At 43.2% G+C, this 115,343-nt stretch carries 101 protein-coding genes, 3 pseudogenes and 1 riboswitch (2 of these 105 only partly in view); of the genes and pseudogenes, 64 read left to right on the top strand and 40 right to left on the bottom strand.

Going from position 1 to position 115,343, the window contains the following annotated elements:
• Positions 1 to 603, top strand: partial view of an ABC transporter ATP-binding protein gene (locus tag NST34_RS17000; RefSeq protein WP_042188632.1) — the 3' portion only. It extends 198 nt beyond the left edge of the window; the window shows 603 of its 801 coding nt (coding positions 199-801); its start codon lies off the left edge, out of view; the stop codon is at positions 601 to 603.
• A 151-nt stretch (positions 604 to 754) separates the two neighbouring features.
• The gene (murB, locus tag NST34_RS16995; protein WP_076283599.1) at positions 755 to 1,666 is read left to right on the top strand and encodes a UDP-N-acetylmuramate dehydrogenase; all 912 of its coding nucleotides are present in this window, start codon (positions 755 to 757) and stop codon (positions 1,664 to 1,666) included.
• 60 nt (positions 1,667 to 1,726) lie between these two features.
• Here murB and NST34_RS16990 read toward each other — a convergent pair whose 3' ends face one another.
• Complete coding sequence (locus tag NST34_RS16990) at positions 1,727 to 2,062, bottom strand: hypothetical protein (RefSeq protein ID WP_076283600.1); 336 nt, start codon at positions 2,060 to 2,062, stop codon at positions 1,727 to 1,729.
• Between the two features lie 213 nt (positions 2,063 to 2,275).
• On the opposite strand from NST34_RS16990, the gene NST34_RS16985 reads away from it, so the two are divergent.
• From NST34_RS16985 to NST34_RS16905, 17 genes are all read left to right on the top strand, one after another.
• A complete protein-coding gene (locus NST34_RS16985; protein ID WP_076283601.1) occupies positions 2,276 to 3,124 on the top strand; it encodes an ABC transporter ATP-binding protein in 849 nt (282 codons plus the stop codon).
• The gene (locus NST34_RS16980) at positions 3,121 to 3,807 is read left to right on the top strand and encodes an ABC transporter permease (RefSeq protein WP_149647438.1); all 687 of its coding nucleotides are present in this window, start codon (positions 3,121 to 3,123) and stop codon (positions 3,805 to 3,807) included. The genes NST34_RS16985 and NST34_RS16980 overlap by 4 nt, the downstream gene beginning before the upstream one ends.
• Positions 3,808 to 3,881: 74 nt before the next feature.
• A riboswitch (PreQ1 riboswitch) is annotated at positions 3,882 to 3,925 on the top strand.
• A gap of 163 nt (positions 3,926 to 4,088) precedes the next feature.
• Entirely contained in the window at positions 4,089 to 4,562 is a 474-nt protein-coding gene (gene queF, locus NST34_RS16975) for a preQ(1) synthase (RefSeq protein ID WP_042193989.1), read from the top strand.
• Positions 4,563 to 4,591: 29 nt separating this feature from the next.
• Positions 4,592 to 5,254, top strand: a complete 663-nt coding sequence (queC, locus tag NST34_RS16970) for a 7-cyano-7-deazaguanine synthase QueC (protein ID WP_076283604.1) — start codon at positions 4,592 to 4,594, stop codon at positions 5,252 to 5,254.
• On the top strand, positions 5,254 to 5,736 hold the full coding sequence (locus tag NST34_RS16965) for a 6-pyruvoyl trahydropterin synthase family protein (RefSeq protein WP_076283605.1): 483 nt from the start codon (positions 5,254 to 5,256) through the stop codon (positions 5,734 to 5,736). Before queC ends, NST34_RS16965 begins: the two co-directional genes overlap by 1 nt.
• The gene (gene queE, locus NST34_RS16960) at positions 5,729 to 6,451 is read left to right on the top strand and encodes a 7-carboxy-7-deazaguanine synthase QueE (RefSeq protein WP_188114709.1); all 723 of its coding nucleotides are present in this window, start codon (positions 5,729 to 5,731) and stop codon (positions 6,449 to 6,451) included. Before NST34_RS16965 ends, queE begins: the two co-directional genes overlap by 8 nt.
• A gap of 127 nt (positions 6,452 to 6,578) precedes the next feature.
• Entirely contained in the window at positions 6,579 to 7,103 is a 525-nt protein-coding gene (locus NST34_RS16955; protein ID WP_042188616.1) for a cysteine hydrolase family protein, read from the top strand.
• Positions 7,104 to 7,922, top strand: a complete 819-nt coding sequence (locus tag NST34_RS16950) for a VanW family protein (protein ID WP_262495755.1) — start codon at positions 7,104 to 7,106, stop codon at positions 7,920 to 7,922. It abuts the gene before it with no gap.
• 81 nt (positions 7,923 to 8,003) lie between these two features.
• Complete coding sequence (locus tag NST34_RS16945) at positions 8,004 to 9,140, top strand: zinc-dependent alcohol dehydrogenase (RefSeq protein ID WP_341128348.1); 1,137 nt, start codon at positions 8,004 to 8,006, stop codon at positions 9,138 to 9,140.
• 141 nt (positions 9,141 to 9,281) lie between these two features.
• Positions 9,282 to 10,196, top strand: coding sequence for a DMT family transporter (locus NST34_RS16940; protein WP_341128347.1), 915 nt, complete (start codon positions 9,282 to 9,284; stop codon positions 10,194 to 10,196).
• A 32-nt stretch (positions 10,197 to 10,228) separates the two neighbouring features.
• The gene (locus tag NST34_RS16935) at positions 10,229 to 11,074 is read left to right on the top strand and encodes a class I SAM-dependent methyltransferase (RefSeq protein WP_042188610.1); all 846 of its coding nucleotides are present in this window, start codon (positions 10,229 to 10,231) and stop codon (positions 11,072 to 11,074) included.
• A 232-nt stretch (positions 11,075 to 11,306) separates the two neighbouring features.
• Positions 11,307 to 12,806: a sugar ABC transporter ATP-binding protein gene (locus NST34_RS16930; protein WP_341128346.1), complete on the top strand. Its 1,500-nt coding sequence runs from the start codon at positions 11,307 to 11,309 to the stop codon at positions 12,804 to 12,806.
• Between the two features lie 31 nt (positions 12,807 to 12,837).
• Positions 12,838 to 13,830, top strand: a complete 993-nt coding sequence (locus NST34_RS16925; RefSeq protein WP_341128345.1) for an ABC transporter permease — start codon at positions 12,838 to 12,840, stop codon at positions 13,828 to 13,830.
• A gap of 60 nt (positions 13,831 to 13,890) precedes the next feature.
• Entirely contained in the window at positions 13,891 to 14,871 is a 981-nt protein-coding gene (locus tag NST34_RS16920; RefSeq protein ID WP_060623448.1) for an ABC transporter substrate-binding protein, read from the top strand.
• Positions 14,872 to 14,984: 113 nt separating this feature from the next.
• Positions 14,985 to 16,595, top strand: a complete 1,611-nt coding sequence (locus NST34_RS16915) for a response regulator (protein ID WP_341060947.1) — start codon at positions 14,985 to 14,987, stop codon at positions 16,593 to 16,595.
• Positions 16,592 to 18,376, top strand: a complete 1,785-nt coding sequence (locus NST34_RS16910) for a cache domain-containing sensor histidine kinase (RefSeq protein WP_076283612.1) — start codon at positions 16,592 to 16,594, stop codon at positions 18,374 to 18,376. The genes NST34_RS16915 and NST34_RS16910 overlap by 4 nt, the downstream gene beginning before the upstream one ends.
• Positions 18,373 to 19,362: a substrate-binding domain-containing protein gene (locus NST34_RS16905; protein WP_341060945.1), complete on the top strand. Its 990-nt coding sequence runs from the start codon at positions 18,373 to 18,375 to the stop codon at positions 19,360 to 19,362. Before NST34_RS16910 ends, NST34_RS16905 begins: the two co-directional genes overlap by 4 nt.
• A 65-nt stretch (positions 19,363 to 19,427) precedes the next feature.
• Here NST34_RS16905 and NST34_RS16900 read toward each other — a convergent pair whose 3' ends face one another.
• Entirely contained in the window at positions 19,428 to 20,312 is an 885-nt protein-coding gene (locus NST34_RS16900) for a LysR family transcriptional regulator (protein ID WP_341128344.1), read from the bottom strand.
• Between the two features lie 332 nt (positions 20,313 to 20,644).
• Here NST34_RS16900 and NST34_RS16895 point away from each other — a divergent pair, with 332 nt between their 5' ends.
• The 10 genes from NST34_RS16895 (at position 20,645) to NST34_RS16850 (ending at position 27,986) form a co-directional block, all read left to right on the top strand.
• Complete coding sequence (locus NST34_RS16895) at positions 20,645 to 21,577, top strand: phosphate ABC transporter substrate-binding protein PstS family protein (RefSeq protein ID WP_341128343.1); 933 nt, start codon at positions 20,645 to 20,647, stop codon at positions 21,575 to 21,577.
• A gap of 97 nt (positions 21,578 to 21,674) precedes the next feature.
• The gene (gene pstC / locus NST34_RS16890; protein ID WP_076298709.1) at positions 21,675 to 22,571 is read left to right on the top strand and encodes a phosphate ABC transporter permease subunit PstC; all 897 of its coding nucleotides are present in this window, start codon (positions 21,675 to 21,677) and stop codon (positions 22,569 to 22,571) included.
• Positions 22,568 to 23,464: a phosphate ABC transporter permease PstA gene (gene pstA, locus NST34_RS16885; RefSeq protein ID WP_341128342.1), complete on the top strand. Its 897-nt coding sequence runs from the start codon at positions 22,568 to 22,570 to the stop codon at positions 23,462 to 23,464. The genes pstC and pstA overlap by 4 nt, the downstream gene beginning before the upstream one ends.
• Positions 23,465 to 23,503: 39 nt before the next feature.
• On the top strand, positions 23,504 to 24,280 hold the full coding sequence (gene pstB / locus NST34_RS16880) for a phosphate ABC transporter ATP-binding protein PstB (protein ID WP_042188599.1): 777 nt from the start codon (positions 23,504 to 23,506) through the stop codon (positions 24,278 to 24,280).
• 120 nt (positions 24,281 to 24,400) lie between these two features.
• The gene (locus NST34_RS16875) at positions 24,401 to 25,003 is read left to right on the top strand and encodes a nitroreductase family protein (protein WP_076283615.1); all 603 of its coding nucleotides are present in this window, start codon (positions 24,401 to 24,403) and stop codon (positions 25,001 to 25,003) included.
• Between the two features lie 240 nt (positions 25,004 to 25,243).
• On the top strand, positions 25,244 to 25,423 hold the full coding sequence (locus tag NST34_RS16870; protein WP_042132222.1) for a helix-turn-helix transcriptional regulator: 180 nt from the start codon (positions 25,244 to 25,246) through the stop codon (positions 25,421 to 25,423).
• 2 nt (positions 25,424 to 25,425) lie between these two features.
• Positions 25,426 to 25,893 (top strand): DUF6773 family protein, encoded by a 468-nt coding sequence (locus NST34_RS16865; RefSeq protein ID WP_341128341.1) that lies wholly within the window; start codon positions 25,426 to 25,428, stop codon positions 25,891 to 25,893.
• Between the two features lie 83 nt (positions 25,894 to 25,976).
• Complete coding sequence (locus NST34_RS16860; protein ID WP_341129560.1) at positions 25,977 to 26,693, top strand: MBL fold metallo-hydrolase; 717 nt, start codon at positions 25,977 to 25,979, stop codon at positions 26,691 to 26,693.
• A gap of 1 nt (position 26,694) precedes the next feature.
• Positions 26,695 to 27,267, top strand: a complete 573-nt coding sequence (locus NST34_RS16855) for a TetR/AcrR family transcriptional regulator (RefSeq protein ID WP_042188592.1) — start codon at positions 26,695 to 26,697, stop codon at positions 27,265 to 27,267.
• A 23-nt stretch (positions 27,268 to 27,290) separates the two neighbouring features.
• Positions 27,291 to 27,986, top strand: coding sequence for an AlkZ-related protein (locus NST34_RS16850; protein WP_256721584.1), 696 nt, complete (start codon positions 27,291 to 27,293; stop codon positions 27,984 to 27,986).
• Between the two features lie 71 nt (positions 27,987 to 28,057).
• Here the strand turns inward: NST34_RS16850 and NST34_RS16845 are convergent, their stop codons facing one another.
• The 3 genes from NST34_RS16845 to NST34_RS16835 form a co-directional block, all read right to left on the bottom strand.
• Positions 28,058 to 28,240, bottom strand: coding sequence for a hypothetical protein (locus NST34_RS16845; RefSeq protein WP_042128123.1), 183 nt, complete (start codon positions 28,238 to 28,240; stop codon positions 28,058 to 28,060).
• Positions 28,241 to 28,461: 221 nt separating this feature from the next.
• Positions 28,462 to 29,691 (bottom strand): aminopeptidase, encoded by a 1,230-nt coding sequence (locus NST34_RS16840; protein ID WP_341060940.1) that lies wholly within the window; start codon positions 29,689 to 29,691, stop codon positions 28,462 to 28,464.
• Positions 29,692 to 29,741: 50 nt separating this feature from the next.
• Positions 29,742 to 30,974: an aminopeptidase gene (locus NST34_RS16835; protein WP_076298703.1), complete on the bottom strand. Its 1,233-nt coding sequence runs from the start codon at positions 30,972 to 30,974 to the stop codon at positions 29,742 to 29,744.
• A 177-nt stretch (positions 30,975 to 31,151) separates the two neighbouring features.
• On the opposite strand from NST34_RS16835, the gene NST34_RS16830 reads away from it, so the two are divergent.
• Positions 31,152 to 31,427, top strand: a complete 276-nt coding sequence (locus NST34_RS16830) for a hypothetical protein (RefSeq protein WP_042188584.1) — start codon at positions 31,152 to 31,154, stop codon at positions 31,425 to 31,427.
• 61 nt (positions 31,428 to 31,488) lie between these two features.
• Here NST34_RS16830 and NST34_RS16825 read toward each other — a convergent pair whose 3' ends face one another.
• Positions 31,489 to 32,835 (bottom strand): TrkH family potassium uptake protein, encoded by a 1,347-nt coding sequence (locus NST34_RS16825; RefSeq protein ID WP_081393020.1) that lies wholly within the window; start codon positions 32,833 to 32,835, stop codon positions 31,489 to 31,491.
• A 161-nt stretch (positions 32,836 to 32,996) separates the two neighbouring features.
• Here NST34_RS16825 and NST34_RS16820 point away from each other — a divergent pair, with 161 nt between their 5' ends.
• From NST34_RS16820 to NST34_RS16810, 3 genes are read left to right on the top strand one after another with little or no spacing between them, the layout of a single operon-like run.
• Positions 32,997 to 33,350 carry a VOC family protein gene (locus tag NST34_RS16820; protein WP_042193979.1) on the top strand — a complete coding sequence of 118 codons (354 nt, stop codon included), beginning with the start codon at positions 32,997 to 32,999 and terminating at the stop codon, positions 33,348 to 33,350.
• A 25-nt stretch (positions 33,351 to 33,375) separates the two neighbouring features.
• Positions 33,376 to 33,804, top strand: a complete 429-nt coding sequence (locus NST34_RS16815; protein ID WP_341128340.1) for a GNAT family N-acetyltransferase — start codon at positions 33,376 to 33,378, stop codon at positions 33,802 to 33,804.
• A 6-nt stretch (positions 33,805 to 33,810) separates the two neighbouring features.
• A complete protein-coding gene (locus NST34_RS16810; RefSeq protein ID WP_179086658.1) occupies positions 33,811 to 34,182 on the top strand; it encodes a hypothetical protein in 372 nt (123 codons plus the stop codon).
• Between the two features lie 35 nt (positions 34,183 to 34,217).
• Here the strand turns inward: NST34_RS16810 and NST34_RS16805 are convergent, their stop codons facing one another.
• Positions 34,218 to 35,543 carry a hemolysin family protein gene (locus tag NST34_RS16805; RefSeq protein ID WP_042188579.1) on the bottom strand — a complete coding sequence of 442 codons (1,326 nt, stop codon included), beginning with the start codon at positions 35,541 to 35,543 and terminating at the stop codon, positions 34,218 to 34,220.
• Between the two features lie 113 nt (positions 35,544 to 35,656).
• On the opposite strand from NST34_RS16805, the gene NST34_RS16800 reads away from it, so the two are divergent.
• From NST34_RS16800 to NST34_RS16740, 13 genes are all read left to right on the top strand, one after another.
• On the top strand, positions 35,657 to 36,424 hold the full coding sequence (locus NST34_RS16800; protein WP_042188578.1) for a DUF1836 domain-containing protein: 768 nt from the start codon (positions 35,657 to 35,659) through the stop codon (positions 36,422 to 36,424).
• Positions 36,425 to 36,515: 91 nt separating this feature from the next.
• Positions 36,516 to 37,718, top strand: a complete 1,203-nt coding sequence (locus NST34_RS16795; protein ID WP_042193977.1) for an MFS transporter — start codon at positions 36,516 to 36,518, stop codon at positions 37,716 to 37,718.
• Positions 37,719 to 37,910: 192 nt separating this feature from the next.
• A complete protein-coding gene (locus tag NST34_RS16790) occupies positions 37,911 to 39,515 on the top strand; it encodes a TerB N-terminal domain-containing protein (RefSeq protein WP_341128339.1) in 1,605 nt (534 codons plus the stop codon).
• Between the two features lie 15 nt (positions 39,516 to 39,530).
• A complete protein-coding gene (locus tag NST34_RS16785; RefSeq protein ID WP_341128338.1) occupies positions 39,531 to 40,850 on the top strand; it encodes an ATP-binding protein in 1,320 nt (439 codons plus the stop codon).
• Positions 40,847 to 43,045: a DEAD/DEAH box helicase gene (locus tag NST34_RS16780; protein ID WP_341128337.1), complete on the top strand. Its 2,199-nt coding sequence runs from the start codon at positions 40,847 to 40,849 to the stop codon at positions 43,043 to 43,045. Before NST34_RS16785 ends, NST34_RS16780 begins: the two co-directional genes overlap by 4 nt.
• 178 nt (positions 43,046 to 43,223) lie before the next feature.
• Positions 43,224 to 44,891 carry a spore germination protein gene (locus NST34_RS16775; RefSeq protein WP_076283627.1) on the top strand — a complete coding sequence of 556 codons (1,668 nt, stop codon included), beginning with the start codon at positions 43,224 to 43,226 and terminating at the stop codon, positions 44,889 to 44,891.
• 36 nt (positions 44,892 to 44,927) lie between these two features.
• On the top strand, positions 44,928 to 46,031 hold the full coding sequence (locus NST34_RS16770; protein ID WP_076283628.1) for a GerAB/ArcD/ProY family transporter: 1,104 nt from the start codon (positions 44,928 to 44,930) through the stop codon (positions 46,029 to 46,031).
• Positions 46,024 to 47,214, top strand: coding sequence for a Ger(x)C family spore germination protein (locus NST34_RS16765; protein ID WP_076283629.1), 1,191 nt, complete (start codon positions 46,024 to 46,026; stop codon positions 47,212 to 47,214). Before NST34_RS16770 ends, NST34_RS16765 begins: the two co-directional genes overlap by 8 nt.
• A gap of 190 nt (positions 47,215 to 47,404) precedes the next feature.
• Positions 47,405 to 48,778, top strand: a complete 1,374-nt coding sequence (locus NST34_RS16760) for an extracellular solute-binding protein (protein ID WP_341128336.1) — start codon at positions 47,405 to 47,407, stop codon at positions 48,776 to 48,778.
• A 76-nt stretch (positions 48,779 to 48,854) separates the two neighbouring features.
• Positions 48,855 to 49,748 (top strand): carbohydrate ABC transporter permease, encoded by an 894-nt coding sequence (locus NST34_RS16755; protein WP_042188566.1) that lies wholly within the window; start codon positions 48,855 to 48,857, stop codon positions 49,746 to 49,748.
• Positions 49,749 to 49,765: 17 nt separating this feature from the next.
• Positions 49,766 to 50,689, top strand: coding sequence for a carbohydrate ABC transporter permease (locus NST34_RS16750; protein ID WP_256716236.1), 924 nt, complete (start codon positions 49,766 to 49,768; stop codon positions 50,687 to 50,689).
• Between the two features lie 77 nt (positions 50,690 to 50,766).
• Entirely contained in the window at positions 50,767 to 52,548 is a 1,782-nt protein-coding gene (locus tag NST34_RS16745) for a cache domain-containing sensor histidine kinase (protein WP_076283631.1), read from the top strand.
• Entirely contained in the window at positions 52,529 to 53,713 is a 1,185-nt protein-coding gene (locus NST34_RS16740) for a response regulator (protein WP_341128335.1), read from the top strand. The genes NST34_RS16745 and NST34_RS16740 overlap by 20 nt, the downstream gene beginning before the upstream one ends.
• Positions 53,714 to 53,790: 77 nt before the next feature.
• Here NST34_RS16740 and NST34_RS16735 read toward each other — a convergent pair whose 3' ends face one another.
• A complete protein-coding gene (locus NST34_RS16735; protein WP_341128334.1) occupies positions 53,791 to 54,105 on the bottom strand; it encodes a DUF4190 domain-containing protein in 315 nt (104 codons plus the stop codon).
• A gap of 24 nt (positions 54,106 to 54,129) precedes the next feature.
• A complete protein-coding gene (locus NST34_RS16730) occupies positions 54,130 to 54,909 on the bottom strand; it encodes a GNAT family N-acetyltransferase (RefSeq protein WP_341128333.1) in 780 nt (259 codons plus the stop codon).
• Positions 54,910 to 55,084: 175 nt separating this feature from the next.
• Here NST34_RS16730 and NST34_RS16725 point away from each other — a divergent pair, with 175 nt between their 5' ends.
• Both NST34_RS16725 and NST34_RS16720 read left to right on the top strand, forming a co-directional pair.
• On the top strand, positions 55,085 to 56,308 hold the full coding sequence (locus tag NST34_RS16725) for an MFS transporter (protein ID WP_341128332.1): 1,224 nt from the start codon (positions 55,085 to 55,087) through the stop codon (positions 56,306 to 56,308).
• Positions 56,305 to 56,829 carry a GrpB family protein gene (locus NST34_RS16720; RefSeq protein WP_445667668.1) on the top strand — a complete coding sequence of 175 codons (525 nt, stop codon included), beginning with the start codon at positions 56,305 to 56,307 and terminating at the stop codon, positions 56,827 to 56,829. Before NST34_RS16725 ends, NST34_RS16720 begins: the two co-directional genes overlap by 4 nt.
• Before the next feature lie 11 nt (positions 56,830 to 56,840).
• Here the strand turns inward: NST34_RS16720 and NST34_RS16715 are convergent, their stop codons facing one another.
• On the bottom strand, positions 56,841 to 57,704 hold the full coding sequence (locus NST34_RS16715) for an AraC family transcriptional regulator (protein WP_076283637.1): 864 nt from the start codon (positions 57,702 to 57,704) through the stop codon (positions 56,841 to 56,843).
• A gap of 254 nt (positions 57,705 to 57,958) precedes the next feature.
• On the opposite strand from NST34_RS16715, the gene NST34_RS16710 reads away from it, so the two are divergent.
• The 13 genes from NST34_RS16710 to NST34_RS16650 all read left to right on the top strand — a co-directional run bounded on the left by NST34_RS16710 (position 57,959) and on the right by NST34_RS16650 (position 69,873).
• Positions 57,959 to 59,257 (top strand): alpha-glucosidase/alpha-galactosidase, encoded by a 1,299-nt coding sequence (locus tag NST34_RS16710; RefSeq protein WP_341128331.1) that lies wholly within the window; start codon positions 57,959 to 57,961, stop codon positions 59,255 to 59,257.
• A gap of 131 nt (positions 59,258 to 59,388) precedes the next feature.
• Complete coding sequence (locus NST34_RS16705; RefSeq protein ID WP_341129558.1) at positions 59,389 to 60,066, top strand: succinylglutamate desuccinylase/aspartoacylase domain-containing protein; 678 nt, start codon at positions 59,389 to 59,391, stop codon at positions 60,064 to 60,066.
• A gap of 161 nt (positions 60,067 to 60,227) precedes the next feature.
• Positions 60,228 to 60,608, top strand: coding sequence for a GntR family transcriptional regulator (locus NST34_RS16700; protein ID WP_094869071.1), 381 nt, complete (start codon positions 60,228 to 60,230; stop codon positions 60,606 to 60,608).
• Positions 60,605 to 61,474, top strand: coding sequence for an ABC transporter ATP-binding protein (locus NST34_RS16695; protein WP_341128330.1), 870 nt, complete (start codon positions 60,605 to 60,607; stop codon positions 61,472 to 61,474). The genes NST34_RS16700 and NST34_RS16695 overlap by 4 nt, the downstream gene beginning before the upstream one ends.
• Complete coding sequence (locus NST34_RS16690; RefSeq protein WP_341128329.1) at positions 61,467 to 62,102, top strand: ABC-2 transporter permease; 636 nt, start codon at positions 61,467 to 61,469, stop codon at positions 62,100 to 62,102. The genes NST34_RS16695 and NST34_RS16690 overlap by 8 nt, the downstream gene beginning before the upstream one ends.
• 17 nt (positions 62,103 to 62,119) lie before the next feature.
• Positions 62,120 to 62,758, top strand: coding sequence for an ABC-2 transporter permease (locus tag NST34_RS16685; protein ID WP_341128328.1), 639 nt, complete (start codon positions 62,120 to 62,122; stop codon positions 62,756 to 62,758).
• 83 nt (positions 62,759 to 62,841) lie between these two features.
• Entirely contained in the window at positions 62,842 to 63,939 is a 1,098-nt protein-coding gene (locus tag NST34_RS16680) for a HAMP domain-containing sensor histidine kinase (RefSeq protein ID WP_339264904.1), read from the top strand.
• Positions 63,940 to 64,085: 146 nt separating this feature from the next.
• Positions 64,086 to 64,502 (top strand): MarR family winged helix-turn-helix transcriptional regulator, encoded by a 417-nt coding sequence (locus NST34_RS16675; RefSeq protein ID WP_339264902.1) that lies wholly within the window; start codon positions 64,086 to 64,088, stop codon positions 64,500 to 64,502.
• A gap of 62 nt (positions 64,503 to 64,564) precedes the next feature.
• Complete coding sequence (locus NST34_RS16670) at positions 64,565 to 64,789, top strand: DUF896 domain-containing protein (protein WP_042188496.1); 225 nt, start codon at positions 64,565 to 64,567, stop codon at positions 64,787 to 64,789.
• Positions 64,790 to 65,066: 277 nt separating this feature from the next.
• Entirely contained in the window at positions 65,067 to 66,005 is a 939-nt protein-coding gene (locus tag NST34_RS16665) for an alpha/beta fold hydrolase (RefSeq protein ID WP_076283644.1), read from the top strand.
• 106 nt (positions 66,006 to 66,111) lie between these two features.
• Positions 66,112 to 67,290: a hypothetical protein gene (locus NST34_RS16660; RefSeq protein WP_341128327.1), complete on the top strand. Its 1,179-nt coding sequence runs from the start codon at positions 66,112 to 66,114 to the stop codon at positions 67,288 to 67,290.
• A gap of 165 nt (positions 67,291 to 67,455) precedes the next feature.
• Positions 67,456 to 69,333, top strand: a complete 1,878-nt coding sequence (asnB, locus tag NST34_RS16655) for an asparagine synthase (glutamine-hydrolyzing) (protein ID WP_341128326.1) — start codon at positions 67,456 to 67,458, stop codon at positions 69,331 to 69,333.
• A 15-nt stretch (positions 69,334 to 69,348) separates the two neighbouring features.
• Entirely contained in the window at positions 69,349 to 69,873 is a 525-nt protein-coding gene (locus tag NST34_RS16650) for a putative immunity protein (protein WP_076283647.1), read from the top strand.
• Between the two features lie 936 nt (positions 69,874 to 70,809).
• On the opposite strand, the gene NST34_RS16645 is transcribed toward NST34_RS16650, so the two are convergent.
• The 11 genes from NST34_RS16645 to NST34_RS16595 form a co-directional block, all read right to left on the bottom strand.
• Positions 70,810 to 71,808 (bottom strand): NADP-dependent oxidoreductase, encoded by a 999-nt coding sequence (locus NST34_RS16645; RefSeq protein WP_341128325.1) that lies wholly within the window; start codon positions 71,806 to 71,808, stop codon positions 70,810 to 70,812.
• A gap of 80 nt (positions 71,809 to 71,888) precedes the next feature.
• On the bottom strand, positions 71,889 to 72,971 hold the full coding sequence (locus NST34_RS16640) for an alkene reductase (protein WP_341128324.1): 1,083 nt from the start codon (positions 72,969 to 72,971) through the stop codon (positions 71,889 to 71,891).
• A gap of 43 nt (positions 72,972 to 73,014) precedes the next feature.
• Positions 73,015 to 73,713 (bottom strand): SDR family oxidoreductase, encoded by a 699-nt coding sequence (locus NST34_RS16635; RefSeq protein ID WP_341128323.1) that lies wholly within the window; start codon positions 73,711 to 73,713, stop codon positions 73,015 to 73,017.
• A gap of 239 nt (positions 73,714 to 73,952) precedes the next feature.
• Complete coding sequence (locus NST34_RS16630; protein WP_076298628.1) at positions 73,953 to 74,531, bottom strand: TetR/AcrR family transcriptional regulator; 579 nt, start codon at positions 74,529 to 74,531, stop codon at positions 73,953 to 73,955.
• Positions 74,532 to 74,996: 465 nt separating this feature from the next.
• Positions 74,997 to 76,868 (bottom strand): M56 family metallopeptidase, encoded by a 1,872-nt coding sequence (locus NST34_RS16625; RefSeq protein ID WP_341128322.1) that lies wholly within the window; start codon positions 76,866 to 76,868, stop codon positions 74,997 to 74,999.
• Positions 76,865 to 77,278, bottom strand: coding sequence for a BlaI/MecI/CopY family transcriptional regulator (locus NST34_RS16620; RefSeq protein ID WP_341128321.1), 414 nt, complete (start codon positions 77,276 to 77,278; stop codon positions 76,865 to 76,867). Before NST34_RS16620 ends, NST34_RS16625 begins: the two co-directional genes overlap by 4 nt.
• A 75-nt stretch (positions 77,279 to 77,353) precedes the next feature.
• Positions 77,354 to 78,085 carry a hypothetical protein gene (locus NST34_RS16615; RefSeq protein ID WP_341044391.1) on the bottom strand — a complete coding sequence of 244 codons (732 nt, stop codon included), beginning with the start codon at positions 78,083 to 78,085 and terminating at the stop codon, positions 77,354 to 77,356.
• 410 nt (positions 78,086 to 78,495) lie between these two features.
• Positions 78,496 to 78,891 (bottom strand): BlaI/MecI/CopY family transcriptional regulator, encoded by a 396-nt coding sequence (locus tag NST34_RS16610; protein ID WP_076283655.1) that lies wholly within the window; start codon positions 78,889 to 78,891, stop codon positions 78,496 to 78,498.
• A gap of 579 nt (positions 78,892 to 79,470) precedes the next feature.
• On the bottom strand, positions 79,471 to 81,672 hold the full coding sequence (locus NST34_RS16605; RefSeq protein WP_341128320.1) for a M1 family metallopeptidase: 2,202 nt from the start codon (positions 81,670 to 81,672) through the stop codon (positions 79,471 to 79,473).
• A gap of 500 nt (positions 81,673 to 82,172) precedes the next feature.
• Complete coding sequence (locus NST34_RS16600) at positions 82,173 to 82,631, bottom strand: hypothetical protein (protein ID WP_341128319.1); 459 nt, start codon at positions 82,629 to 82,631, stop codon at positions 82,173 to 82,175.
• Between the two features lie 184 nt (positions 82,632 to 82,815).
• Positions 82,816 to 83,895 (bottom strand): DUF418 domain-containing protein, encoded by a 1,080-nt coding sequence (locus NST34_RS16595; RefSeq protein WP_341128318.1) that lies wholly within the window; start codon positions 83,893 to 83,895, stop codon positions 82,816 to 82,818.
• A gap of 534 nt (positions 83,896 to 84,429) precedes the next feature.
• Here NST34_RS16595 and NST34_RS16590 point away from each other — a divergent pair.
• Positions 84,430 to 84,753 (top strand): annotated as a pseudogene (locus tag NST34_RS16590) (IS3 family transposase); the annotation flags it as partial.
• Positions 84,754 to 84,817: 64 nt separating this feature from the next.
• Here NST34_RS16590 and NST34_RS16585 read toward each other — a convergent pair.
• The 18 genes and pseudogenes from NST34_RS16585 to NST34_RS16500 form a co-directional block, all read right to left on the bottom strand.
• Positions 84,818 to 85,020 (bottom strand): annotated as a pseudogene (locus tag NST34_RS16585) (hypothetical protein); the annotation flags it as partial.
• A 10-nt stretch (positions 85,021 to 85,030) separates the two neighbouring features.
• Positions 85,031 to 86,032 (bottom strand): glycoside hydrolase family protein, encoded by a 1,002-nt coding sequence (locus tag NST34_RS16580; protein ID WP_341128317.1) that lies wholly within the window; start codon positions 86,030 to 86,032, stop codon positions 85,031 to 85,033.
• Between the two features lie 175 nt (positions 86,033 to 86,207).
• Complete coding sequence (locus NST34_RS16575) at positions 86,208 to 88,487, bottom strand: chondroitinase-B domain-containing protein (RefSeq protein ID WP_341128316.1); 2,280 nt, start codon at positions 88,485 to 88,487, stop codon at positions 86,208 to 86,210.
• A 157-nt stretch (positions 88,488 to 88,644) separates the two neighbouring features.
• Entirely contained in the window at positions 88,645 to 89,775 is a 1,131-nt protein-coding gene (locus tag NST34_RS16570; RefSeq protein ID WP_445667667.1) for a glycoside hydrolase family 88 protein, read from the bottom strand.
• A 21-nt stretch (positions 89,776 to 89,796) separates the two neighbouring features.
• A complete protein-coding gene (locus NST34_RS16565) occupies positions 89,797 to 90,672 on the bottom strand; it encodes a carbohydrate ABC transporter permease (protein WP_341128315.1) in 876 nt (291 codons plus the stop codon).
• Between the two features lie 12 nt (positions 90,673 to 90,684).
• On the bottom strand, positions 90,685 to 91,638 hold the full coding sequence (locus NST34_RS16560) for an ABC transporter permease (protein WP_042188470.1): 954 nt from the start codon (positions 91,636 to 91,638) through the stop codon (positions 90,685 to 90,687).
• Positions 91,639 to 91,741: 103 nt separating this feature from the next.
• Positions 91,742 to 93,412 carry an extracellular solute-binding protein gene (locus NST34_RS16555; RefSeq protein WP_341128314.1) on the bottom strand — a complete coding sequence of 557 codons (1,671 nt, stop codon included), beginning with the start codon at positions 93,410 to 93,412 and terminating at the stop codon, positions 91,742 to 91,744.
• Positions 93,413 to 93,585: 173 nt separating this feature from the next.
• A complete protein-coding gene (locus tag NST34_RS16550) occupies positions 93,586 to 95,940 on the bottom strand; it encodes an AraC family transcriptional regulator (RefSeq protein ID WP_341128313.1) in 2,355 nt (784 codons plus the stop codon).
• A 21-nt stretch (positions 95,941 to 95,961) separates the two neighbouring features.
• Positions 95,962 to 97,143 (bottom strand): polysaccharide lyase 6 family protein, encoded by a 1,182-nt coding sequence (locus tag NST34_RS16545; protein WP_341128312.1) that lies wholly within the window; start codon positions 97,141 to 97,143, stop codon positions 95,962 to 95,964.
• Positions 97,144 to 97,425: 282 nt separating this feature from the next.
• A complete protein-coding gene (locus NST34_RS16540) occupies positions 97,426 to 98,136 on the bottom strand; it encodes a metallophosphoesterase family protein (protein ID WP_341128311.1) in 711 nt (236 codons plus the stop codon).
• A gap of 960 nt (positions 98,137 to 99,096) precedes the next feature.
• Positions 99,097 to 100,023 (bottom strand): VanZ family protein, encoded by a 927-nt coding sequence (locus NST34_RS16535; protein WP_341128310.1) that lies wholly within the window; start codon positions 100,021 to 100,023, stop codon positions 99,097 to 99,099.
• Between the two features lie 179 nt (positions 100,024 to 100,202).
• Positions 100,203 to 100,778, bottom strand: a complete 576-nt coding sequence (locus NST34_RS16530; RefSeq protein ID WP_341128309.1) for a CPBP family intramembrane glutamic endopeptidase — start codon at positions 100,776 to 100,778, stop codon at positions 100,203 to 100,205.
• A gap of 145 nt (positions 100,779 to 100,923) precedes the next feature.
• On the bottom strand, positions 100,924 to 101,691 hold the full coding sequence (locus NST34_RS16525) for an ABC transporter permease (RefSeq protein ID WP_339241213.1): 768 nt from the start codon (positions 101,689 to 101,691) through the stop codon (positions 100,924 to 100,926).
• On the bottom strand, positions 101,688 to 102,461 hold the full coding sequence (locus tag NST34_RS16520) for an ABC transporter permease (RefSeq protein WP_341128308.1): 774 nt from the start codon (positions 102,459 to 102,461) through the stop codon (positions 101,688 to 101,690). The genes NST34_RS16525 and NST34_RS16520 overlap by 4 nt, the downstream gene beginning before the upstream one ends.
• Positions 102,458 to 103,180 (bottom strand): ABC transporter ATP-binding protein, encoded by a 723-nt coding sequence (locus NST34_RS16515; protein WP_443189891.1) that lies wholly within the window; start codon positions 103,178 to 103,180, stop codon positions 102,458 to 102,460. Before NST34_RS16515 ends, NST34_RS16520 begins: the two co-directional genes overlap by 4 nt.
• Positions 103,181 to 103,263: 83 nt before the next feature.
• Entirely contained in the window at positions 103,264 to 104,271 is a 1,008-nt protein-coding gene (locus NST34_RS16510) for a sensor histidine kinase (protein ID WP_341128307.1), read from the bottom strand.
• Positions 104,268 to 104,945, bottom strand: a complete 678-nt coding sequence (locus tag NST34_RS16505) for a response regulator transcription factor (protein WP_042188454.1) — start codon at positions 104,943 to 104,945, stop codon at positions 104,268 to 104,270. The genes NST34_RS16510 and NST34_RS16505 overlap by 4 nt, the downstream gene beginning before the upstream one ends.
• Before the next feature lie 250 nt (positions 104,946 to 105,195).
• Positions 105,196 to 107,076 (bottom strand): peptidoglycan D,D-transpeptidase FtsI family protein, encoded by a 1,881-nt coding sequence (locus NST34_RS16500; RefSeq protein ID WP_341128306.1) that lies wholly within the window; start codon positions 107,074 to 107,076, stop codon positions 105,196 to 105,198.
• Between the two features lie 1,151 nt (positions 107,077 to 108,227).
• Here NST34_RS16500 and NST34_RS16495 point away from each other — a divergent pair.
• Together NST34_RS16495 and NST34_RS16490 are read left to right on the top strand one after the other, a co-directional pair.
• Positions 108,228 to 109,379: pseudogene (locus NST34_RS16495) on the top strand (glycosyl hydrolase family 8); the annotation flags it as partial.
• Positions 109,356 to 110,072 carry a galactose-binding domain-containing protein gene (locus NST34_RS16490; protein WP_256721593.1) on the top strand — a complete coding sequence of 239 codons (717 nt, stop codon included), beginning with the start codon at positions 109,356 to 109,358 and terminating at the stop codon, positions 110,070 to 110,072. The pseudogene NST34_RS16495 and the gene NST34_RS16490, both read left to right, overlap by 24 nt.
• Positions 110,073 to 110,446: 374 nt before the next feature.
• Here NST34_RS16490 and NST34_RS16485 read toward each other — a convergent pair whose 3' ends face one another.
• Positions 110,447 to 115,343, bottom strand: the 3' portion of a protein-coding gene (locus tag NST34_RS16485) for a stalk domain-containing protein (protein WP_341128305.1). It continues 1,877 nt past the right edge of the window; only the last 4,897 of its 6,774 coding nucleotides appear in the window; the start codon falls outside the window, past its right edge; the stop codon is at positions 110,447 to 110,449.

Genomic DNA, 115,343 nt, shown 5'->3' with positions numbered 1-115,343 from the left:
TCGATCCATAACTTTTCAACGAAAGAGGTAGCTCGTCAGCTTGCGATCTTACCGCAAAACCCAACGGCTCCAGACGGACTAACGGTCTCTGAACTTGTCAGCTATGGTCGCTTCCCGCATCAAAAAGGATTTGGCACAATGACAGCAGAGGATCGCAGCATTATCTCCAACGCAATCACTGTTACAGGTATGGAGCCTTTCCATGACCGTCCGATTGACCGCTTATCTGGAGGACAACGTCAGCGTGCTTGGATCGCTATGGCATTGGCGCAAGAAACTGACATTCTATTCCTGGACGAACCAACAACATTTCTAGATATGGCTCACCAGCTTGAAGTTCTACAGCTTCTGCAAAAGCTGAATGAGGAAGAAGGCCGTACCATTATCATGGTCGTGCATGACTTGAATCATGCTACTCGTTATGCGCAGCATATGGTAGCTATTAAATCCGGTACTGTGGTTAGTGAAGGCTCACCTACTGAAGTTATGACACCAGATGTACTGCGGGAAGTGTTTGGAATTGAGGCAGATATTGTTCCAGATCCACGTACCGGTGTGCCGCTGTGCCTTCCTTACGAGCTTGCGGCCTACAAAGCTGTGTAATCATAATTGAAAATCATACAACGAACAGGCTCCCGTCATTGACAAGGGAGCCTGTTCGTTGTTACAGTTGTGGTTGCCTACAAATCCATGATACCACTACTAAAAATAGATCAAGGACCATCATTTATACATGGTTAAAGGAGCATGAAACATGAATATTGACAAAATTCAAAATGACCTAGAGCAGCTAATGACTGCAGGGATTGTGAAGAGTCATGAGAACTTAAAAGATCACGTGTATACCAAAATGGGCGGTAAAGCTGATATTTTGGCAGCACCAGCTACTTATGAGGAAATTCAAAAGATCGTTACATATGCGGAACAGAATGGGATAAACCTTACGGTACTTGGGAACGGCTCCAATGTGATTATCCGTGATGGCGGTGTGCGTGGAATAGTTCTGCAAACGGCAGGACTAACGGATGTGGGGATTCGAGACAATCTCTTATATGCGGAGTGTGGCGCTAAGATTATTGATGTTTCCAGATATGCGCTGGATATGGAGCTTACGGGTCTTGAGTTCGCCTGTGGTATTCCAGGAACGGTTGGTGGAGCGTTATACATGAACGCAGGCGCTTACGGCGGAGAAATTAAAGATGTACTGCATAGTGCACTGGCTATAACTAAGAGCGGACAATTAGTGACTCTGCAAGGGGATGAGCTGCAATGGGGTTATAGAAAAAGCGTGTTCGCAAGCGGTGAATACATCGTACTTGAGGCCAATTTTGCTATGACTTCTGGTGATGCATTAGCTATCAAGTCGAAAATGGATGAACTTACTTATCTGCGTGAATCCAAGCAACCGCTTGAGTATCCTTCCTGTGGTAGTGTCTTTAAACGTCCTCCAGGTCGGTTTGCAGGTCAGTTAATTCAAGAGAGTGGCTTGCAGGGAACAAGAATTGGTGGTGCTGAGGTATCCAAGAAACATGCAGGGTTTATTGTAAATGCAGATAATGCAACCGCCAGCGATTACATTGGGCTAATTCACCATGTAAGAGCAACTGTGAAGGATAAATTCGGCGTGGAGCTTGAAACTGAAGTGGAGATCATTGGGGAAGAGTAACTATTAATTAGAAAGAGCCCACAGATTACTGTGGGCTCTTTTGCTGTCATTACATATGGCTTAATCCACTGAAAGGGTATATTTAGCTCTCTCAGTAGTTATTCCAGCCTTGCGATCACTTATGTCCTCAATCCGAAGCCCGTCAATAGCTAAGTCATAGGTGGAGTGTGGTAGCGATACTAGCTCACCATCGGCGTTTAAAGTGCTGCCAAATCCTTTTAATATTAATGCACTCCCAAGATAATCATCGATAACATCCTCCGCACTCCGAAACTCAACAGCCTCTAGATTAAAATGAATTTTATCCAGATCACGAAGCTCTTTCTTTTCAATTACAATAGTTTCATTCACATGACTGTTAATCCAGTCCATAAGTTTCTGTATACTTTGTTCCATTAGATGATCCCACCCTTACCTCGAAGATTATTATGTTTAAGTTACCCTTTTCTTAGGATTTGAATCCTTACTTTTGCCACATCTGAGCGGATTTGAACAAAGGAAGGTACTGAGGAATAGCGAATGTTACAGAATAGCAACAACAGAGATAATCCTCTACAACCAGAATAAGGATAGAAGAAAGTTAACTATTCTAAAAAGGGGGGAGTGTTATTGATTCAGCTAACTGAGGTCTCAAAATATTATCAGGAGAGGTGTGCAGTTGATCGAATTACTTTCACGGTGGAGAAAGGTGAGGTCTTTGGATTTCTAGGTCCCAATGGTGCAGGGAAGACTACAACGATGCGCATGATGACAGGGCTTCTTCAGTCTACAAGCGGAGAAATTTTAATTAATGGCATGAATATTTCACGTCATAAAAAAGAAATCCATGCTCAAATTGGTGTTGTTTTCGAGCTTCCGAACCTATACATGCGTAGTTCTATTCGAAATAATCTGGAGCTGTTCGCTGATCTGTATAGGGTAGCAGGAAATCGAGTGAATGAAGTCATGGAAACCCTCCAGCTGTTAGATAAGGAAAAAGCTAAAGTAAGCAGCTTATCCAAAGGCTGGAAGCAGCGTGTTCTAATCGCCAGAGCATTATTACATAAGCCTCAAGTGTTGTTTTTAGATGAGCCTACAAGTGGGTTAGATCCAAATTCAGCTTCACTCATACGTAATCACGTCAAGAGAATTCAAGAAGAAGGCACAACCATTGTCTTAACGACGCATGATATGTACGAAGCCGAGGAATTAAGCAATAGAGTGGGCATCATGCACGCTGGTGCATTAGTGGCACTCGATGAACCGCATAGACTTAAGACCATTTATGGTAAACCAGAAATTGAAGTTAAATATCAGCAGGATGGTAAAGTGGTTATGAAATCCTGGCCGATTGCAGAAGAAGCTACTAAAGATCATATCTATCAGTTAATGTCTACGAATCAAATTCTAAGTATGCACAGCAAAGAAGCTTCGCTGGCAGATGTATTCGCTGCCCTGACGGGAAGTGAGCTAAGTTGAGTTATCAGATATGGAAGCTGTTTAAACATGAAAGTAAGGATATACTGGGTAATCCTGCGACTGTAATTCTAATAATTTTGCCTATATTTATGGCTAAAATCATCATCACTGTAGTGGACAAGAGCGGTTTGGACTTCATGCTTCTTTCTACATGGATATTATTTGCGCAAGTGATGGTTGGGATCATGATTACCGGCCCAGGATTAATTGAGGAGCGGGAGAGTAAGACTTATGATGCGCTGTTGATTACTCCGCTAAGCAGAGGCCAGATTATTACAGCGAAAGCTGGATCTGTTCTTGTTTTTTCTTTGTTATCACAGCTGATTGTTTATGTACTAAATCAAGGTTTGACAATGGATTTACTCCCTTCCTTATTGTATATGTTATTGGGTGGAATTATCTTTGTACAAGTTGGAATTATCATTGGTTTAAAGGTAAGTTCCTCCAAAAATGGTTCAGCCATCAGCTCCGCATTTATGGTTGTTTTTTTCTTAGTTGCTTCTGTGTACGTCGCTCTTCCAGAATGGACTTATCCGATCTTTGTTATTCTGCCAAGTATTGAAATCGTCCAGAATTTGAACAGTATTCTAAATGGAGAAGGAGTATTGCTCCTAGAAAGCCTGCTTTTGCTCTTGTGGATTGTGGTACTTTCGCTCTGGATTTGGAAGACGGGCAAAGCGTAGAACTTGTCAGAAGCAAATTACCATGGTATAGTTCAAGACGCAATATGCATGAAGAAGAAGTCTGCACGGATTGTGCAGGAGAGGTTCGCGAACTCCCTCTATAAAAAACTAAGAGTATATTAAATCTTATAAGCGGATGCAGTCCTTAACCCGGACGTTGCTTCCGTTTCTTCTTAGTGGAGCAAAGTTTTCGAAATCTCGTTCTTCTTTCCATTACCGGCCAAGGCCGAAGGAAAAGAGAGGGGTTTTTTGTCGTGTCAGAAGGAAGATTGAAAGAGGAAATGCAAGAAGTCACTTTACTTGGTAATCAGGGAACGCAGTACAAGTTTGGTTATGATCCAGCTATTCTTGAGGTGTTTGATAACAAGCATCCAGGGCGTGATTATTTTGTTAAATTCAACTGCCCTGAGTTTACTAGCTTATGTCCTGTTACAGGCCAGCCGGATTTTGCCACACTGTATATTTCGTATATTCCTGAACAGAAAATGGTGGAATCTAAATCATTAAAGCTGTATCTGTTTAGCTTCCGTAACCACGGTGACTTTCATGAGGACTGCGTCAACATTATTATGAATGATCTGATCTCACTGATGGACCCACGATACATTGAGGTATGGGGCAAGTTCACTCCGCGTGGTGGAATATCTATTGATCCTTATTGCAACTATGGAAGACCGGGTACGAAGTATGAGGCGATGGCGGAGCACCGCTTAATGAATCACGACCTCTATCCGGAAAAAGTGGATAACCGCTAATCCCAACAAGTTGATAAGGAGAGATTAAGATGAACAAAAAAGCACTCGTCGTATTTAGCGGCGGACAAGATAGCACCACTTGCCTGGTTTGGGCAATGAAGCAGTTTGAGGAAGTGCAGGTAGTTACCTTTAATTATAATCAGCGTCATGCGGCTGAAATCGAAGTTGCTACAGAAATAGCAGCTAAGTTTAATGTAAAACAGCATATCCTTGATCTTGGGCTGCTTAATCAGCTGGCACCAAATGCACTAACCCGCCAGGATATTGATATCGTTGCTGGCGAAGGTGATGAGCTTCCTAGTACATTTGTTGACGGACGGAATCTGTTATTTTTGTCTTTTTCCGCAATATTAGCTAAACAATTGGGTTACTCCCATATCGTCACTGGTGTCTGCCAAACGGATTTTAGCGGGTATCCGGACTGCCGTGATGTATTTGTGAAATCATTGAATGTTACGCTGAATTTATCTATGGACTATGAGTTTGCGATACACACTCCATTGATGTGGCTGGATAAAAAAGAAACGTGGAAGATGGCAGATGAACTTGGTTATTTTGATTATGTTCGCGAACACACATTGACCTGTTACAACGGTATTATTGGCAGTGGCTGCGGTACTTGTCCAGCCTGTCTGTTGCGTCAGCGTGGTCTTGAGCAATATGAGGCGGAGAGAATGGAGGCCGGTTCTTAATGCTTAACGAGGTTTCAGTCTGCAAAATATTTACGTTTGATGCGGCGCATCAACTAATTGGTCACAAAGGGAAATGCAGCAATCTGCACGGACATACTTATAAGCTCGAAGTAGTGCTTAAGGGCAAACCAGAGGCTACGGAAGGCCATTCAGACGAAGGGTTTGTTATTGACTTCAGCGATATCAAGGCGACTGTACAACAAAGCCTTGTAGATCGTTTAGATCACGCTTTTCTTGCTATGGGAAATGAACCTGTGTTAGAGACGTTAACGAATACGGGCTCCAAAGTAGCCTTGTTGTCATTCCGCACCACAGTGGAGAATATGTCTTCATATATTGCCTACAAGCTTAAGCAAGCAGGGTTGCCTTTGTACTCGGTAAAGCTATGGGAGACTCCAACCTCCTGGGCAGAGGTGCTGGCTGAAGATGTTCCGGATGAAGGGCCATCCTACCGTTTATATGGAGGCTGTGACTGTGAGTAAGATTCCTGTAATTGAAATGTTCGGTCCGACTATTCAAGGCGAAGGTGCGGTAATTGGAGTGAAGACGATGTTTGTCCGCACCTATGGCTGCGATTATCGCTGTGGCTGGTGTGACTCTGCTTTTACTTGGGATGGTACTGCTAAGGATAAGGTTCGAATGATGACCTCGGATGAAATTATGAATGAACTTTTAGCTATAGCTGGAGATAATTTCGACTGTGTTACGATTTCAGGCGGAAATCCTGCTTTGATTGGTGACGGGATGGGCACTTTTATTAACCTGCTACATGAGCGCGGGATTCAAGCTGCAATAGAAACTCAGGGGAGTAAATGGCAGGAGTGGTTCAATGACGTGGATGTGCTGACAATTAGCCCTAAACCCCCAAGCTCAGGAATGACGACGAATTGGAAAATGCTAGATAACATCATGAGTAAAATGGAGAAACTGGGTCGTTCTACGCATAGCTTGAAGGTCGTAGTGTTTGACGATAAGGATTTTGATTATGCAAAAGACATTCACCAGCGATATCCCAATGTGCAGCTCTTTCTGCAGCCTGGGAATGATGATGTCACTGAAGAAGGCGACATTTCTGCTCGACTTTTGGGAAGGCTGGAATGGTTGTTTAATAAAGTAATCATAGACTCTGAGATGAATAGAGTACGTGTCCTTCCACAGCTGCATGCATTGATCTGGCATAATAAGCGTGGCAAGTAAAAAGTATTTAAATGTAATGGGTGTCTGCTCAGCAGATGCCCTTTTTTTATTGATTTAAGCCTTTAAATAGTAGATAGAATGTCCCATAATCTGGTATGATTTTCATAAAAGTAGTAGGAGGTACTAAATGGGAAATTCAACTGCACTATTAATTATCGATGTTCAAGAAGCTATGTTCTCCTATCCTGATCAAAAGCTGTATGATGAAGAGGGTGTAATGGAGAGAATTATTTCCCTTCAGAACAAAGCTAGGGTAGCAGGTACTCCAATAGTTTATATTCAACACACCGAGGATGAGGAATATACAAAAGGTACGCCCACATGGCAGATCAGTCACCGCATCACACCGCAGGAAGGTGAAGTTATTGTGGAGAAGCCTACTTGGGATGCTTTTCACCGAACCGAACTGCAAGAGGAGCTACAGAAGCTGGGGATCACGAATCTGGTGATTTGTGGGATGCAAAGTGAGTTCTGCCTAGATACGACAATAAGACGCGCATACAGTATGGGTTATAAGAGTGTTCTCGTACAAGATGCTCATAGCACCTTTGATAATGGGGTACTGAATAGTAGTGAGATCGTTAAGCATCATAATGCAGTAATCGGAGGGAGATTCGCCCAGTTACGAGCTGAAAGCGAGGTTCAGTTCTAGATGAGTACACCTCAGGCTGCCATGAAACCTATTCAGCGTTCTCGACTTAGACTATTTGCCGGAAAGCGATATTTTATTTGGAAAAGATATTTGAAATGGTGCACTAGCCGCAGCAAGGTGGCGAAGCAGCGCACTAGTGAAATTTTATCTAATGAAGTAATGACTCATGCTACACCGTTATTAAGAAGTCTACGGAATGTAGATATGGTGCTTCAATACAATAAAATAACCAATTTACGTCTGGCGATAACGAAGCTGGATGGGCTCATGGTGCGCCCGGGTGAGACTTTTTCCTATTGGAGAAGCATCGGTAAGCCCAGTAAGCGAAAAGGGTATCTAGAGGGGATGGTGCTGCATTATGGTGGCTTCCATTCTGGAGTCGGCGGGGGACTGTGCCAGTTGTCCAATCTGATCTACTGGTTGACACTGCATACACCTCTTACGGTTACAGAACGGCATCGGCACAGCTATGATGTATTTCCAGATGAACAGCGTACACAGCCATTTGGAAGCGGGGCCACCTGTTCTTATAATTATTTGGATCTTCAAGTGAAGAATAACACGAATCAAACGTATCAATTAAAGCTCTGGCTGGATGACAGCCATTTGCATGGGGAATGGAGATGCGATGAGCAGTCCCTTTATAAATATGAAGTGTACGAAAGTGATCATCGGATAAGCCTAGAACCATGGGGCGGATATATCCGTAGCAATAAGATCAGTCGAAAAATATTCACACGTACCGGCGACCTAGTTGGAGATGAAGCTGTAACGGATAACTATGCGCTTATGATGTATTCTCCGCTTCTTCATGGATAAGAGGATAAGGTAATGGGTTATAACATAGAAGACACGTTATCGTTCTATCCTATGCTATACTCAAAGGAGCGGCTTAACAGCATGAAAGCATTAACCTACCAAGGGAAGAAGAAAGTGAAAGTTAAAGAGGTTGCTGATCCGAAGATTGAGAAAAAGGATGACATTATCGTTCGAATTACTTCTACAGCGATTTGTGGCTCAGATCTGCACATTTTTAACGGTGAAATTCCAGGTATGCATGATGACTATGTTATTGGTCATGAGCCCATGGGCATTGTTGAGGAGACCGGTCCAGACGTAACTAAGGTCAAGAAAGGCGACCGGATCATTATTCCCTTTAATGTAGCCTGTGGTCAGTGCTACTTCTGCCAGCATGAGATGGAGAGTCAATGCAACAATGCTAATGACGCCAAGGATACAGGCGGATATCTGGGTTATTCCGATACTTATGGGGGCTTTGCAGGAGGGCAAGCCGAATTACTGCGGGTTCCTTATGGTAATTTCGGCCCTTTTGTCGTTCCTGAGGATGCAGAAATGGAAGATGAGAAAATTCTTTTCTTATCTGATATTGTTCCTACTGCTTGGTGGGGAGTAGAAAGCGGCGGAGTGAAGCCAGGGGATACAGTCATTGTTCTCGGCTGCGGGCCTGTTGGTCTGCTTACTCAGAAGTTTGCCTGGATCAAAGGCGCCTCAAGAGTAATTGCAGTTGATCATATTGGCTACCGTCTGCAGCATGCGAAGCTGACCAATAATGTCGAAATTTACAACTTTGAAGAGATTAAGGATATTGAAGCTCATTTGAAGGAGATAACACATGGGGGAGCAGATGTAGTTATTGACTGTGTAGGTTTGGATGCCAAAATATCTGCTTTGGAGAAAGTGGAAACCACTCTGAAGCTACAGGGAGGCTCACTCAGTGCATTTAGAATGGCCTCGGATATCGTACGTAAATTCGGAACTATTCAGCTTGTAGGAGTTTATGGGCTTAATTACAATATGTTCCCTTTGGGTCATCTATTTGAACGCAACATTACTTTAAAAATGGGACAGGCTCCAGTGATTCACTATATGCCTTTGCTTTATAAGATGATTAAAGAGAATAAATTTGATCCAACAGATATCATTACACATCGCTTGCCTATCAGCAAAGCGGAGCATGGCTATGACATTTTTAGTGAGAAAAAAGAGGATTGCATCAAGGTGGTTCTGAAACCTTAGCCTTTAAGAAGCATGAGCTCTCGTCAGAAATGACATTGCTTATGCTTTTTTTAGTGAAATCTAATGAAAATAGATGCATTTTTTCGCGGTCTGCGTTAAATTAACATAAGTGACTTAAGATAGTGAAAGGACGCGTACCATGTGAAGCTTAAAAAACCGCCACTTCCTATTCCGATTTTAATGTTGATTGGGATTGTGGCCATCTCTTTTTCCGCCATTTTTATTAAGTGGTCTGCAGCGCCAGCATCTATACAAGGAATGTATCGGCTGTTGTTCACCTCGCTGCTGATGTTGCCTTTTGCAAGACCATACAGCGGAGCAGCGTTCGCTCTTCGTAAAAAGGACTGGATCATGCTAGTGCTCTCAGGCACTATGCTAGCTCTACATTTTTTGCTTTGGATGGGCTCTTTGAAGTATACTTCGGTAGCTAGTTCAACGATGATCATGGCGCTGGAGCCAGTGTTTATTATGCTGGGCGTTTATTTTTTGTATAAGGAAAAAACGGCTGTGTCTGCTATTCTGGGGCTGAGTATTGCTATAGGCGGAGTAGTGTTTATCGGTTGGGGCGATATTGGTATCTCTGCAGATAATCTTAAAGGTGATTTGTTATCGGTTGGAGGAACAGTAGCGGTAGCTGTGCATATGCTTATCGGTCAAAAGCTTGTAGTGCGCATGCCCTCATACCTGTACAGCTTGATAGTGTTCTTGTCAGCGGCTGGCGTGTTTGCCATATACAATCTGATTATGGGGATTTCCTTCTTCAACTATCCCGCGAATGAGTGGGGAATTTTCCTATTGCTAGCAGTGGTTCCTACGGTGGTCGGTCATATTTTATTTAATTGGCTGCTTCAGTATGTATCCGCAACTACGGTATCTATGAACATCTTAGGAGAACCAGTGGGTGCTAGTATCCTTGCTTATCTGCTATTAGGTGAACAATTAACTGCGCTACAATGGGCAGGTGGACTTTTGGTTATGTTTGGACTGGGCGTATATTTGTACGCTGGAAGAAAGAAAACGATTCAGGTGGCAGATGCCATTCAGAATGCTTCATAACAGATATTTTAATCATAAAGGGGTCGCAAGGTATGGAAGAACAAGATCAAAATTTAGAACTACATCCTGGAAAAGGCACTGCGCCAACGAGTGAGGAACTATGGAACGAAGACACGTACACAGCTTGGGTTGCTCGATTTGGTACACCGTCTGAGGCTGCAGCCAAGTTAATTAAGGAACCAAGTGCAAAGCTGTACCCGCTCTCTTCTTATTTTGGAGATGTACAGGGTAAAAAGATGATGAATCTCATGGGATCAAACGGAATGAAAGCAGTCGCGCTGTCATTACTTGGAGCGGACCTTACTGTTGCTGACTTCTCAGAAGCTAATGCGCGTTATGCAGCTGATCTCGCACAAGAAGCAGGTGTTCAGCTTAACTATATCGTATCAGATGTTCTTAAGCTGCCAGATCACGTGCTTGATGGTTCATATGATATCGTATTTGCTGAATTAGGAATTGTACACTACTTTACCGACCTAGCACCGTTTATGGAAACCGTCCGCCATTTACTTTCTCCTGGTGGGATTTTTGTTCTACGTGATTTCCATCCTGTGACAACTAAGCTTATATCCTCTAAGGGTTCTACAGCGAAGGTTCGTAAGCACAAAGTTAGCGGGGACTATTTCGATACGACATTGGAAGAAAAAAAGGTCTCGTACTCTAAGTATTTGCCTTCCACAGGCAAACCAATAGACGAACAGGAACATAGCGTTGTATATTGGCGCCGCTGGACGCTTGGAGAAATTGTAACTGCTGCTGCCAGTTCCGGGCTTGTGATCCGCCAATTGATCGAAGAACCCAATCTATCCTCGGATGTTTATGATAAAGGAATACCAAAGACATTCACCTTGGTGGCAGGAAAGGGTCAGAACCTGTAGGCTATTCGAATGTAACTGTTATACACATATGAGCTTATCTAAAGGCTACTTCGTCCGTAAAAGGACGGTGTAGTCTTTTTTGCTTGCTTCAAAACATAAAATTTTAAACTTTTTTACGGAGATTATTCCATTACATTGGAAACTTATAGGTAATATAATAATTTTACATTCAATATTTGAAAGCGATTACTTTACAAAAAGGCATTTATAAAGGATTTGAGGTGGATATGAAATGGACGAAGTATTGCTACGAATGGCGGGGATTGATAAATTTTTTCCTGGTGTTCATGCATTGAATCAATGTCAATTTGAGCTGAAGCGTGGGGAAGTGCATGCCTTAGTCGGTGAAAATGGCGCAGGAAAGTCTACCTTAATGAAGATTGCAACAGGAGTCTATTCCAAGGATGCGGGTCAGATGTGGTACAAGGGATCTGAGGTGGAAATTGCCAATACTCGTGCTGCGCAGGAACTCGGGATTAGTATTATCCATCAGGAACTGAACCTAATGCCGCATCTTACAGTGGCCCAAAATATATTTATTGGTCGTGAGCCACGTAAGGCATTGAAATGGTTCGTTGATGATCTGGAGCTAAATCGTAAGGTGCAGAAACTGTTTGATCAGATGAATCTAAAGCTTGATCCGAAGACCTTGGTCTCAGACCTGACTGTTGCCAATCAGCAAATGGTTGAAATCGCCAAAGCCTTGTCCTTTAATGCGGAGGTACTCATCATGGATGAACCAACTGCAGCGTTGACTGATACGGAAATTAACGAGTTATTCCGTATGATCGAGCAATTACGAGAAGAAGGTGTGGGCATTATTTACATCTCTCACCGCATGGATGAGTTGAAACGGATCACAGACCGCATTACAGTCATGCGGGATGGTTGTTACGTGGATACTGTTCGGACGGATTCAATAACCATTGATCAGATTATTAGCATGATGGTTGGTCGTGAACTGTATCAAACGTCGAAACCAACACATTCGTTACAGACAGAGCAAGTCGTACTAGAGGTTCGAAACTTATCCAGTGGGCAAATGTTGAAGGATATCAGCTTTCATCTGAATAAAGGTGAGATTCTGGGCTTCGCTGGATTAATGGGCGCTGGACGTACTGAGGTTGTTCGTGCCGTATTTGGGGCTGATCCTATCGATAAGGGTGAGATTAAGCTGCATGGAAATACGGTTCGTATAAAACAGCCTCACCAAGCCGTGCAGCATGGAATTGGCTATTTGTCCGAAGATCGCAAACGCTACGGGCTGCTTGTAGATATGGACATTAGCATGAATAATGCGATTGCTTCCTTCTATAAATTCCGTAATGCATTCGGATGGATGAGGGATCGGGAGATGCGAAAGTCCGCGGAGCAGCATGCGGAAGCACTAGCAACCAAGACTCCAAGTGTAAGTCAAAAAGTCAAATTCTTATCCGGTGGGAATCAGCAAAAAGTAGTTATTGGGAAATGGTTAACGAGAGATTGCGATGTGTTGATCTTTGACGAGCCAACACGTGGTATTGATGTAGGAGCGAAAAGTGAGATCTATAAGTTGCTTGATCAGCTAGCAGGTGAGGGAAAAGCGATCATTATAGTCTCTTCAGATCTCCCAGAGATTCTAAGAATGAGCCATCGCATTATTGTCATGTGTGAAGGACGTATAACTGGTGAACTACTCGCAGAAGAAGCATCGCAAGAAGCGATAATGAAATATGCGACGATGCGTTCATAATCGTTCAATGTTTATCGGAGGTGTCAAGGTCATGAAGATCGCAGATAAAGGGATTAGCCAGCCTATCAGCTCGAAGCAAACCGGGGCGCAATCAGGGTTTAAACAAAAATTACTAGCATTCGCAAGTTTGATCATTCTGCTCATCGTATTTTCAGTAGCATCAAGTAACTTTTTTCAGTTTTCTAACCTAGTTGGAATCCTCGTCTCGACAGCTGTAATTGGGGTATTAGCGCTGGGCGCAACCTTTGTAATTATTACGGGCGGGATCGACCTTGCTTTGGGTACTGTGATGACCTTCTCCTCGGTGATGGTTGGCGTCATCATTACATTCTGGGGCCTACCTGTTCCACTCGGAATTGTAGGCGGGATTCTAGCTGGTGCACTATGCGGTTTTATAAGTGGTTTAATGGTGGCGAAAATGAATATTCCACCTTTTATTGCTACTCTGGCGATCATGATGGTCACTAAAGGATTGTCACTTGTCATAACGGGTGCCAAGCCGATTTATTTCAATGATGATCCGATTTTTGCCAAGATTGCAATGGGCAAGATGATCCCAGGCATTCCTAACACCATCGTAATCTTCCTATTGCTCGGTGTTATCGCAAGCATCATCTTATCGAAGACAATTATTGGACGCTATAACTTTGCACTTGGGAGCAATGAAGAAGCAACTCGCTTATCAGGTGTGAATACGGTCAAATGGAAGATTGTGATCTATACCATCACAGGGATTTTCAGCGGAATCGCTGGTATCCTGATGGCATCACGTCTAAATTCAGCCCAACCATCACTTGGCACTGGTTATGAACTTGAAGCTATAGCGGCTGTCGTCATTGGAGGCACATCTTTAAGCGGGGGCGTAGGTTCTATTCTAGGTACAATTATTGGTGCACTGATTATGAGTGTACTGACGAATGGCTTACAGATTATGTCCGTTGCTCAGGAATGGCGGACAGTCATTGTTGGTGTTGTAATCATCATAGCAGTGTATGCTGATATTCTTCGCAGACGGAAGCAATGAACGAGGTATTATCTCCATACGGAGTGATATACAAAGCAAATGACGAGGGGGAAGATTTAAATGAAACAACGTCGAAGAGGGATTATCATGCTTGCCAGTTTGTTATTGGCTACTACCTTACTTGGTGCTTGTAACAACAGTGATAGCAAAAAGAGTGCATCCGGTTCAGACAAACCATATATCCCAGTCATTTCAAAAGGCTTCCAGCATCAATTCTGGCAAGCGGTGAAGCAAGGAGCCGAGAAGGCTGCCAAGGAGTTTAATGTCGAGATTACGTTTGAAGGACCTGAAAACGAGAGTCAGGTAGATAAACAAATTGAAATGCTGCAGACGGCGCTAGATAAGAAACCAGCAGCAATCGCGTTAGCAGCTCTCGATAGCAAAGCAGCGATTCCATATCTGGAAAAGGCAAAGGAAAACAATATTCCAATCATTGGCTTTGACTCTGGTGTAGATAGCGATATTCCTGTAGCAACCGCAGCGACTGACAATAAAGCGGCAGCAGCTTTGGCAGCTGATAAAATGGCTGAGTTGATCGGCAAAAAGGGTAAAGTAGGTTTAGTTGTACATGACCAAACAAGCAGTACAGGTCAACAGCGTCGTGATGGCTTCTTAGAACAAATGAAAGCGAAATATCCAGATATTGAAGTGTTAGAGCCGCAATATGGCGGTGGAGATCAGTTAAAGTCCACGGATCTTGCAAAAGCGATGATGCAAGCCAATCCGGACCTTAAAGGAATCTATGGCTCAAACGAAGGATCTGCAGTAGGAGTAGCTAATGCAGTAAATGAATTACAGATGGGTGGTAAGATTGTAGTTATCGGCTTTGACTCCGGTAAACAGTTAATGGATGCTATTCGTAGTGGTGTTGTAGCTGGCGCTGTTACACAGGACCCCATTGGTATTGGGTATCAAGCGGTGAAGGCAGCTGTGCAGGCGATTAAAGGGGAAACCGTAGAAAAGAATATTGATACCGGGTTTCACTGGTACGATAAGAACAATATAGATTCCGATGAGATCAAACCTCTGCTGTACGAATAGAAGAGATTAATAATAGAGGTTGCCTCAAGAAGGCAACCTCTATTATGCTTATCCCAAAAGGTAAACATTTACATTACATGTACTCGATGAGTCAATAGCTGAGGAGGTGTTGGATGTATAAGATTATTCTAGTTGATGATGAAGACGAGGTTCGTGAGGGGATTAAACAGAAGATAGCATGGAATAATCATGGTTTTGAACTTGTTGGAGATTTCGATAACGGCAGAGATGCCCTTGATGCAGTCGAGCAGTATCGACCGGATGTGATTATTACAGATATTTGCATGCCCTTTATGGATGGACTAGGATTGGCTAAAGCTGTAATGGAACGATACCGGGACATGAAGGTCATTATCGTAACTGGTTATGAAGACTTCGAATACGCTAAACAGGCTATAACCTTGAAGGTGACGGAATATTTGTTAAAACCAATTAATGCTCGTGAGTTTGCCGAATATCTAAGCAAGATGAAGCAGGATTTGGATGAAGAGCATTTACAAAAGGCCAATATCGCTAAGCTTCGTATGCAATTAAATCAGAGCTTTCCTTTGCTTCGCGAACGTTTTCTGGAGAAGCTTGTTACTACTCGTATGAAAAACGACGAGATCGAGAATAAAATGAATTATTTTCATATACAGCTGCAGGGTGAGGCTAATCTTGCAATCGTAATCGATATAGAAATGGACAATCGTAGCCTGGATATTGCTTCTGATGCTGAGCTACTGCGCTTTGCTGCTTTTAACATTGTGCAGGAGCAACTTGAGAAGGAGCAGGGCGGTGTCGTATTTCAGACGAGAGATGGGAAACTCGCTGCGATATTATCAGGGGATTCCGAAGAGATCGAAGTCACAACACAACTTCTTGCAGATCAAGTACAAACCAGCCTGAACAAGTACTTGAAGCTGACTGCAACCATCGGCATCGGTAGAAAATACGCTGATTTACAGCAAATTCCACAATCATTCCAGGAAGCGATTTCATCCATAGAATATCGATATCTTTTAGGTATAGATAAGGTTATCTCCATACAGGATCTTGAGTTCGGCAAAGGATTGGATCAAGCACATTTCTCTTCATGGGAAAAGCAATTCATATCCGCGTTGAAGACAGGTAAAGCATCAGCGATCTCGGAGGTCCTCACAAAATGGTTTCAGGAGCTAAAAAGCAATAGCTCTTCTATAGAAGACTGCCGCAGTAGCCTCTACCAAATGCTCGTCTCTCTAATGAACTATGTGGTCGATATCGGATTCCCAAATACAGAGCTTGTTTCGCATAATATGTTTGCTGAGGTTGCAGCCCTTAAGACTTTAGATGAAGCTAGGAATTATTTGGAGAGAACTTGCCATGAGTTGATACTCAAGCTATCGGAACAAAGAACAACCGTCAGAACCTCTCAGATGAAGGCAGCAGAAGCTTATATTCGGGAGAATTATTGTAATGACAGCTTTTCACTTAATCAACTGTGCAGCCATATTTTTATGAGCATCAGTTATTTCAGTGTGACTTTTAAACAGCATACTGGAGAGACTTTTATTGAGTATTTGACTCGTCTCCGTTTGGAAAAAGCTAAAGAGCTCCTTACCGTCACACAGTTGAAGACTTATGACATCGCTGCTAGAGTTGGCTATGCTGATCCACAGTACTTTAGTGTGATTTTCAAACGTAATGTTGGGATCACACCGAAGGAATATCGACAGCGACAGAAGGAGAATCTCCTTCTATGAAACCTCATCGCTTCTTCCGAAGTCGAAGTATTCATAATAATATCGCTATTTCTTTTTCCCTTCTTATTCTCTGCACAACTATAGTTCTGAGCTATACTTCATACCGACTCTCCTCAGCTGCCGTCATGGGGAATTCCGTAGCCTATACTTCACAATTAATAGAACAAGTAAAACTGAACATCGAGAATTATATTAGTAACATGGAGAGTATTGCTGCTTTGGTATTAACTAGTAGTGATCTTGAGAGATATGTAAAAGGTTCGAGTTCGGGACAAGATGGAAAAGTCAAAGATAAGCAGTTAGCCAGCCAATATCTTCGATCTGTCGTCCAATCCCGCACCGACATTTCTTCTATAGTGTATGCAAGCTCAGAGGGGATAACGGTTTCGGATCGACTGGACGCGGTTTTGAAACCGCTTCCTGAGTTGATTGCTCAAGAGTGGTATCTGCAAGCTTTGAACCAGACGGGAGTGGCTGTCTCCTCTTCACATGTGCAGCACTTATTTCAAGATGAATATCGTTGGGTAGTATCGATCAGTAGAAAGCTATCAGATACCTTTTCAGAAATGGAAGCAGATCGACAAGGTGTGCTACTTGTAGATCTTAATTACAGCGTTATTAACAATTTGTGCAAACAAATCGAACTGGGAAAACGCGGTTATGTATTCATCGTAGATCCGTCAGGGAGCCTAGTCTATCATCCTCAACAGCAGCTGATCTACTCGCAGCTCAAGTTCGAGCAATTGGAAACCGTTCTTGGGATTAAAAGCGGGTCGGTTACAGTGAACACAGGGAACGAGCAGAAGCTGTACACGGTGGATACAACCAGCTTTGGTTGGAAGATTGTGGGGGTGACCTATCCAGATGATCTGGTTGCTAACAAACAGCAGATGCAAGGTACAGCTGCCTTGTGGGGAGCAGTAAGTCTCATCTTTGCCATGGCTATATCTGTGCTTCTTTCGTACGCACTAACTAAGCCACTCAAGAATCTTGAAATAAACATGAAAAAGGCTGAACGCGGAGAGTTCGACATTCGTGTGGAAATTGAGAGCACGAACGAAATTGGCAAGCTTGCCCGAACATTTAATCTGATGATCATGAAGATTAAAGAGTTAATGAGCCAGATTGTGATGGAGCAAGAGATGAAGCGTGTGAGTGAGTTGAAGGCATTACAAGCACAGATTAAGCCCCACTTTTTGTACAATACGCTAGACTCGATCATCTGGATGGCAGAGACCGGTAAGATGGAGGAGGTGGTCGAAATGACCTCATCATTATCGAAGCTGATGCGTTCTACGATTGGTGAGGGCGAGGAATTGATTCCGATCGCAAGAGAATTAGAACATATTCGACACTATCTAACGATTCAGAATATGCGCTATCGCCATAAATTCACATATTCGCTAGAAGTGGATGAAGACATTCTTGAATGTAGTATATTGAAATTGGTCCTTCAACCCTTAGTTGAAAATGCGATTTATCATGGGATAAAGCATAATCCTGAGCAAGGCCACATCCTGATAAGGGGCAAAAGAGAGAATAATGATATTACCATTCAGGTTATAGATAATGGTGTTGGTATGAATCCAGAGCAGATGAACAAGTTATTGCTTCAAAAGGCAGATTACAGGATTGGCAGTGGGGTTGGCGTCGCAAATGTGAACCATCGCATTCAGCTATATTTCGGGGACCATTACGGGTTGTCTTTTACGAGTGAAATGGAAGAAGGGACGACGGTCACTTTAAGAATTCCTGCGCTCTATGAGGAGGAGAATCCATGAGCTCACTATGGTCGAAAATAGGCTTGTCTGCTCTACTGGTAATCTTCATTGTAGCGCTCGGGTGGGCAGGTTATCATATGTTTATGAACGATCTTGATCCAAAGGTCAGAACCATTATCTACGTTCCTAAGACTATCGATACCAGTATTGAATTCTGGGAGGTAATGAAACAAGGAGTGGCGACTGCTGCCAAGGAATTCGGTGCAGATGTCCATACGGTAGGAACAGATACCGAGCTAGATGTAGATAAGCAGATTCAATTACTGGAACAGGCGATTGAGGAGAAGCCCGATGCCATTATTTTAGCTGCTACCGACTATTATCGTCTCGTTCCGGTTGCAGAGCAGATTAAGGCGGCTGGTATCACTCTTATTACGGTGGATTCGGGACTGAACGGCGGTGTATCGGAGAGCTTTATCGCCACAGATAATTATGAAGCAGGCCGTAAAGCAGCGCAGAAGTTGATTGAAAATATTCATAGCGACGATCAAGTCGCCATTATGAATTTTGTACAAGGCTCCGCTACAGCTATCGAGAGGGAGAAAGGGGTTCGGGATGCTTTATCTCAGAATGGAGTTAATCTTGTGCAGGATACCCTTTACAGTAACGGATCTTCGAAGAAGGCATATCAATTAACTGTTGATCTTCTAAAGAATCAGCCACAACTAAAGGGAATCATTGGCCTAAATGAGCCCTCTACATTAGGTGCGGGACTGGCGATTATGGATATGGGCTTAAAATCAAAAGTGAAGCTGGTTGGGTTCGACAATTCCAGTAGTGAGGTTCAGTTGCTGGAGAACGAAACGATGCTGGGAACGGTGATTCAAAAACCTTTTACTATGGGGTACTTGGCTGTGAAAACTGCACTTGAAGTCGTTTCAGGTCACAAAGTAGCTCCTGTTATGGATACAGGCTCCGAATTCATTACGAAGGAAAATATGTACACAAGTGAGAATGAAAAGTTAATGTTTCCCTTTATAGAATAAGCAAATAAGAGCGCTCAAAACCATTTTGGCTTTGGGCGCTCCCTTTTATAAAATAGAAGGACCTATTAGTTGTTGTTTAATATATCGGCAAAAGATTGCTGCAACGGTGTTAATATATGATCTTTTCGCCAAGCCAGTACAAAACCACCGCTCTCAGGCAAAACTCCCGGTAGAGGAGCATAACAAAGACGACCTAACGCAAGTTCTGCTTCAATGCTAACTCTAGAACAAATGCCTACGCCATCTCCCTCGCTAATTAACTTCTTTAGAGTTTCAGGTGAATTCAACTCGGATCGGTTCCACAAGCGAATATGATTTATTTCTGACCATTGATCCGCAAATCCCCGTAAACAAGAACCACCCTCATACTGAATCCAAGGCTCAAGCGCGATCTGTTCTGGTGTTAACTTCTCTATAGTTGCAAAAGGGTGACCAGGGGCAAAAATGAGCACAGGCTCGTCGCGGACAACCAGCTGAAAGTTAAAGGATTCATCATGCCAATCAGAAGTGTGTAAAATAGCCATTTGAATTTCTCGGCTTCGGAGTCGTTCCTTTAACAAAGTATCACTTTGGATCGACATTGAATTATTAATCCCAGGATATTGTTTCATGAATTGGATTAGCGCTTTAGGTAAAATATAAGTTGCAGGTATATAACTTGCTTCCAGCTTTAAAGTACCTTGTGTTGGTGAAGAAAACTGTTTAACAGTACGTTCAGCTTCGGCTGTAAGTGAGACAATCTTGAGCGCATATTGATAAAGGGCCCGGCCCGCATCTGTGAGCAGTACTCTTCCACTTCGATATTGGAATAAAGGCGTTCCAAATTCATTCTCTAGATTCTTCATATGAAAAGATACTGTGGGTTGTTTAAGGCCTAATTCAGCGGCTACATCGGTTACTTTCTTATATTTTTCAAGTAGGATAACGATCTTTAACTTCATAATATTCATGACTTTCCTCCGTACAATGATAAGTTGGATAACAAATTATATCTCCATTATAGATTAAATCTATACATATATATAGTTTCTATTGGTATTTTTATCGTTGGCTTTACAAAGTTAAGAAGTTTCTCTAACGAACGAGCTCTAGAATAAGAAGAGTCAGAGGGGCTAAGAAGCTCCGGACAACAACAATAACATATGCGTACAATGCACTTTTACAGTAAACAAGCATATGGGGGCCAAAGCTCCACAACACCATGTTAAAGCTTGCGAAGCCAGTTCCGTATGAACTGTATGAGGAAGCTGTGCTAACAAAACATTTAGGAGGAGACAAAACAATGCAATTCAAAAAATCTTGGGTTATGACTTTGGCTTTAACAAGCGTACTAGCACTTTCAGCTTGCGGTAATGGTGGGGCAAACAACACGGGAGGAAACGCTGCAGCTACAAATGAAGGTAGCGGCGCTAAAATAAGTGGTTCGATTCTAGCTTCAGGTTCAACAGCACTACAACCATTGGTTGAGCTGGTAGCCGAGAATTTCATGGATAAAAATGCTGGTGTGGACATTCAAGTTCAAGGCGGCGGCAGTGGTACTGGTCTTACTCAAGTAGCTGAGAAACAAGTAGATATCGGTAACTCTGACGTATTCGCAGAAGAAAAACTAAAAGATGCAGATGCAGAAAAAGCAGCAGCTCTTGTAGATCATCAAGTAGCAGTAGTAGCGATCGCAGCAGTAACCCATCCGGATGCTGGTGTAGACAGCTTGACTAAGCAACAGCTTATCGATATTTTTACAGGAAAAGTTACAAACTTTAAAGAAGTTGGCGGAGCGGATCAAAAAATCCAAATCATCAACCGTCCAGGCAGCTCCGGTACTCGCGCAACCTTTGAAAGCTTTGCACTTGGAACTAAAACTGAAGATATCCCAGGATCGATTCAAGAAGATTCCTCCGGTACTGTTAAGAAAATGATCGGAGAAACTCCAGGGGCTATCGGTTATCTGGCTTTTTCATACCTTGATGATTCAATCAAAACACTTAGCCTTGATGGTGTAGAAGCATCTGTAGACAATGTTATTTCTGGTAAATATCCAGTATGGGCTTACGAGCACATGTACACAAACGGCGAACCAAATGAAACAGTAAAAGCATTCCTTGACTTTTTCTTAACAGACGAAGTACAAACAGGTGAAGTCGTTGAGCTTGGATACATTCCAGCAGTAAAAATGCAAGTTACTCGTGACGTTGCAGGAAATGTTACAGCTAAGTAATTCACTTCTAAGTAATTTGTAAGGATTAGAATCTCAAGTGATTAGAGGCGGATACATCTGCCTCTCTTTTCACTTTAGAAAGAGGGAGCAATTAAGGGTGAAACTAAAGAACTCACGCATCGAGAAACATCATATTGAAGATTTTGTGGGACGTACATATATGTCCTTCTGTGTACTGCTATTGATAACAATCATTGTATCGATGGTATATTTTGTGGCGTCTAAAGGTATTTCAACTTTCACAAGCGGTGATGTTAGCGTTACTGATTTTCTATTCGGAACAAAGTGGTCACCTGAAGCAGATACGCCATCCTTTGGTGCTTTTCCGTTTATTACTGGATCCTTCTTAGTTACTCTACTTGCAGCATTGATTGCTAGTCCACTTAGCCTTTGCGCTGCGCTGTTCATGACTGAAATTGTCCCAGGATGGGGCAAAAAATTGCTTCAGCCCGTAATCGAGCTGTTGGCAGGTATCCCTTCAGTTGTTTATGGTTTCATCGGATTAAGTGTTATTGTACCGTTTCTACGCAACAACCTGCCTGGTCAAGGCATCGGGGTAGCTGCAGGCGCGCTTGTGCTCTCGGTCATGATTCTTCCGACGATTACAAGCGTGGCTGCAGACGCGCTGGCTTCATTGCCGCAAAATTTAAAGGAATCCTCCTATGCGCTTGGTGCCACCCGGTGGCAGACGATCTCTCGAGTGATTATTCCGACAACGTTTCCTGCTATTATGACTGGTATTGTACTGGGGATGGCACGTGCATTCGGTGAAGCCCTTGCTGTACAGATGGTTATCGGGAATGCGCCATTCGTACCAAAATCACTCTTTGAATCAGCTTCTACCCTGACGAGTGTAATCACACTTGGAATGGGGAACACAACCATGGGCTCTGCGCACAATAATGCTCTGTGGAGTATGGCACTGGTTCTTATGTTGATGACCTTTGTATTTGTCTTCTTTGTGAGACTGCTTGAAAGGAGAAATAAAATTTGAAGCCTAGAACCGTAAATAAAATTGCCACAAGCCTTATTGTGTTTTTCGCATTGCTCATCGTAGCTATTCTGGTTGGTCTATTAGGATATATCCTCTTTCGGGGTCTTAGTCACATTAGTTGGGATTTTCTATTCTCTGCACCGCAAAAAATTCGAGCAGGTGGAGGAATTGGCCCTCAGCTATTCAACTCCTTATTCCTTTTGGTACTCACGCTAATAATTACAGTACCTCTAGGACTGGGTGCCGGTATTTACATGGCTGAATATGCTCGTCCGGGAAAAATCACCGGCTTTATTCGCTTAATTGTTGAGGTATTATCTTCGTTCCCTTCAATCGTAGTCGGCTTGTTTGGTCTATTGCTGATTGTTAACTATTTTAATCTTGGCTTTTCCTTAATCTCTGGAGCACTGGCATTGACGGTCTTTAATCTACCGCTGATGGTTCGGATTACTGAGCAAGCTTTTCGTAGTGTTCCGAAGCAACAAAAAGAGGCTGGTTTTGCGCTAGGATTGTCCAAGTGGAAGATCGTAACCTCCGTGTTGTTCCCAGTAGCATTACCAACGATTATTACGGGTACTATTTTGTCTGCTGGCCGTGTCTTTGGGGAAGCAGCCGCGTTGATGTTCACTGCAGGAATGAGTAGCCCAAGACTAGATTTCACTGACTGGAATCCACTTAGTCCGAACTCACCACTGAATCCTTTCCGTCCAGCTGAAACACTGGCTGTTCATATCTGGAAGGTAAATAGTGAAGGCCTTGCTCCTGATGCCGCGCAAATTGCTGCGGGAGCTTCAGCAGTACTTGTAATTATGGTGTTAATCTTCAACTTGGCAGCACGTTATTTCGGTAGATTTATTTATCGTAAGCTTACAGCTTCAAAAAGAATGAACTAATTCCTAAAAACTAAAGTAGAGATGTAGGAGGAGTAATCGATGGGAACGTCGGCAACAGCAGTGCGTGAATCTTTTCAAACCGAGGACCTGAGTATTTTTTATGGAACATATGAGGCTGTAAAGGGGATTAGTCTTCCTTTTGCTGAAAATACGGTTACTGCACTGATCGGCCCATCCGGCTGCGGTAAATCAACCTTTCTTCGTTCACTGAACCGTATGAATGACGAAATCTCCGGATCAACAACCAAAGGAAGCATCTGGATTGATGGCGTTGATATTAATGCTCCTGGCACAGACGTTATCAAACTGCGTCAGAAGATCGGTATGGTTTGGCAAAAGCCCAATCCGTTCTATAAATCCATTTATGATAACATCGCCTTTGGACCGAAGTACCATGGGGTAAAAGGAAAAAAAGCACTCGATGAGATTGTAGAGAGCAGCCTTCGTAAAGCAGCGTTGTGGGATGAAGTGAAGGACCGGTTAAAAGATTCAGCATTAGCTTTGTCCGGTGGACAACAGCAGCGCCTTTGTATTGCAAGAGCGTTGTCAGTTAACCCACAAATTCTACTCTTGGACGAACCAGCATCCGCACTAGATCCGGTTTCCACTGGTAAAGTAGAGGAGCTCATCAAGGAGTTAAAAGAAGAGCTACGCATAGTAATCGTGACACACAACATGCAGCAAGCTGCACGGATTTCTGATTATACGGCTTACTTCTATCTGGGATCCCTTATAGAATACGATAAGACGGATAAGGTCTTTACTAATCCAGAGAATCAAATGACACAAGAATATATCATGGGTCGTTTCGGCTGAAGCCTTTCAACATCGTTCCTTAGGGAACGGTGTTTTTTGTTTCTATTATTTGCAAAAGGCAGATAGATACTGTATCATTAATGATAATGATTATCATTATTATTATAGGGAGTGGATCTCATGACACAAACTCAACCGACTCAAAAGAATAGCGTAGCTGAAGTAATAAGAGAAAGACGCTCTATTAAGCTTTTTAAAAAAGATCCACTGCCGCAAGGTCTCTTAGAGGAATTGTTAAATGTAGCTGTATGGGCGCCGAATCATGGGGTGCGTGAGCCGTGGAGATTTATTGCTTTTCAAGGTGATGGTACAAAGTTCTTGGCTGAAGCGGCATTTGCTTTCGTGAAACGTGCTTTTTCTGATCCTGAAGTGGCTGCTAAGCGAAAAGAATATATCTCAAATATTCCTTTAACGTTAATTGTGGTGATGCCTGAGGATCCTCGGCAGAGAGAGTGGGATGAGGATTTTGCAGCAGCGTCAGCACTTGTGCAGAACTTCCAGCTAGCGGCTTGGGAGCAAGGCGTGGGAACGATTTGGAAGACCGATCCTTATATCAATAATCCTGAATTCCGTAACAAAATTGGTGTGAAGCCAGGAGAGAAGATCATAGCTATGATCCATGCCGGATACCCGGAGACTGTGCCAGACAGCCGTCCACGAACGGATGCTTCTGAACTATTGAAGATCATTGATAGCTATCCAGAGAACGATGTAGTGGAATAAGCAGAAGGTTTTACGGTATTTGAATAATGAATATTAAAAGAATATATATCCGAAGCATCCGAAGGGGTGCTTTTTTGTTGTAAGTTCAAGCTCCTAATGTCGTATGGTTGGATAGCAAAATCGCGTTAAATGTTTATAGCAATATATAATGTACATAATGAATGATATTGATTACAATTTGGTTAAGTGGATGAATTTAAATAAGGAGGGAAAAGCGTGGGGGAGAACAAGAACATCAAGATGAAACTGGCACGTATACAAAAAGATCTTTCCCAAGAACAGTTAGCGGAAGTTGTAGGGGTTACAAGACAGACGATTGGTCTGATTGAAGCCGGGAACTATAACCCAACGCTTAAGTTGTGCATAGCTATCTGCAAGGCATTGGATCGATCTTTAAACGATATTTTTTGGGAGGAATAAGGGTGAGCAGGACAAGGATTAAGGATGAGCGGATTATCAGTGAAATTCAGAAGTTTAGTACGCATGGTTTTATGATTGTGTTCGTGGGCTTTATGGTTAGTCTTTTGGTAAAAGTGTTTATTCTGCAATGGGACATTAAGTATTGGTTGGATACGTTTGTGATTGTGATGGGAGGGTGTTTGTATATAACTGTTCGTTCCGTCAAAAATGGAATATATCTGCTACCGAGTAAAGAAGGCGATGTAAGACGGTATAAGAAAATCAATTTAATTGGGGGAGCTGTCAGTACGTTAATATGGGCCGCTTTAATGTTCCTATCTGATTTTAGAGAAGCCGGGGAGTTGGATATTGCTAAAAGTATCATGAGCACCCTTGTGGGTTCCGTTATATTTTTCGTTGGGATTACATGGATGCAGTGGTTCATTATTAAAAGATCTAATAAAAATGCGAACAAAAGTCTAGAGGGTTAGTTGGGTGAAAAATTCACTCTTGTAAAACTAATATGATTAGTTTATATTTAAGCTAATACCATTAGTTTTATGGAGGGGTAATGATGAGAGTAACGCGTGAAGGTCATTTATTACAGCTAACTTGGATGCCAAGAGTGTTTCCTGTGAATTGTTACATCATTGAGGAAGAGAATGAGTTGACTTTGATAGATGCGGCAATGCCGTTCAGTGTAAAAGGAATTATAGATACCGCAGCGAAGCTTGATAAAAAGATCACTCGTATTATATTGACGCATGCTCATGACGATCATATAGGTGCACTGGATGAGCTAAAGAGACAGCTTCCAGAGGCTCAGGTGTACATTTCAGAAAGGGATGCAGCATTGCTTAGTGGAGATCGTTCACTTCGTGAGGGAGAACCTCAGACTCCTATAAAGGGAGGCGTGCCCAAGAAGGTAACAACGAGACCAGATGTATTGCTCTATGATGGAGATACCATTGGTTCATTAACAGCAATTCTAACTCCTGGTCATACCCCTGGATCTATGTCTTTCATTGATTCACGAAGCGGCGCTGTTATCGTTGGAGATGCTTTTCAAACCTTCCGGGGAACTGCAGTTTCAGGAACCATAATTCCTTGGTTTCCGTTTCCGGCTATGGCAACCTGGAGTAAAGATCAAGCATTAAAGAGTGCAATTAAGCTTCTAGAGGCTTCCCCGACTATACTGGCTACTGGACATGGAGACTTACTTAGAAACCCAGTACAAACCATGGAGAAAGCTATTCATAAAGCAAAAATGATTCAAGATAGGAGTAATTAAAATGTCACCTAGAGCAGGATTAGATCGTCGTACGCTTGTTATTGCAGCAGCAGAAATCGCCGATCATGAAGGGATAGAGGCCGTAACCTTAGCCGCATTGGCTAACAAATTAGGTGTTCGTTCTCCGTCTTTATACAATCACATTAACGGGCTACAGGAATTGCGCACACAACTTGCAATTTATGGACTAGGGGAGCTTTCCAATGCAATGAACAACGCAGCTAAAGGCTTTAGTGGAGACGCCGCTGTACAGGCGATGGGGCGAGCGTATGTGGACTTTGCTAGAAGCAGACCTGGATTATACGAGACAACGTTGCGAGCCCCTGAACAGGCAAATACGGAGCTGGAAACGGCAAGTGATCATATTTTGAAGCTTATTATTCATGTGATGAAGGATTATCAATTGGGTGAGGAAGGAGAAATTCATGCAGTACGCGGGTTACGAAGCATTCTGCATGGCTTTGCCTCTTTGGAACAAAAGGGCGGTTTTGGAATGGCGCTTGATACGAATGTAAGCCTATCTCGGCTCATCAGTACTTATATTGCTGGGATCGGAAATATGAAGTCTAAATAATGGAGTGCATAGGAGATGATGTTGTGATCTATAAGGGATATGAAGAGGAAAGTGTTATCACCTTTGAGGAAACTGCAGAAATCGTTACCAAGATTGGGATTTTGCCGCTTGCCACTCTGATTCCTGAGCACCCATCTTTAAATGGATTAACGAAAGCGGAGAATTGGCATACGGGTTCAGAGCTAGATCCATGGTCATGGCGTGTAAGGTTTCCTGGTGAAGGCCTGGCTGGATACGGTAAATTTGTTAAGAAGAAAGCTATCTTGGTCTCTAGGGAGTGGTTTCCAGCATTTGTGGCAGCTGTAGGTAGTACTAAATCTATAGAAGAACGTTATAATGACGGATTGGCCAGCAGAGAAGCAGTGACTTTACTGCAAATTATCCGTGAACATCAAGGGATTGATACGCGTATACTTCGTGTTGAAGCTGATATGAAGGCTAAAGAAAAGAAGACGGCTTTTGATAATGCGGTTACGGAGCTTCAGGCATCGCTGGACATCGTTATTTCAGGTGTAAAAGAACGCCAAAATGCAGAAGGTGAGAAAAATGGCTGGAGCAGTACCTCGTTTGAGACTGTAAGTCACTGGATGGAAGATAATGGTCTTTCCTCATTTGAAGGCGATAGAGAAGAGGCAATAGCTTGGCTACATTCCAAAATGAATGGCATATGGTCGCCTACAGCAATAGCCTGGACGAACAAAGTATTCTCATGGAAATAAAAACGGTTAATCACTACTCCCATGAGAGTGATTAACCGTAAGCGTTTTCTAATAAAATCATATCCATCACATTATTGTTCCAACATAGGTGCCAAGTAAGCAATCAGGAAATACAAGAATCCGAAAAACAGCATAACATAGGCGGTATATTTGATTGCATTAGATGCAACAATTCTTGAATCCACCGGTGCTTGAATTTCGAGCTGTTCTTCTTCAACGCTGTCAATTTCATTGGATATTGGGTCTCTCAACATGATAATCCCCTCCTTGGAAATTAGATCCTTAACTGTATTGTGACATATTTGTGAACGGAAATCAACAATAGTGTGAACAAATATTGAACTTTTATTCAAATTTGGACTATTTATTTTCTGGATATCTAGTATGCAATAAAAAACAACCTGCTTTTGTCCTCGGAAGAGGAACCAAGCAGGTTGTTTGTCATTTTATTTATTCAATAATTTAAGCGAACAATTTAAGCCCAATCTCCATCACGGAAGATAGGTACGGTTGTTCCATCATCCTTAATACCATCAATGCTCATTTCAGGTGAACCCATCATAAAATCAACATGTGTATGGCTTTGGTTCATTCCTTTTTCCTGCAATTGTTCTTTGGTCATTGTCGTACCCTCTTGAAGGGTAAAGGCATATGCTGCACCTAACGCCAAATGGCAGGAGGCATTCTCATCATATAATGTGGTGTAATATAGAATTCCGCTCTCGGAGATCGGGGAGTGGAAAGGCACCAAAGCGACTTCTCCAAGATAAGCAGAGCCTTCATCTAACGCGATAAGGGAAGCTAGCGTTTCTGAACCTTTTTCAGCGGTGAAATCCGTTACTTTGCCGTTCTCAAAGGTGAGGGTGAAATTATCAATAAGATTACCCCCATAGCTAAGCGGCTTAGTGCTGCTTACCTTACCATTCACACCAGACTTCAGTGGGGCAGTAAACACTTCTTCTGTAGGGATATTGGCTAGGAAAGGAACTCCTTTGCCATTGACAGCTCCTGCTTGACACCAAATATGCCCTTCTGGTAGCTCAATCGTCAAATCGGTTCCATGTCCTGTATAGTGCAGCTTGCGGAACTTATTATCATTCAAAGCAGTACAACGTGCTTTCAGGCCATCTAAATGTTGACTCCATGCTTGAATAGGGTCAGCTTGATCCGCACGTGTAGCTTTAAAGATAGCATCCCATAGCAAATCAATCTGCTGATCAGGTGATGCTTCAGGGAATACCTTTGCCGCCCACGATGCTGATGGGAATGCTACAATACTCCAGCTTACGTGATTCCCCATTAACAACTCACGATATGGAGCTAATGTCTGTCCAGAGATCCGCTGATTATCCGCAATTCTTCCTGACTCAACACCGCTCAATAGATCTGGATTCGTTGAAGTTATCGATAGAAATGCTGCACCTTTTTTAGCTAGATCTTCCAATTCATCTGCTTGCCATTGTGGCGGTTCCAAAAAGGAATCGGATGGAGCGAGGTCATAACGAGTACGTGTAACAACCTCATCACTATAATTAACCTTGACGAGCTTCGCACCCGCTTCATAAGCTTTACGTACTACAAGTCGCACTAGTTCTGCGGAAACGATGTCGGAATTTACAACAAGGGTCTGTCCAGGTTGGATATTAACCCCAATCTTCACTGCCAGCAATGCATAATTCTCCAGTTTTTGCTTGAAATCCAACATAGTTTCTACTCCTTTCAATATCTCTAGTCTTTATTTCATATTTACAGTTATTAGAACGCCCAGTTTCCATTAAGGAATACAGGTTCTTCTGTTCCATCAGCAGTAATTCCGTAAATATTCATCTCGGCAGAACCGATCATGAAATCCACATGGGTAACGCTATTATTCAATCCATGTGCAATCAGTTCATCCGGAGTCATATCTTTACCGCCTTCTAAACAGAAAGCATAAGCCATACCTATAGCTAGGTGATTGGATGCATTCTCATCAAACAAGGTATTGTAATAAAGAATATTGGACTCTGAGATTGGGGACTTATGTGGAACTAATGCAACTTCACCTAGGTATTTTGCTCCTTCATCCATACTAATGAGGTGCTCTAGTGCTTCTTGTCCTTGCTCTGCACTAACACTAACAATTTGTCCGTTCTCAAAAGTAATAGAGAATCCATCGATAATGTTGCCGCCATGGCTAAGAGGTTTGGTGCTTCGTACGGTGCCATTTACACCAGTCTTTAGAGGAGCGGTAAATACTTCCTCGGTAGGCATATTGGCTACAAAAGAATGACCTTTCGCATTAATGCTGTCACCTTGTGCCCAAATATGACCTTCTGGAAGCTCGATGCTTAGGTCCGTACCAGGTGCTATGTAATGCAGTTTCTTATATTTTTTTGCGTTGAGTACATTTGCTTTTTGATCTAAGGTGTCGAGATGTTCTTGCCATGCAGCTACTGGATCTTCACGATCAAGACGTACGGTGTGGAAAATAGCTTCCCATAGCTTACTTACACGTTCTTCAGCTGGAACATTCGGGAATACTTTATCCGCCCAAGCCTGACAAGGTACGGCAACAATACTCCAGCTAACTTTGTCGGACATTTGCATTTCACGATATTTGGTGAGTGCGGCTCCCCGTACTTTTTGATAATTTGAAATGCGTACAGGATCAATACCTTTAAGTGCATCAGGATCTTCCGCGATCACGTTAAGAATAGCCGCACCCTTCTCGGCGAGTTCGGTCATTTCACCTGCGTACCAAGTAGGAGGCTCAGTGAACACTTCTGGTGCAGCATGTTCAAACTGCTGGCGTGTAATGCTTGCATCACTCCAGTTCACCTTCACCAAGCTTGCTCCAATCGCATATGCCTTGGCGGTAATCATACGAACGAAATCAGCTGCAAGAATCGGTGCATTCACCACCAGAATTTGCCCTGGTTGAACGTTAACCCCAATTTGCACAGCTAAATCTGCATATTTACTAAGCTTTGCCTCGAAATCAGTCATCGATATTTCCTCCAATTACTAATAGTTTGGTACTTTACAAGTATTGTACTAAATTATTAACCGCCGGATGAAAAAAGTCAATTACATGGAATTTACAGTGTAAATTGAGGAATTACATTCATTTCAATGCTATACTGAGAGGGGAAATGATTTGATGAATGGAAGGAAGATTAGCGGATGAATTTAGAGATCGTAAGTGCTGAAATGAGCCGTAAAGAGGATAAAAGCTATGTAGGGAGGACGATATTTACTCTCGAAAACCATAAGGCTCCATATGAGATTACTTTTTTCAGTACAAGAGGAACGGAATGGGATTACAGCCTAAGCTTTGCTGGTGAGCCTGGAAGTGAAGAGCAGTTCTTAGAAACTGACGCGCTACTTGAAAATGATGACGATGTATACAATCAATTGCTTGATGCCGCACTAGATAAACAAGAGATCGTTGAAGAGTAAAACATACAAGTGTTGATTGATTACCAGCGGCAATATTCATTGCCGCTGGTTACATCTCGCCTTATCCGATTGTAATCTTACCTTCAGGATATCTGTAAAGTTCCTTACTACCCTTAGGTTTGAGTGCATAAGCTAGAGTAAGCGGACCTGTCCGACCCAGAAACATTAGAAAAATAATGAGCACTTTACCCGCCGTAGTCAATTCTGGAGTAAGTCCCATGGAGAGACCAGAAGTCCCGAATGCAGATACGGATTCAAAGAGTACAGCAAGAAAGTCAGCCTTTTCTGTCACGGATAACAACATCGTAGCAATGACCACTAACATTAGAGACATCAGTGTCATCGTCACGGCTCTATAGACATTTTCTTTGGCGATCCGATGACGAAACATTACAATATCCTCTTTACCCCTTAGTCTTGCAGAAACCGCAGCCACTAGAACAGCGAACGTAGTAATCTTAATTCCCCCACCAGTAGATCCAGGCGCAGCCCCTATGAACATTAGCAGAATCATTAGAAATTGCGTTGATTCCCGCATCAGTGGAATTTCAATTGTAGTGACGCCACCTGAACGTGGTGTTATCGCTTGTAAAAATGTAGCCATCATCTTTCCACCTGCACTCAAGGGCTTCAGTGTAGAATTAAATTCTAGTAAGAAAAATAGAGCAGCCCCAATGACAATCAATATCATAGAGGTCGAAAGAACAACCTTAGAATGTAGAGTAAGCTTTTTGCGTTTTGGAAAGTCAAAAACATCAGATAGGACGATAAAACCGACCCCTCCAAGAAAGATGAGAATCATTGAGGTGAAATTCACTATAGGATCATTTACAAAACGAGTAAGTCCACTAAAGGGCCCATGAATGTCACCGAATAAATCAAAGCCTGCATTATTAAAAATAGATATGCTGTGAAAAATTCCATAATATACAGCTTTCCCGAAAGGCATGTCCATCATAAACCTACCGGCAAACACGATGGCACCTGTGAGCTGAATAACAAGGGAATAGATCAGGACTCTGCGGATCAACTGGACAATACCTTGCATGGAATTCTGGTTCATAGATTCTTGCATAAGAATTCGCTCTTTAAAGGATATTCGTTTATTAAGGACCAAAGTAATCAAGGTGGCCATCGTAATAAAACCCAATCCCCCAAACTGAAATAATACGAGTAGAACAACTTGTCCAAAAGTAGTCAACTGTGTGCCCGTATCAATGACTGCCAGACCTGTAACACAGGTTGCCGATGTAGCCATGAATAATGCATCAATAAAAGAAATATGCCCTTCTACTGAGGCGACCGGCAAACTAAGTAAAAAAGTTCCGGCAGTGATAAGTATTACAAATCCTAGTGATAAGACTTTTGGTGGAGTTAATTTCAATCCACCGAAGTTCAGATTAGCCAATTCAATTCTCCTGTCATACGTGAAATTAGAGTAGTGCACACAAAATTATAACATAACTTGCCAGACCTTCCCTAAGTGGAGGGAGGTAATTGACATATTTTATCGAATTATTCTAGAATAACACCCTATTCTGCAACTTTAAAGAGGAGGCTTTCTTAATGGTGGTAAGTCCGATTCTGAATCAGATTGGTGCAGTTTTTATTCCGGTAAAGGATATTGAGAAATCCAAAGAATGGTATTGCCAGTTGCTTGGTTTGCCTTTGGATGGTGAAGTATTATTCGGGCACCTATACGTGATCCCCATGCAAGGACCAGAAATCGTATTAGACAGCAAAATTTACACTTCTGAGTCCGTTCTTAATATCCCCTCTTTTCATCTAAATACCGAGGATATTGATGCTGCTTATGACTATGTGAAAGCAAATGGCGGGGAGATTCTTACGGATATCGAGCATGATCATTGGTTTAATTTTAAAGATCCGAATGGCAATGTTATCATGGTCTGCCGTTGTTAAGAACGATTAAGAAAGGAATAAGCAAATGATAAGAGAGGCTGTTCCTGAAGACGCATTGTATATTGAAAACTTATATCGAATGTTGTTGCCTGAGCAGACAGCTATACAAGTGTCACCGGACCGACTGAAGCGGATAGCTGACAATACGGATAATTTTCTTTATGTGTACGAAGAAGAAGGGACTATTGTTGGGACGCTTCATCTTCATTTATGTATGGATGCTTTATGTGACGATCGACCCTTTGCTGTCCTTGAAAGAGTCATCATATCACAAGAGGTGAGAGGGAAAGGATACGGTGCGAAACTAATGAGATACGCTGAGCACGTAGCCACCTCTAGGGGCGCCCTTAAGATCATGCTATCGAGTGCGGTCAGAAGAGAGGATGCACATCAATTTTACGAGCATCTTGGATACAATAGCAGCTCCAGTAAGCTGTTCAAAAAGTACTTATAGCTATTTATGATTGGAAGTGATGACATGATGGTTACACTTAAAGTGCTGATACCAGAGGATGCAGAAGAATTACTTCGTTTACAGCATCAGTTGGATCAGGAATCCAAATTTATGTTATTAGAGCCGGATGAACGACAATCCAGTCTAAATCAGGTCAAAGAGATGATCGAAAGCTTCGCTTTAGCAAATACTTCAATCCTTATTGGGACAGAGGTTGATATGACCCATAATGAGCTAGCTATGTCGCTATATATCAAAAATGGGTTTGAGATCGAAGGGACGAAAAGAAAATCACTTGTAATTGATGGCCAATGGATAGATGAATATTACATGAGTAAGATTTTGATAAAAGAAAAAAGGATAGAGGATCAGATTTAATCTGATAACTCTATCCTTTTTTTATGATTAAAAGCTTATGAATTCTCAAGCTCTGACGATTCAGTGTCACCAGTGGTCTCAATGATGACCTCAACCTTGCGTACACGGTATCTGTTCATTTCACGAATGATTAAGGTTACGTTGTCATGTACAATGCTTTTGCCAACGGCCGGATCTGGGATATGACTGTATAACCAGCCTCCAATCGTTGTCACTTCCTCATGTTCGAAATCAAGACCGGTAAGCTCCTTGACCTCAATTAAAGATACCTTACCATCGAACAGATAATTTGTATCGCTTAGTTTCTCAATTTCTCTGCGCTCATCACCGTCAAATTCATCTCGAATTTCACCAACGATTTCTTCCAAAATATCTTCAATCGTGATGAGTCCAGACGTTCCACCATATTCATCAAGCAGCAGGGCGATATGCACCCGCTCCAACTGCATACGTGTTAAAAGGTTCTTAACAGGTGTTACCTCAGATACGGTTAGGACTGGCTGAATCAAGCCTTTGAAATCAAAATCAGGGTTATTGTCATATTGCAAATAAAGCTGTTTCGTATTAATCATTCCGATGATATTATCCTTGCTACCTTCTGCAACCGGGAAGCGAGTATATTGTTCCTTACGAATAATCTCGAAATTTTCTTTCAATGAATGATTGGTGAAAAGACATACCATATCCGTTCGTGGAACCATGATTTCTTTGGCCAACATCTCGTCAAAAGTAAAGATACGGTTGACATAGCCATATTCAGCTTTATTGATTTTTCCACTTTCATAGCTTTCGGATAAGATCAAACGAATCTCATCTTCACTATGAGCGTCTCCATGCTCACTGGCAGGCTTCATCCCGAAAAGGCGAACAAGCAGATTTGCGGAACCATTCATAAACCAAATGAGTGGGTACAAAATTCTGTAGAACCAAATAATCAGCGGTGATGTAATTTGACCGATTTTTTCCGGAATGTTTATAGCTACTGTCTTCGGAGCAAGTTCCCCGACAACGACGTGTAGGAATGTTGCAATGACGAATGCGAATAAGAACGCAAGAGGGTGACTCACACTTGGACTAATATTAGCCCAGTCGAATACCGGAAGGAGCAACTGCTCAAACGCTGGCTCTGCCAGTGCACCAATACCCAGTGCAGTGATTGTAATCCCGAGCTGACAAGCGGATAAGTATCCGTCAAGATTAGCAGACACTCGTTGTACAGCTAGCGCGTTCTTCTTTCCCTCGATCACCATCTGACTGATCTGACTACCTCTAAGTCTCACCAATGCAAATTCCGTTGCTACAAAAAAAGCGGTTAAAATAATCAAAATAGCCACCAACGTCAAACTAAGTCCTATACCCATATAATCTTTACCATCCCTTTCGTTCCTAAAATAGGTTATACTCATATTATGAGTTCTTATGAACTATTCTACGAACTTTTCAGAGAAATATCAAATGGTGGAGGGAAACAGATATGGAATCATTTGCATTGACTCGTGTGGAGATGTCCAGTCTTCTGCTCTCATTGACCGGATTATCAGACCGGAAACCGCTGAATATCCTCCAAGAGGCATGGACTAAATTTCATCTTGATGAAGTACAAAAGGGGACTTCGTTACCCGCTTTTTTATCTACAGATGTTCCACCCATTTTTCAAAAGATCATTAAGGGGCATGATGTAAAAGGCTTTTCACTCGGTGAAATTGCTTCATTAGGCCATCTAATAGAGTATTCCACTTTGACTGTGACTACTATGCAAAATTGGGTGAAGCGTGATTTTAAGGAGTATCTCGGTTCTCCAAGAGAAGGAAAGAAGTATTCAGTTAATCAGGCAGCACTTCTGTTTATGATCGATGATCTCAAATCGGCCCTAAATTTCGAAAGTATTCGTCAGCTATTCCGATTAATGTTCTTAAAGCCAGATCGAGACGATGATGATCTTATAGAACCGACAAAGCTGTATTACGCATATGCTGGGCTGTTTGAAGAGATCAAGAGCAATCCAACTATACAAACCCAATGTAAAGTAGATCAACTTTTACACAAGGAGTTCTCCTGGAAAGAAGATTCCCTGCTTAGAAGTTCCACAGATCGTGTGATCAATCGGCTGACGCATCTTACGAGATCTCAGAGAGAGTCTGTCCGCAACATACTTCTGATAGCCACGATAGCTGTTCAGACCTGTTATTTTCAATCGCTTGCCAGACAATACTTTAATGCAGCTTTATTTCTTGATTTTTGAACGCTTCAATTTTAATATGTATAAGTGAAACAATCAAAAGTAAGTTTCATAAGATATATGTTGGATATAAGGGGGCTTAGAAGTGAATCAAATGACACTGCTGCGGAATCCGAAGCAAAGGAAATTACTCTTCAGTGCAGGCTTAAGCTGGATGTTCGACGCGATGGACGTCGGGATGATTTCTTTTGTTGTAGCGGCTTTAGCCAAGGATTGGAATCTGGGACCGGAGCAGATAGGTATATTGACAAGTATTAACTCCGTGGGCATGGCTGTGGGTGCTGCAGCAGCAGGGATATTAGCCGATCGTTTTGGACGTAAACCGATACTTCTATGGACACTCCTAATTTTCTCGGCTGCGAGTGGGTTATCGGCTTTTGCAACAGGCTTCGGAATACTCTGTGTACTTAGATTTATCGCTGGATTTGGACTAGGTGGGGAGCTGCCCGTCGCCTCAACATTAGTGTCTGAAAGTATGCCTGCCCGTGAGAGAGGCCGTGCGGTTGTGCTGCTGGAGAGCTTTTGGGCGGTTGGATGGATCGCTTCTGCTTTAATTGCATTCTTCGTGATTCCTGATTATGGCTGGCGTGTAGCATTCGGTATTGGTGCTGTTCCTGCTCTATACGCTCTTTACTTAAGACGTGCTATAGACGATTCACCGAAGTTTGCTGAGATCAAGAAGGCGCCTGTATCCTTGAAAAAACGTATCACAACAGTATGGTCACCAGAGTATCGTCGTTCTACGATTATGCTGTGGATTTTATGGTTTACTGTAGTGTTTTCGTATTATGGGATGTTTCTATGGCTACCTACAGTTATGGTACTTAAAGGCTTCAGCTTGGTTAAAAGCTTCGAATACGTGCTTATCATGACGCTAGCTCAGCTGCCGGGTTACTTTACTGCCGCTTACTTCATCGAAAAGTTCGGACGTAAGTTTGTCCTGGTCATCTATATGCTGTTCACTGCCGTTAGTGCGGCATGGTTCGGAAATGCAACTACAGAAGGCATGCTGATGGCGGCCGGGATTTGCTTATCGTTCTTTAATCTCGGAGCATGGGGTGGCATGTACGCTTATACACCAGAGTTGTACCCAACAACTATTCGCTCAACAGGCGCTGGTTTAGCGACTTCCTTTGGCCGGATTGGCGGCATCATCGCTCCTTTGTTAGTAGGGGTGCTGGTAGGTAAATCTATAGCGATTGGCTCGATCTTCATGTTATTTTTTGTAACGATTATTATCGGTGCGTTAGCGGTGCTCTTCCTAGGAAAAGAGACAAAGGGAACGGAGCTCCTGTAAAGGATAATTCTTCATTACATACTTGATGTTAATCTACCAACAATGCTAAAATTTAATAAGAACAAAACGGTTCCTTCACAGTTGTGAACAGGGCCGTTTTTTTTAACATTAGAAACTATATTTTTAGGGCCCCCGCAAAGAAGGCGTTATGCTTGCATTAGTCCTTCTTTTATAAGAACGGAGCGATCGAACATGAGTAAGGATAGGAATCAGCCTCATTTCACGGAATTAGTCTGGGAAAGTACGGAACAAAATGTTCCTATTCCCACGCGAAATTCATCAGAACCAGCGCTGCCAAAGTTATCTACTGCAAATGTAGGGAAGCCTAAAGCGTCGTCTGAACCTTCTTTACAGCTTCAGCTTTGGGATCTGGAGACCGACACGCCGGAGCCTGTGACAACTACCGAAGGTCAGTTTGTAGCTAGAGCGATGGAGCTGGAACATAGAACCGAGGATTCGGCGCTATTTATTCCTTTTAAGAGTTACTGGCCAACGTATGGTCATATGACAGGCACGCAAAGTAGATGGTATTTTTTTTGGCGCAATGAAGTTAGACAGGGTAGATATCCGAAAACGGATCTTTCATATATTTTTCTGCACGTGTATGAGCTTATTAATGGTGTAGGTTGGCAAGATCCTTATGATGGCTATAAGCAGCTCAGTCAAATCTGGGAAGCTTATCGTGAAAATTATAAACGTCTGGATCAATATTTGGGTGGTTGGATCGCAGACTTCTCGTTTGTTCATCATTTGGATGTGCCTCTATCTTTAATCGTTGCTCGTTCACGCGGTCTTGCCGGAGATCTGGCAGAGCTAGAGTTAGAGAGATGTCTTACTGTAGCTCCTGAGCAGTTAACCTTTACGGTATTAACAGCAATGTCAGACTACGATATTAGTAAATCGAAGTTTTATATGGGGGAAGGTAAAGAAGCCCTTGAACGATATATTCCACAGGTAGTGGCATTAATCAACGCTTATGTCAGTCGGAAACATGGCTCGAATTTGGTTGAAATGTTCCCACCAGGCCCCTCAGTAATGAGGGAGCGTTATTTATTTCGTAGCGCCGTATATGATATTTCGCTATATGGTTATTCAGTGCTTATACCGGTTGTGCGTATCAGTAAATCTCCACCGCTTCGCAGTTTGATTACAAGGCTATTCCGTTTGACTGAGAATAAATTACGGGAACTGCTGGGGTATCGAGGACGGCTCAAAGGGGTTAATGTGGATGCGGATATGGATGACCTTATCACTCGTTTTCTGAAGCGGGAATTTGAGAAAGAGAAACAGGAAGATAAGGGGCCGGCAGTAGTTATTGATCGTGAGAAGCTTGAAAGGCTGCAGAGTGATTCCGAGATTGTACGAACTATGCTTACGGTTGAGGAAATGAATGAGCTGGAAGAACTTGAGGATAGCGGTTTTGAGATTACTAATGAGGAATCCGAGCTTGAAGAAGTAGTAGAAAAAGAAGAATTTGAAGATATTGAAGATGAAATCATTGTACCGCTTCAGTCTCCTGAGCCTGAATTAACTATAGAAGAAATTCAATCTGCTAACGTAGATACGGAGTGGGAGCAGTTCTCTAATGCTTTAAGTCCACTCCAACACGAAGCTCTGATTGCGTTTATGAACGAGGATGGAACACAAACCATACAGAAGATAGCGGCTGCAAATGGCACGATGTCAGAACTCTTGATTGATGAGATCAATGATATCGCAATGAACATTCTAGGTGATTTGATCATAGATGGTGAAGAAATTGCAGAAGAATATAAAATTCATCTGCTTAATATTTAATGGGGTGAACTTTGGATGAATGGTTTAAAAATACCCAAACGTATGACGACAGCGCTAGTCAATTCACTGACAGCCGGTGTGGTTCCGCGTATCGGACTAGAGCATATAGCCGTTGGCCGCAGGCCAGAGATTGAAGCGATATTGAGAGATATGGATAATATTGCGGAGGGTGGAGCTGCTTTTAAGCTGATTACCGGCAAATTCGGTAGCGGCAAAAGCTTTCTTTTGCAGATGATCCGTAATTATGCGATGGATCGGGATTTTGTAGTAGCCGATGCGGATCTATCCCCTGAACGAAGATTAGTGGGAACGAAAGGACAAGGTCTTGCTACATATAGAGAGCTGATGAGTCATTTGTCTACCCGGACGCGTCCAGATGGAGGCGCTCTGGAGATTATTTTGCAAAAATGGATCATTACGCTTCAGCAGTCTGTGATGCAAGAGAATGAATATGGCCCTGATCACCCCCAGCTTGGAGACGAGGTAGAGAAACGAATCTATGCTGTAGCCTCCGAAATGCGCGGTTTGGTCCATGGATTTGATTTTGCCAAAGTGCTGGCTTCTTATTGGAATGCCCATAAGCTCGCTGACGATGAATTGAAGCAGGATTCCCTTCGCTGGCTAAGAGGTGAATTCGCTACTCGAACGGAAGCACGAAAAGCACTTGGTGTTGGCGTGATTATTGATGATGATAATTGGTATGATTATATGAAGCTGTGGGCGGAATTCACTTCTGCTATCGGTTATAAGGGACTGCTGCTGTTCATAGACGAAGGCGTCAACCTCTACAAAATCACGAACAGTATCTCACGTCAGAGTAACTATGAAAAGCTGCTTACGATGTTCAACGATACGATGCAGGGCAAGGCAGAAAGCCTAGGGATTTTTATAGGGGGGACTCCGCAATTTGTGGAGGATGGACGGCGTGGATTATTTAGTTATGAAGCGCTGCGTTCAAGATTAGTTGCAGGAAGATACGGCGCAGCAGGTCTGAACAATTATACTGGGCCTATTATTGCACTGGACATGCTCTCACACGAAGAAATTCTGATCCTTTTGCAAAAGCTTAGAGATATTCATGCCCTTCATTATGGTTACGAAGCACGGTTAACACAGGAACAATTGGTTCATTTTATGGAAGAAGCTGTGGGCAGATTAGGGGCAGACGAGCTCCTGACACCGCGTGAAGTGGTGCGTGATTTCATGGATCTACTTCACACCTTACACCAGCATCCGGAGATCTCTTTCGAGAAGTTAGTGGGCGAACGAACCTCTAAACCTGCTGATACTGAACAAAATGAGTTAGATGGATTCCTCGCGGAGTTTGAATTATGAGTGATAATCCGTTTTATAGGCTGGCTCCCTTTATTAAAGAGTTTATCTATAAGAACCGTTGGGAAACTTTGCGTGAGGCGCAGGTGGATGCCTGTCGTGTGCTGTTTGATACGCCGCATCACTTACTGATTGCTTCGGGTACAGCTTCAGGTAAGACAGAGGCGGCTTTTTTTCCAGCGCTTACTGAGCTGTATGAACGTCCTTCCGGTTCGGTTGGTATTCTGTATATCGCTCCGCTGAAAGCATTGATTAACGATCAATTTACACGGCTGAACGATTTGCTCCGTGAAGGCAATATTCCGGTGTGGCACTGGCATGGGGATGTTCCGCAAGCCGATAAGACGAAACTGGTGCAGAATCCTTCCGGCGTGCTACAGATTACCCCTGAATCGCTTGAAGGACTATTGATGAACCGTCCGAATGCTATCCCGGCGCTGTTCCATGATCTCCGTTATATTGTCATTGACGAGGTGCATGCCTTTATGGGTGCTGATCGGGGGATTCAGGTTATGAGTCAGCTGGCGAGAATCTCACGAATGGCGGGATGTCATCCGCGTAGAATCGGTCTATCGGCTACGCTTAGTGACTATGCTTCGGTGACGGAGTGGCTGGCGGCAGGGACGCGGGAGAGCGTAGAGGTGTCCGCTCCACAGGGCGGGCGTAAGCTCCGTTTAAGTGTGGAGCATTTCTCTTTCCCGGATGCACGGGATGAAGTGCAGGCGGAGCATTTAGAACGCGCGAAGCAGTCTTATTACGATTTCATTTATGATCATACGCATCTTAAGAAAGCGTTGATCTTCACGAATAGCCGCTCGGATGCGGAGACGGCAACCCTTGAGCTGCGGAGAACGGCCGCGAAGCGTGGGGAACGGGATGTTTTTCACGTTCACCATGGCAGCATCTCCGCGATGCTCCGCGAAGAGACGGAAGCCGCGCTGCGGCAAGGCTCCGGTCCTGCAGTTGCGGCAGCGACATTGACGCTGGAGCTGGGCATTGATCTAGGAGAGCTGGAGCGGGTGCTCCAGGTCGGCGCTCCTTATAGCTGCGCAAGCTTTGTGCAGCGACTCGGCCGCTCGGGCAGGCGTGGTGACGCCGCATCCGAGATGATCTTTGTCACGCCCGAGGAAGAGGATGAGGAAGCACAGCTTCCGGCACGGATGCCTTGGACGCTGCTTCGAGCGATAGCGGTTATTGAGCTATATGTGCGCGAGAAGTGGGTTGAACCACTGGTGGTGCGCCAGCTGCCAGTCGGGCTGTTATACCATCAGACGATGAGCATATTGAAGAGTATGGGGGAGGCGGAGCCGGGGGATTTAAAGGAGGCTGTACTAAGCTTACCTTCCTTCAATAGCATTGATCCTGCCGACTACGATACCTTCATGATTTATATGCTGGGTATGGGACAAATCGAGAAGATGGATGAAGGCAGCTTGATTATTGGGATGGCGGGGGAGAAGATCGTGAATAACTTCCGCTTCTACGCAGTCTTCAAAGACGATGAAGAGCATGTTGTCTATAACGGGACTGAAGAGATCGGTTCGATTACAACAGTACCACCACCAGGTTACTGTTTTACTCTGGCAGGGAAGCTCTGGAAGGTAGAAGAGGTCGATAATCGCCATAAAGCTGTTTATGTAAAAACCTCACGCGGTAAAGTGGATACGTTGTGGCTTGGAGCGGGCGGGGATGTGCATACACGAATTATGACCAAAATACGTGAAGTGTTAGGCGCAACATCCTTGTATCCGTATCTTGCACCGAGTGCGGCTGCGCGGCTTGAACGAGCTCGTCGTTTAGCGAAGGAAAGTGGAATGCTTGAACGTTCCGTTATGCCGGCAGGTGGAGATTCGATGTTTATCTTACCGTGGGCGGGTAGTCGGCAATTCCGCACACTAGAGCGCCTTCTTAAGAACAATTTGAAGAGCTCACAGGGACTTCGATCTATCGTGCCGATGGAACCTTATTATATGGTGGTTGCAGGCAAAACAGATGCAGAAACGCTGGAAGCGGAGATCATCGCTGAGAGTATGGCTGCCGCTGATCCTTTAACATTGTTATCTCCAGATGAAGCACCCTACCTCGGAAAGTATGACGAGTTCATCCCGCATGAGCTGTTGCGCAAAGCTTTTTCTTTAGATGGATTAGATGTTCCGGGGTTGCTTGAAGTGCTAAAACAATGGCGGCAACCACAGTAACTATTTTAAATATTTTTAATCGAGACGCCCGCTTATGCGGGCGTCTCTTTATGTTCGGACGCACAGCAACGTGTATCTCCTTGCGCCGATATAGACTTTCCTCCTATTCCATAAGTTGTATAAAAACAGGGCAGGCAGAGAATAGTATCTAGAAGATTCCTATTAAAGGATGATAACGATGTGGTCTAAAATAGTCTCTTATATTCCAGATTGGACAGTTTTTATGCAGGCAGCCATCACGCTGCTCTTTCCCATAGGGTTATATTACCTTTACAAGCATTTGTATTTTTATGTTGGAAGCGGACGTTCCAAGGAGTCAGGAGCTGACTCTCAGGAGGAACATAAGAAGGCAGACAATGAGGGAGTAAAACAGCAGCAGGGTGCGTCTACAGTGTTTACGCAAGATTATGATGCCGACCTAGCGGCGATAAGAACGGCCTTGGGGGGGAATAGTGATGTGCATTTTCGTGAATTTTCAGTCAAAGGTATTCAGGCACGTGCCGCATTGGTCTATGTGGAGGGCATGCAGGATGAAGAGCTAATCAATCAACAGGTGTTGCAAAATCTGATGTTTGCCGGTGAAATGCAAGCTTCGGAAGGAATATACACCTATATGAAACAGACTATGCTCCCGCTGGCTCAGCTTAGTGATGCTAGAGATTTGGACCATCTGCAGGAGTCTGTCCTGTTTGGATACACTGCACTGATTGTCGAAGGCATGCGTGAGATGCTTCTGGTGGGCTTTCCACATGGAGCAGTGCGCGCAATAACTGAGCCAACCTCGGAAGCTTTACTGCGGGGACCCCGGATTGGCTTTACCGAAGTGCTCAGTGAGAATACCTCTATGCTACGGCGCCAAGGTCTTAATATGAATCTGGAAATGAAAATGGTTGAAGTGGGTAGCGAAATCAAGAAGAGTCTAGTTATCGCTTATATGAAAAACATTGTAAATCCTGATCTGCTACAGGAAGTGAATGAACGGATCTCCAAAATTGATATGGATTTCATTCTGGAATCTGGCTATGTGGAGCAGTTAATCGAGGATGATTATTTAAGTCCGTTTCAGCAAACACAGAATACGGAAAGACCCGATCGAGTGATTGCCTCTTTATTAGAGGGGAGAATTGCAATTTTGCTGGACGGCACACCGTTTGCACTCATTGTTCCAGTGACGTTCAGTATGCTTTTACAGTCTCCCGAGGATTACTATGAGCGCTGGTTTCCAGGTACCCTTTTAAGGGTGTTACGGTTTTGCGCATCATTTCTGGCTCTGTTAGCCCCTGCGCTTTATATTTCCTTTATCTCCTTTCATCCGGGACTAATTCCTACTCAGCTGGCCATTTCCATAATTGAAGCACGCCAAGGTGTACCCTTTCCTGCTTTAATTGAAGTACTGATTCTGGAGATTTCCATTGAAATCTTACGTGAAGCTGGAATTCGTCTGCCGAAGCCCATAGGTCCGGCAATGGGAATTGTCGGAGGTCTGATCATTGGAGATGCCGCGGTACAGGCCGGTATTGTAAGTCCATTTCTAGTAATTGTCGTTGCAGTGACAGCGATCTCTTCGTTTTCCATACCGATGTACAGTGCCGGCATTACCCTCCGGATCTTACGATTCGCAGGCATGTTATTTGCAGCGGTCCTGGGCATGTACGGAACCATCCTGTTCTTCCTGCTGATTTGCAGTCATCTGACTCGCCTTTCAAGCTTCGGGGTGCCTTACATCACACCTATCTCGCCCTTTCGGGTAAGTGACTGGAAGGATTTGTTTATCCGTGCACCCTTATCCATTATGAAGCGAAGACCGGAGATGCTGAAGACCCAGAAGAAAAATCGCAAATCCTAGAGAATGTATTCTTGCAGGAGCAGGGGGGAGACCACAGTGTTCAAACGTACGGATGACAAGATCACAACCTCGCAAGCTGCCATAGTATTGACCAATTCAATGCTGGGTGCCGGAATTTTGACCTTGCCAAGAGATCTTGTCAAGGCTGTACAGACTCCTGATGCCTGGGTTTCTGTGGTGCTGGGTGGTATTGTCGTGTTTATAGTGATAATGGTTATGGTGAAGCTTAGCCAGCAATTTCCAGGTAAAACTGTCTTTCAGTATTCTAAAAAAATTGTTGGAAATCTTCCAGGTGGTGTACTGAGTTCTTTGTTGATTCTGTACTTTATTGTGATTGCGGGCTTCGAAATCCGAGTACTGGCGGAAGTAACGTTGTTCTTTCTTCTGGAAGGGACTCCAATTTGGGCGATTGTGATGCCGTTCATCTGGGTTGGCACCTATTTGGTGTATGGGGGGATTAATTCCATTGCCCGTGTGTTTCAAATTGTGTTTCCGATCAGTATCTTTATTCTGATTATTTGTTTTATCTTAAGCTCCAGAATATTTGATATTCATCATTTACGCCCTTTTATGAGTGAAGGCCTGATGCCGGTCATTCGGGGGATGAAGTCGGGCATCCTGATCTTTACTGGATGTGAGGTTGTTATGATCATGACGGCCTTTATGGAGCATCCGCAGGAAGCGGTTAAAGGGATGATGGTCGGATTCTGTATCCCGTTGGTACTGTATTTGGTAACTGTTGTGATGGTTATTGGAGGTCTGTCCATCAATTCAGTAATCACCAGTACCTGGCCTACGATAGATTTGGTACGAAGCTTGGAAATTTCAGGATTCTTTTTTGAACGATTTGAATTTCCTTTGTTAGTCATATGGCTGATGCAGATGTTCTGCAATTTTTGCAGTTTTTTCTTTAATGCGTCACTTGGAATTTCGCAAGTGTTTAATCTGAAGATCCATCCGGTTATGTTCGCCTTAATGCCTGTAATTTTCATCTGCACGATGATTCCTCAACGAATCAACGATGTCTTCAGTCTTGGTGAATCGATTGGCTATATGGGTGTGCTGATTTTTATGTTGTTGCCACTGTTATTGTCGATCGTATTACTGATCAGGAAGAAAGGACTCAAGCAGAATGTTTAGACAGAGGGTAATACACTTACTAATAATATTCATGATTCTGCTTACGCAGCCTGGTTGTTGGAGCAGTAAAGAGATTGAAGACCTGAGTGTTATTACGGGATTGGCGCTTGATAAGGGGGAACCTAGAACGCTCGAACGGGAATTTGAGGAGCGTGGAGGGAGCTACCCAAAGCATAATAAACTTACGGCAACCGTACAAATTGTGCCTGAAAGAACAATCGGGAACTCCGGTAAAGAAGGCGAAAAAACCAAAACCCATTTTTACAATATTTCAGAAACAGGGGATTCTCTGCTTGAAATATTCCGTCAGTTCTCCATTCGCAAGAACCGTCCGATTATAGGCCATCACCTTAAGGTTATCGTCATATCAGAGGATCTAGTGCAAAAGGCGAAGATCAGACAGTTAATGGATTTTGTACTCCGAGATAACGATATCCGTCCCAGTTGTCTCATATTTCTTAGCCAGGGGCTCGCGTCCGATTCGCTTATGACGACTGAGGAGGAGATTCCTTCCTTCCGGCTGGTGGAGATGGTCCGTAACAATTTCAGAACCAGTAAAGTTATGAAGGGCATAACGCTATCGAATCTAGATGCGCTTATGTACTCCAAGCAAAGCTTTGTGTTGCAGAACGTTATAGAGGCACATGGTGAGATCAAATTTTCCGGAGCCGGTATAATCAAGGGAGATACAGGACATTGGATCGGAAATCTCGACCAAAATGACGTGGAGAGTATTGCCTGGATCAAGGGGGATATAAGAGGAGGGAGTCTCAAAGCATATGATCAGTCGAACGAGTCGATTACTTATGAGATTAAATCCGTTAAGAGTAAGATTACGCTGAAAGAGACCGATGATAAGAAGATATCATTTCATGTTGCAATTGAGTCCACTGGACGCCTAATAGAGGATTGGAATGTTGATGCGCATTCCTCGGATGTTGATTATTTCAAAGAACTAGAGAAGATATTCGAAGAAAAACTAACCCAACAAATCAATGCTCTTATCAACAAAATGCAATCCACTTACAAAGTGGATGTAGCAGGATTCGGAGATTGGTTCAGCATTAAAAAGCCTCATGTCTGGAAACAGATTAAGGATCATTGGGACGAGGAGTTTACTCGGATTCCAGTGACCTTTGATCTAAAGCTTAAGATTACCGATTTTGGTACAACTTCTGATTGAACGAATTTCCAGACAGAATATCGAAAATATTGTTAATCGAAGCACCCCAATTAGCGGGTGTTTCGTTATGTTCGGACATATATTGTATTTTTCTAGAAAAAACAAACCATATATCTTAAATTTGACACCTTGTTGAAAGCGCTTAACAGTACAATAATAAGCCTATAACGAAAATAGGGGGCGTCAAACAATGGTCAGCAAAAAAATGAAGGCAACTTCAGCAATTGTGTTATCAGCAGCTTTGGTTTTAAGTATGGCAGCGTGTGGAAATTCAAACAACAACGAGAGTAAAGGCGCTACAGAGTCGAAAGGGAATACAGCTACGAATGCTCCAGATGCCGGAACTACAAAAACCGAAAGCGGTAAGAAGGTCACGATTACTTTTCAAAATATCTACCCGGATCCAGCAACACCTTCTTATAAGATGCTTCATGAATTAGTTGACCAATATGAAAAAGAAAACCCTAACATTCACATCGAACTGGATACTTTAAATACGGACCAGCAAAAGGTCAAATTGAAAACACAAGCCGCTTCCAAAGAAATTCCTGATATTACGATTGTTAACCCGGCTGCACAAATGAAACCTTTCGTTGATGCTAAGCTGTTTGCTCCTCTGAATGACATGCTGGATCAAAATGGACTGAAAGACACTTATCAATCCGGTCTACTTGATTACTACAGCTTCGATGGTAATGTTTATGCGCTGCCAGATGGTAATAACATCGAGGTAGTCTACTATAATAAAGAACTCTTCGAGCAAGCGGGCATCGCAGACACTCCTAAAACATTCGATGAATTACTCCAAGATGTAAAAACCTTGAAAGCAAAAGGCATTACGCCAATCGCGATCGGTGAAAAAGATTCCTGGACGGGTTCATTCTTGTTCATGAATATCCTGCTTCGCACCAATGGAGGACCTGGTTTCCTTCAAGACGTACTTGATGGCAAAAAAACATTTGAAGATCCTGCTTTCGTAGAAGCTGTAGATCGTTTCCAAGACCTCGTGCAAGCAGGTGCATTCCCAGATGGAGCAACTTCCATCGATGCTAATGCAGGTGGTAATATCTTCAAATCCGGTAAAGCTGCTATGTGGGTTATCGGTTCATGGGAAACAGGTGCAATTGACGCTTCCTCAGTCGCTGGTAAAGCTGGAGCCTTCCAATTCCCAAGCGTTAATGGTAAAGGGGATCCAAATGAATTCATGCTCGCACCAGGTAGCGCCTTTGCGATTTCTGCGAACAGTGAGCATTTACAAGAAACGAAAGATTTCTTGAATTTCTTTACACTGAATCTTCCTAAAAAACAATTTGAACTTAAAAATGCTGTAGGGATTGGTCAAAAAGTGGATGGGGACCTGAAAGGCGCAGGATATTCTGATCTGGCGATCAACATTTCAGGATTGTTCAATCAGGTTAAAGGTGGCGACTTGGCCTTTGACAACACCATGAACCCAGCTACGGCACAAGTCCATCTAAGCAGTATCCAAAATCTTTTTGTTCAAAAAGTGGATTCCGCTCAAGTAGCTAAAGAACATCAAACCGCATTTGAAGCTAATAAATAAGAAGGTTTTGAAAACGCGATGCGAGGGTGCTTAAACGCTTCTTCGCATCGTGTTTACATTCTAGGGGGCGGAAATAATGAAGGTACTAAAGGTTCCAGCGCGCACAATCGCCGTCTTCGTGTTACCTTGCCTGCTTTTGTATGTGTGCTTGGTGTTTGCTCCTATCCTAGTATCCTTTTATACAGGATTGCTGCAATGGGACGGAATTACGACTACGAAAACATTTGCTGGACTTGCTAATTTCAAAGAGATGTTTTTTCATGATCCAGTGTTTTGGCCATCTGTAAAGAGAACGTTACTCTATGCTGTGGCTTCCATGGTGGAAATTCCATTTTGTTTGTTGATGGCTATCCTTCTAAATCGGTACGTGAGAAAAGGAAACACTTTAGTTTCTATTTACTTTACGCCGGTTATTTTGTCGGTGGTTATCATTGGTCAGCTCTGGAAAACGATCTATGACCCTGTCTCCATGGGCGGGATGTTGAATGGCGTCCTGATCTCTCTTGGGCTGGATAGCTGGACTCACAATTGGATCACAGAACCTAAAATTGCGATGTTTGCGCTTTATGCAGTATCTCTTTGGCAATATTTTGGCTACCATTTGCTGATTCAATATACCGGTGTTCAGAATATTCCGGATGAGCTGTATGAAGCGGCAAAGATTGATGGGGCTGACGGATTCAAAGCCGATCGATATATTACTTTTCCGCTGATTATTCCAATCTTTAAAATATCTATCGTACTCGCCTTTATAGGGTCTTTGCAGGCTTTTGATCTCGTTATGGTCATGACAGCCGGTGGACCTGCTCATGCTACAGATGTTATTTCTACACATATGTACAACAGTTCATTCTTATCCTTTAAATATGGATATGGTAGTGCTATCGCTTCGTTCTTGGTCATACTGTGCCTTGTGTTTACTGCTAGCATTAATACTATCTTTAATAAGCTTGAGAAAAAATTCAGTTAGCAAAGGAGTGCGCGATCATGCGGAATGTCAAGCATAAACGCCCAAAGCGTCCTTACAAGGACGGTAAGCGTTTAAGCGAGAAATATAAGAATAATGTATTCCGTGAAACTAATACGTTCTTATATTTTAAAAAAGGACTCGTGTATCTTCTCTTTGCGATTCCTGTCGTTACCCAGCTATATCCTCTTCTATGGCTAATGCTCTATTCCTTGAAGACCAATGAAGAGATTTTGGGAGGAAGTTTTTTCTCATTTCCTAAAGTATTTCAGTGGCATAACTATAGCGAGGCTTATAAGTCCGGTAGCTATTTAAAGTATTTATCTAACAGTGTAGTGGTTACCGGTGTAACGATGATCTTCGTCATCCTGCTTAGCTCGATGGTAGCTTACGCGATCTCACGGTTCCGTTGGCGTTACGGCAACTTGGTCATGACGATCTTCTTAATGGGGATGATGATTCCCATGCAGGCCACCTTGCTTCCGCTGATGATCATTTTCAAAAATATGCATATTCTGAATACACACTTATCGCTCATATTGCCTTATGTAGCTTTTTCAACCCCAATAGCGGTGTTCATATTAAGTGGCTTTATGAAGAGTATTCCGCATGAAATTGAAGAATCAGCCTTTATTGATGGGGCGAGCGTATATCGGATCTTCCGCACGATCATTCTTCCTGTATCTGTACCACCTGTAATGACTGTATGTATTCTAACGTTCATCAACATTTGGAATGAGTATATCTTAGCGGCCACCTTCATTTCCTCCGAGAAATTGAAGACCTTGCCCTTTGGTGTGTACACATTCGTTAGTCAGTATTCTGTAAACTATGGGAATATCGGTGCATTTCTAGTAATGGGTGCGTTACCCGTCATTTTAATCTATTTCTTCTTATCCAATCAGATTACAAAAGGAATGGTGGCGGGCGCAGTAAAAGGATAAATCTATATTGCAAATTACAATAATGGAATTATAATGAAGAAGCAGCAGGACAGATGAGTTTGAGGAGGGAAGCCTTTTTGAGAAACAGCTTTCATTCCATCCACCATCGATTGTTTTTGCTGTTTCTTTTTTGCATGTCTAGCATTCTATTAATTGTGAGTCTGCTCTATTACAACCGGACAACCGTACAGTTTCATGAGAAAATAAGTGATTTGTCGCAGAAGAATGTCGCTCAGACAGCGGATCTATTCAGCTTACTGTACAAAGGGTATGATAGTCTCTCTAAATCACTCAGCAATAACTTTGAATTGATACGTTTGATTAATGAGACAAGCACAGAGCCCGCGGTAGCTTACATCAATGAACAAACGATTACCAATATTTTAGGAGCTATATTTTATTCTCGGGATGATCTCGTAGGTATTCATGTCATTACAGATAAAGGTAAGATCTATAATTACGGAAACTATATGAATGTGGTTGATCCCGAATATATGAAGGAAGATTGGTACCATCAGCTGCAAGCTTCCTCCGGTAAAATGGTCTGGCTCGGCGTCTATGAACATTCTCTTATCGATCAAGTGGAGGATAGTCCTGTGTTTGCCTTCGGACGTCAGATTTACGATCTCAATGAACACAAACCGATTGGCATTGTTCTGTACGAGACGAATCCGAAGCCTGTTCTGGATGCGCTGGATAATGTGAAGCTGGGTGAGCATAGCCAGGTGTATTTAATGTCGCAGGATGGACGATTCGTATCCTCTGCCGAAGATCAGGAACCTGATTTAACTCAGCTCCCGTCTTTACAGAACTCCCAGAATGTTGTGGTCGAACAGACAGCCAATCGTCTGCTTGTCGCTTCTAAACTGTCCTTCTCTGGTTGGTGGGTGCTTAGTATCACTCCTAATCGCGACCTAAATGTAGAGTTGGTAGAGATGAAACGTTATCTGTTCATTGTATTTTCGATTCTTGTTCTCGTCTCTACTTTGATAGCGTCTATTGTTTCACGAACGATTTCTTTGCCGCTTAAAAAGGTGATTCGAGAGATGAAGCAAGTGGAGATCGGTAATTTTCGGGGAATGGTGAATGTTTCATCTTATCAAGAGATTAATATTCTTGTTGCTTCGTTTAATCGGATGGTTCGCCGAATCGAAGAACTAATCGAGCGGGTAAAACTTTCTTCCGTCAGTGAGAAGAATGCTGAGCTTCATGCCTTACAATCTCAAGTGAACCCACATTTTCTATACAATACTCTGGATATGATTTATTGGATGCTGGATGAGGAAGGGAATGAGCAACTGGGTGAACTTGTTCTCTCGCTATCTTCGATGTTCCGGTACAGCAGTTATTGGGAAGTTGACGTAGAAGTCACGTTACGAGAAGAACTGGAACAAATCGGGCACTATCTAAATATTATTTCTATTCGGCTGGAAGGTCGTCTACGGATTGAGATAAATATAGATGAACGATGGCTTGAGGTTCGCCTTCCCAAGATGACTGTACAACCGGTCATTGAAAATGCTGTAAAACATGGCTTGGAATCGCTCGATCGTCAAGGTATTTTGAAGGTGAGTATACTTGAAGAAACTGGATTGCTGAACATCGTCGTTCAAGATAATGGCAAAGGTATGGATGCAGAGAAGCTGAATGCGCTGGTGGAATCCTTGGATCGACCTACAACGAAAGAAAATGGAAAAATGGGGATCGGTCTTCAAAATCTGCATCGGCGGCTCCAGCATATGTTCGGAGAATCTTATGGTCTTGTGATTCGAAGCTTACCTGGAGAAGGAACCGTGGTTGCTATTATGCTGCCGATTCCGCAGGAAGGAGAGCATAGTCGTGAACATTCTCATAGCTGATGATGAACGGGTGATCCGAGAAGGCATTAAGCGCACTATAAGAAGTATCTATCCAGATTATTGTGTACATGTTGCTGCGTCGACAGAAGAAGCTGTCAAGATTATGGAGGAACAGTCCATCCATATCGTCTTAACAGATATTCTTATGCCCGGTATGAATGGTCTAGAGTTCATGAGGATTTCTAAGCGGCGGTATCCTTATGTCAAATGGGTGGTCATCTCTGCACACAGTGAGTTCGCCTATGCGCAGGAGGCAGTTCGTCTTGGAGCGAGAGATTATCTACTTAAGCCGATCGGTAAAAGCAAGCTACTTGAGATTATTAGTAACTTATCGCTAGAAATAGAGCAGGATCATAAGCTTATTAAAGATGAAGACCGATTAAGGTCAAGTCTGAAATATTTAAGAGAAGGTGTATTTCAAAGGCTCGCTTCTGGTTTTAATCTCGGTAATTTAGACATCAGCCAATTAATAGAAGACCATCAATGTTTCTATTTGATTTTGCTACAAATGGAGGCGGGTGATAAAAACATCCGGATAGAACATTTTATTGTAGAGAATGTGTTAACTGAGCTGATAGAGCGTGACGGGAGCGGTTTTGTGGTCAGCTATGACCGCCATAGTCTGCTGGGATTAATCACCTTAAGAGAAGAAGCACGATTAGAATCTTTTCTGGAAGATGGGCGGACCTATTTGAAGCAATATTTAAAAACACCTTTCCAAATGATCCATTCCGGACTTAGCTACGATATAAATACTGTCCCTCAGATCGTAACGAGCTTAAGAGAGGCAGTGAATTCGCAAGTATTGGATTTAACGCCAGCGAAAGGTAGTGGCGAAAAAGCCATCGACATCGCATTGCAGTATGTAAAAGAACACTATTTCGAAGACCTTACTTTGGAAAAGATTGCTTCCGTTGTATTTCTGAATCCGGTCTACTTCAGTCAATTATTTAAACAGAAGACGGGTCAAGGCTATAAAGAATACGTGACATCCTTACGATTAGAGCAAGCCAAGCTGCTGCTAGTGAACTCGAAGCTTAAGGTGGCAGAAATCGCCGAACGTATTGGATATCAGGACATGCGACATTTTACACAGATGTTCCGCAAGCGGTTCCTAGTAACTCCGACGGAGTATCGTCAGCAGCTTAACAATGGAACCTACTGAATTTTTGTTCATAGGAAAGGAAAAAGGATCTCTGCAGCCATTAGGGTGGCTATAGAGATCTTTTTTTTGTGTGTAGATCAGTATGGGTAACTAGAAGCAGCGTATATAAAAATAACGAAAAATAAAATGATTATGGCGTAAAGTAGAGTGCCGACAATCCCGCATACCAGACCCGCAATAGCTAAGCCTCTTCCTTGCTCATACCGAATCCGTATTTCTTTAAGGGACAGGGCAGACAGAATAATCGCTACAATCCCTAACAAAAATCCGATATAAGGAACAATTATGGAAAGTACTCCTAAGACGAAACCAGCAATTGACTTGCCATTCATCGGTGTTGGTGGGGGCGGGGGAGGATAATAGTTTTGATTCTCGTTCGGCCCATAACTCATTCAAATCACCTCCTATCAAGCGTGTTATTGGATGTAGTTAATCCAGTGTTCAAGCTGTACACAAGGAACGAGTCCAATAGATTCAGCTAGTCTAATGGAAGCTTGATTTGTTTCAAGCACATGATAGCGTGGAATAAACCCTCGTTCTAACGTTTCTTGTATGGCGGTTTGGACCACCTTTTTCGCATACCCGTTTCTTTGAGAGGATTCTAAAGTATGTACAGCGCCGATTTCCCAGATGGTTTCTTCATTACGGAACGCTAAGCAGGTACTGACCGGATTGTTGTCTAGGAAAATTGACACGGAAAAAGCCCCGTTTTGAAAATAGTCTTCTATTTCGTCTTTCGTGTAATGATTAGCGGCCCACAGCGGAATTAATCTGTCGTCAACCACATGACTGATAACAACATCTTCGTCCTTCGGAAAGATTTGTCCCGCAGCTGTACTGTATGAGTAGAACCCCCGGACTTTCTCCATTGAAAAATGTGATGATAATGCCTCTTTATAGTTCACGTCTTGCAGTTTAAAAACAATTTTTGCTTGTGGAGGCAACAATTGAAACAGAGCCGGAAATACATCTGGGCTGCTGTAATCCATAAATACGATGTAATCCGCTTGAGGATATACTCTATGATCATATGCGTACGCTGAAGCAGGAAGAAGCAATAAAACACCCCATTGATTACCTTGCTCCACAAGATGAGACTCCATGACTTCATGGAATGAGGTTAGCATTTTTAATAAACTGACATTCTTCAACGGTTCTTTGCGTAATCTGGTCATAATTCGGTCATTCTGGTGCATGTTATTTACTCCCCACTCAATATATTTCAATATAAATTGCACTTTTGCAGATCATTATATTTAGGATAATTATTATATCGCAGAAATACGACAGCTTGACAGTGACTGCTATAATGTATTAGGAAAATAAAGCTTGCTGTTGATGCAGCATACGTAATCGGAGGCACAGAATTTCATGACACAATCTATCACACCCGCTGCAGTTCGTGTAGGAGGAGGCCTAACTAAGCAATTCATTCTTATTTTAGCCATTGCATCAGGATTAAGCGTCGCAAATATGTATTACAATCAGCCCCTTTTGGCCGATATAGGACGAACATTCCATGCATCCTCTAACGCAGTAGGATATGTATCGATGCTTACTCAGATCGGTTATGCGCTTGGGATGTTATTCTTTGTTCCGTTGGGCGACATTCGTGAACGAAGAACACTAATATCCGGACTTCTTATTGCTGTTTCACTGTCACTTGTTGGTTTCGCTACAGCTCAGAACCTTATTTGGATGTATATCGCCAGTTTTGCTATTGGCATAACTACGGTGGTGCCGCAGGTCATCATTCCTCTCTCGGCGGAGCTCGCTTTGCCAGAAGAAAGAGGTAAGGTCATTGGAACCGTAATGAGCGGGCTATTTTTTGGTATTTTGCTGGCAAGAACGATATCCGGAATTATAGGAGATATGTTCGGCTGGAGAGCCATGTACTGGATTGCCGCAGTTATAATGCTATTGTTATCCCTTATCTTATACCAACTAATTCCAAAGACGAAACCAGAAAATAATTCATCCTATACGGATCTACTGAAATCAATGGGGAATTTGATTCGCAGATATTCGACGCTTCGCGAAGCATCACTGATTGGTGCTTGTATGTTTGGTGGCTTCAGCGTGTTCTGGACTTCACTGGCTTTCTTTCTAGAAGGTGAACCTTACCACTATAGTAGCTCTATCACAGGCTTGTTTGGGTTGATCGGTGTAGCAGGTGCTGCGGGTGCTCCATTTATCGGGAGGTTAGCTGATAGGATCGCACCGAAAAAGATAGTAGGTATACTACTATTGCTGACATTGATTGCTTATGGATTCTTCGGTTTAGCTGGATTTACAATTTGGAGCCTGATTGCCGGTGTTATTATCCTGGATCTTGGAGTACAAGGGTCACAGGTTAGTAACCAAACACGAATCTATGCACTTGAGCCGGCGGCGCGCAGCCGAATAAATACGGTGTTTATGGTTAGCACTTTTACAGGTGGAGCTATTGGATCAACACTTGGAAGCTTTGCATGGCAGCATTGGGGCTGGAATGGCGTCTGTCTGATGGGTGGAATGCTAATTGTGGCCGCTATATGCATATGGATAGTCTATAGAGGAATTGAGAAGAAGAAATTCAACGCAGGAGGTGCATGAGCATCGCTCAGAAGACGAAAGTCGTAGAAGTTGTCCCTTATGATCCAGAGTGGAAGGTAGAATTCGATAGAATAAAAGAACAGTTGTTATCTTATGTTGGCGACCTCATTATTACGATAGAGCATGTGGGGAGTACTTCCATTGAAGGGCTCGCTGCTAAACCCATCATAGATCTTGATCTTGTAATGAATAGCTACGATGTACTCCCACAAATCATAGAACGTTTACAACAGCATGGTTATGAACATCAAGGGAACTTGGGAATCGAGGGCAGGGAAGCCTTCAAAAGACGTCAAGCGGACGAATTCATGAAATATCATCTGTATGTATGCCCTAAGGATGGAAAAGGGTATTTGGAGCATATCGCTTTTAGAGACTATCTCCGTTCAAATGCGGAAGCACGTCAAGCATATGCAGAAGTCAAACAGCATTTGGCGGAACAACATCGCTACGATATGGATGCTTACTGTGAAGGAAAGACAGCGTTTGTCACCTCGATTTTATCAAAAGCCATGAAATAACCCATAAGCAATCATATGCCAGATCGAAGATGGCTTCGATATTCACTGGGGGACATACCGCTCCACTTACGGAACTGCTTGGAGAAATATAACGCATCATTGAAACCGACCGAAGAGGATACCTGGTCGATGGTGAGCGTTCCTCCAAGCAGTTCCTTTGCTTTATCCATGCGAACCTTTAACAAATATTGCTTGGGTGACATTCCGATCTTTTGCTTAAAGGCCTTAGAGAGGTGTGCCCTATGATAACCAAGAGAGGATGCCATGTGGTCGATACTGATCTGTTGATGAAATTGGAGAGAGATCCAGCGGATCGCTTGATTGATCTGGCGGTCGATAACATCCGGTAATTGTGCGGATTTAGGGGTGAGCGAACTTATGTTCGCAAGACCGAATTTGTGCACCAGAAGGCGCAGCCACCCAGAAGCCTCCAAGCTTTCCAACCTTGGATAAGCAGACTGCTGAAAGGAAAAACGAATATGCTCATACAAGTTATGTATCTCTACAAGGTTATCTAAGTGTATTAACGGCTTGTCCGGTGTAATCCCCACTTCTTTAAATAGCTGTTGAACGGCTTCCCCTTGCAAGGCCACCCATACATAAGTCCAAGGCTGTTCCATGTCTGCCTGATAGCTGAATAATACCCCTGGGAAAATAACAAAGGTATCTCCTGTACCACATACCTGTGAGTTACTTCCACTCTGAAATATGCCTTTTCCATCTATTACGGTATGTATAAGGTAGTAATCGTGAACGGATGGCCCCATTTTATGTCCAGGAACCGGTTTGCCTTCACCGCTGAACAATACAGTCAGGTCGGGTTCATCTGGAGCAAGATTAAGCCCTGCTGAGAAATGATAATGCTCTGAAGCCATTTGCTTCTGACCTCCTATACATGATTTGAATTACAATTAGATTATAGGACATATCACTAAAATGCAACAAAAATCCATATATGAATTGTATTTCTCCATACTCATTGAGACCGCTCTCATTTATAGTGAATAGTGAAGAGAGAGACGGATATCCTCTGACATTCTAGTGTTTATAAGGGAAATTCATTGAGGTTTTCTGAGTGGCTAGCGATGTCGAGACCGTAGAACTCACTATTTAAGGAGGAATATTTCATATGTCCAAAATTACATTTATCGGAGCGGGTAGTACTGTATTTGCAAAGAATGTTTTAGGAGATTGCATGAGAACTCCAGCCCTTCAAGGCTTTGAGCTTGCCCTATATGATATTGATCTTCAGCGCCTGAAAGATTCCGAGAATATGCTGAGTAATATAAAAGCAAGTAGTGGCAGTACTTGTATCGTGAAATCCTATACGGATCGTAAGGAAGCTTTGCGCGGAGCTAAATATGTGATTAATGCGATTCAGGTCGGGGGTTACGATCCTTGTACCATTACAGACTTTGAAATTCCGAAGAAATATGGCTTGCGTCAAACGATTGCGGACACGGTTGGTATCGGTGGTGTTTTCCGCAACTTACGCACGATTCCTGTCATGCTTGATTTTGCGGCAGATGTGAGAGAGGTTTGTCCAGATGCTCTGTTCATGAATTATACGAATCCAATGGCAGTATTGACCAATGTGATGAACACTTATGGTGGTGTGAATACCGTTGGATTATGTCATAGCGTACAGCATTGTATTCCAGGCTTATTCGAGCATCTGGGAATGGATCAGACGGGTGTACAGGCTAAGATTGCAGGGATTAACCATATGGCTTGGCTACTCGAGGTTACAAAGGACGGAGAGGACTTATATCCGGAAATCAAACGTCGCGCTGCCGATAAGCAGAAAGAGCATCACGGGGATATGGTTCGTTATGAAATGATGCTTAAATTTGGTTACTACATTACGGAGTCTTCAGAACATAACGCAGAGTATCATCCTTATTTTATCAAGCGTAATTATCCTGAGCTCATCGAACGGTTTCAAATTCCACTCGACGAGTACCCACGCCGCTGTGTAGAACAAATTGAACGGTGGCAGCAAATGCGTGAAGAATTAGTAAATAATAAAGAGCTTGTACATGAACGTTCGCATGAATATGCGTCCTACATTATGGAAGCCATCGAAACGAATGTACCTTTCAAAATTGGTGGTAATGTTATGAATACAGGTCTTATCACCAATCTTCCGAAAGAAGCATGTGTAGAAGTTCCGTGCCTTGTAGACCGCAGTGGCGTTACTCCAACCTTCGTGGGAGATCTGCCTCCGCAGTGTGCCGCACTGAATCGTACGAACATTAATACACAATTGTTAACAATCGAAGCAGCGATTACTCATAAGAGAGAGCATATTTATCACGCAGCTATGCTCGATCCGCACACTGCCGCCGAACTGTCGATGGATGACATTACGAATATGTGTGATGAGCTGATCACGGCCCATGGAGACTGGTTGCCCGCGTATAAATAAATTGCATATTTCTAAAATTTTTAAAATCTAAAGCCTGAGAAATCAGGCTTTTTTTGCATATATCTGTCTAGGACAACTGGGGTCCTACGGAATACACATATATGGACACCTAAATGCGGAGGTGAAGCATGATGATCATTGAGAACTATTCCTTAGCATCGTCCACATCCTATGCCACCCCTTATTACGTGATCAGTGGCGGGCTCCCTGGTCCTGTGTTTATGGTGGTGTCCGGCATACACGGAAATGAAACGGCAAGCATTCGTGCGGCGAAAAACATCGTGAATCACTTAAGACAAGGAGAACTATATATTTACCGTGGTACGCTTATTATTGTTCCCCTCATGAATCAAAAAGCTTATCGCAAACGAATTCGGGGCGTGCCCGATTTGAACCGAACGTTTCCGCGTACTCGGAATGGATCTGCCAAACATCCGTTATCCGTAGCCTTGCTTCAATTAGTACGGCGTTATCGCCCCACCTGGTACCTTGATCTCCATGAAGCGAACGGTTTGTCTCAAAGAAATCCGAAACGCCTCGGTCAGTCTATTATTATTAAGCCGGGGAGCCAAGGTACGGTTACGGCAAGACGTCTCATAAAAGACATTAATCGTACAATCGCTAATACTTCTTATCATTTTAATATCCGTTTACGAGAGCGCCCCGGCTCGTCACGTTCAGCCGTCTCCCGTATCATAGGAGCGAAGGCATTTACTGTGGAAACATGCTGGAGTCTTGATCGTGACCTTCGTATTCGCTATCAGATAGACATTGTTAGTCGCTTTTTAAGAAGTGCTGGATTGATGTGATGATGATTATATATGCTGAATGTCAAGCAAGCTGACCCTGAGTTCATAGGAATCGGCTTGTTTTTTGTGGATTTTGAAAGATCATTGACAACAATGAGTATAGTGTATATATTACATATATACATTAAACACACATAAACTAGGAGTGAGGGCACGAGTTCATGAACATATTGATATCCAACACTTCCGGTGAACCCATCTATGCACAGATTGTAAGTCAGATCCGCCAGATGATCCTGCAAGGAGAGTTAGTCTCAGGTACGCCTTTACCTTCTATTCGACTGTTAGCCAAAGAGCTGCAGATTAGCGTAATTACAACAAAAAGAGCTTACGAAGAACTGGAGAGAGAAGGCCTTATCAATTCCATTGTGGGAAAAGGCTCCTTTGTTTCTGGTGCAGATCAGGAGTTTATTCGTGAGCAACGGCTACGGATCATGGAGAATAAGATGAAGGAAATTATTGACGAGAGTAAGCTTTTGGGGATTGATTTTGCTGAGTTCAGTGAGATGTTGAAATTGCTGTATGAGGAGGAGACAGAATGAACGATGTCATTCAATTGAATCAAATATCTAAAAAATATGGCCATTTTAGCCTATGCGAACTTACGTTCGGTATCAAGGGAGGATATATTACGGGGTTAATAGGACCCAATGGGGCAGGGAAAACAACATTAATTAAAATGATGATGGGTATGGTACAACCCGACCAAGGAAGTATCGAGATTTTCGGCAAAGAAAAAACCGTAAAGAATGCAAAGTACAAAGAGCGAATTGGGTATGTTTCCGATGAGAACTACTTTTACGATCAATTAACCATCGATCAGATGAGTAAGATGATTGCTCCCTTTTATAGTCAGTGGGATAAAGAGACTTATAGGAAATACATAGAGATGTTTAAGCTTTCCCCGCGGAAAAAGATTAAAGAACTCTCTAAAGGGATGAAAATGAAGTATTCGCTCGCCATTGCTTTATCACACGGTGCAGATCTGCTCATCATGGACGAACCTACTGCAGGTCTTGATCCCATATTCCGAAGAGAACTGCTTGATCTGCTTATTGAGCATATCCAGGATGAGAAGAAATCTATTCTTTTCTCCACGCATAACACGACTGATTTAGACCGGATAGCGGATTATATTGTTTTTGTGAATGAGGGGAGGCTAGTTTTTAATGAGATGAAAGAATCTCTCCCAAATAAATATATGCTGGTAAAAGGCAACAAGGAGTTGCTTGATCGGGATGTGCGGAAGTGTTTCATTGGGATTAGAGAGACAGCACTTGGTTTTGAGGGGCTTCTTAACAATAATTCTGAGGAGGCGCGGTATTTTAGAGATCAAGCGATATGCGAAATACCTACGCTGGAAGAAATCATGTATTTTACGGTAAAGGGAAACGCTTTGTATGTCTAATCTCTTGCTGTTGATTCGGAAAGACTTTATTCTCCTGGGGAATTTCATTCCTTTATTTCTCTTGAGTATTTTGTTTGTCGCATATGTACAATTGGATAGCTCCAGTATGTTTGCTACATTTCAATCTTTACTATTGCTCGTATACTCCTGTTCAATGGATGCACAGAATAACAACACAAAGTTTGTTTTAGGACTGCCAGTAAGTCGGCAAGAGATGGTCTTGGCTAAATACTTATCACTGATTCCTTATAGTTTCATCGGTTTGGTTTGCTCTTTTGCTTTGTTTCTAATTTCCTTTTCATTTGGATATTCCATTAGCCCAGTGTATTGGATAGGGGTATCTTTAACGTTACTTATGATTCCTGTGACTGCGTCTATTTATCTGCCGATTCATTATTGGCTTGGATACAAAAACTATTACTTCAATATCTTTTTTAATGTAGTTATAACGATAACCACCATAAACGCTGGATCTTCACTCTCACATTCATTAGTTTTCTCAAAAATAACCCATTTAAAGCTGCAAGATCATCTGGTGCAGATAGGTTTGATAGGGATCGTTTATCTATTCATCTTGTACTTCTCATATAAGATTTCACTACGATTGTTTTGCAGGGAAGAGTTATAAGCTAAGGAGGACTTATAGTGTATCATTCATTTTATCTTATTCAAAAAGACTTCATTCTTTTGCGTAAATTTCTGATGTTGCTCATCCCTTTCTTTATTTTTATAGCTTACTCGAACTATCATAGCTTCAGTTTATTTACGGTAATGCCACCCATGCTGTTGTTGATTAGCTCCTGTTCTATGGATACTCAGCAGATGACGCAACGGTTTCTCGTTAATCTCCCTGTGCGGAGACAAGAGCTTGTCCGCGCTAAATACTTCTCAATCCTTCCGTATGCGCTTGTTGGGCTGGCAGCAACTGCTTTTACCTATCTCCTGATTATTATGACAGGTAAAGAGGTGACCCCTCATTTCTGGCAAGAGGTTGGTATTGCGATATCTATTTTCCCGCTCCTCGCTATGCTTTATTTACCGATTCATTACTGGCTAGGGGCTAAAGGAACGCAAGTGGTTAATCTCGTTTTTATGATGATTATAATGGTTGGTCCGAATGTGATTGGTAGCTTGCTTCAATGGTTTCCTGAATTAGAGAACTGGCAGAGCTTTGGTGTGAAGTCTAGCTATATTCCTTATATCATACTAGGACTCGCTTACGTGTTCTTACTCAGCTGTTCTTATCTTATTTCATTGCGGATTTTTGAAAAAAAGGATCTGTGATACTAATAATTTGAGATTTAGATTGAATTCATATACCATTATCACTACAAAGATAAATACTGTAGGGGAAGGGTATACATTCAATGCCTAAAATGATTTATAGTTTTCGTACAAAAATGATTATGCTGCTGATGGCCAGTATGCTAGTATCCGGTGGGATAACCTTTTTAATCTATAAGGCGCTCCAGCGATATTATCACTCTGAGGTGAAGTTTGAGAATCCACTAACCAAAGTTCGCTATGTAATAAGAGATATTGGAGATGTGAATACATTTTTAATTATCTTTATACCACTAGCCATTCTATTTTTCTTCTTATTCACTAAGCCGTATGCAAAATACTTCAAAGAAATATCAAAGGGGATTCATCAACTAGCGTCAGGTGATTTCTCCGAACGAGTAGATATACCCTCCAAAGATGAATTTGGGATGATTGGTCATGATCTCAATCTAGCCATTGAGAATATGCAAGAAGCCATTGAGCGGGGAGACATTGCCGAGAGCAGTAAAGATCAACTCGTGTTGAACCTGGCGCATGATTTGCGTACACCCTTAACCTCGGTTATCGGCTATTTGGATTTTATTTTGAAAGATAATCAATTAACCCCTGAACAGACCAGGCATTACACGACGATTGCTTATACTAAATCTCAACGTTTAGAAAAATTGATTGATGAGCTGTTTGAAATTACAAGAATGAATTACGGCAAGCTTAAGCTTGAGAAATCCTCGATTGATCTCAGTGAGCTTCTCTTACAATTAAATGAAGAATTATATCCAGTCTTTGAGAAAAATGGCCTATCCTCCAGATTGGATATGACACAAGCTCTGATAATTTACGGTGACGGGGAATTGTTAGCACGTGTATTTGAGAACCTTCTTACGAATGCGGCCCGATACGGAAACGATGGTCAATTTATTGATATTCACGGTTACTTGGACGCTAACGAGGTAGTCGTTGAAGTAATCAACTATGGAAATTGTATTGAGCCGGAAGAGCTGCCACGAATTTTTGATATGTTTTACACGGGTGATCGTGCACGAACACATCCAACAGGAAGTACGGGACTTGGCTTATTTATTACTAAAAATATAGTAGAGCAGCATAATGGAACCGTATCTGCGCAAAGCAGTGTGGTGCGGACAATCTTTGAAGTGAGACTCCCGAGAAACAGTAATTGAAGACCATTTCTATATGATGAAGTACCAACCTAAAGAGGATTCGTTGGTGGGTGATATCTAAAAATCGTCCACCTTTGAAATCCTCTTAAAAACATGATATAATTAGCATGCTAATTAATTTGTAAGGTGGTTCGGGGGAACAAGCTGTGATTGAAGATGAGATAAGAGAACTACTGGATAGAATTTCAGCCGAAATGCGTAGAGATTATGCAGCATTGCTTAGAGAATTTAATCTTCATGTGGGCCAAGAACAGTTATTATGCCGGTTATGGAGATCAGATGGAATGACACAGATCCAGTTAAGCGAAAGTCTGAATTGTGAGCCTCCAACTATTACGAATATGGTGAAATCACTTGAGAGTCATGGGTTTGTTGTTCGAAAAAGAGATCCTGAAGATGGCAGAGTAAGCCGAGTGTATCTAACTCCAGCCGGACGTAATCTTTGTGAACCTGTGGAACGTATATGGAATAAGCAATTGGATAAATTATTAACAGGAATTTTACCCGAAGAACGTTTATTATTAAGAAGGCTTATGAAACAGATGGCGGATAATTTATCTTGAATCTGGCATTACTCACCACATCCATTAGCAAGCTAATCAAAACTTAGAAAAGAGGAACATAGATGATTACCAGTTTGACTCGTATTAATGAACTAGCCAGGAAAGAACGTGAAGAAGGTCTGACAAAAAGTGAATGGGTGGAACAGATCGCTTTGCGTGAAGATTATCTACGTGAAATTCGTGGGCAAGTTCGTAACAGTCTATCGGGAGTAACGATTGTAGATCCTGAGGGAAATGATGTTACGCCTGAAAAAATTCGTTTATCGCGTAAAGAAACTTTGAACTAATATTCAGCTAATGAAGTGAATTTACACCTTTAGAATATCGTTGAATGGTCTTATGGGCTAATCAGCGAATATCTAAAGGTGTTTTTTTATGATATCAAATGGACGAAAGTGGAATCATATTTATAAAAGTTATCTTAACGGAAGCTTAATTTGATTTTGTTAGCTGATGCTGAAAGTTAAGGTTCACTTAAACTTGTGTTTCACAGGATCTAAGACTGGATTGTTAGAATGAAATGGACAGAAGAGAAGATATAAATATGTGGGGAGCGGGAATTACATGATGAAAAAGACATTTTTCTTTTTACTGAAAGCAATAGGAGTTATAGTCATAGCCATAGCGCTTTTTCTAGCCATTGTTTTTACTGTTAATGTGATCTGCAACAAAATCGAGAAAGGAAAAATTGAACCCTATGGTCAGCTTGTACCTGTAGATGGAAAAAACATGAACGTCACGATTCATGGAAATGGTGAAGAGACGGTAGTATTATTACCAGGATATGGAACTGCAGCGCCGGGTATTGATTTTAAGCCGCTTGTAGACGAGTTATCTCCATTTTACAAAGTGGTTGTGATTGAGCCATTTGGCTATGGATTAAGTGATATCACCGAAAAAGAACGAAGTACTGAAAATATAGTGAGTGAGTTACATGAAAGTTTACAACAATTAAATATTGACCGTTATATTCTGATGGGACACTCCATATCCGGAATTTATGCTCTAGACTATGTAAACAAATACAAAAACGAAGTTAGTGCATTCGTAGGGATCGACAGCAGTGTTCCGGCACAAGGAGCCGGCGATGAACTTCCAACAGCAGCCTTAAAATCACTTAAACAATCAGGTTTCTACAGATTGCTGGTTAAACTCTCGCCTGATCAAATCATTGCACCCGATGTTGATGCTAAAACGAAAGAGCAAAATAGAATGCTTTCGCTTAAAAACATGATGAATCCAAATATCATCAACGAAGCAGATCATTTCTCAAGCAACTTCAAAGACGCAGAAAACTTAAAGTTCCCTAAAGAACTTCCCGTGATGTTCTTCTTAGTAAAAGATAATTCGGATGTTGAGGGTTGGGCAGCTTTACACGAAGAGCAGATCAAAGATTCCTTACATGGGAAGATGATGATGTTTGAAGGCGATCATTATTTACACCATACCCGATCGAAAGAAATTGTGGAGAACTTCAGAAACTTCATGAGTGAGATAAAATAAGAGTGAATAAGAAAACGTCGAACGATTCATATAGTGAATCATTTGACGTTTTTTTTAGCTTATATCATACTACTCATATAACAAGAGATAAACAGCGAGGTAAATCATGAGCAAAAGAAATAGAAAAAGAAACTTTCTATTAACGATATTGGCAGCAATAGTTGGAATATGCACGGTATCGATTTTATTAAATAAGACCTACCGTACTACGTTTGAATCCTTGCCTGAAACCGATCGGCGGATGCTGACAGAGTTATCCGAGTTGTATAACCATTTTGAGCAATCCAGTGATCAGCTCTGGAATAAGGATTATCGATTTGACTCCAAACCCTTGTTACTGGTACGAACGACTAAGGATAGCGGTCTGTTTCGTAGCGAAGGGTTTGCCGTGAATGTGCCTATGAAGAAAGGGGTTTTTGCTCAAGAAATCAGTCTGCCTGAGTCGATGGGCTTACCGAAGGTATATCGTATCAGTCGTTTTTCACCGACAACCCTCTCAGCATGGTTTCCAGCTAATTTTGGAACGCTAAATCTGAAAGGAATGGAAACAATGTATTTTAAGTATTATCCCAAAATGTTTAGCGATCCCGCGCTGTATTTTGATTTTTCTTCTTTTTTATTGCACGAAGGGTTTCATATCTTCAAACAAAAAGACTGGACGTATGATGCGAATGGTGCTGAGCATATCGATAACTATCCTGTAAATGAAGAAAATTACGCATTGATGGGTATCGAATTCAAGCTGTTGGATCAAGCAATGGCTGAAAGCAATCCTGAACTCGTTCAACAGTATTTACATGATTGGACAGTTGTACGAAATTACAGATACTATAAATGGCCGCAATTAATTGGCGAGACGAAGTCAGAGGCTATCGAAGGTTCTGCAAGGTATTTGGAATATCGTTATAGTAAGTTAACTGGCGGTAATTTAATGGTGCTGGCCACCAAGCAGGAGCCTTACCATGTGACATTTATGCAAGCGTATGATTTTATTGCTAACGGACAAGCGGAGTCGCCTTCTTTCTTAGAAAGAAGTATCCGTTATGAAACTGGGGCTGCTTTGGAGCTAACGATGGATAAGGCAAACTTACCATGGAAAGAAGCGATAGAAGATGTACCTGGGAAGAAACCAGGAATGACACCGTACGAGATTTTGAGTAACTATTATAAAATGAATGATCTAACTACTATTGAAAGCCAGTTAGGTGAAATTAAAGAAGTATACGATTACGATGCCTTACGCAAACAGGGGGCGAAGATAGTTAAGCAGCTTAATATCGAATAGTAACATTAAACGTAAAACGTCGAACGATTCATATAGTGAATCATTCGACGTTTTCTTATAGATTAAAGTACGATTCACCAGCGTGATTCTAAAAAAAGATGATTGATCAACGCAATTGTGGGCACTCTATATCCTAATCTTTACTATAGGAAGGACTACAATAGCATGTGCGGAATAGCAGGAATCTTAAAATGTAATGGACAACCCCCGCAAGAAGAAACCTTAAAACAAATGACAGGTGCAATGAATCACCGAGGTCCTAATCATGAAGGCGTATGGCTCGATTCTCGAATTGGGCTCGGTTTTCGTAGGTTATCCGTTATAGATTTACGTGATGGAAATCAACCGATGACGAATGAAGATCGTTCCCTTTGGATTGTTTTTAATGGTGAAATCTATAATTATAAAACACTACGAGATCAGCTTAAGTTAAAGGGACATCACTTTCAAACGCAATCAGATACAGAGGTCATTGTGCATTTATATGAGGAATACGGTAAGGACTGTGTCCATCATTTACGAGGAATGTTTAGTTTTGCGATTTGGGATGTTAAGGAACAGACGCTTTTTGCTGCCAGAGATCATTTTGGCATCAAGCCTTTTTATTATTACAAAGATGAGAATAACCTTTTATTTGCTTCGGAAATTAAAAGCATTCTTGCGGTTCACGGAGTACCAAGAAAGCTTCAGTATCAAAGTTTATTTAGCTACTTAACTTTTCAGTATGTGCCGCAACCCGATACGATGTTTGAACATATTCATAAATTAGGACCTGCAGAGCGAGTATTTGTTAACGCTAAAGGTGAAATGAAGATCGAGAAATATTGGGAACCCCATTTTCATCCGGTAAAACGTTCTTTAGCAGACTATGCGGAAGAAATTCAGTGGAAATTGAAAGAGTCTGTAAACCTTCATTTACAAAGTGATGTGAATAGAGGGTGTTTTTTGTCCAGTGGAATTGACTCCACAGCAATAGCTGCAATGATGAAAGCAGAAGAATCAACAAAGACCTTTTCGATTGGATTTGAAGGGGTAAACAATGAAACCATCATTGCAAATCAAACGGCAGCTAAACTGGGAACGGATCATTATTTTCACATCTTATCTACAGAAGACTTTTTTGATAGTATTCCGAAAACGGTATGGCATCTAGATGAGCCTGTCGCGGATCCTTCCGCCATCGCTCTTTATCATCTCAATCAGCTTGCAAAAGATCATGTCACGGTTGTCCTATCCGGGGAAGGCGCTGATGAATTATTCGGGGGATACCGGATCTATAGAGAGCCAGATGCATTAAGACCCATCACATGGATGCCCAATTTCATAAAGGATTCGTTACGAAAATCATTGTCTATATATCCATATCATTTTTATGGAAAAAACTATTTACTTCGGGGGCTGACACCTTTAGAGGAACGCTTTTTCGGTAATGCTAATATCTTTAACAAAAGCGGAAAGATGAACTTGCTCCATGAGTCGGTACACGCTCAAAATAGCTTTTTACATCCGACGGATATCGTTAAGCCTTTTTATGATAAGACAGTGCACCTAGATCCTACGACAAGAATGCAGTTTATTGATATGAATTTTTGGTTACCTGGCGATATTTTGTCAAAAGCAGATAAGCTGTCTATGGCACATTCATTGGAATTAAGAGTCCCGTTTCTAGATAAAGAGGTTTTCGAAACGGCTAGTAAAATCCCAGTCTCCAATCGGATTGGCAAAAATACAACAAAACTCGCTTTGCGTAAAGCTATGGAAGGAATTGTTCCTGATGCTATTGTGAATCGCCCGAAATTAGGATTTCCCGTACCGATTCGTGATTGGCTTAAGACCCCGATATCAGATATAATGTTTGAGCATATACGCTATAGTGGTATTGAAGAAATATTCAATATGAATATCATCGAAGAAATGTTTATCCAGCATCGGAGTAATAAAGGTGATTATTCGCGTAGAATCTGGCTAATTTACATTTTTTCAGTGTGGTACACGCTTTTTATGAAAGAAGATCTGAAACAATTAAAGAGTGCCGTGCTGTAATGGGGGAGAGATCGTTTGAACATTGGGGAATATGCTTGGAATAAACATGAGCAGCAAATAAAATCAACTAACGAATTTACTTACAGTAGTCCTAAGATAAAGATTGTAGACAATATTGAATTAAGAAATCAACTTGAAGAGACACTTGAAAAATTACCGCAGAAGTTCCTGGCCAAATGGGCATTGAGCGTTGCTGTTGAACACCTGGATCATCTGGATCAACATCTTATAAATGACCCGCGCATTGATTTAGGGATTGAAACGCTAGAAAAACGTATAGCTGGTGGTATCAGAGCCTTTGACTTAAGAAAAGTTGGATTCATAGTCAATGAATTAGCGAAAGAGTCCACAACCGAAGCAAGTAAGTATGCTGCTCGTTCTTTTGCACAAGCCATTGCAACTGGACATATGAGAGGACATGCTATGGTAAGCAGTGACTATGCTGTTAAAATGGTAAACATATCCAATAATTCCTCAGTGGCCGAGTCTGCCACTAAAGAACGGGAAAGACAATTAAGGATAGCTAAAGAAATGTTTTAAAATTGAAGCTATAAGACTGAACGGTATGAAGATACTGATATAAGTTAATTAATGGTAATAATTAGCTTTTTTATTTAAGAGGTACGTAAAGAACAATCAACAATAAACATATAAATATAACTACACAAAGTTTAATCCGAGATTCTGATACACTTTAAAGTTTAATACTCGTTAGAGACAAATCAATATCTAAAAAGAGATTCAATTGTTCATGAAAGGGAAGCTAGTATGAACAATTTTGAATATTGTATAGATATCAATTATGGACAGCTAATTGGCATTAGTATGGTTTAAATTGGCTTGCTCCATTAATTTATATACTACTTCCTCACAAAACCCGTATTTTGTACATATGTCTTTGAGTTGGAATAAGCCCTGTTTACATCTAGGATGTTGTACAATGACAAAAAGTTACCTACATAAATATAAATGTCACCTTCCCTATAATGATAACAAAAAATCTATCATCAAAAAAAATTTTCTTCAATCAAAAAGACTATCTCCATTAGGTAATAGCCTTCGGTATTTAGAAATCATGATTTTGCCAGGAAAAACCCTATCTAACATATCACGCATTTCTTAATGGATATTCTCTTATGTAGCGGTTCTTTAATGTTGTTCTAATTCAGTCAATTTATCTTCGAGATACAAGTACGAGTCAATCCCTCGATGGAATTTTTTACGAACCGTTACACGCTAGATTTTAGGGTCCGAGCCGTACTCTCGTCTAGTAAAGGTTGTGGCTGATTGGGATCCAATTTGCTGGGTAACCTTGTTTTGTTCTCCCCCATTCGAATCCGCCATTTCTTGAAATGGACGAGGTAGCTGCTGAGCAAACTACCAAGCACGTCTCAGCGGTTGATCAAACCGTATGCAGAGTGAAACGAAGTAGTCTTCTTCTCGGTCACAGACAGTCGGCTAGATTCGCTCTCTCCCTTAGAAAGTTATAATAACTTTGCCTTGTGAGTGACCAGTAGAAACTTGTTGTAGCGCCTTATTAATATCATCAAATTTGTAAGTAGAATCAATTGAAGGTTTAATATTGTCATTTTCAATAAGGCTAGTAATCTCTTGTAGCTGTCTTCCATTGGCTTGCACAAATAAAAAGTGATATTCTTTTTTATCTCTTGCTGCTAAACGGTCTAAACGTGCACCTACTAAAGCAAACAACATTTTTTTCCACATTGGAAGATTATTTTCAACGGCAAAGCGATAATTTGGTAAAGCCTTCAATGATACTAATTTTCCTTGAGGTTTTAAAATATCAAGTTCCCTTTTTATTTCGTTTGTACCCAAGGTGTCTATAACATAATCTATATTGGATAGAACCTCAGCATAGTTTTCCTCCTTATAATTTATAAATTCATCTGCTCCAATCGACAGTACACGTGATCGACCTCTTTCACTGCCACTTGTAATAACGTATAACCCCATTGCTTTAGCAATAGGGATTGCCATAGCACCGAATCCGCCAGTTCCGCCAGGAATAAATAGTTTTGCATTAGGCTGAGCGTTGAGCGCTTCTTTCAATGCTTGATAAGCTGTTAAAGCAGTAAGTGGGACCGCAGCTGCTTCAATAAAGGATAGATTTTTAGGCATTTTAAATATAGCTTCATCTTTGACCGCCACATATTCAGCGAAAGCTCCTATTTTATTCACCGGCAACCTCGTATAAACTCGGTTACCAACCTGAAAATCAACAACATCTTTACCACATGCTTCTATAACACCAGAAAGTTCATTGCCTAATGTTAATGGGAAATCATAATCAGCAATCATTCGGATACTGCCATTTATAATAAGAATATCTAAAGGATTTACACCTGCAGCTTCTACTTTAACGAGTACCTCACGATTATCGATTTTCGGTATTTTAACATTGTTTATTTCCAAATGAATTTCTTTTGAGTATTTCTGTATTTGAGCAGCTCTCATGTTGTGCCAGCTTCCTTTCCATTTGCAAATCTTATGGCGTACAATTTTCAGTTGTACGCCATTTGTGGTTTCACTTATTCTTATTGCTGTTGAGCTTTTAATTCTTCCATTATAGGGTAGTCTGTATAACCTAAGCTTCCGTTACCAGCGTATAATGTTTTAGGATCAACTTCATTTAAAGGTGTTCCTTTTTTTAGACGTTCCACAAAATCCGGATTAGCTAAAGACCAGATACCGACTGGCACCACATCAGCAGTACCACTATCAATATCTACACTGATATCTTCAAGTGCCCGCCCTGCTCGATTGACCAATAATGGATTTGACCAAATTGAACGAATTTCACGGAGCAGTATTTCATTCCCTAAATGCATAACATGGAGGTATGCTAAATTATACTTAGCTAATTCTTTTACAAGATGGCGATAAACCTCTGGTCCTTGTGCGCCTTCATCAATCCCACCAAGAGGTGTTCCTGGTGAAATACGGAAACCGGTTCTTTCTGCTCCAATTTCTTCAACTACTGCTTTTGTTACTTCGATTGCAAAACGAGCACGATTCTCCACAGATCCACCGTATTTATCGATTCGTTTATTAGAATTTTCACCAATAAATTGATTAATTAGATAACCGTTGGCTCCATGAATTTCAACCCCATCAGCACCTGCTTTAATAGCTGCTGCAGCTGCTTTTCGAAAGTCTGCAATAGTATTTTGAATATCTTCTTCGCTTAGCTCTCGTGGAACGGGTATTTCCTGCATTCCTTTATCAGTAAACATTTCTACACCAGGTGCGATCGCTGAAGGTGCAACTGCTTGTCGATGATGCGGAGTATTGTCGGGGTGCGATATACGGCCCACATGCATTAATTGTATATACATAAAGCCCCCTGCTTCATGTAATGCATCGGTAACCTTTTTCCAACCTTCTATTTGCTTTTCAGTATAGATGCCAGGTGAATTTAAATAACCTTGTCCATCATCAGAAGGTTGTGTACCTTCACTAATAATTAATCCCATTGATGCTCTCTGAGCATAATAAAGGGAGCTTAGTTCTCCCGGTGTGCCGTCCTTTTGTGCTCTACTACGTGTCATAGGTGCCATTGCTAATCGATGAGATAATTCCATATTTCCAATTTTCGTATTACTCCACAATTTGTTCATTTTGTAGTCTCCTCTATAAATTAAGTTAGAAATGAAATTGTTATTAAGAAAGATGAGGGTACAGTGCAGGAACGCCACCTGCAAGTCCACCTTGTATCATTCGGCTGTTATCATCAGCAATAATTTCCAAACTGCCAGATTCTATGCCATCAATAGCTATTTTTGCGATATCTGCAGGGCTTACTTTGGGAACTTCTAAGCTGGATGTCATGTCTGTCTCCATAAAGCCAACATGTAATCCTGCTACTCTCACATTATGTGGATACAAGTTTATACGTAAATCGTTCGTCAATGCCCATGCTGCAGCCTTCGCGGCTGTATAAGCACCCGCAGTTCCGGAACTAAACCAAGATAATGCGGAAAGAATATTTAAAACCGATCCTCCCCCGTTTTTCTCAATGATCGGTGCAAAAGCACGAACCATGTATAGCGTACCGAAGAAGTGCGTATCAAACTCCAACTGTATTTTGTCCACATCACCTTCCAGCAAAGAAGCGCCAGTAGATGATCCTGCATTGTTGATTAAAAGCGTAACGTCCTTAGCGAGGATAGCAGCTGCTTCAACTTCTTGAGTGTTGGTAATATCAAGCTTTACAGGTATAACGCCTGGAATATCAATGGTTTCCGGAATTCTTGCACCTGCATAAACCTTAGCCCCTCTGGATAGAAGTTCAAGGGTGAGATGGCGGCCAAAACCTCGGTTTGCTCCAGTTACAAATGCCACTTGTTCAGAAATTATCATTTTATTTACTCCTTTTATTCATCTATTAACTACTATATGGGAATGATCATTCTAAAATGTACACAAGAATAGATCATTCATGAAAGAAAACTAAAGCAAGGAAAGAAACATATTTTGAGAACGATCATTCTAAAAAATATACAAGAAGGATCGTTTAAAGAGATCTATAAACGAGACAATACTCAGTTATGAGAACAATCATTCTAGAATATGCATAAGCAATTATATTTAAATAATAATTACTTATGTAAAAGTTTAATTGATAAATCGGCTATTCGATGTAATTTTTCTTTAGGCACGGAGGTCCTTGTCATTACCCTTAACCCCACACAAACAGAATGCAGATGTTCCGCTAGATCGTCGGCATTGTAATCCAAGCTAAATTCTTCATCCTGCTGCCCCCACAGAATAATATCTTTGAGCAGCTTCTCTGATAATGTGAACGATTCAGTGGACTTCAAATCCACATTGGCATCGCGCATTGCTAATTCCACCGCTGAATTCACCATCAAACAGCCTGAGGGCGAATCTTCTTCACCATTTATTATGAAACTAAAGATAAGCTGAAGTGCCTCAGTTGCAGTCTTGGAACGTTTAACTTCCCTCGTAAGCTCAGCATTCACCTTATCGCGAAAACGGTCCATGGCTTTCAAAAAAAGCGTATGCTTGTCGCCAAATGTGTCATATAAACTTCTTCGATGAACTCCCATATGCTCTACAAGATCTGTCAAAGATGTCTTCTCGTAACCCTGTTCCCAAAAAAGCTTCATCGCCTTATCTAATACTTCGTTCTCTTCGAATTCTTTGCTTCTTGCCATTCGATTCCCTCCCTAATAGTAAATGTAACATATTGAGAACGATCAGTAAAGAATAGATTTTCTAATCACAGTTAACGATGTGATCTCTTAGCTTTCTTCTTTACTCCTTCCGATTGGTCTGTGGTGACTTACCTCCGAGCGGATCCCTTCCCTGTTCCTTTTATTTATCTTAGACTTTTCATACAGGACATTTCTTAGTGCATAAACCATCATAGCGCGACTATGTAGGTAACTTTAAGTCAATAAACCACAATGTAGGCACTTTTGTGTCATTGGACAGTAATAGTTCGTAACTTCATCCATCGAAGCAAACCGCAGTGTTGCCGTCCACTGCCCATCACTCACCTCACTTTTTATATGATAAGCAATTTACTAAGATAATCATTCACTTATATCAATTGTTCCAACATAAAAAACCCATATCGACCCTAGTTCTAGGGTGATATGGGCGCCTGCCTTGAGATGTTATTTTTTAATTGCAGCTTTCAGAATTTCGATCTTCTCTTGTCGTGATAGATCCGATGAGGTTGAAATGCTATATCCAAATTTACCGCCATCTTGCCAAAAAACGTATTTTGGGAAAACATTTGCTGGTAAATCATCGTCAAAAAATCCATTATTCTTGCTTCCATCGGCGTCCACAGTATACTTCGTAATCGCAAGCGTATCTTTCCCGTTCGTGTATTCTAGGCGAATATCGTCTGCTTCTTTCCAGTCCATTTTTTTCGTGAAGACCGGTTTGCCGCTCTTCTTCCCTTCAGCTCTCAAATCATCGATGAACTTCCCTCCCAAGGGTCCTCCGATTCTCGCTTTGGAGAAAGTATAGCCTTCTGGCAGGTTGGAAGGCTCTTGCAAGACAGCGCCTTTTAAGGTTGCTGCTTTCTGAGAATATTCATCAAAGGAAGTATATTCCTTCGTCAGCCCCCAATAGCTAAGATTAAGTCCGCTGTTCAACGCGTTATATTTATGATAGATGACATACGTGTCTCCCGTCTCTTTAACCAATTCCTTCACGCGATTGATTTCATCGTCGATATATTTTTTATCCTCTGCAGGAAGTGCCTTAGCTGCATCCGCCGCTAGTTTATTCATTTTATCCATTTCTTGCTTATACAACGCACGGTCTACCTTAGACCCATTGAATTCCTCAGGATAGGTGATATCTATTTGACGATCCCCAGCTTCTGATTGTACTGAAACAGCTATCGTTGCGTTCCCATCATCTTTTTCTTTGGCATTGACCAGCGTCACGCTGCCAAGCGCGAGAATGATTGTCATCCCTAAGATAGAAATGCGATATGATTTTTTATTAAATTGTTTGATCATGATAAGTCTCCTTTTCATTTGTTTATGTGTCGCAGAGAGGCCGGCAAGTCCCGGCAGGCGATGATCTCCCGAGAAATGTTCCAACACTTGGATGATCGTCTGCCCATACGCATTATTTTGCTGTGGTCTCATTCGATCCAGCACGAAGGCATCACAGGCCATCTCTTGATCTTGTCGCGCTCTGTTCACTGCAAGCCATACAAGTGGGTTGAACCAATGGAGAATCAGAATCAAGTGCATGATCCAATTCACGGCTACATCCCTGCGACGGACATGGGCGAATTCATGCGCCAAGATATACTGAAGCTGTCCTTCATGCAGCGACATCAGTAGACTTGGAGAGATGACGACTGTCGGCTTACAAAACCCAACGACGGCCGGACCGGGAATACGCTCGCTGGAAACAAATTTAACTTTGCGCTTCACGCCGAGCTGCTGCCGTGTCTCATGGAACAAGGCCAATAACAAAGGCGTTTCTATACGGCTACCAGCGCGCAGGGCATGTTGCAATCGCAGCTGATCGTATATGGTTTTCGCGACGAGAAGCAGTACACCCGTAAGCCAGATCAGTACCAAGACTGGAACAAAGCCCATGGCTGTAATTTCATCCCACCAGAAATGGTTCTCCGGCTTGCTTCCCGATGTATCCGTGGGTGCGGTTAATTCCGTTAACCCAACGACAATTCCATATTTCTCCGCCACAGAACCCTTTACTTGATCTCCTGTCTCGCTTGCACTTATCGATGGATCTTGCATTTGCTGGTGAATGCCAGGCATGAAGGATTCCAGAGACAATACATTATAAAGGCTAAGAGAAGACTCTGGTGCCCAAGGAAGCAGCAAGCGGATCGCTACGGGTATCCAGAGCAAATATTTCCATCTGGCTTCCAGTTTGTTTTGGAATAAGAATTGCAGAATCAAGATCAGCATGACCAGAATGCCTGCCATGAACGATCCCTGGATCACCCAGCCGAAGAATGACACAACAGTTTCGTATAAGCTTGGACTCATTTAGATTCTCTCTTTTCTAGTTCCCCAATTCTGCCGTTATTGTCGAATAACATCTTCAAATCCTCAATTTCCTGCGTATTCAGCTTCTTATCTTGGAGGAAATTAGCCAACATCGGCATAATGGAACCACCATACATCTTCTCCATGAAGGAAGTAGTCTCGGAACGCTGATATTCTTGCTCGCTGAACCGAGGAAAAAATAATTGCATACGCCGCGAACTCTGCTCCAGCTTCACGCCCGCCGCTTCCTTCTGTACCAGTCGGCTAAGAAGCGTTCGGGTCGTATTCGGGCTCCAGCCCATTCGATCCGTCATTTGTTGAACAACTTCACTAGAATAGCAATCTGGATTTAGCCACAATACCCGCAAAATTTCGAGCTCTGCATCCGTTATGGATGGTATTCGGTTCATATATACAACCTCCAAATCAAACTTGCGCAGAATGCATAGGATGGGCGAACTGCTGCGCATGCTCAAGGCAACCTATCACTTCTTGACCGCTGCTTTTAGAATTTCAATCTTCTGTTCTCGGGTGATATCGGATGAAGTTGAAAGGCTGTATCCGAATTTTCCGCCATCTTGCCAATAAATGTATTTTGGGAAAATGTTTGCCGGAAGGTTATCGTCAAAATAACCTTTCTTCTTCCCTTCCTTCGCATCCACCACAAACTTCGTAATCGCGAGCGTATCTTCCCCGTTCGTGTATTCCAGGCGAATATCGTCGGCTTCTTTCCAGTCCATTTTTTTCGTGAAGACCGGTTTGCCGCTCTTCTTCCCTTCGGCTCTTAAATCATCGATGAACTTGCCTCCCAAGGGTCCTCCGATTCTCGCTTTGGAGAAAGTGTAACCTTCTGGCAGGTTGGAGGGCTTTTGCAAGACAACGCCTTTTAAGGTTGATGCTTTCTGGAGATATTCATCAAAGGAAATGTATTCCTTCGTCAGCCCCCAGTAGTTAAGATCAAGTCCGCTGTTGAGTGCCTTGTACTTATAATACATGACATAGGTATCTCCAGTCTTGGCGGTCAAATCCTTCACTCTCTTAATTTCTGCGTCAACCACCTTTTTTTCCGCTGCCGTTGGAGCTTGGACGGCTGCTTTTTTAGCCGTCGACTTCTGGGCTGACTTGGAAGAAGCCGCGTCTACCTCAAGGTTCATCGATGAACCCAATAGTAGAACACTGCTGAGGGTTGCGATGGCTAATTTTGATGCTGCTTTCATGTGAAAAACTCCTTTCTGTGATCCTGTTTTTAAAACTACACGTGTAGTTATAATTCAATACTACAGTTGTAGTTATATTTTGTCAACACTATTTTATCGGACCCTTTTCGAGTATCCATGAAATAAAAAAACTCCTCCGGAGAGCAGTTTGATCGTACGATGGATTCTTTATTACTGTTTTTTTCCACCCCAAGGTTCCGGTTCCGGCGTATCTGGCGTTGGAAGCAGTCCTAGATCATGGAAGATTAAATCGGCGATGCCGGTCTTTACATAAATTGGTTTTTAATTAGGGGTTGTTGCATCGTCTCAATTGTATGCTGAGTAATTTTGTGGAATTATACTAATAAAAAAACCGCGATTTACGCGGCGGTTCGACGTTAGGCTAAATGGTTCTACCTTTATCAATTTTCTTATCGATCATCGTTGTTGCGACTCTCGTCAAACAAAGCTTTCAAGTCATCAATTTCTTTCTCGTTCAGCTTCTTATCCTGCAAAAAATTAGCGAGCATGGGTTTCAAGGCGCCGCCATACAGTTTCTTCATGAACGATTTAGTCTCCGACTTCAAATATTCTTGTTCGCTGATGAGCGGATAGAACAAAAAGTTCCGTTTGGATCCCTCTTCCTGTGTTGTTCCCGCCGCTTCTTTCTGCACTAAACGGTTCAGGAGCGTCCTTGTCGTATTCGGGCTCCACCCCACTTGTTCCGCCAATTGCTTGACGACCTGGCTGGAAGGACAATTCGGACTGGCCCACAATACGCGCATCACCTCGAGCTCCGCATCCGTGATGGGTGGTATTTTTGTCATGCCTAAACCCTCCAAAATCAAGTTATGACTACATCTGTAGTCACACTTAAATAGTACAATTGTGGTCTGATCTTGTCAACCTGCATTGTGTTTCATTCTAAAAATAAAGTTTTGCCGATCGATATCTTGACCTTTAGGTTTGACCTAAGATATATCTTGGATATATGCCGAGCTATTATCAATCTATTAAGGCTTCAGGATAATGGCTAAGTAAGAATCGTTCGGCACATTCTCTTTTTTTCTCTATATTTAAAGTAATTACATCTGAATTTTTAAATCGTTATCATCAATTGATAAACCAGTCAAATGCAGGTTAATGGTTATATTCTCATCTTGTCCTCGCTTGTCCATGAAAACATAGCCTCCTCTTCTCCATTCTCTTGCTCAACATATTCCTCTATGTTTAGTGTCAATTAAAAGTCACAGAATTTTCTCCAATTTTAAAGCTCGTAAAAATAAAAAAGAACACCGGTTAACTTTGAGCAAGCCCAAATTAACCGGTGTTCTTGAAATTATCCAAGTTCGCTACGTTTTGGCTGCCATGGAACTCCCTCGGGACTAAGACTGCCCTGTGATTTATTATTCTGCAAATAGTTTCGCATACGGATTTTCGATCTTTTGTTCGCTGCTGCTCTTACCTGTGTTATTCAGAACATAATATTGATAGAAATGGTTTGAAAAATTCAATGATTCCAATGCTTTAGCCATAAATGGATCTTCCGTCTGATCACTCAATTGGTCCCCTGTCCAAAAATAATGCAACATGAGACGATTCTGGTTATACGGATGTTTGATAATGTAGGCTCCGGATTGATTAGACTTATTCATGATTTCCTGCCATTTAAAACCGACTGTATCAGCACGCTTGATGATGCCGGACTTCAAGGCTTGTACAAACCCATTCGCATCCGGTTTGCCTATGACAATGATATTACTGTCCCCTAGCTCCTTCTTAAGCTTGTTTTTTAATACTTGACGTTCCGTTATAATCGTTGGCTTTATTCCTGCTATTTGGAAGAAGCCTTGAAACTGGTTGAGCAATTGATCCTGTTGTTTTGTTGCTTTGTCCGATGTCAAACGGTCGCTCAAGATAATCGTTAGCGGCTCGCCCTGCAACGTTTTATCGATAATTCGGCTCATCGTTTCAGACGGAACCTCTGGAAACTGCACAAACACCGAATGGTATATTGATTTAAATTGCTCGTACATATAAGCGGCTTCCTCGTCCGCTGTTAGACGATATTCAGACTTCAAAGAATAATTGGGCTGGCGCAAATCCGCTTCCCAATCATCTCTGATCTTTTTGCCCGCTTTGTTCTCAACAACCTGAAGCAGTCCTTCGATCGTCGCATTTTTGTATACATACCGGTCAAAATATGTCTGCATCAACTCATCAAACTTCTCTTCGCCAAGCGTACGATACAATTCATAGATGGCTTGACGGCCTTTTTTATAAAAAATGGCGTCGGGAGAATCGCCAACCTTATCATTGGTCGCATCAAGCGGACTATCTAACGATACTTCATCGAATTGAATCACCTTGAATCCATTTAACGGATTTCCTTGTTTCTCATAGAAATAAACCATAGAGAAATCGGCAAATCCTTCATCTAGAAATGATTCCTTCTCAGAATTATTTCCAATTAATGCGTGGAACCATTGATGCGCAATTTCATGGACAAATGCTGAATGGTTTGAAATATCTGGCTGACCCTCGATCATGCCCATCTGAATCATTCGCGAAAATTCAACAGCGATCCCTTCAACGTACGATTCAACAATTCTGAACTCCGGATAAGGATATTTACCATATTTTTCGCTGAAGAAGTTAATGACTTTAAACGCTTGATCAATATATTGATCGATAATCTGTTTTTTGTCTTTCTGATTATCAAAGTAATAGTATTGTATGGTCAGACCATCTCGTGTAACACTTTCTACTTTAAAATCTGGACTCGTGAAGAAGACAAATTCTCTCGTATTATTCGCAGTGGCCGTTACCATCTTGCGGCCTGCTTCGGCATCCTGTACGGTCAGTGTTCCAGGCATGGAAACCTGGTAATCGGCGGGTACATTCATGGTTACCTGATAATCCGCAGAATCATAATAATCGGATTCAAATGTAGTGCTGTAAGGAGTTTTGTCCCACGTATGATCTGCAGGGTTATAGACCGAAAGCACAGGGAACCAATGAGCGCCATTGATGATATTCTTGTAATGGGACAACCGCTGTGAGCCATAAGGAATTTTTACGTCGAATTCAAGTTCTAGTGTGATAGATTGCCCGGGCTGCAATGCTTGTCCCAATGCAACCTTAAGTGCCTGATTCGTATTATCGAACTTCAAGGGTTGACCTAACGACTTCACATTGTTGATGTCTATGCCGCCCAGGAAATCTTCAGGTTTCTTATCCGGATTTTCCTTTGCCATTCGTTCATTTGTATTTTCGAACATACCCGACTGTGTTTCCTTTGAACGGTTTGCATCTGCAAAGGTGTGAAATACAATATTGTCCAGTGTATCCTTCGTGTTGTTTCGATAGGTCACAGTTTCTGTACCGTGAATTGTCATCTTCTTCTCATCAAGCCTTGCGTCTACTTGATAGCGCGCAAGCTGATGAACAGCCGCATCGGCTTCTAGCAACGAATCGTTCTGAATCGTTGGTTTCGCCGCCATCGCTATCCCCGTCCCGAAAACAGGGCCTGTGCTTAATGCGACAACAAGACTGCCGGCAATCATGCACTTCGGTAGTTTAGTATTCCAATGTTTAAGTTTATTCATGTTGCTCCTCCTAATGATATGTTCCTAATCATGATCGTAGATTCTCGAGTATGTACAAAGACTAGTATAAAGCTCTTACTTTACACGAGTTTTAAAGGAACCTTACATTAACCTTAAAAAGGAATCACTTATAGTTTTTTAAAACAGATACTCTGCACAAGTGTATTCCACTAACACGACTGTTGAGAGAATAGAAAACGGCCCATGGATGAGTGGGTAAATCGATAAAACAGCGTTCCAAGGAGGTCCGCTCCCGCACTTGGCTTGACAATACATCTAGCCCAACAGGCTGCCGTTATAGTAGCGCCTGTTGGGCTTCAAAAAAGGGTCTTATGTGGCTCTTGAACTAAAAGCTTTAATTTTTATCATAATCAACATGAAAGCAAGCAAAACGAATATGATTCCACTTCATATGAGCGGATGTATTCCCCATTGAGAGATAAACCAATCACCAATGGAAGCTCCCAACGTAATGCTTTTAGCCTCACTGACACGGAACTCTATAAACGAAATGATGATCGATTTGAGCTGCTATATTTAAAGGAACGGGAAAAGGTACGCAATGACAATTTGGAATAATTCAGCTTCCATATATGCCAGGATTCGAACTCGGAGAAAGCCGCCTCATCTTGCTCGGTTAACCAGTGAAAGTCTCCTTTCAGGTTTTCTTGCAGCAAGACGTTCTCATCGGCTTCTGAAAAATAAAAAAGATAATCTCCGCTATGCAGAGTGACTCCCGCTTCATTCAATTTTCGGCGAATGATCTTCTCAGACAGGTCTTGTCGTTGATAAAGGCCTACATTATCGGCCATCGCATGCATCAGGACCGCCATAACCAGACTGTCTTTATCCAGGTTCGTGTTGATGGCAACAGTAGCGACTTCATCGGTATAGAGGATGACTCCGTTCAAAAATTGCGTCCGCCAAAAGTCAGTTATCGTTTGTGAGAATAAAGACATACTTCTTCCCCCCCTCGCTAACTTCATTTTACTACTATGGCCATTGTACCTTCTTTGCTAAAAAAGCCTCCTGTTGGACCGTCCAAGGGAGCGTAGCTAAAACGATAACAATGGACGGCATCTTCCCTCAACGTTCATTGAATAATAAGTTGTCACATGTTACTTTTCAAGCCTCTTACACCACTCAGCACCATTTTCTCATGATCAGCTCAATCGGACCTCTTTTCATCCACTTTCTCCACAGACTCGAAAAGATAATGGAGATAATGAAATAAACGGTTCCGTATGCCATTGCAAAAGAAAGACTTCCGTTTTCCAAATAACCCACTGTCATAAGAAAACCAATTCCGATCACTACGTGCCCGATATAATGGGTTAACGATAACTGTCCTGTATGGATCATCGCCTGTGTCAGAAGGGAATTTTCAAATTTATCGACCACATAAAGACAGATCGCAATGATGGCGACAGCTGAACAAATGCCAGAGAAAACATACAGCATTGTGGGCGGCATCGGTTTTGTTCCAAAAAGATAAGTTGCTGCTTCTTTACTCAGTACTGGGGAGGTCCATTTAACCAAGAAGAAAGAAATCAATTCAAAAACAACCGTTCCTGACAACGAATATACTAGTAATTTCGAACGGTTTTCCTTATTCAGCCAACGCTTCCTGCCAATCCACATGCCGATGAGGAAGAAGCTCAGCCAAGGGAAAATGGGATGAAATCCGTTAAATAACAGATTGCGAGTAAACCCTTCTATCGTCCAAAAGCCCATGTATTCCTTAAAACTCGAGTCCCATCCCTTGCTGTAATCGAATACGACTAAAAACAACTGCGATGCTATCAGGATTATCGAAAACAAAACTAGTATTATATTATCGGATACTGTGATCAAGACTGCAGCTACAAGCATAAATACCGCATAATAATGCAAAATATCGGCACTCCAGCCTATTAGCAATAAAAGCACGCCAGATATAAACAGAAAAGCAGCTCTCTTGTACAAGCTGTTCCGGATTTGAGGAATGAGTTCCCAGCTCATTGAGTTACGGGCTTTCGAGGTCATTAATGCCACCCCAATACCAGCCAACACGACAAACAAGGCGGATGCTCTCCCCTCAAAAAGGCCCGCTATCGCTTGCAACCATGCAGGTCCGCCACTCTCTGCCTGCATCGCTAGCTTATAGTTCACCATTACCATGCCGAAGATCGCCAATGCTCTTGCAAAATCAAAGGCAGTTATCCGCTCTTTCGCTTGACTCATGCCGCATCCTCTCCCTTAATACATTTCGCTTTATGACATGACATCGCTCAATAGATAGCAGCAGCTTTTCCCATAGTGAACCGAGTGAGTATCCTAATCCGATAAAACTAATACACCAAAATAAGGCACCTCTATAAGCATAGACTTCAATGGTTCAGAACGAAGAACCCAAAATGCCTGTGAAGTATCCGGTTAGCGTCACTCCTAAGGAATGCGGCTTGGAATACCTAAACAATAAACCCTAGGTCTGACCTAAGGTCAATTGTTTTGTTCAAAATTTAAAGAAGTATGTTCTATTTTCCTGCATTTTCTGTATTGAACAACAGGCATGCAGGACGCCTCAAGATCACAAGCACGATGCAGCGGAGTTGTGGTGCATAGCTCAAATTAATGACGATTGAACTGAAGTTAAGGGATGGGGCAATTATTTTGGAAACAGACTTAGATTTGTCTAAATGGAAGCGTTTTGAAGCAGAGATCATCCTATTAACCGTAAGATGTTATTTAAAATATAGTCTAAGTTATCGTGATAGATTATCAGATGAAGATAAATCTCTTATTCATTCTGACCAAGGCTGGCACTATCAGATGAAACAGTATCGTCATGCTCTCGAAGAACGCGGCATCAAGCAAAGTATGTCCCGTAAAGGTAACTGCTACGACAATGCCGTCATCGAGAACTTCTTTGGTATCATTAAATCTGAATTTCTATATTTAAAGGAATTCGAAAGTATCGCACATTTTAAACAAGAGCTATTAAATTACATCGATTATTACAACAACAAGCGAATTAAAGCAAAACTAAAAGGCCTGAGTTCAGTACCGAACTCAGGCCCAACAAGTTGCCTAATTAAATAACCTGTTTAACTTTAAGGGAAGTGTTTAGTGCTTGAACAGTCTGATTCAATCAGAAAAGCCATGATTATTTTAAATATTTCCCTGTGAAAGAATGTTTCGCTTAAATGAAATGTATAGGTTCGCCTCAAATATAATTTGGCCACCCCTACTGCCGCCATCAGGCCCCATGTCGATAATCCAATCCGCCTGACTGATGACGTCAAGGTTATACTCGATAACGATAACTGTATTGCCCTTGTCCACGTGCCGGTTCATAATCTGCCACAGCCCCAGTGAATCATTGCTTCAAAGGTATAACCATGTTCCACGTATCGGAAGCGTCCTTAAAACCATCACTGCCGTCCGAGACGGCCGCGAACAAATGAGTCGGCTTGCCGTTCTGGAACAACAGGAACGGCCGCTCCAGATTGCCCAGCGTCTGCACCGTGCCGTCATCCCAACGCACCGTCCGGGAATAGCCTTGCGGCTGCCCATGCAAGCTCCATTTCAGTCCGTCCGGCGACTTGGCGTAGATGCCGCCGTATTTTTCTCCGCATAGATGCCCTTCCATATCTTTGGCGATCAAATTGTATCCTTCGTTTGTTTGCCAGATAAAAGGGTCTTCGATATGGAACGACTCTGGAGGAAACACCGGCTCGTCACTCAGCACCCGGTACAGCCCCTCGTAGTGATCCGCATACGCAACGCCAATCGTCATGCCGCCATGCAGGTTGCCTTCGTAGTGACGTGCCTTGTAGATCAGCAGCACGGATCCGTCCTCCCTGACACACGGAGCCGGATTGGAGGTCAGAAAGCTATCGAATCGGCCGGGACGTGTTGGCAATATCGGTTCATCCGCTCTGCGCCACGGGCCCAAAACGCTGTCCGCTATAGCCAGACCTACCCGTTTGTTCGCCCGCGCCACGATGCATTGAGGATCGGTTAACCCGAAATTCCCGGGCGGCTCTGGATCGCTTAGAGGATGGGTCGAACCCGTATAATAAAGCAAATATTTGTTGTTGTGCTTGACGATATGGGGGTTGTGCGTGCAGCGTCCGTCCCAATATTCCGCTCCCCTCGCCGGAAGCGCCACCTCGCAGAATCGGTACGGTCCCTCGGGGGTATCCGAGTCTGCCCTGACAATCTCTGAAGCCGTCATCCAGCCGGGATGCATCGGCAGTGTCTTCGGCCAGCGCGAGGCAAACATATGGAATTTGCCGTCCTCGCCCTGCACGACGGAACCGCACCATACCCAATAACCTTCCATACGGAAGCCGCCGCCACGCGGAGCCGGCAACATTGTGCTAGTATGCATGTGCAGTCACCTCGTTTTTTCCCGCTGCTCCATAATTGCTGTGAAACATGGTCTCCCATCCTTCCAAATGAAGTGAATAACAGGACTGCTCCATACATCAATGGATCGACATAGTCATGTCGGCGAACCAACCGCCGGCACGCTTGCACATATATCGATCCTAAGGCGTATTCAGCCCCACATCGTCGGCCGCTAGCGGGCGATTCAGTAGAGGCGCGCCGGAATATTCGTCCGCCCCCACATCTGCTGTCGCCCGCATTTGACCGTCCATATCCGCCAGCACGAACGCGTATGTCCCTACAGCTGCATCAGTTGCCGGGCTGCTCGCGGACAGTTTCTGAATGCCGTTCACCGCAGTCAGCAGCGGATTGATATTTCGGATCTGCTCCGAGCTGCGTGATATGTTGCTAATAGTGCTGCCAAACCCGATGTTACCTTGGAACAGCGTATTCGTTGTCGCCGCCTCGTAATAAAGCGTGCCGGTGCTGTTGTATACAATATTGTTCGCCACGACGGAATCCTGCGGAGCATACGCTTTGCCCGAGCCGATGACGATACCGGTTTTGCTGTTTACAATCGTATTGTTGACGATAAGCGCCCGGTAAATTTTCCATTGTTTGCGCAATTGTTCGACCGTCGGATTTGGAGGGGAGCCTCCAGTACCGCCGTCAAAGTCTCCGTTAGGCAAGTAGATTGCTTCGCCAGTCAAATTCTCAAAGTAGTTGTTATAAATCTTATGGTCATTGCCGAACATCCGGATGCCTTCCTGATCCGACTCCACACCGTCCCCGAGGAAGAAGTTACCATATACGCTGTTGTTATGGCCATGCCGCAGCGTCAGGCTGCCCTTGGACGTGCGGAATGTATTGAAGCGCACCGAATTGCTGCTGCTCTTGACCGATATGATTTCCGGCTCTCCATCGCAATTCTGAAATACATTGTATTGTATCGTATTATAGCCGTGGGAGAGCGTAAGACCCGACAAGCCGAGACGAATTGTCTCTTTGCCGTTAGCAACCCATGGGCCTACATCATGGAAATAGTTGTATTCGATAATATCGTATTGTGAAATTTGCCCTGAGCCATCCTGTCCTTCGTAAGCGATCAGCGGTTCGGTGTCGCTCTTCAGTCCGAAGTCGTTCCGGTCGATGCGGTTATGATGGCTGTTCGTGCCCCGCACTTGCAGCCACATCAGGCCGCTCCCCGAGCTGGGAAGCGCAAACGTATTACGGGTCAGTCGCGCATGGTGCGAGCCTTCCAACACCACTGCGCCATTGCTTGTGTTCGTAAACTTTAATCCGTCCAGCACCACATGCGAGGAGTTCTCGACGCGGAAGCCTGACGCTCCCGAGATGATAGCCTGACCGCGGTTTTTCGCTTTAATGACGATTGGCGCGTTGGCAGTGCCGTTTTTGTTCTGAACAGCAAACGGGCTTGTACGCGAATACGTGCCGTTTGCCAACACAATCGTTTTACCCGCCGTAGCGGTTGCAAGCTCGGCAGCCAACTGCGTGGAAGTGCTAACTTCGACGACCGTCCCTTCGCTACCGCTGCCGCTTGAATCACTACCATAAATTTCAACCTCGGCAAAGCTGTTCAAGGCGTTCACCGAGTTGCCATGGCCAACAATACGAACGTAGCGGACGGGGGCAACATCGGCAAAATCAAACGTCTGCAAGCTGTTGCTCAGACTGCTGACCGCTCCCGAAAGCACTGTACTGAAGTTGTAGCCATCATATGAAGTCTGGATATCAAAAGCGAAAGTTCGCTCCGCCCCGTTGGTGAAGGCGATCTTCACGTATTCCACCCGCTTGCTCGATCCAAGGTCGTATTGGACCCACTCCCCTTCGCCACTCGCTGACCAGCGTGTGTTAAGATCGCCGTCGATTGTATACGCGACGATATTGCCGTCATCTCCGCTGGCCATAAGTTGTGGCACGGTAATCGCCAACTTGCTTGCGCCTGGCGGAGATCCGCTCGCGGTGCCGTAGAGTTCAACTTCAGAATAGCTGTTCCACAGGTTGGAGGAATTGCCGTGCCCAACGATCCTCACATAGCGGGTAGAATCGACATCCGGAAAATCGAACGCTTGCAGACCTTCCACAAGGCTGCTCACAACTCCGCTGCTGACGGTCGTAAAGGTGGAACCGTCCGTAGACGTCAAAATATCAAAAGTAGAAGTGCGGCTTGACCCATTCAGAAATGCAATTTTGATGAAAGACACTTTGCGATTTACGCCCAAATCGTACTGGATCCATTGCATGTCGCCATTCGCCGACCAACGTGTTAAGAAATCACCGTCCACCGTGTTGGCTGGAACGTTGCCGTCATCTCCGCTCGCCGTCACGCTGGAGCTGCCAATTGTGAACTTCGTATCAGCCGCCCTCGCCGTTCCTGGTATTAACGCAACCAGCATACAGATCAAAATAATGCACGTCATACTTTTGGTTCCCATAATTCATTTTCATCCTTTCCATTATGAAATGATGGTTATTGAATTATTCCCTTCGTTCCGTCTGGCACCTCCTCTCAAGAATACGGAAGCCGGGAGGAGCTTCCTGTCCTCCCGGCATCGTGATTACGGCCTTTGATTCCGCTTAAAAAACATGCTGGCTCCAGCCTTTGCTCTTCGCCAAAGCTTCAATATAATAGTAATCGCCGTAAATCAGCGATACGTTGATGTTGGTATTGACTGGCTTATGACCGGTTGCGCCGAGCAGGATGCCTTCATACTCCGGCTTGTCGAGCGCACTGTAGTTGTTCGACAGCGAGCGAAGAATGCGCGTGGCCGCGCGCTGATATAAAGCGGCTTCCTCAGGAGCCACCTGCGACGCGATATCGATCAAGCCAGATGCTGCGCAGCTCGCCGCTGAGGTGTCGCGCGGCTCGTCCGTCAAGTCGGTCGCCGCACGGAAATCCCAATGTGGCACATCGTCTTCCGCCAACGCGCTGATGAAATAATGCGCCACCCCCTTCGCCGCATTCAAGTAACGCGCTGCTCCCGTATAGCGGTAAGCGCAGCTCATCCCGTAGAGCGCCCAAGCTTGGCCCCGCGACCAGGACGATTGCGGCGCGAAGCCCTGTCCGCCGTCATAACGCTCCACTTCGCCCGTCTCCGGATCGAAGATAACGATATGATGCACCGAGCCGTCGCCTCGGATGAATGAGCGAAGCACCATATCTGCATGGGCGACCGCAATATGCTTGAAGCGCGGATCATCGCTTTCTTCACTCGCCCAGAACAGAAGCGGCAAATTCATCATCGAATCGATGATCGACCAACCTGTCTGGTTGCGGGGCCAGGCTCGAATGAACTGTCCTGCCGGGTTGTACCTGCCCGCCAGATAGTTGGCGGCGAACAGCCCGCGCCGCCGAGCGTCCGGGTCGCCGGTCAGCTTGTAGCGGATAACCGATGTCGGCAGGAACTGAAAGCCAACATCGTGGTGGAAATGGTTGTCCCGCAAGTAACATTGCTCCATGCGTTCGTCCCAAGGCTCCGCCTCCTCCCGATAACGTTGCTCGCCGGTCATATCGTACAGAATCCACAGAATGCCCGGCCAGAAGCCTGAAATCCACTGATCCACTTTGATCTGGTCATATTTGCCCGCCGCCGAAACATGCGGCGCTTCTGTCCAGCCTGCTTCGATCATATGATCAACTTTAATTTTCACTTTATCCCACCAAGCCGTCAGCTCGGATGGTTTCAGTTTCACATTTTCATTGCTCATCTCTGAATTCCACCCCTTCTCCTAACCTTTAATGGCACCGATCAAGGCGCCTTTCACGAAATATTTTTGCAATAGCGGATAGACCAGAAAAATCGGAAGGGTTGCTATCATAATCGTGGCGTATTTTAATGTCTCGCCCAATATGATGATCTCATCCTGGGAGGCTCCTTCCGCCATGGAGTTTGCCTCGCCAATAATCAAAATTTCTCGCAGGATCAACTGCAACGGATACAGCGACCGATCCTGAAGGAAGATCATGGCGTTAAACCAGGAGTTCCAGTGGCTTACTCCGTAATACAGGCCTACCACTGCAAGCACGGGCTTGCATAGCGGCAGGAAGATGCGGAACAGAATGCCAAAGTCGTTGGCGCCGTCGATCTTGGCCGACTCTTCTAGCGCATCCGGCACTGCCTCGAACGATGTTCGCATGATAATGAGGTTAAATGCGCTTATTGCGGTAGGCAGGATCAGCGCCCACAGTGTGTCCGTAATGCCCAACCCTCTGACCAGCAAGTAGAACGGAATTAATCCACCGCTGAAAAACATGGTAAATACGATAAACAACGTAAGCTGCTTGCGATATTGCAATGTTTTTCTGGACAAGGCGTATGCGGCAAAAGAAGTAAGCAGCAAATTGAGAGCCACGCCTACAATGACAATAAATAATGTGTTGCGGTAGCCGAGCAGGATCATCGGGTTGCTGAATACCGCCTCATATGTTTCAAGCGAGAAGCCCAGCGGCTTCCAAAGAATGCCCTTATGCGCCATCATCAGCGCTGGTTCGCTGAATGAAGCAAATGCCACGTATAGAATTGGGTACACTGTTACAATCATGAGCGCGGACAAAAACAGCGTATTGCAAACCCGGAATATATGTTCACCCAAGCTTACTCGCATACGAACCCTCCTCTACCACAAACCCGTATTGTTCAACTTCCGGCTTATCCAGTTGGAGCCGATAACAAGCGCGAAGTTAATCACGGAGTTGAACAATCCGACAGCGGAGCTGAAACTGAATTGAAAATCTTGAAGCCCGATCCGGTACACATACGAGGAAATGACATCCCCTGTCACATAAGTGGTCGGGTTGTACAACAGAATAACTTTCTCGAAGCCAACGCTCATAATTCGGCCAATGTTCAGGATGAGCAATATAACGAAAACGGGAAGCAGACCGGGTAGGGTAATATGAAGCATCTGCTTCCAGCGTCCACCCCCGTCGATCTTGCAAGCTTCATATTGCTCGAGATCGATCGCAGACAGCGCGGCCAAATAAATAATTGTACCCCAGCCTATATGTTGCCATATATTCGACGAAACGAAGATTGTCCGGAAAAAAGACGGCTCCAGCAGCATCGTAACCCGCTCACCACCGAAAAATGCGATAATATCGTTAATGACGCCGTCACTGCTCGTAAAATCTTTGATCATGCCGCAAATAATGACAAGCGAAATAAAATGCGGCAAATAAGTAATCGTCTGAACCGAACGCTTGAACAGTGCATTTTTCACCTCATTAAGCAACAAGGCGAGAATAAGCGGAGCGGGAAAACCGAAAATGAGATCGTACAAGCTAATCATCAGAGTGTTTTTTAACACCCGCCAAAAATACATACCGCCAAAAAAGTCTTTGAAATGCTCAAGTCCTACCCACGCGCTGCCCCCGATTCCAAGCCGGGGGTTAAAATCCTTGAACGCAATAATCGAACCGTACATCGGGAAATAATGAAAAATAATGAAATATAACAAAACAGGAGTAAGCATCATGTACAAATACTTGTTCTTAACCATGTCTTTCGCAATATTAAGCGGCAGACGACCGGCATGCGTGACTTTGCTGCGTCCCAGCTTCAATTGAGCCATCTCCTACTCCTCCTATCCAAATCCAGCATTATCGGCAGGGGATGGCTGCACCATTCCCTTGCCCCACGGCAGCCTGCAGCCAGCCGTGGGACGATACATGGAGTTATCTGTTGTTGTAGCGATCCAAAGCGCCTTGATAGATGTCGATTACATCACGAATCCCCATATCTTCCAGCTGCTTTACAAAGCTGTCGAACTTGTCGAGCGGCTCGTTGCCCATTACAAATTTGATGAACATTTCTTCCAGATACGTGTTGATTGCCGTCATCGTCTGCGCTACCTTCTTGCTCTCATCTACAGTAGGCGTAATGAACGCGGGCAAAATATGTTTCGCCGCATCAGTCTCCGACCAAATCTGGACCGCCTCGTCCTGTTGTGGGAACGTGTTGGTCGTTTTTTGCTCATGCATCGGAAATGGACCGTTCGGAACCGTATACTGCGCCAACATCTGCTGTGAAGTGTACTTATCGTTTTTTACGATCATATCGGTAAATTTCGGAACGCCGTTGTCCATTGTGTAGCTTTCGCCTTCAACGCCGAAGTTGTACATCATGGTTCCTTGCTCGCTAAATGCGAAGTCCAGCCATTTTACGATCGTTTCCAGGTCTTTCGCCGATGTCGTCACGGCCGCGCTTGCTTTCGGGTTATATTTGAAATCGCGCTGTCCGGTGAACGGTTTTTCGCCTGCTTTCAATACCGGATAAGGAGCCGCTACAAGATCAAAAGCCGGATTTTGGGATTTACCGGACTCCAGCCATTTGCCCATGCCGCCGCCCAGCAGGAAAACAGTCGCGCCGGACTCACCGTTCAGAAGCCGCTTATCCAGCGTGTCGCGTTCGACGATCGGGAAGTCTTTATCAATCAGCCCTTCGGAATACCACTGGCGGAACAGCGTCATAACATCCTTGTATTGCGGATCTAACGGACCGTATTTCACTTTGCCTAGGTCGTCAATATAGAAGCCGTGCGATGTTTTGTATGCGCCGAAGAACGCGTCCTGCAAATTCATTTTGTTCGCGTATAGCGCCGTCAGCGGGGCTACGGCGCCTTTTTTCTCTTTGAACGCCGTCAGAACCTTATGCCAATCGTCTATCGTTACAGGCAATTGCAGCCCTAGCTCATCCAACCAATCTTTGCGCAGCATTGGTCCGCGGAAGACTAATCCTTCCTCGTTTCGCACCATCGGGAAGACGTAATATTGGCCACTGTCGGTCTTCACCATTTTATCCAGCTCTGGATTAGCTTCCAGCATCTTCTTCAGGTTAGGCGCATATTGGTCGATCAAATCGTTTAGCGGTACGATAACCCCGTCTGAAATCGCCTTTTCCGGTCCACCCGGATAAATACTCCAGTCGTACTCCAGCACATCCGGCAGCTTGCTGGAAGCCAGCAACAAATTAAACTGCTCTTCAGCTTGACTTTCGGTCGGATGGATGTAGTTCACTTTCACGCCGGTAGCTTCAACAATCGCCTTCCCGATCGGCGCTTCCGCCAGATTCGTTGTAAATGTAATCAGGTTTCCGTTGATTGGAGCCCAGTATGAGAAAGTATCTTTTGTATCCAGCGGATACACCGGCTTATCCGATCCCTCGTTGCCTTTGCTTACGCCATCGCCGCCCTTATTGCTGACGGCGCTTTGAGTCGGCTCTGTCTTACGCTTGTTTCCAGAGCCCCCATTACTAGAGCATGCGGTTAACAACAATGAAAGTACCATTGCGATCCCCAGTGTGAGCTGCAGCCTCTTATGAGTCTTGACGTTGCGATTTTTCGCCATTGTGCCCTCCGTTCTTTTCGTCTCGAATATGTTGGTGTGAATACGCTTTCAACATAACGTTAATCCGGTGCCGCAAGCCATCGTTAAAACCTAAAATATACTGCAATTTCTCAAAAATGAGGGTAACAAAACCGCATGTATGCCACTTTTTCTTGAAAAGAAAAGCCCTAGAGCTACTTGACTTCCCTGTAGCGCCCGGGCGTTATCCCTTCAAATTTTTTGAATATACGATGGAAGGTATTCACATCGTTGTAACCAACCTTCAGCGATATTTCGCTGACCGTATATTTCCCGCCGATAAGCAGCAATTTGGCCTGCACCAGCCGCGTCTTGTTAATATAATCGAGCAGAGATTCGCCGGCAAGTTCCTTGAACAGTTTGGAAACATACGATGGCGTCATGGAGAAGGCTTCCCCGATCATCGAAATGTTCAGGTTCTCGTCCTGGTAATACTCGTTGACATATTTCATGACCTTATCGATTAGCGGATTGCTGCAGTATTCGCGGTTATTATTAACGTAGCCGCACAGAAGCTCTAGCATATCGTAAAGCTGGCTGCGCATCTCCCCTACCGTCTGGCATTGCATCAGGCGTTCGATGGCGCGCACTCCGTCAGGCATATCCGGCTTGCCCGCGATGCGGATTTCGCCGATTACTTTTTGCAGCGTAGCCATTAGATCGAACATGAGACATTTGGCAGTATGAAAAGGAAACGGCTCCGTCGTCACATTTTTCTGAATGATCTCCCCGACGAAGGTTTTCGCCTTATCAAGCTGCCCTTCGCGAACCATAACGATCAATTGCTGCTCGGCCTTGAGCGGATAAAAATAACCACCTGGAGCAGCCCCTAGGTTGTCGTTGCCGCTCAGGTCCCCATAATGAATAATGCCCCCGCTGCCTGCAATGATACGGTATTCCATCGCCTCAATCGCTTCCTGGAACGCCTGGAAGATGCCATATTCGCCCTGCTGTTGTGCGCTGATGGCAGCGGTCAACTGGACATGGGCATGATTGGAGATGAACGACATCGTTTCTTCCGCGATGTGCGCCAGCTCCCCCCGCTGCTCCGTCGGCGATGCAAGCTGATGGTTGACGATGCAGGCGAGCAACTCCTGGTCCAGCTCTACCGCATAGGCGTTTACTGACTTTCGCGCGACCTCCTCGACCACGTTGGCGATCAGGAATTGCAGCAACCGCTTATTATGGACCTGATCCTCATCCTTCCGATGGAACTTGCCGAAGTGCTCGATGCGCAGCAAAATAACAGAGAATCCGCCCAGCGGGAAACGCAGATCATAGGCTGAGAACGATTCGTGCAACGGGATATGGCTGTCGAGTTGCCCCTTCAGCAGCCGCTGCAAAAAGTGCGATCTGAGTGTATTGTTATGCTGATTCAGCTTGTAATGAAGCTCCTCCTTCTCATGGAAGGTGCTGCTCAGCGCCTGCTCCAGAAAGGAGTATTCATTGGAGCCGCGATCAAAGGTAAAACCCGCCTTGAACGACAAGCTCTGGATCAGCGCATGGATCGGCAGGTAGTTCCGTTTGAGGAGCCAATACGTAACGCCACCGCCAACAATAAGGCAAAGCAAGATACTGGCGATCGTCAATTGCTCTACCACGTTCATCTTCTGGTGATATACGTTCGCCGGCAGCGTCATCACATATTTCCATCCCGTAATGGATGAGGTTGTGTAGGATGCAACAAGCCGGTGACCGTCAGTCTCGATCTCAAGTTGCCCCGATTCTTTCGACATATCGCTGTATAATAGAGCAGGTTCCGACAGCGAATCGCCCGTAGACGCAATGAACCGGTTGTCTTTATCCAGAATAAAGATCGTACCTTTCTCAGGCGCCGAAGCTTGCTCTAGCAGCTTACTGCGGTCAATCATGAACAGCAAGACAGCTCCAGGTTGATTCATGATTGTTGAGTTCACATTTTGGGCATACATGACCGTAGGCCGCCACTCATTCTCTTCAGACACAACAACGGAGTGGTAGCCTTTAATGTACCCTTGGTCAAAATATTCTCGTAACGACTGGAACGGCATATGCTCTTCAAGGCGAATATGGTCGTATAACGCTTCGATGTTCATACGGTTGTTGCGGGCGATGACCGTATCGCTATTTTTGTAGTAAATATAAATACCTTCAAGAAAATCGTTAGCGATTTCGTATACGCGCAAATCATTAGCGATTTGGTATACATCGTAGTGGTCCGAATCAGACAGATTGGTATCGGCCGAAATAAATGCTGCGATTCGCCTGTTGAGGCTCACCTCGAGGCTTAGATTCTCGATTCCTTTGAACTGGCTATCTATGGCTTGCTCCATCTGAAGAAGAATAGATTGGTTGGCACGGTTAATTTCAGCCTTTACAACGTTCAGCGTCGCGCCGTATATAACGCCGCTGATCAGAATGGGCACGAGCAGCACCGAGACGTAGGAAAGCATCCAGGTCATGTATACACTGCGATTTTTATGCCGGAGCTGTTTCAGATAGATTGTCCACCGGTTTCGAGTTTGGGCCATAGGTTCTCCTCCATGTTAGTTTTATTCGGAGTCGGGACCGACGTCAATTCTTGTCAGAATAGCCGGACAACGAATATCCGCGACATCCGCTTTATGATTGTTAATACAAACCGCCGGAGACGGCCGGTATTCATAGATGGCCGGCTGCTCCTTGCCACATATTCGATTGTAAGCGATTACACATTGCTCCGGCGCATAAGGAATCCGCTTGCCGAGCGTAATGCCGTGACGACAATTGACAATCGTATTATTCACTACACTGGCTCGATAGACGCGCCAATGTTTCCTCAGTTCCTCCTGCGTCGGCGCCTCGGGATAGCCGTCCGATCCGCCATCGTAGTTGCCGCCGTCAATGAGCAGCGCATCCAACGTCAAGTTTTCCATATAGTTTTCAAAAATGTGATGGTCGTTGCCGTAAATGCGAAATCCGCCTATTTCTTCCTTCACGCCATCGCCGATAAATACATTATTATGAAAGCGATTTCCATGTCCGTGACGCGCTGTCACTTGGCCGGCGGAGTTAAGGAACGTGTTGTACCGAACTGTATTATAGCAGCTTTTTACCGAAATAATCTCGGGCTCTCCGTCGCAATTTTCAAACAGGTTGTGTTGAATGGTAATATAGCCGTTCGAGAGAGAGATGCCGGACAGGCCGAGCCGGATCGCTTCAAGCCCATTGACGACACGCGGGCCTATATGATGAAAATAATTATATTCAATGACATCATGCTGCGAGATTTGTTCACCGTCGCCATCAAAAATAACGAGCGGCCCGAGGTCGGCTTTTGGCCCGAACTCGTTGCGTTCGATCCGGTTCCAGCCGCTGCCGCTTCCCAGCACAGACAGCAGGCTATACTCCGCCCCAACCTGTCGCGGCTCAAATCTATTCCGTGCAATCCTCACATGCCGCGAACCATCCAGAATGATAGATTCGCGCTGCTCGACCTGGAAATGCAGTCCCCATACCTCTACATAAGCAGAGTTCAAGATGCGTATACTTGATTCTCCAGCGATCGTCGCTTTTCCTTTATTTACAGCGCGAATGCTTAATATTGCGGTGTCCGATCCTACTTTGCCTTCAATAATATAATCTTCATTCCGTTCGTAAACGCCGTCTGCCAACAAGATCGAAGAACCAGGTTCTGCCCGGCCAATGGCTGCCGCCAACTCGTCGCTACTCGATACCCAATAAATAGTAGTCATTTTCCCACCTGCTTCCTATAGAATAGGCGGATATGAACCGCAGCCTCTTCAGGATCATATCCGCAACTTCACAACCTCTATTATGAAAGATACGTTTCCCATGCCATAGTGTAAAAAAATGAAGCAATCATAAAAATGTAAACTGAGGCGCAAAATGAGCAGGAATTACCTCCTTGCCAGCTGTAAATCGCAACCTGCCGGTGTACAATAAATGAGAAAGGACGTATCCCGACACCAAATCGTGGATACGTCCCCATTGTTGTTGCTTGCTCTGCCGTTCGCTTACCAAAAAAAGAAGTACGCAACCTTCATCTCTTCTTCTTTCAACAGCAACTTTTGTGCCGCTTCGAGCAAAGGCGTGCGGTCATAGACAAGACTTTTCATCGCTATTTTGCCATCGGTAATCGTGAAATAGTGCGCTTCTTTCGACGGATCGTCGCGACGGCGGTAGGACACGCTTCCCGGATTCAGCCACAAACTGTCGTCACTCAAATAATGAATGCATCTGCGATGTGTATGTCCGAAAATAATGCGGCGATCTTCTTTGGCCCCAATTGTCCTGACGTTGCGTTCCGCCCAGAAAGCATCGTACTTGGGCAAGCTATCAATCGTCAAATAGTTTTCGTACAGATGTTGCATTGTATAGCTATAGCCGTCCATCTCGAATGTGCGGTAGACCGGTATGTTTTCGAGGAAGGAAATTTCCGCTTCGCCGAGTAGCCTTGCATTGTAATGCACCCACTTGATCTCATCCTCCGCCACATCGTGACCGCTATTGCCGTTTCGGTACAGGTCGATAATAATGTCGTCATGGTTACCGCGAACACAATTCGCATCGTTCTTATGCACCCATTCGATAACTTCCCGCGGGAAAGGCCCGTAGTCTACAAGATCTCCCGCGCAATAAATCACGTCACAGTCGGATTCTGCCTTGCGGATCGATTCCAGCGCTTTGACGTTGCTGTGAATATCCGAAATAATTAAAGCTTTCATAATCGATTCAACTCCCTAAGATTCAACATTCTCAGCAGTACCGTCACCACATCCGCCACGTAGCTTTATCGTCTGGCATGAAATGGTCCCGCGGCAGACGCACCTCAATGATTCCGGCGGCAGACGCCAAGGAAACAGCCTGTCTTTCCCAGTCGGGGGTGTCTCCACTGTCCTCAAACCACTGCGGCGCAGGGGCGCCGTCCACAACATTGGCCGTAACGGAACATGCGTGTAACCCTATTTGATCATTCCCGTCAATCGATAGCCTTCGGACAATATTAAGGTTGTAGACATTGCGTATCAGGCTGTTCTCCCATTTGTCGAGTGCACTCTCCCTCCTTTATATAAAAAGATGCAACCTTGATCAATCGTCAAAAGCTAAAATAGCCATCAACTATTCCAACTTCTTATCTCCAATTTTTGGAATGAACATCAAATCTTAAAAAAATCACTCACATCTCACGAATATGCATAGAAACATCTTTGTAGCTATTTTTATATACAGCATTCAATGTTCTTAAAACAAAAGTATCAACAACATGATCCTTTTCATTTGGAGAAATAAACAAAACGACATCCGACCTTAGATGTTTCAGCAAGATTTCATTTTCGCAACTCCCTATGTTCATTTTAATTATTATGTTTCTTGCCCTGGTCATATATTGCTTGAAGCCAATTTTGTAGGTCAGATCTTATATACACAGAATCCTATAGTTGGGGACCCGCCAACATTTTAACGAAAATATCTAAGCCCTGAATCGCGTCCAGCTTGGTGTATTCTCATACTCTTAGGTGGTCCGGGACGTGTCACGAGCGGACGCAACGAAACGTATTGGACAATCATTCGGCAACATTAACGCGGTACTGATTAAATGATTATGATATAAAAAAAAGCTGTCGAGACTTTCTTGACAGCCTTGCCGCGATTATCGCGGTTTCTATATGTTGCGTGTTTGTTCTTCACTCCCACCAATGCTTCATTTCACTGAATCCAACGTCCCATAGTTTAGCGTTCCCGGAAACGATAATCGTAATTTCGTTCACCTTGTCATAAAATGGTATATTTAAAGGTTCTGCTCCATTATTATATTGTTCATTGTACTGATAATGAACTCTTTGGTTTCCGTCTACCAATATAGTGAGTTCTCCCTTGGAATCTCCCTTGTCTGGAATGCCAAAATAAGAATAGAACGTCACATCTTTTTTGTTCCCCAAGATGTAGGTGTATGATTTTCTTTTATCCCCTTCACTGTAATACACGTTTATTTTGGGTTCTATTTTCTTGCCTGCTACGGTGAAACTTGGAAGATTTTCAGTCATAGGCATGGTTCCATTCATTTCTTTCACATCGTGTAATGCTTGAATTGGGCTTTCTCTTTTCGCTACAACATAATTGATGGTTTCCGAGATCACGATTACTCCAACAAGAAGAACAACAATAGATAGGGCTGAAGCAATAAGCTTTTTATAAGAAATTTTTGAAGAACATCCAACTTTATAGGCGATAAATCCTATCGCTGCACCTATTGTATTGGATATAACATCATCTACATCAAAGCTGCCAAGATGAGTTAAAGCCTGCATCGTTTCCAGAACGAGAATCGTCAAGACAAAAAAGGATATGAACTTCCCAAAACTGGAACGATACAACAGAGGAATTACTACTCCAAAAGGGATAAAGGCAGCAATGTTTCCAAAGTTGTATACCCATGAAAAAGTTAGTTTTGGAAATCGAAGTGGAACTCCTTCTGGAACAAGTATAAATGTGTATCCATAATCGCTGTTCCAATGATCTAATCTACTGAAAGCAAAAAACATAAAATATAATATCAACAGCGTGTACAAAATTGTTCCTACAAAGAGGAGTTTCCGTAATTTCACTTCCATAATATCTCCTTTAATAATTCATCGATGGGTTTAGTATATCTTCCCAAAATGACATTAAAGTGACATTGAAGTGACATTTTAGTCACTTAAACGCTTATTAAATGATTTGTTTGTAAAATTGAATCCGAATCTATGTTTAATCATCGTCGTAGTATAGTCTTATTCAACTAAAGCACCCGCTAGTAGAAGAGCAACACTAATAAATTATACAAAGAATGAATAATAATTACTGACCAAAGAGAATTACTTTTCTTATATACAAACCCAAATATAATACCCAACACAAAAACTGTTAATATGGAACTTAGAATATAAGGGAATTCAAACAGACCTTTATAAAACCAAATAGGAAAATGAATCGATACAAAGAGTAAAGCTGTAACTGTATTTGCTATCCAGAATCTAAAAGAATCCATAAGCTTTCTTAATAAAAAACCTCTAAAGACAATTTCCTCAGTAATACCAACCAATAGAATAGTATTAAGCCATCCGTTAAATCCTATTTGAAAGTCAATATTATTATTTAAAACGATAAGATTTATTACAAAATAGAATAATATCAAGGCTAAGGATACCCAACCTGTCCATTTTAGACCTTTTCTAAAGTTATGATGTAACTGTAAATAGGAAAATGGTTTACTTTTTTCCATAATTATAACTAATAAAATAACAGGAATGACCCAAACAACTATTTTAATAGTGGCTGATGTTATAGCTCTTGGAACGGGTTCCATCAAATCTAAATATTGAACCAACCATAATTCTCTGATACACCATAGGGCGTAAAATATTATGAAATATACCCAAATATAATTTTTATTTACTTTGAATTCTATCAGAAACTCCTCCTTTACTTCTTCGATAATCCTGCCCCGTTAGTTGAATAAGATATAATTATAACTAGGCATCTCGTTTACGGTAAAATACAATAGCTACTGTAATAAAGCTCAGTGTCCATAACATTGAAATACCTGTCCCTTGCATTGGTGTAAGGACACTTATTTCATCAGAGGAAGACGGCATATACATATAAGATCCTGCCGTATCCGGAAAATAATTTAAAAAAATTTTATTACTAGGTAGAAAAACCCTCGTCAATGGACTGACAATGAAATAATAACCAAGCAGTACCACTAAAGCAGGAGTGGTTCGTCTTAATAAAGCACCTACAGCTGCACTGAGAAGTGTGGTTAATGTTAGATAGCCCGTTGCACCTATTAATGTTGTTATCATTGTGTCTATTTCTATCACTACTGTTGTGTCTCTCATCATAATAAAAGTATAGAGTACACCAGATGCAGCAATAATAAACGCCACAGGAATGGTTATAATCGCCAATGCCAAATGCTTCGTGGATAATTGAAACCCACGCCAAGGTATCGTAATTAAAGTAGTTCGAATCTGTCCACCAGTATACTCCGAACAAGTAGCTAAGATTCCAAGAATAATGAACCCTGCTTGAAGATATCCCATAGAAGCAAGTCCTATATTCAGTATATTTTGCGTACCTGTTGCCCCTTGTACACCAACAGAAGTAAAAGCTGCGGCTAAAACTAAATTTAGAATGAATGTACCCATAAGAGTGAACCATATCAATGGTAATGTAACTAATTTATCCAGTTCAGCACCAAGGATTTGTGTTAACTTTCTACTAGATGTGACACTCATGCTGCAACATCCCTCCTATGGAATACAACAGCTGCAACAATGAAAACAACGAGTACCCAGGCAAACATGACTAAACCGCCTGTGAAGGGGGTGTGAAACCCATTGAATAAAGTGCCTGTGGACGTGTTGTCCGTAAACATAAACATTTCAGCGCCAGCCCTATCTGGTAAGTAAAACGCCAACTTTGTAACCCTATACAACAGGACACTAAATGATACAACGGATGAATTTATTATGAGCACAGCAAGCGGGAGGATGCCATTCTTAGTTAGAAAAGTAATTCCAAGTGCTAAAAGAGCAGTGAATGTCCAGTAACAAACTGCACCGATAAGTCTGGACCATTCAAATGCAGGGGCATATTCACCAAGAATAAGATGCGTTGCCGACACAGTTGTCGTAATAGCAACAATACAAAGCAGTATGCTGATCACAGTCACAGCACCTGCTTTTGCCAGTAAAAAATGAAACCGGGATGAAATAACAGTTAAACTCGTTGTTATCTGTTGTCCTCCACCAGATTCACTGCTCTCTGTCAAATACTCACTGCTGACAGCAAGCACACCAAGAATAATAACGCCTTGCACACCAAGAGCTAACCCGATATAGCCAACTTCCGATAGCCGCGTGCTAACTCCAGCTATAATCTCCTCTTTTTGTACTATGCTGTCCAAGGCAGCAATAAGCGCTGGTGCAAACGCTCCAATGAGAAAAGCAAGCCAAATACCCGGTAAGGAGAACAATTTAGATAGTTCCGCGTTAAATGCTCTCATACAACATCACCTGCAATTTCAGATGTCAGGGCAAAAAAAGCTTCCTCCAGTGTGGAATGGTTACCTATTACTTCTTCCAATGTTCCATCTGCAACGATGGTTCCATGCTTAATAATCACCACATCATCAACCGTCTCTGCAAGCTCTCCCATTAGATGACTGGATAATAACACCGTATTTCCAGATTCAGCACGTTCACGTAAAAATGTCCGAATCCACCGAATTCCTTCTGGGTCGAGCCCATTTACGGGTTCATCTAAAATCAATATTTTTGGATCACCAAGTAACGCAGCTGCTATTCCCAGTCTTCTCCCCATACCAAGAGAGTACTTCCCAACTCTTTTCCCAGCGGCATTGGTAAGACCTACTATTTCCAGAACTTCCTCGACACGTGAGTTAGACAATCCTGCAGCACGTGCAATCCAACGCAAGTGTGCCCGTCCTGTTCGCATACGATGAGCTCCAAAGCCATCAAGTGCAGCACCTACTGTTACTAGAGGATTATGTAATTCTGCGAATGGCTTTCCATTAATGAGTGCACTCCCTGAGGTAGCGCGGTCTAATCCAAGCAGGATGCGAAGTGTAGAACTTTTACCTGCCCCATTTGGACCTAAAAAACCAGTTACTCTACCTGGTCTAGCTTTAAAACTGATACCTGATAAGATTTCCCTAGTTCCGCGATGTTTGACTAAGTTATTAATTGTAAGCAACCATAACACTTCCTTTCTGTTATGGTTCTAATTATAAAGAAGCAAAGTTACATCTCGGTTATCATGCTGTTTACTTCTGGGTTAACTTTAGGTTAAGATCTTCCGATAGCTACTCTTGTGCCACTATCATTTGATGTAAAATCAGCTTTCAGCTTCATTTTTTTCAACATATAATTTGAAGTCGATAAACCAATCCCCGCCCCACGCTCATAGGAAGAGTTATCCATACCTGGACCTCTGTCTGCAACAGTGATTTGTTCTTTTTCTACATCAACCACAATATTTACATATTTCCCCTCTGCTGCATGACGAAGAATATTCTGAAATAAATTATCCAGAACCCGTGTCATCCATTTAGGATCTGCTTCCCAATAAAAAGTCGCCTCTGTCGGTAAATCAACCTCGATCTGGATTTCTTTTTCTTCAAATACAGGATACCACGCAGCAACAGATGCTCTTACTAAACGTCCAATATCTGTTGAAGTGGGCCTAAAAGGATGTTTCCCTGATGTAAGCAATGTATAGGAAAGTAAATCATCCATTAGATCCCCCACTCTTGTAATCGTATGATTTATTTCTGTTAATGAATTTTGTCCTTCTAGACTCATTGATTCTTTATTTAATCGGGTGACATGTCCTCTCAAAATGGTAAGTGGCGTTCGTAAGTCGTGAGATAAATTCGCTATAAGTCGATGTCGTAACAATTCCTCTTCATGTTCTCGCTTGCGGCTGTCTTGAAGCTGCTGAATCATCCAATTAAAAGAATTGCCTAACTGGTCTATTTCATCCATACGATCACTTTGAACAGATATTGGTCTAGGAAATGAGTTATGATTAGCTGAAAATGACATGGCCTCCTGTAAGCGGGTGAGACGTTTACGAAGTCTTAAGAAGAAAATCCAAGATATTACAACAAATGCGACAATAATAAAACCAAACAAAAGTAGTACAACGTAAAATAGATTTAACGCATTCAGCTCTTCTCCATTAATAGGAGATTCAATGAACGCAGATAAGAAAATAAGTATAATTGGAGGTAAAAAGATAAATAGAAAATGTCCTTTTAGAAAATGACGAAATAATGATTTAGTCTGTTTCATAGTTTCACCCGATAGCCTATTCCCTTCAACGTTTCAATAATCTCTGGGGAATCTGGATGACGTTCCAACTTTTGACGCAGTCGATGGATATGTACCATTAGTGTTTTATCGCCAGTTATATATGTTTCTTCCCAGATGGCTTCATAGATTTGTTCTTTTGGTAAAACTTGATTAGGGTGGCGTAAGAAGTACATTAAAATATGATGCTGCTTCGCTGTTAATATAATTTCTTCTCCTGTGCGTTTGTCAAATACCATTTGGCCTTCTGAATCTACTTCAATATAATTTCCTAATGAAATGCGTTCGGAATGTGTTCCGCCACTTCGACGGATTAGTACTTCTAATCTTGCAACTAATTCATCCGTATGGAATGGTTTCGTTAAATAATCATCAGCAAATTGTAAACCTTCTACCTTATCATCTATCGATGTTCGAGCTGTTAACAGCAAAATAGGAACAGCAGGAGCTGCCTTTTTTAATCGTTTCCCCACAGTAAATCCGTCTAAACCGGGTAACATGATATCCAAAATAACGATTTCATGCTGATTTACTTCTTTTTCAGCGCCTTCACCAGAAAGCAGCCACTGAACTGAAAATCCCCGCTGTTCCAATTCTTCTTTTAGAAAGCTGCCTATTTTCTCATTATCTTCAATGTATAATACGTTTCTTTTCAAGTAACATCCCTCGCTCTAAATTGAATTCACTATTAGACAGATTAACATAATCTAAAAAATATTTGTTTAGATGCTCATGAAATCGGCAATGGGATCAAGTTCTTGTCTTAAGCAAAGGACAAGAACTTGATCCCATAAAACAGAAAAACCGCGCCAGGCGCGGATTCTAATGGGACTATGTTATTGTTCACCGACACCAATCCATAGTCCAGATATTGAGCCTCCGACCGTTTCAAAATAAAAGCCCTAATCAATCAGCAATTTTCTGGCCGCCTGCATTATTTTTTTCGGTCAGATCGGGTGCGGAGCGCTGCGCGGATGGTGCATTCTTGACGGATATGGAAACACTGCCTCCATCGCCCGATGTAACTTTTGGCACACCCATATATGACAATGCTTCCGATACGATCTCTTTAAACACCGGCCCCGCCGCAGCACCACCGCCAGCAGCATTAGCAGGCTCGTCAATGCCGACATAGACCACAATCTTCGGATTATTAGCCGGTGCGTATCCGAGAAAGGACGAGTGCACCTTATCGCGGTCATACCCTCCCTTACCGTCGGGTTTAATCGCCGTACCGGTCTTACCTGCTACACTATAGCCTTCAATGTATGCATGGCGGCCGGTTCCATGGACCAGGTCTGCAACGACCTGCTCCAGAAAGCTGCTGGTTTCCCTGGCGCTTTCCTCGGAAATAACCTGACGTACCACCTGGGGCTGGGTTACGGTAGTCTTGCCGGTATTCGGATCGGTGGTCGCCTTGACCACGTGCGGCACCATCAGTTTTCCGCCGTTGGCGATGGCCGAGATGGCGGTAAGCTGCTGAATCGGAGTAACAAGCACTTTGCCGTGCCCGAATGCAATCGTCGCGTTCTCTGAAGCATTATTCGGAGTCGGATTGACGATTCCGCTGATTTCGCCCGGCAGGTCAATACCGGTAAGATCGTTAAATCCGAAATCATCCACGTATTGCAGCAGCCTTTCCGGACCGAGCATTTCATAGCCAAGCTTGACGAAGGCCACGTTACTTGACCGCTTCACGCCTTCCAGGAATGAGATTTCGCCATAACCGCTTCTCTTCTGGTCATACAGCGGCTTGCCGTACCCCTTGATGCGGATAGAACCGGACATGAAGGTTGCGTCCGAATCGAACAAATTCTCCTCCACCGCTCCTGCAAGAGGTACAATTTTGAACGTGGAGCCTGGTTCAAATCTTGTTTTGATGGCATGGTTGAAGAATACCCCTGGATCAGAGGCATATTTCCAGAACTCATTCGGGTTAAAGGTCGGCATATTCGCTAGCCCCAATATCTCCATGGTGCTGGGATCCGCGGCAATTACCGTAATACTCTTGGGTTTATATTCTTCATAGGCCTTCTGCATTGCCTGCTCGATATAATACTGGATTGTGCTATCAATCGTCAGCTTGAAAGTACTTCCATTGACCTCCGGCTGGTAAGTGTCCTCCGAGTCAGGCAGCTTGATGCCTTTGGCGTCGCTCTGGTAGAATAGCTTACCATCCGCGCCCTTAAGCTGCTTGTCAAAATACTTTTCGAACCCCATCACCGCATTGCCATCGCGGTCCGTATAACCCAAAATATGTGCGGCCAGTGTTTGTTGCGGATAATAGCGCTTCTGCTCCCTAATCAGGCCAACGCCAGTCTCCAGAGTGTCATGTTCATCCTTCAGTTTCTCAATGAACTCGTTGACCTTGTCGCGCAGCTCCTGGTCTATCTTCCAGCCTTCATTACGGATCTCCCGGTTCTTCAGATACTTGCCGTTCTCGTCTTTGGCTTCCACGAGCGCCTTAAGCTCATCCTCAGGCTTGCCGAGCAGTTCATGCAGGCCGGTGATAACTTCTTCCCCGATACTGAGAGCGGTAATCGCTTCCGGATTGACCACTACCGTGTAGGCCGGCACATCGCTAGCCAGCATCCTGCCGTTGCGGTCCTCGATCGTGCCACGCACCGCTTTAAACACCGAAGTATGGGCCCATTGCTTTGCGGCCTTGGTTTGCCAGAAATCACGATCCAGCACCTGAATCCAGAACACTCTGCCGAGCAAAACAAGAAAAAAGAGGGTAATACACCCTCCTATAAACAGCGTACGAAGTTTTATTCTCTTCACCATAAGCAAACCCCACAAACATATATATTGCAATTTTCGGCAAATCGCTCGTTAATAGTCACCGCGTTTTGTTCGCTGATATGAATGGTACCGTCGGCATTCGCCTCCTGATATCCCATATCCATGGCTAGCTGAACAACCTTGGCACGGGATTGCTGTTTTTCCTTGTCCCAGTAAGGCTCATTATTGTAGGCATAGGTAATGCCAGGTTTTATTAGTTTGATAAATGATCACCATAATGAACACCAGGCTTGTTACACATTGTACAATGTATAACAAGGTAAAAACAACCATTTTTGTGAATCCTTTGTCACTACGCTATTTCGGGAACTTAGGCTACATGTAATAGACAATTGGAACATCTTTGTGAATTCTCCATTTCACTGTATGCGGTCATTCAGATAAGGAGCGCTGAGCCAGCATGAGGTTGAGCAAAAATAAATTCAACGGCTGCCTGCTCGGCTTTTATCTTCTCAATTACCGCCATTTATGCCAAGAGATTAACAGCGTCTATTGATGTCCTGATCGTATCCAGCGCCAGTCTGTTCACCGATGGACTGATGCTCATTTTTCTGACTATGCTATGAAACCGTATGAATATTTCTTTTTCTTTTTGGATGATTGCAGAATGTTCCTCGTGCCATCTAATCCAGTATGACCATGTTGTTTACTATACTGTTTAGTGTAAACGCTTTTATTTTATGAACATTACTTTTTAATTTATTTTAAAGCATCTAGACACAGCGAAAATAGTTGTGTTACATTTGTGTGAATAAAGTAATGCAGTTTAGCTGGTGATTTGTAACCTGTAGGTGAAAAGTGACGTTGAGGATGCGATGATTTCCTATTGGAGCGCGTACCTTCAAATCTCTTCAGCATATATATAAAATGTCACTTCCGCCCTAAAGTTAAAGCGCTTAAACTTTAGAAGTGTGAATAGCACTTATTGTTAAGCGGTTTACTTTGGAGATCAGTCTAAAGGGAAGGAGGATTCATTGACGTTAATTAAACTAACCATCACTAAAGGAGGAATTTTTGTGTACTCATTGAAATCGACCTCAGGCACAATGAAAGTGATGTTACTTGTCATGCTTTCGGCGGTTATGCTTCTAGCGACATTAGCCGCCCCTGCACCGCTTCAACGGAAAGTTCATGGAGCGGGTGAATTGAAACCGTTTCCTCAACAAGTCAGCTATCCGGGTATCATTAAACCAAACCACGTCAGTCAATCCTCGATGAACAGTTCTGTATCTTCCTACTATGACTATTGGAAGGCTACTTATCTTAAAAACAACTTGTCCTCGCTGCCCGGAGGGTACTATGTAAAAGGTGATATTACTGGCGAAGCGGACGGCTTCGATCCTCTCGGCACATCGGAAGGCCAAGGATACGGTATGGTTATTACCGTGCTAATGGCTGGATACGATACGAATTCCAGAACAATCTATGACGGTTTGTTCAAAACGGCTAGAACGTTCAAGAGTTCTAATAATCCGAACCTGATGGGATGGGTAATAGCAGATAGTACTGGGGCTCAAGGGCACTTCGGTTCAGCAACAGATGGGGACCTCGATATCGCTTACTCCCTTATTCTAGCTGATCGCCAATGGGGCTCGACTGGAACGATCAATTATTTGGCTGAAGCCAAAAAGATGATTGGCGCTATTAAGCTTAGCAATGTGACAACTAACAACAGGCTGAATCTTGGTGACTGGGATACGAAGAGCGCCTTGAATACGCGTCCCTCCGACTGGATGCTCAGTCATCTACGGGCTTTCAATGAAGTTACTGGAGATTCAACTTGGCTAAATGTCATCAACAATCTGTATAACGTATACAGCCAATTTACAGCAGCTTATTCGTCTAGCACAGGTCTGATTTCGGACTTTGTGGTAGGCAACCCGCCTAAGCCGGCCCCCCCAAACTATTTGGAAGAGTTCCCTGAAACAAATGAATACAACTACAATGCAAGCCGTGTACCACTTCGTATCGTAATGGATTACGCCTTGTACGGAGACACCCGTGGTAAGGATATCGCTAATAAAATGGTAGTATGGATCAAAGGAAAAACAGGCAACAATCCGAACAATGTGAAGGACGGTTACCAACTGAACGGTTCGAATCGCGGTACTTATGCGACAGCAGTATTCGTAGCGCCTTTTATCTCCGCTGCGACGACTACCAGCACGCATCAAGCTTGGGTCAATGCAGGATGGGACTGGATGAAGAACAAAAAGGAAAGTTACTTCAGCGACTCCTTTAACATGCTGAACCTACTGTTCATCTCGGGGAACTGGTGGAAGCCTACCTACAGTGCAGCGGATACTCAAGCTCCCTCGGATCCAACGAATCTGACCGCAACAGCAGCTTCAAGCAGCCAAATTAATCTGAGTTGGACTGCTTCTACCGATAATGTCGGTGTAACAGGCTACCGGGTATTCCGTGGCGGCGTGGAAGTAGGCGCGCCTACAGACACATCCTTCAGTGATACCGGACTTACCGCATCGACAGCTTACAGCTATATGGTAAAAGCTGTCGATGCCGCAGGCAACCTGTCTGCTAACAGTAATACCGCATCAGCAACTACAAGTTCAACTCCTGATGCCGGTATCAACCTTGCACTGGGCAAGACAGCGGTAGCCAGTTCTATCGAAGGTGTAGGATTTGAAGCTTCCAAGTCAACAGACGGCAACTCTACTACCCGTTGGGCGAGCATCGAAGGAAGCAACAATGAATGGATTTACGTCGATCTGGGCGCAAACCAAAGCGTAAACCGCGTCAAGTTGAATTGGGAAGACGCTTACGCTAAAGGCTACAAAGTTCAGGTGTCTAACGATGCAACAACATGGACGGATACTTACGTAACAACGACCGGTAATGGTTCTATTGACGATATTACATTTACCGCAAATAGCGGACGTTACGTCAGAGTGCTCTGTACTGCTAGAGGGACCGTATACGGATATTCGATATTCGATTTTGAGGTTTACAGCTCTTAATTGAACAAATCCTGGCGGATATGAATCTGTCAGGATTTGTTTGTCTAAAAGAGCAGAATGTAACTTCTCGGGGGGTTCGTTAGTAAACGAATGGCCTCTTTTTTGATCTCATTTGAGTATGTCTTAAACTTCTACCCTTTAATCGCCATAAAAATGCACCCCCTAGAATTTCATCGGACAAACCAGGGGGTTTATCCAATATCTATTCTAAGGGGTGCACTTCAGTTATCATCAAGATTTTTTGATGATAACTGAAAATGAAATATTCATAATTATTCAGCGATTGCCTTTTCAACGTCCTCGAAACGAATCTTTATGAGACGCTGCAGTGCATGTTAGAGGGTTTCGTGTGTAGCTGCTATTGTTAGCGAATACTACTTCATGATACTAATGGATTTCGTAGTATTATTGAAGAATACATCTGCACCAAAATACTCAGCAATGAAGCGTAACGGGAGCATAGTACGTCCGTTTACAAGTTCAGCTGGAACATCCATTCCTGGTGCAAGTTCACCGATCGCTATGGACAAAGTCTGACCTTTCAAGGTAATCATTACGGTTTTCGTAATGTTATCCCAGCCTACATTTGCTCCTAAGCTCTCCGCAACGAAGCGCAGTGGCACTAAAGTTCTGCCTTTAACTACCATCGACTCAACATCCATACTCATTTCGATTCCGTTTAATTTATACCCTTTCTTACCTAGAGTAAGTTCTAATTTCACAGGTTCAGGCTTGGTTGTAACAAAGATATAGCCTAGTCCATTTGCCGTGAAGGTAAATTTACCTGTCTTATGGTCATATTTGCCGCCTAAGCGTTCCATGTTACCGTCTAATCGAAGCATGACACCGCATAACATGCTAATATCGTTAGTCGACAACTTCTCTTTTGACAGATCGAAGGTTACGGGTATAAGCCCTGTATAATCCGTTACTTCCCGGCCATCCACGAAGATCTTTAATTCATATCCCCGCCCTATAGCTCCGTCTCTTTCATCTACAGGTTTAATGACAACCTTCATTCTCTTGCCTGTATTCAACTGCTTCAACAATTCAGGGGACAATTCAACAGATACGGTGTCATTCGTAACAGTTAGCGGTTTGTCGGCTTTAATAATCGCACCGATCGTATCGTTTTGAATCTCAAGCTCATCTTTTCCGGCTGACATCGTCAATTCAAGGGAATTGCCTTTCTTCAGCTGCTCTTTGATTGTAGCATCAATAAGATCCGCTATCGGTGATTCTGGCGAAGGAGTCGGCGTACTGCTTTGGTCACCAGATCCTCCGCCGTTATTATTTGCAGTAATTACGATAGTTAACTCTATCGTATCCATGCCAGCATGGTTAGAAGCCGTAACAGTGAATTTGTATGTTCCCGCTTCAGTAGGCACCCCTGAAATAACACCCGTAGCTCCTTCTAATTTCAACCCTGCAGGTAAATAATTATCTCTCACTGTCCAAGTAATCGGTTCGTCGCCGTATACCGCTAATGTTACCGTATAAGGTTCTCCAACTTTAACGCTTGGCAGATTCTTAGTGATAATCTCCGGTGCTGTATCAACTGGCTTATCCTCTTTAATCTCGATGCTCAATACTCGCTTATCTATACCAAAATCATTCGTTGCGCCAACAGTGAATTCGTAATATCCTGCCTCTTGAGGCGTACCCGAGATAACACCTGTTGCTTCATCTAGGTTCAAATCTACTGGCAAATCTCCTCCCTGGACCTTCCAAGTAATCGGTTCGCTGCCGTATACCGCTAATGTTACCGTATAAGGTTCTCCAACTTTGCCACTCGGCAAAGTCTTAGTGATAATCTCCGGAGCTGTGTCAACTGAGACATCTTCAGTGATCACTATATTGAACGGTTTCGAGTCACTGCCTGCGTCATTGTTAGCTTGAACTTTGAATGTAAATTGACCCCATTGATCCGGTGTACCCGAGATAACACCTGCATCTTCATCCAAGCTCAATCCTGATGGCAATTGACCACCTACAACAGCCCATTTGATCGGCTTATCGCTGTCAGTGGTAAGAACTGCCGAATAAGGTTGTCCTACCTTGCCATCCGCAAGCGATTTCGTCGTAATCGTTGGCGCAGTACCTGCGTCTTCAACCCATTTCGCATATAATTCAATATCCCTTGTAACAGGATCAGCAACGAAATCCCAGACATCGTTTAATTCTGCATCTTGATACCAACCGCCGAAAATAGTGTTTTCTTTTGTCGGCGCTGTTGGTTCGGTAATTGTCCCGCCCATATCTGCGAACTTCATCACCACTTCGCTGCCACCGTTGGAATCAAAAGTTACCGCATAAGGGTTGTGTGCGCCGATGGAAGGCGTTTTGCCGCTAAGTGGATTGCCGAAGAAGTCTGTTCTCTCCGTCATATGAGGCAGAGCGTTCGCGCGATCCACATATGGGCTTACAATCTCGGCACCTGCACCATAGGCCAGGTTATTACCGTCAGCAAGACGGAACCCGTTCATCGCACTGTAATCAAGCTTGGCATCCACTGTTCCGCTGTTGGTAATCCAATGTTCCGGCGCAGATTTATAATCATTTAATATAGAGTTAAGTTCCTCTTCCGATACATAGCGGTTGTCTGTTGCTGTTACGCCTGCACCTAGATACCCGCCTCCGCCTGCGTTCATGCTACCAAAAAGATTAGCCGGATATACAATGTTGTTCGTAAAACGTCCGGCTGCAAATGAAGCAGATGTTCCCCCGCCTTTCAGACCAACCTGGTTGTTTGCCCCAGTGTAGGCAAAAATATTATTTTGGAAATAAATATGCAAGTTGGAGGCCGTCGGATCAAATACTAACGAACTGCTATTCTTCAATGGTGTGACGATGACATTGTTATAGTATAATCCGCTTAATTCCTCGCTCGTTGAAGAACCTCCCGCAAGTAATATAAGACTGTTAAAGCTCTTGTTAAAATCCGGGCTGCGACCGTCGTTCACGCTAATGTTATAGCGAACGATATTGCCCTTGGCAGCATTCATCTGTAAGTACCAACCGCCATAGTTATTTCGGCTGTAATTGTATTCATACACATTGTCCTGACAATAGTTGTCAATGTCCCATGCCATACCGTCATTACTTGCATGATAAGGGTTGTCCACGGCTTCATTATAGCGGAAGATCGTGCCTTTACTTGCCATAATCCACGCTGCCGCATAGTTTTGCGAACCTAGATATGTTGGCGTTGTATTATTTGGCCCCCAGTTCGTAACCAGGTTGCCGCTCTTATCGCTTAAATAGCTGTATCCGCTGTCTGTAACCACATTTCGTTCCACAAGGGAGTTGTTCCCGCCGGACATGACAATGCCATCTCCAACCGAACTAGAAATCCAGTTGTTTCTAAACACAGCGTTTGATGCCCAAGGATAGCTTGAGTTACTCCAAGTAATGCCTGTGTTATTCGTCCCTGGATTGCTTGGCCCGTAGGCATTGTTGCGAATACCTTCGTTATCGCAGCGAAGGGTTTTATTTCCTTCAACCAATATATCTACATAACCATTAATAATGATGCCGCCGGATACCTTACTTGCTCCATTTGCTTGGTGCAGCCCATTAACATCATGAACGTAGTTATCTCGAATGACGATGCCTTGCATACGAGCATCAGCATAATCTTGAATATTAAACTGACCTTGTCCCAGCTTGGAAATCCGTGACATTACAGCGATACCAGAACGGCCGTCACCTGCTTTATTGCCGATGTTCGTTACTTCAATTCCACTGACTACCCAATAGTTAACGTCATATAACTCAATTGTACCGTTTAAGGAAATGCCTGATGGGCTTGACGCTGTTCCTCCACCATTAATTATCGGGCGTTGGTTAGGGTCGGTCGTATTATATTTTGTAAGCGTAATCGGATTTCCTTCCTCACCATCGCCGCGCAGTCTGATTTGTTCGTTCCATACGCTATTCGCATCCAGATAAATGGTTGAACCTGGAATAAATACATATTCATTAATCTTGGAGATTGATTTCCATGCCGTAGCCGGTGTGCGTCCATCTGCATGATCGTCACCGTTATTGGAGAAATAATAATCACGGACTTCAAGTGGTAGAATGTTCAACTCGAATGTGATTTCGGCAGGATTCAGATCCAGTCTAATGGTATATTTTCCTGGCACGATATTATTTCTTGCGAATGATTCTTTGTTAATTTTCAATACATTACCGCTAACCGTATAATCCACATCCCGCTGCAGTGTTACAGCGCCGATCTCCACTCCAGCTAGATCTGCTAAATCAGGATTTACGGTGATATTATAGTCGTCCAGACCAATAACATATGTGCTGTCTTCCAAGTGGCTATACTCTTTGGGCATGAGCTTTAGTGTAATAGAAGATGTTCCGGTTTGGGCTGTTATTCCACTATCGATAACATATACGTCATCGATAAAGTGCCTGTTCTGTATATCCTTAATCGTTCCAGCCTTGTTGCCCCAGTTCGTAGCAAGCTGCAATGCATCGATCTTGGAAATATTGTTCTTAACTAGGGTATCAAAATTGCCGCCATCTGTTGATTGCCTTCTAATGTCTTTTCCATCGATTTTATAGGTCGTTCCCGTTGATGTAACGAACCATTGGAATTTATGCCAGCCTTCGCTTCGCTTGACATCTACAGGATAGAATCTCCCGGATGAACCGGGTCTGACTGCGTAATTGGTCAGATTTGCGGCCCAATCGCCATCTCCATTGCCATAATTTATTGCGATATGTTCATTGGATGATGGGGTTAAGCCAAAGACAGCGTGGTCATTGGAAGCCGCTCTGCCATCATCATAGTACCAAGCAGTAACGATTGTTGTCTTACCGGTTGCAGGGGCGTAATTATAGGTACCTGGAACAGTAGCCACCTGACCGGCGCCGCTTGATGTTGCGGCTTTTCCTCCGGTACGGGACATCACATCGCTGTGAACATATCCGTTCGCACCATTTGAAAATTTCTTCTCCCCTTCAAATCCATCGTAAAACATAGTGTCAGCCTTATTGAAGTAATCAACGCTTACTTGAACAGTGACCTCTTCGTTCCCTGTCGGAACATAACCTTTCTTAACCGTCACGAATCCGGCATCATCAACTTCAATCTTATCCTTGTCTTGATCTGCCGGTCTGAAGCTGATGTTATCAGCAACGAACACATCAGCAGTGTCAACGATTAACCGTGTTCTATCTCCTGCCCGTAAAGTATCGCTCTGGCGAATTAGTGCAATGTTGGCTGAATATTGTGCACTCTCTTCTGATTCATCA

Origin of the sequence: Paenibacillus sp. FSL H7-0714 (genome assembly GCF_038003765.1) — a bacterium.
GTDB lineage: Bacteria > Bacillota > Bacilli > Paenibacillales > Paenibacillaceae > Paenibacillus_AQ.
Note: the sequence above shows the minus strand (reverse complement) of the source record. Positions and strands in the feature narration are given on the sequence as shown.

Excerpts from the sequence above, each read along its gene's own strand:
- murB (WP_076283599.1), top strand. The coding sequence starts at position 755 with ATGAATATTGACAAAATTCAAAATGACCTAGAGCAGCTAATGACTGCA.
- NST34_RS16990 (WP_076283600.1), bottom strand. The coding sequence starts at position 2,062 with ATGGAACAAAGTATACAGAAACTTATGGACTGGATTAACAGTCATGTG.
- queF (WP_042193989.1), top strand. The coding sequence starts at position 4,089 with ATGCAAGAAGTCACTTTACTTGGTAATCAGGGAACGCAGTACAAGTTT.
- queC (WP_076283604.1), top strand. The coding sequence starts at position 4,592 with ATGAACAAAAAAGCACTCGTCGTATTTAGCGGCGGACAAGATAGCACC.
- NST34_RS16965 (WP_076283605.1), top strand. The coding sequence starts at position 5,254 with ATGCTTAACGAGGTTTCAGTCTGCAAAATATTTACGTTTGATGCGGCG.
- NST34_RS16955 (WP_042188616.1), top strand. The coding sequence starts at position 6,579 with ATGGGAAATTCAACTGCACTATTAATTATCGATGTTCAAGAAGCTATG.
- NST34_RS16950 (WP_262495755.1), top strand. The coding sequence starts at position 7,104 with ATGAGTACACCTCAGGCTGCCATGAAACCTATTCAGCGTTCTCGACTT.
- NST34_RS16945 (WP_341128348.1), top strand. The coding sequence starts at position 8,004 with ATGAAAGCATTAACCTACCAAGGGAAGAAGAAAGTGAAAGTTAAAGAG.
- NST34_RS16935 (WP_042188610.1), top strand. The coding sequence starts at position 10,229 with ATGGAAGAACAAGATCAAAATTTAGAACTACATCCTGGAAAAGGCACT.
- NST34_RS16930 (WP_341128346.1), top strand. The coding sequence starts at position 11,307 with ATGGACGAAGTATTGCTACGAATGGCGGGGATTGATAAATTTTTTCCT.
- NST34_RS16925 (WP_341128345.1), top strand. The coding sequence starts at position 12,838 with ATGAAGATCGCAGATAAAGGGATTAGCCAGCCTATCAGCTCGAAGCAA.
- NST34_RS16920 (WP_060623448.1), top strand. The coding sequence starts at position 13,891 with ATGAAACAACGTCGAAGAGGGATTATCATGCTTGCCAGTTTGTTATTG.
- NST34_RS16915 (WP_341060947.1), top strand. The coding sequence starts at position 14,985 with ATGTATAAGATTATTCTAGTTGATGATGAAGACGAGGTTCGTGAGGGG.
- NST34_RS16910 (WP_076283612.1), top strand. The coding sequence starts at position 16,592 with ATGAAACCTCATCGCTTCTTCCGAAGTCGAAGTATTCATAATAATATC.
- NST34_RS16905 (WP_341060945.1), top strand. The coding sequence starts at position 18,373 with ATGAGCTCACTATGGTCGAAAATAGGCTTGTCTGCTCTACTGGTAATC.
- NST34_RS16900 (WP_341128344.1), bottom strand. The coding sequence starts at position 20,312 with ATGAATATTATGAAGTTAAAGATCGTTATCCTACTTGAAAAATATAAG.
- NST34_RS16895 (WP_341128343.1), top strand. The coding sequence starts at position 20,645 with ATGCAATTCAAAAAATCTTGGGTTATGACTTTGGCTTTAACAAGCGTA.
- pstB (WP_042188599.1), top strand. The coding sequence starts at position 23,504 with ATGGGAACGTCGGCAACAGCAGTGCGTGAATCTTTTCAAACCGAGGAC.
- NST34_RS16875 (WP_076283615.1), top strand. The coding sequence starts at position 24,401 with ATGACACAAACTCAACCGACTCAAAAGAATAGCGTAGCTGAAGTAATA.
- NST34_RS16870 (WP_042132222.1), top strand. The coding sequence starts at position 25,244 with ATGAAACTGGCACGTATACAAAAAGATCTTTCCCAAGAACAGTTAGCG.
- NST34_RS16860 (WP_341129560.1), top strand. The coding sequence starts at position 25,977 with ATGAGAGTAACGCGTGAAGGTCATTTATTACAGCTAACTTGGATGCCA.
- NST34_RS16855 (WP_042188592.1), top strand. The coding sequence starts at position 26,695 with ATGTCACCTAGAGCAGGATTAGATCGTCGTACGCTTGTTATTGCAGCA.
- NST34_RS16845 (WP_042128123.1), bottom strand. The coding sequence starts at position 28,240 with ATGTTGAGAGACCCAATATCCAATGAAATTGACAGCGTTGAAGAAGAA.
- NST34_RS16840 (WP_341060940.1), bottom strand. The coding sequence starts at position 29,691 with ATGTTGGATTTCAAGCAAAAACTGGAGAATTATGCATTGCTGGCAGTG.
- NST34_RS16835 (WP_076298703.1), bottom strand. The coding sequence starts at position 30,974 with ATGACTGATTTCGAGGCAAAGCTTAGTAAATATGCAGATTTAGCTGTG.
- NST34_RS16830 (WP_042188584.1), top strand. The coding sequence starts at position 31,152 with ATGAATTTAGAGATCGTAAGTGCTGAAATGAGCCGTAAAGAGGATAAA.
- NST34_RS16815 (WP_341128340.1), top strand. The coding sequence starts at position 33,376 with ATGATAAGAGAGGCTGTTCCTGAAGACGCATTGTATATTGAAAACTTA.
- NST34_RS16810 (WP_179086658.1), top strand. The coding sequence starts at position 33,811 with ATGATTGGAAGTGATGACATGATGGTTACACTTAAAGTGCTGATACCA.
- NST34_RS16805 (WP_042188579.1), bottom strand. The coding sequence starts at position 35,543 with ATGGGTATAGGACTTAGTTTGACGTTGGTGGCTATTTTGATTATTTTA.
- NST34_RS16800 (WP_042188578.1), top strand. The coding sequence starts at position 35,657 with ATGGAATCATTTGCATTGACTCGTGTGGAGATGTCCAGTCTTCTGCTC.
- NST34_RS16795 (WP_042193977.1), top strand. The coding sequence starts at position 36,516 with ATGACACTGCTGCGGAATCCGAAGCAAAGGAAATTACTCTTCAGTGCA.
- NST34_RS16790 (WP_341128339.1), top strand. The coding sequence starts at position 37,911 with ATGAGTAAGGATAGGAATCAGCCTCATTTCACGGAATTAGTCTGGGAA.
- NST34_RS16785 (WP_341128338.1), top strand. The coding sequence starts at position 39,531 with ATGAATGGTTTAAAAATACCCAAACGTATGACGACAGCGCTAGTCAAT.
- NST34_RS16780 (WP_341128337.1), top strand. The coding sequence starts at position 40,847 with ATGAGTGATAATCCGTTTTATAGGCTGGCTCCCTTTATTAAAGAGTTT.
- NST34_RS16775 (WP_076283627.1), top strand. The coding sequence starts at position 43,224 with ATGTGGTCTAAAATAGTCTCTTATATTCCAGATTGGACAGTTTTTATG.
- NST34_RS16765 (WP_076283629.1), top strand. The coding sequence starts at position 46,024 with ATGTTTAGACAGAGGGTAATACACTTACTAATAATATTCATGATTCTG.
- NST34_RS16760 (WP_341128336.1), top strand. The coding sequence starts at position 47,405 with ATGGTCAGCAAAAAAATGAAGGCAACTTCAGCAATTGTGTTATCAGCA.
- NST34_RS16755 (WP_042188566.1), top strand. The coding sequence starts at position 48,855 with ATGAAGGTACTAAAGGTTCCAGCGCGCACAATCGCCGTCTTCGTGTTA.
- NST34_RS16750 (WP_256716236.1), top strand. The coding sequence starts at position 49,766 with ATGCGGAATGTCAAGCATAAACGCCCAAAGCGTCCTTACAAGGACGGT.
- NST34_RS16735 (WP_341128334.1), bottom strand. The coding sequence starts at position 54,105 with ATGAGTTATGGGCCGAACGAGAATCAAAACTATTATCCTCCCCCGCCC.
- NST34_RS16730 (WP_341128333.1), bottom strand. The coding sequence starts at position 54,909 with ATGCACCAGAATGACCGAATTATGACCAGATTACGCAAAGAACCGTTG.
- NST34_RS16725 (WP_341128332.1), top strand. The coding sequence starts at position 55,085 with ATGACACAATCTATCACACCCGCTGCAGTTCGTGTAGGAGGAGGCCTA.
- NST34_RS16720 (WP_445667668.1), top strand. The coding sequence starts at position 56,305 with ATGAGCATCGCTCAGAAGACGAAAGTCGTAGAAGTTGTCCCTTATGAT.
- NST34_RS16715 (WP_076283637.1), bottom strand. The coding sequence starts at position 57,704 with ATGGCTTCAGAGCATTATCATTTCTCAGCAGGGCTTAATCTTGCTCCA.
- NST34_RS16710 (WP_341128331.1), top strand. The coding sequence starts at position 57,959 with ATGTCCAAAATTACATTTATCGGAGCGGGTAGTACTGTATTTGCAAAG.
- NST34_RS16705 (WP_341129558.1), top strand. The coding sequence starts at position 59,389 with ATGATCATTGAGAACTATTCCTTAGCATCGTCCACATCCTATGCCACC.
- NST34_RS16700 (WP_094869071.1), top strand. The coding sequence starts at position 60,228 with ATGAACATATTGATATCCAACACTTCCGGTGAACCCATCTATGCACAG.
- NST34_RS16695 (WP_341128330.1), top strand. The coding sequence starts at position 60,605 with ATGAACGATGTCATTCAATTGAATCAAATATCTAAAAAATATGGCCAT.
- NST34_RS16690 (WP_341128329.1), top strand. The coding sequence starts at position 61,467 with ATGTCTAATCTCTTGCTGTTGATTCGGAAAGACTTTATTCTCCTGGGG.
- NST34_RS16680 (WP_339264904.1), top strand. The coding sequence starts at position 62,842 with ATGCCTAAAATGATTTATAGTTTTCGTACAAAAATGATTATGCTGCTG.
- NST34_RS16670 (WP_042188496.1), top strand. The coding sequence starts at position 64,565 with ATGATTACCAGTTTGACTCGTATTAATGAACTAGCCAGGAAAGAACGT.
- NST34_RS16665 (WP_076283644.1), top strand. The coding sequence starts at position 65,067 with ATGATGAAAAAGACATTTTTCTTTTTACTGAAAGCAATAGGAGTTATA.
- NST34_RS16660 (WP_341128327.1), top strand. The coding sequence starts at position 66,112 with ATGAGCAAAAGAAATAGAAAAAGAAACTTTCTATTAACGATATTGGCA.
- asnB (WP_341128326.1), top strand. The coding sequence starts at position 67,456 with ATGTGCGGAATAGCAGGAATCTTAAAATGTAATGGACAACCCCCGCAA.
- NST34_RS16645 (WP_341128325.1), bottom strand. The coding sequence starts at position 71,808 with ATGAGAGCTGCTCAAATACAGAAATACTCAAAAGAAATTCATTTGGAA.
- NST34_RS16640 (WP_341128324.1), bottom strand. The coding sequence starts at position 72,971 with ATGAACAAATTGTGGAGTAATACGAAAATTGGAAATATGGAATTATCT.
- NST34_RS16635 (WP_341128323.1), bottom strand. The coding sequence starts at position 73,713 with ATGATAATTTCTGAACAAGTGGCATTTGTAACTGGAGCAAACCGAGGT.
- NST34_RS16630 (WP_076298628.1), bottom strand. The coding sequence starts at position 74,531 with ATGGCAAGAAGCAAAGAATTCGAAGAGAACGAAGTATTAGATAAGGCG.
- NST34_RS16625 (WP_341128322.1), bottom strand. The coding sequence starts at position 76,868 with ATGAGTCCAAGCTTATACGAAACTGTTGTGTCATTCTTCGGCTGGGTG.
- NST34_RS16620 (WP_341128321.1), bottom strand. The coding sequence starts at position 77,278 with ATGAACCGAATACCATCCATAACGGATGCAGAGCTCGAAATTTTGCGG.
- NST34_RS16615 (WP_341044391.1), bottom strand. The coding sequence starts at position 78,085 with ATGAAAGCAGCATCAAAATTAGCCATCGCAACCCTCAGCAGTGTTCTA.
- NST34_RS16610 (WP_076283655.1), bottom strand. The coding sequence starts at position 78,891 with ATGACAAAAATACCACCCATCACGGATGCGGAGCTCGAGGTGATGCGC.
- NST34_RS16605 (WP_341128320.1), bottom strand. The coding sequence starts at position 81,672 with ATGAATAAACTTAAACATTGGAATACTAAACTACCGAAGTGCATGATT.
- NST34_RS16600 (WP_341128319.1), bottom strand. The coding sequence starts at position 82,631 with ATGTCTTTATTCTCACAAACGATAACTGACTTTTGGCGGACGCAATTT.
- NST34_RS16595 (WP_341128318.1), bottom strand. The coding sequence starts at position 83,895 with ATGAGTCAAGCGAAAGAGCGGATAACTGCCTTTGATTTTGCAAGAGCA.
- NST34_RS16580 (WP_341128317.1), bottom strand. The coding sequence starts at position 86,032 with ATGTTGCCGGCTCCGCGTGGCGGCGGCTTCCGTATGGAAGGTTATTGG.
- NST34_RS16575 (WP_341128316.1), bottom strand. The coding sequence starts at position 88,487 with ATGACGTGCATTATTTTGATCTGTATGCTGGTTGCGTTAATACCAGGA.
- NST34_RS16570 (WP_445667667.1), bottom strand. The coding sequence starts at position 89,775 with ATGAGCAATGAAAATGTGAAACTGAAACCATCCGAGCTGACGGCTTGG.
- NST34_RS16565 (WP_341128315.1), bottom strand. The coding sequence starts at position 90,672 with ATGCGAGTAAGCTTGGGTGAACATATATTCCGGGTTTGCAATACGCTG.
- NST34_RS16560 (WP_042188470.1), bottom strand. The coding sequence starts at position 91,638 with ATGGCTCAATTGAAGCTGGGACGCAGCAAAGTCACGCATGCCGGTCGT.
- NST34_RS16555 (WP_341128314.1), bottom strand. The coding sequence starts at position 93,412 with ATGGCGAAAAATCGCAACGTCAAGACTCATAAGAGGCTGCAGCTCACA.
- NST34_RS16550 (WP_341128313.1), bottom strand. The coding sequence starts at position 95,940 with ATGGCCCAAACTCGAAACCGGTGGACAATCTATCTGAAACAGCTCCGG.
- NST34_RS16545 (WP_341128312.1), bottom strand. The coding sequence starts at position 97,143 with ATGACTACTATTTATTGGGTATCGAGTAGCGACGAGTTGGCGGCAGCC.
- NST34_RS16540 (WP_341128311.1), bottom strand. The coding sequence starts at position 98,136 with ATGAAAGCTTTAATTATTTCGGATATTCACAGCAACGTCAAAGCGCTG.
- NST34_RS16535 (WP_341128310.1), bottom strand. The coding sequence starts at position 100,023 with ATGGAAGTGAAATTACGGAAACTCCTCTTTGTAGGAACAATTTTGTAC.
- NST34_RS16525 (WP_339241213.1), bottom strand. The coding sequence starts at position 101,691 with ATGAGTGTCACATCTAGTAGAAAGTTAACACAAATCCTTGGTGCTGAA.
- NST34_RS16520 (WP_341128308.1), bottom strand. The coding sequence starts at position 102,461 with ATGAGAGCATTTAACGCGGAACTATCTAAATTGTTCTCCTTACCGGGT.
- NST34_RS16510 (WP_341128307.1), bottom strand. The coding sequence starts at position 104,271 with ATGAAACAGACTAAATCATTATTTCGTCATTTTCTAAAAGGACATTTT.
- NST34_RS16500 (WP_341128306.1), bottom strand. The coding sequence starts at position 107,076 with ATGGTGAAGAGAATAAAACTTCGTACGCTGTTTATAGGAGGGTGTATT.